Source organism: Nocardia sp. XZ_19_231 (assembly GCF_015355705.1).
GTDB classification, from domain to species: domain Bacteria; phylum Actinomycetota; class Actinomycetes; order Mycobacteriales; family Mycobacteriaceae; genus Nocardia; species Nocardia salmonicida.
This window is the reverse complement of the sequence record NZ_JACUZI010000001.1, coordinates 692,057-806,721: the sequence shown is the minus strand read 5'-3', so window position 1 is coordinate 806,721 and position 114,665 is coordinate 692,057. Positions and strand designations below refer to the sequence as shown.

Here is a 114,665-nt window from a genome sequence, read left to right as displayed (position 1 = left end):
TCGTCGGCGATGCGGGCGTGGAAGGTCTCGGCGGTCGCCTCGGGCAGGCCCCAATAGCCCTGGGCGACATGGTCGCCCGCCACCCAGATCTCGCCGGCCAGACCTTCCGGACAGGGGTTGCCCGTCTCCGGGTCGACGATGCGCAGGTCCTCACCGGGCAGCGCCACCCCGGAGCCGACGAGCGTGCGACCCCGATCCACCGCGGCCGCGACATATCGTCGATCGGCGAGTGCGTCGATATCGGCGTCGAGCAACCGTGGACCGCGTCCCTTCCCGCTCGCCGACACCAGCAGGGTGGCCTCCGCGAGGCCGTAACACGGGAACACCGCCTGGGCGCCGAACCCCAGTGGCGCGAACGTTTTCGCGAACCGGTCCAGGGTCTCGGCCCGAATCGGCTCGGCGCCGTTGAAGGCGACCTTCCAGCTGCTCAGGTCCAGGTCGGGCAGTTCCCCGGCGGCGGCGCGCGCGACACAGGCGTCGAAGGCGAAGTTCGGGCCGCCGCTGGTGTGCGCACGATAGTGCGAGATGGCTTCGAGCCACCGCAGCGGCCGCCGGATGAACGTGGTGGGCGACATCATGACGGTCGTCGCGCCGACGTACACCGGTTGCAGCACATTGCCGATCAGGCCCTGGTCGTGGAAGAAGGGCGCCCAGCCGACCACGGTCGACTCCCGGTCGTGGCCGAAACTGTGCCGGATCATCTCCTCGTTGGCCACCAGGTTTCGATGCGTCACCATCACGCCCTTGGGCGCGGAGGTGGACCCGGAGGTGTACTGCAGGAACGCCACGGAATCGGGATCAGCGACTGTCGCGGTGAAAGACGTTTCCGTCGTGGGCAACTCGTCGACGGCCAGCCACTGCCGTGCGGTACAGAGCGGCTCGAGTACCGGTCGCAACGTGTCGAGCAGCCCTGCGATCGTCAGCACGGCCGTGGGCGCGCAGTCGCCGACGATGGAGCGCGTCGCGTCCTGGACCTTGCCGCGACGCGGCGGATTCACCGGAACGGCAACGATATTCGCGTAGAGGCAGCCGAAGTAGGCGGTGATGAATTCGACGCACTGCGGGAACACCAGCAGCGCGCGCTCGCCCGGTTCGCACCGCGCGCGCAGCAGTCCCGCCACCGCCACCGCTTGTTCGTGGAGTTCGCGATAGGTCGTGGTGGTGTGCTCGGCACCGTTGTCGTCGAGGAAGATGTAGGCGATGCGGTCCGGCTCGTCGACGGCGCGACGCGCGAGGATCTCGGGAAGTAGCTGCACGTCGGTCCTCAGGTCAGGGCGGCGGTCATGATCGCCGCGATAGCCGCGCGATGTCGATGGTGGAACAGGTGATCACCGGTGAACTCGTGGGTGGCGAACGGGCCGTCGGTCAACGACCCCCACGCCCACACCTCGTCCGGGTCGGCGATCGGGTCCTCGTCGCCGTAGAACGTCGTGATCGGGCAGGCGAGCCGGGGCTGGGCCCGGTGGGTGTATTCCTCCGACAACTCCAGGTCAGCGCGGGTCAGCGGCAGTGCGTACCGCAGGAAACTCGCGCTGCGGCCGGCCGCACCCCAGGCGCCCATCGCGTCCAGTGCGGCGGCGAAGTCGTCGTCGGGCAGGCGATGCAGGACCGCGCGGCTCGCCGCCAGGTGTGGTGATCGGCGACCGGACACGAACAGGTGGACCGGCGGCCTGCCCGCGACGGTCAGCGCGCGAGCCAGTTCGTAGGCGATCAGCGCGCCCATGCTGTGGCCGTAGAGGGCCACCGGTGCGTCGCCCGATTGTGTGATCTGTCCGGACAATTCGTCGACCGCCTCGCCGACCCGGTGCAGCGGCGGAAGCTGCGCGACATCCTCGCGGCCGGGGAGCTGGACCCGCACGACCCCGATCCCCGGTCCGAACAGGTCGGGCCAGCGATTGAACGACGACGCCCCGGCACCCGCGTGCGGGATACACACCAGCCGCACCCCAGCGGGCGCGGTGTCGCCGCGCAACCAGGAGGTGACCAGTCCGGTGCCCGTCATCGTGCCCGCCGCACGTCGACGGGAAGGCTCTTCAGGCCACGCACGATGAAACTGTGGTCCTGCCATTCGAGGTCCACCTGCCGTGGTTCCAGGTGCTCCGAACGGACGAACAGGTACTCGAAGGCGACCTGTGCCTGCAGTTCGGCGAGCAGTCCGCCGAGGCACCCGTGCATACCGTGGCCGAATCCGAGATGTCCACCGCCGGTGCGGGTGAGGTCGAACTCGTCGGGCCGGGCGAAGACGTCGGGGTCGCGGTTGGCCGCGCCGAGACACACCAGGATCTGCTCGCCCGCCGAGATCCTGGCGCCGTCGAGCTGGATGTCGCGGGTGGCGAGGCGCTTGGTCAACTGCAGCGGAGGGTCGTAGCGCAGGGCCTCGGTCACCGCCGCCTCGACCGATTCCGGTCCGCGGCGCAGCAGCGCGGCCTGCGCGGGGTGGCGCAGCAGTGCCAGCGTCCCGTTGCCGATCAGCGATTTGGTGGTCTCGTTGCCCGCGACGAAACACATGATGGCGACGAAGACCACTTCCTCGTCGGTCAGCACGTCGCCGCCTGCGGTCCGCGCGGCGAGCAATTGGCTGATCAGATCACTGCCTGGCCGGGCACGCCGCTCGGGCAACACGGCATCGATGGCCGCGGCGAACTCCTCGACCACCACGCGGACCCGTTCGAAATCCCCGGCTTTCATCATGCCGGGCTCGAGCAGGAATCGGATGTCGTGGGTCCACGGCCCGACCTGCGGGCGCAACTCCTCGGGCAGATCCATCCACTCACACAGCACCGCCACCGGCAGCGGCGCGGCCAGGTCGGCGATCACATCCAGGCCGCCGTCACGCCAGGCCCGCTCCATCAAATCGGCGGCGACCCGGGCCACCAGCGGGCGCAGCGACTCCACCGACCGGGCGGTGAACACCCGGTTCACCAGTCCGCGCAACCGCGCGTGATCGGGATTGTCGGTGAACACCAACGACTTACGCCCGAGGCGTTCGATCTGCGCGACGCTGCAGTGCCCGAGCCGCTCGGCCTGTCTGCTCACCAGACTGGGAATCAGACCGGCGCTGAACGAGCGATCGTGCAGCACCCCACGCACCTCGGCATGCCGGGTGAGCACCCACATGCCGAGCGTGCGGTGCACCGGTTCGGCTTCGCGCAACTGCTGGTAGAGCGGATACGGGTCCTGCCGGAATTCGGTGCTGAACGGGTTGAACCGAACCCGCGCCCTGCTCGGTGCGACGGGTTCGGGCGAATGCGTGGTCATGCCGACCGCACCCGACGGTCGGCGAAGAATCCGGTGCGGTAGGGCACCAGCACGAGCCGCAGCAGGCCGATCTTGCCCATCCGGAAACCGAGGGCCGACAGTTTCAGGTAGCGCTCGTAGCGGGCCACCACGTCGCTGCCGACGATCTCGGTGGCTTCGGCGCGGTGGGCCCGCAGCCTGCGCGCCCACTGTTCGCACGTCCAGGCATAGTCGAGGCGCCCGTTGCTGATCGAGCGCACCTCGAAAAGGCCCTCGGCCGCTGCGGTGATCTCGGCCAGCGTCGGCAGGTCGGCGTCGGGGAAGATCTCCTGCTGCATGAAGGCACTGGCTTGTTCGCGAGACATATTCGCGTAGGCGATGGTCTGCAGCGACAGTGTGCCGTCGGGCTCGAGCCAGTCGCGGCACCGCGTGAAGAAGTCCCGGTACACCCCGATCTTCTGGTCCGGTGCGTCGTCGGGGGTCGCGAAGTGCTCGAAGGCGCCGATCGAGATGATGCCGTCGAATCGGGTGTCCGGCTCGTAGTGCAGCCAGTTCTCGGTCCGCACTTCGACGCCGGGGCAATTGCGCGATCGGACGAACTCGGCTTGCTCGGGACTGAGCGTCAGCCCGACGGACCTGGCGACCCCGGCGTGCGCCAGCCGCTCGAGGATCGCGCCCCACCCGCAGCCGATATCGAGGACGGTGGTGGCGTGCTGCGCGTCGATCGCGTCCAGATGGAATCGCAGTTTGCGATCCTGGGCGAGTTCCAGTGTGTCGTCGGGGTTTTCGCGCAGTGCGCAGGAGTAGGACAACGACTCGTCGAGCCAGAGGCGATAGAAGTCGTTACCCGCGTCGTAGTGGTGACGGATCGCTGCGGCGGCCGCGGTGGACCGCTCGGTATGGACCGACATCGCTACCCCACACTCCGCCGGCTCTGCTCGTGCAGGTAGGCGGCGACGGCATTGAGGTTGGGGTTGTCGAACAGGTCCTCGGGCGCCAGATCGACACCGTAGCGGTCCTCGACCTCGATCAGCAGCGCGACGGCCAGCGCCGAGTCGATGCCGAGGCGATCGAAATCGGTGGCCGGGTCGATGGTGGCGGCCGGTACCTCGAGCAGACTCGCGAGGTATTCCTGGCACCAGATGACAATGGCTTCTTTACTTGTATCCACGGTGAGAATTCCTTAGATTCGCTTGGCTGCCATGCGTTCGGCGGACGGCATTTTCAGGTCCCAGGCGAGACCGCAGAATGCCAGTGTTCGGATGAGCCAGAAACCGGGATCGAGGCGGTACCAGTCCAATCCGAAAGAAGGCGACTCGGGAAAGGCGTGGTGATTGTTGTGCCACGACTCCCCCAGCGTCGCCAGGGCGAATACGCCACCGTTGTGGCTGTTCTCGCGGGATTCATAGTTTCGGGTTCCGAACATGTGCAGGAACGAATTGATCGCCCAGACGATGTGCTCGAGGACGAAGATGCGCACCAGCCCACCCCAGAGCAGGCCGGCGACCGCGCCGGTCCAGCTCATCGAGACCAGGCCGCCGATCACGGTCGGGATCAACAGCCCGAGCGCCACCCAGTAGTAGTAGAGGCGGGCGATGCGGACCAGACCCCGGTCCTTGATCAAGTCGGGCGCGTAGTGCACCACGTTCGGGTACTCGTGGCGGCGCATCCACAGGAAATGGGAGTGGGCAAGGCCGCGCAGCGCACCGCGCAGGCCGTCACCGGCGAGGTTGGGCGAGTGCGGGTCGCCGTCGCGATCGCTGTATTCGTGGTGGCGCCGGTGCAGGGCGACCCAGGAGATGACCGGGCCCTGGCCCGCCATCGAGCCGAGGATCGCCAGGGCCCACGTCACCCACGGCGCGGCTTTGAACGTGCGATGGGTGAACAGCCGGTGATAGCCGACCGTCACGCCGAGTCCGGTGAGCAGCCACATCACGAAGAGCAGAGCGAATTCCAGCACACCGAAGGGCCGGACCAGAAGGAAGGCGAAAGCGACTACCGTGCCGATGATCGGAAGAATATCGAACAGCAGGAAGTGGCGTCGTTGCAGTCGGTGGATATAGGGACTACTGATCGTTTTTCTGCGCGGATCGGGATTCATTGTGCAATTCACCTCAGCGGTATGGAACCGGGCTGAACATTATTTACCGTAGCCAGGCGTTCAGCGGTCGGCGACGGCGTGTGACAATTGCCGATCGTCGGATCGGAATTGTTTATGACGGACCAGCGACAGCGCGACACTGATCGCGCCGAAGCCGGTGGCGAACATCCAGATGTGATCGGTACCGAGGACCTCGATCACGGCTCCGCCGATCGCCGAGCCGAAGGCGGCCCCGAGATACATCGCCGACCCGTTGAGCGACAACAACATCGGCGCCTGCTCCGGGGTCGCGTCGGCGATCATGCTGTGCTGCTGCGCCGGCAGGAAGGCCCAGCCGACCACACCCCACACCGTGACGAAGGCGACGGTGGTTGCCAAGGTGTGCGCGGCGATCGGCTGCCAGGCCAGGTTCGCGGTGAAGATCGTCAACGCGCCGAGCAGTACCGGCCGCGCGCCGAATCGGTCGACCAACACGCTCCCGCCCCACAGGCCGATCATCGCCCCGACGCCGTGCGCCATGATCAGCGCGCCGACGTGATCCGCTCCCACGGCGGGGACCTCGGTATAGATCGGGCCCACATAGGTGAACACCATCAATCCCGCGGTCATGCCCGAGATCGTCACCGCGAGTCCCAGCCACACCGGTGGGTGCCGCAGGGGTGCGAGTCGCTGCCGCAGCGACACCACGGGTGTGCCCTCGCCCGACGGAACCGTGAGTGCGACACCGACAGTCGTGATCAGTGCCACCGCGGCGACGGCGACGAACGCCATCCGCCACGACGACAGCCCGGCGACCCACACCCCGAGCGGCACACCCGCCACGGTGGCGATCGAGATGCCGCCCAGGATCACCGCCAACGCCCGACCGCGACGGTCCGCGGTAGCCATGGCGGCCGCCGCCGCGGCCGCGAGGGGAACATAGATCCCCGCGACGCACCCGGCCGCGATGCGCGCCACTGCCATCACCCACGGTGACCACGCCACCGCGGCCAGCAGATTCACGACGACGAACAGCGCGATCGCGATGAGCAGCAGTCGCCGTGGCGAGCGCACCCGCAGCATGGTGACCACGACGGGCGCGGCGAGGGCGTAGGCCAGGGAGTAACCCGTGACGAACAGTCCGGCGCCGGCGACGGAGACCCGCAGGTCGGCCGCCATCGGTGCCAGTACCCCGGCGACGAGGTAGTTGTCGGTCCCGGCGCAGAACGCGCCGAGGGCGAGCACCAGGACCGGCAGCCACCGAATCGACGAGGGCGTGGCATCGGCGACGATCACCGGATGCCCGTGCGCCTCACCAGGCTCGGGCGTCGCCATCGCGCAACTCCACGGCGACATCGGTGAGTTCGTAGATCCGCATGCTCGGTTTCCAGACGCTCGCGTCGGCGATCACCCGGATCCGGCCGGGACGCCGTTCGACGCTCTTGATGTGCACCTCGAGGGTCATCAGCTCGTCGCTTGCCAGGATCTGCCCGCGATAGCGCCATGACAACGCCACACCGACCGGAACGACGAATTCCGGCGCGACCAGTTCGGCGGCGAGACCGGTGTCGACCGTCCACTCCTGCATCGCCTGGATCACCGCCTCGACACCGAGGGATCCGGGCATCACCGGGTCGAGGTAGAAGTGGTAGCCGAAGAACCAATCGTCGGCGCGGACCGCACGGGTAGCACGCAGATAGCCGAGCCCGAATTCTCCCGCGCCGTCGACGGTTTCGATGTCATCGAGCATCGCCAGGTGTCCGACCGCGCACGGCATGCCGGTGCCCGCAGCTCGTCGCGCGGCCACGTCGATCACCCGGACAGCGGGGCGTTGCTCCTGTCGGTCGAGCCACGTGGGCACGAATTCGCCGTTGTCGAGTCCGTTCTGGTTCGCCAGCGCCGGAGCGTTGAAGAACCCGAACAGCGACTCCCCCGCGTAGAACGGTTCGCCGTCCACCGAGAGTTCGTACGAAAACGTCTGCAGCACGACGCCGACCAGGACCGTGGTGTCGATCAGCCTGCTGGTCTGCTGAATCGTCTTGTCCCGCAAGTCCACCTCGCGCAGCACCGTCGCGGAGCCGTCGAGATTGCGCAGGCTGAAGTCCTCCTCGGGCGAGGTGAGGGTGGCGCCGAGGAAGTAGCCGAGCAGCAACGCGGACTGCAGCGAGGTCTCCATGTAGACGACGTTGGGCATGGAGGCGTCGGCCGACTCGACGTAGTACCAGGAGTCGGCGGGCGAGTCGTATTCGGTGTGCGCGCTGCCCGCGTCGAGCTGCCCGCGTCGCCCGTCGACGGCCATCACCCGATCGCAGAGCTGAAGTCCGTGGTTGGGCATGCGCGTGGCCCTGCGACCCGCGTAGGCCGAGAACTCCGGGCCGAGCGCAATGCCGAGATCGCCGCGCGCGCTGTGGGTCATGTGGAACTCACCGAGCAGAGCCCGCTGACCGAAGACGTTGCGACGGCCGAGGAATCGGGGAATCTCGCCACCGGCATCGGGACCGATCGCCAGACCCTGCTCCTCCCTGATCTCCAGGGCGAGACCGTGCACTGTTGCCACTACTGCTCCCGCGCAACGGATTTCGGCATTGATCCGCAGCCATGGACGCGGCAGCAGGTCGATCTGGACCACGTCGGCGATCAGTTCGGCGGGTCCGGTCATCGGGGCGGACACCGTCACTTCGAGGGGCTCGTTCGCCTGGAATCGAGCACCGGCCAGGCACAGTTGCAGGCCCGCGCGCACCGCGAAGACCTGGGCTGCCTGCCAGGCGAGTTCGGTCGCCGCGGTGACCGGATCGGGGCCATCGATGTGGCAGGTCGCCCGCAAGCGCCCTCTGGCCCATGGACCTTCGCGTCCGGCGATCTCGAGCACCTCGGCGAGGTTGCCATGGGCGCCGTCGGTCAGCCGGATGTCGGGGTTGACGCCTTCCTGGTCGTAAGCCGGGCCGAAGACGGCAGCCACCTCGCCCCTGCCCAGTGCGGCGAGGGCAGCGCCGTCCAGTGCGGTGATCGGGGTGTGGGCGAGGAACTTGAAGGCGTTCATGGTGGTCGCAGGCGGTGGCAGCTCGAAGACCACCGGGTGTCCCGGCGCGGCGGAGACCGTCAATCCGGTGGCCGGCGCGTAGTCGATCATGACCGCGAAGGTCTGTTCCGCCCAGGTGGTCGGCGCGGGTACAGGTTCCCGGTCGGACCGGGCACCCTGGTCGTGACTGCCCAGGGTGTCGAGCGCGCGCCGCTGCAACGCGGTCTGCACGTCCATCGCCGACAGGTGTGCGGTGACGAGCTCGGACCGAACCTCCTGCAGGAGCGCGGCAATGGCGTCGACGGGCCCACCCACCGCCACCGGCGCGGTGGGTTGTTGTACGGCGGGCAACGGTTGCACCGCGGGCACCGATGCGGTGTGGGCCGGGGCGGCGGACGGTGGGGCCGCCGGTGCTGTCGAGGGTTGTGAGGTGGGGCTGGTGGCCGGCTCCAGTGCCAGCGTCCAGGCGAGGACGTCGAAGGGCTCACCGTCGAAGTCGAGGGTGTCCAGTGGTGTGGTGGTCATCGGATCTCCGTTCCTGACGTCGACGATGCTCACGCGCGCTGCTCACGTAAGCGCACGGCCTCGGCGAATTTCTCGGTCATCTCCGGCGTGGCGATCACCGCGAGGTCGCTGTAGCGCTGCAGGACAGTGCCGTTCGGATCACACGCGGTGACCGTCACGGTGACCTCCGTGCCGCTCGCGTTGGCACGCAGGTCGTCGACAACGATCACGAACGGACTGTCGTCGGGCAGCGGGGCGAAGTACTCGATCCGCCCGACCGACAGCGGCAGGCAGGCCGAGTTCATGAACCACACCCCGAGCAGCGCACCGGACTGGATCGCGACATCGGCCAGCACCGGACTGTGCAGTGCCCCCGCGTAATTGCCGGTACCGATCCGGGTGTCGGCGAGCTTGCCCTCGACGACGAGTCGACGCTCCGCCCGCTCCAGAATGCGGCGCACGCCCTGCAGCAGGGGCCCGTGGAACAGATCCGCGGCACGGTAGACGTCGAGGCCGTCCTCCACCCCTTCACCGATCGCGTAGCCCCGCCAGCCGGAAAGTACCGGGGCGGGCCATGTTTCGGCGGCAAGGGCGAACGTCGCGGTGAAGTGCGACGGCGCCAGCGTCTTGCCGGGTTCGTCGCTGCGGATCCAGACCGTGATGCTCAGTCGGTCGTCGACGACCGTGCCCGCCTGCACCTCGAGCCGGTAGGACCGCTCGTCCTTTCCGTCGTACACGATTCCCCGCAGCACCTCGAAACCGGTGCATTCCACCACCCGCAGGCCCGGGTTGGCGCGCTCGAGCACATTGATCGCCCAGCCGAGCCCGGCGGCCGCAGGGAACACCGGGAACTTGCCGACCCGATGGTCGCCGATCACCGGGTCGGTGGCCAGTGCTGCCAGATCACGACGGGTGGTGAAAGGCTTTGTCGGGATAATGGTTACGTCCGTGGCCAGCGGAGCGGCAGGACCGACCAGCACCGACACGTCGTCGGAGCGACCGGAGCCGAACTGCTCGGCGAACATCCGCGCACCGGCGTCCATCCCGAGCAGGGCGACACCGCGAGCGAGGAAGACCTCGCGCAGTTGCGGGGTCACCATGCCACCGTCCCAGGCGCCCCAGTTGACGGTGGTGACATGGCCGGCCAGACCCTGTCGCCGCCAGCTCACCGCCGCCCGGTTGAGGGCTTCGTTGGCGACCGCGTAGTCGGCCTGACCCGGATTGCCGTAGACCCCGGCTACCGACCCGAACAGGATGAGATGGCCGAGCGTGGCGTCGCGCAGGGCGCTGACCACGTTGTACAGCCCGTCGAGTTTGGTCGCGAGGACGAGGCGGATGTCGTCGGCCGTTTTGGCGGGGAGCAGCGAGTCGGCCAGTGCGCCCGCACCGTGCACGATGCCGGTGACCCGGCCCGCGTCCTCGGCGAGTGCCCGCTCGGTGGCTTCGATATCGGTGATGTCGACCGCGAGGTAGCGCACTCGTGCGCCGGTCTCGGCCACCGCTTCGACGGTCGCGCGGATCTCACGCTGTGCCAGCAGGTTTCGGGTGAGCCGGTCGACCTGCTTCGGTGTCGGCTGCTCACCCGCGGCGCGCACGGCGGCGATGGCGGCGGCCTTGAGACCATCGTCGGCGACACCTGCGGCCCATTCCGGTTCGTCGTCGAGTTCGGTGCGTCCGAGCAGGATGAACTCGCAGGCCCTGCGAGCGGCCAGCTCACGAACACACCGTGCCGTCACTCCCCGTGCGCCACCGGTGACGACGAGAACGTCGTCGGTGGTGAGGGTGAGTTCTGCTGCCGCGGCGTCACTGTCGACCGCCTGCGGGCGCAGTGTCCGACGGGTCCGTTCGGCGTCGACCCCGACTTCGCGAGCGTCGGTCGCGGCATCGTCGAGTTCGGCGAGGAGGGTTTCGACCAGCGCTTCGTCGGTGAGTTGCGGCGAGAGATCGAGTGCCCGGCAGAACAGGCCGGGGGCCTCCTGCGCGAGGGTCTTGACCAGACCGCTGACCCCGCCGACAACGGCGGCGGCAGCCGCTCGATCACCTCGGTGGCCGAGCACGCCGTCGATGCGGGTGAGCGTGACGAACGCCGCCCGCGTACCGGCTTCGGCGGTCGCCACCAGGCGGTCGTGCACCAGCGTGGCGGTGTGGATCGTATCGGCGAGCCGATGACCACCCACCAGCCACTGACTGTCCGCGGGCAGCACGGTCAGGCACAGATCCAGCCGCACAACGTCTTTCAGCGCGGACTCGATCGCCCCCTGCACGGTGGCACCGTCCCAGGCGGCCACGCCGGCGTTGTCGGCGGCCACGACGGAGGCCGTGTGCACGGTCCATCCCTGCTGCTCGAGGCCACTCACGAGAGTCGCCGCGGTGTCGTCACCATGGTCGACGATCAAGGCTGTCCGCTGCGCGGCGTAGGGCTCGGTGACGCGGTCGATGTCGGGAAGGTCGACCGGCACGATCCGCAGCAGCACCGGATCGTCCTCGATCCCACCACGATCGGATCCCGGCTGAAGCCCACGATCGCTGTCCGACGCGGGGGCCGTGGGGGCAGCCGACGCGGACGTGGTCGCTGCGGGGGCAGCGGAGCCGGCCACGAACTCGACGATGTCACTCAACGTGCGCAACTCCGCGACCTGCTCCGGACCGACAGCGGGCACACCGTCGACCCGCTCACCGACCGCGCCCATGATCTGGACCCGCTTGATCGAGTCCACACCCAGATCCGCTTCCAGATCCAACGACAACGCCAGCATCTCCGGCGGATAACCGGTCTTCTCCGACACCACCTGCACCAAGACCGACCACACCGCGTCGGCATCGACCACCGCCGCGGTCGCCGGTTCACCACTCGGTGTGGAAGCCGCCGAGGCGGCGACGAAATCGACGATGTCGCTCAGGGTTCGCAACTCCGCGACCTGTTCGGGACCGACAGCCGGCACTCCGTCGATGCGCTCACCGACCGCGCCCATGATCTGCACGCGCTTGATCGAGTCAACGCCGAGGTCGGCTTCCAGATCCAGCGACAGCGCCAGCATCTCCGGCGGGTAGCCGGTCTTCTCCGAGACGACCTGCGACAGCACCAACCACACCGCGTCGGCGTCGAGCGCCGGACCGGTCGTCGAAGGCGCGACACTCGGCCCCGAAACCACGGATGCGGCGACGAAGTCCACGATGTCGCTCAGGGTTCGCAGTTCTGCGACCTGCTCCGGGCCCACAGCGGGCACACCGTCGATGCGCTCACCGACCGCACCCATGATCTGGACCCGCTTGATCGAGTCCACGCCGAGGTCGGCTTCCAGATCCAGCGACAGCGCCAGCATCTCCGGCGGGTAGCCGGTCTTCTCCGAAACGACCTGAGACAACACCGTCCACACCGCGTCGGCATCGAGCGCCGGGGTCTCGGTCGCTACGACAGGCAGCGTTCGAGCGGGCGCCGCCGCGGATTCGAGCGTCTGGCGCGCCGAAGCCGAGTCGGCAACGACATCAGGAACCGCCGTCGGAGCCGGATTCGGTTGCGGGGCAGTCGATTGTGGGAAACTCTCGGGCACCGTGGGGCGCGTGGCGGCCTGATGGTCGAGCAGCGCTGCCGCGTGGGTGTGGCTGCCGTTTCCCTTTCCGGTGGGCAGTTCGGCGTGGTAGCCGTTCGTCCCGTTCCGGCTCGGAACCTCGACGGTCGGCGCCGGGGACCCGTATTCGAGGCCGGACAGCGAAGCGAGGATCTCGTTGACCCGGACGTGGGTTCGGCCGATCGCCAGGCTCTGTTCCTTGATGGCGTGCACGGTCGAGTGGAGGCGGTCATCGGCACCGCCGGTCCGCTGCGCGTCGCGCAATACCGAGACCAGCCCTTCGGCGACCTCGAGTTGACCCTCCGCGTACCGGCTGTGGATGTCGAGGTGCTGCTGGGCGGCCGCGTCGAGTCCCGTCGCGGACCGATCTCCGACCGTCGACCCTGCCGCCGATCCCGCCCGGACCTGCGTGGAAGCCGGAGCTTCGACAGTCACCAGTTCCTTAGTGGCGGTGTGCGTTTCCGCGGCCGCCTGCGCGGCGGCGTAGGACTCGGCCGCGACTCGCTCCTGCGCCGCGGCGTGCGCTTGCGCGACCACCTGCGCCTGCGCCGCGGCATCGGCTTCGGCGTCCACCCGCGCCTGCGTGACAGCTTCCAACACGACGTGCTCCTCGATTCCCTTGCGGTAGAGCTCCTTACGGGATTCCGGTACGAAATCGCGGCCGTTGAGCCGGACCACCATGCCGGGCGCCTCCGGCACCGCGAACGGTGCGGCGTCGTGGCGGTGGATATCGACGATCGGCGCACCGAGCACCGCCAGCTGCAGCGCGGCCTTCTTGAGCGCCACGTCGCTGTCGCCGGTCGGGCCCTGGTCGGTCGAGAGGGCGATCACCTCGGCGCCGAGAGTCCGGCGCACCAGCGAGGTGAGCGTGGCCTTCGGCCCGAACTCGACGAAAACGTTGCAGCCGTCGGCCTGCATGGCCTGTAGACCTGCCACGAACTCGACGGTCTCGAGCAGCTGCTCGGTGAGCACCCGCCGGTTGGTCGCCACCCGCGAACCGTATTCGGCGTCACGGGAATTGGCGTAGATCTTGGCCTTCGGGGCACGAATACCGACGCTCTTCACCGCGGCCTTGAACGGCTCGACCGCGTGGGCGACGTAGCGGGTGTGGAACGCGCCGGCCACCGGCAACTCACGCACGGTCAGCCCGCGCGCCCGGCCCGCCGCGACGAACTCCGCGACGGCCGCGGTGCCGCCACCGACCACCACCTGGTCGGGTGCGTTGTGATTGCACACGCTCACATCGGGATGATCGGCGAGGATCGCGCTGACCTGTTCGCGGTCGGCCTGCACCGCGGCCATCGTGCCCGCGTCGGTGTCGGTGTCGATCGCCATCGCCGCGCCGCGCGCCCTGGCGAGGGTGAAGTAGTCGGCGGTGTCGAGCGAATCCACCGCCCACAGCGCGGTCAGTTCACCGAAGCTGTGGCCCATGAATCCGGCGCAGTTCAGGCCGCGCTCGGACAGGAACCGGTACTGCCCCACCGACAACGCCGCGATCGCGGGCTGGGCGAATTCGGTACGCCGCAGCGTCGCTTCCTGGGCGTTGCGCAGCTCGGGGTCGAAGACCGGCGGCGGGAACACTACTGCGGCCGGCGGCCGGGCCGCGTCGGCGAACACCGCGTTGGCCTCGTCGAAGGCGGTCGCGACGGTGGGGTTGTTCAGGACCGCCGCCAGACCCATGTCCACGTACTGGCTGCCCTGACCGGCGAACAGCGCGCCGATCTTCAGATCGGGCATGGCCCGGCGACGGAAGACGATGCCACGCGGATGGTTCCACTCCTCGGCGTCACCGGCCAATTCGGTCACCGCCAGTGCGCGCAGTGCCGAAGCTTCCTGCTCGTCGCGCGCCACGAATCCCACGCGAGCGTGCTCGTCCGGAATCCCGGCGTCGCCGTTGGGATCGGCACCCGAGCTGAGCAGGCTCGCCAGCTCGGCGGTGGACGCGGCGTGCCACAGCCACACTCGCGCGGTGCGGTGCATCGTGCGGGTACTTCCACGATCGCCGGTGGCTTCCTCGAGCACCGCGTGAAAGTTGGTGCCGCCGAAGCCCATCGCCGACGCGGCCGCGCGACGCTGCGGCCGGTGCGGATCGCGGATCCACGGCCGGGTCCTGGTGTTGATGTAGAGCGGCGACGAGTCGTCGAGTGCCTTGTTCGGCGCGGTGACATTGATCGTCGGCGGCAGCACCTTGTGATGCAACGCCAGCGCCAGCTTGATCAGGCTGGCCGCACCGGCGGCGCCCTTGGTATGGCCGATCTGGGATTTCACGCTGCCGATCGCGGCGTAGCCGGTCTCGTCGGTGGCCTCGCGCAGCACCGCGTTCAACGCGGCGAGTTCGGTCTGATCGCCGACGCGGGTGCCGGTGGCGTGCGCCTCGAACAGTCCGATCGTGGCGGGCGAGCAGTCCGCGTCCTCGTAGGCGCGGTGCAGCGCCGCCTGCTGCCCCTCGGCGCGCGGGGCGTAGATGCTCTTGAAACGCCCGTCGCTCGAGGATCCGATGCCCTTGATCACCGCGTACACCCGGTCACCGTCGCGCTCGGCGTCGGCAAGGCGCTTGAGGGCGATCATGCCGATGCCCTCGCCCACCAGGGTGCCGTCGGCACTGTCGTCGAGCGGCTTGATCACACCCGAGCGCGACAGCGCCCCGACCTTGCTGAAGCACAGGTAGCCGAAGATCGAGTTCTCGGTGTCACAGCCACCGGTGATCATCATGTCGGCGCGACCGGATACCAGTTCGCTGATCGCGACGTGCACCGCCGACAGGGAACTCGCGCACGCCGCGTCGACGGTGCAGTTCATCCCGCCGAGGTCGAGCCGGTTGGCGACCCGGCCCGCGATCACATTGCCCAGCAGACCGGGGAACGAGTTCTCCTCCCACGACGGGAAGGCGTCCGCGTACTTCTGCGCGATCTGCTCGGCGTCGGCCTGCGTCAGCCCGCAGCTGCGGATGACCTCCTTGAGCACCGGCGTCGACAAGCGGGCGGCCAGTGGGTGCGACAAGGTGGTCGGCCCGGCGACGCCGAGCACCACACCGGTGCGCTCGGGCCGGTACCAGTCCGACCCGACGGCGCCCGCGTCGGCGAGCACGTCACGGGCCACGAGCAGGCTCAGCAGCTGCACGACCGTGGTGACCTCGAGCTGATTGGGCGGCAGCCCGAACTCGGTGACGCTGAACGGCATCTCGGGCACGAAACCGCCACGGCGGCAATAGGTCTTGTCGGGCGCCGTCGGATCGGCGTCGTAGTAGTCGTCGAGGTTCCAGTGCGTGGCCGGCACGTCGGACATGCAGTCCGCGGCGTCGACGACGTTCTGCCAGAAGTCACGGAAGTTGGCGGCCATCGGGAACAGTCCGCTCAGTCCGACGATCGCGATCGGATTGTCGGCTAGTCGCCTCGTCATGGCCGGGTCTTCGGAGTGCCGAAGGTGGTCGTTCATGGTTGCTATCCCTTGTCTTCTGCTCAGAGTTGCGAAACTCGCACAGTCCGTACCTCGTCGATGAGGTCGGCCATCGCCGTTCCGATGAGCTGATGGCCCGCCGGACTCGGATGCATGCCGTCCGGGGACCACATGACCGGGTCCGCGGTGATGGGTGCGTTCACCAAATCGAGTCGCACGAGATCGAACTCGTGGACGAGGTCGTCGAGATAGTCGTTGGCTTGCGCGAATCGCGACCGCAACACCGTGCGGACGGATTCGGGCAGGCCGGGCAGGCGGTCCGGGATATTCGGCCAGTTCGTGGTGAACACCAGCCGATCGGGGCGCGCCAACCCGGCATAGATCTGACGGAGGTTGCGGCGGAAGCGATCCGGGTCGTAGTCGGTGACCAGGTCGTTTCCGCCGACGATCACGCCGACCAGCGGAGCATCGGCGGCGAGGGCGACCGGCAGCTGCCGGTCGATGACATCCTGCGTGGTGGCCCCGTAGGAACCGAGGTTCAGCGTCGCGCCGGAGATTCCGAGCAGGTGCTCGACGTGCGCGACAAATCCCGCGAAGGAGCCGTCGGCGTTGACCGAACCGCCGCGCCCCTCCGCGAAACTGTCGCCGAGCACCATCAGCTCATACGTTGGCACCGAGCAATTTCGCGATGCGTTCCGGCGCGAAGAATTCCTCGCCGGTCATGCCGCCGCCGACCATCGCGAAGAAGTCCTTGGCATATTCTTCGTTGTTTTCCAGCGCACGGAAAACGGCCAGCAATTGCGGGGTCAGCTCGAGCGTGGAAATCGTGCAGGTGAATTCGAAACCCGACTGCGATTTCTCGTCACGCTCGCGCTGGTAATCGGCGAGTGCCTCGGCCATCGGCCGCTGCTCGGTCAGACCCTCGTGCACCCGCTCGGCGAGCAGTGCCGCGTAGTCGAACGCGTCGGAGATCCCGAGTCCGGTGAACGGGTCCTTGTGGTAGCCCGCGTCCCCGACCAGCGCCCAGCCTTCGCCGTGCGACTGGCGGCGGTAGTTGTCCGGATACCGCATCGGGTAGAAACGGTCCTCACGCTTGCCCTTGGTGACCAGTTCCTCGGCAAACTCGGGAAGGATCTCGCGAGCGACCTTCACGAAGTTGGCCTCGACATCGGCGCGGAAATCGGAGTAGGTGTCAATCTTGCGCATGACCGCGACGAGGGTCTGGTCGTTGTGGGTCGGCCAGATGCCGATCTGCTGCTTGTCGCCGATGCGGCTGTGGAACTCGGTCTGCGACAGGCCGCTGAAGTAGCTGTAGTAGATGAAGCACTCGGCCGCGACCTTCGTATAGGTCTCGGCGCCGACAGCATTGGCGACGAACGAGTTGGTGCCGTCCGCGCCGATCACGATGCGGGCCCGCTCCTCGGCGATCTCACCACCGGCTACCGAACCGCGAATACCGACGACCACGCCGTCTTCGATGATCAGTTCGCTGACGGTGTAGCCGGTGCGAACTTCGGCGCCCGCCTCCTCGGCGCCCTCGACCAGGATCGCGTCGAGTTCGGTGCGCCGCGGCGCGTAGGTGGCATCGATGCCCTGGATGGGATCGGCGAAGCCCGCGATGACGATGTCGAGGTAGGACACCGTCATGCGCTTGATCGCCGGCACACCGGTGGCGATCAGCTTGTCGAGCAGGCCCCACTGGGCCAGCCGGGCCAGCCCGCGCTGCTGAATGTAGTGCGTCGAGATGGTGTCACTGGGAAAGGTGGCACGGTCCACCACCAGGACTCGATGTCCCTGCCTCGCCAGCAACATGCCGACCGGTGAACCCGCGCATCGCGCGCCGACAACAATCGCGTCATACATCAGGGTGACTCCTCAGTAAATGAAACGCTTATGGCCCCGGTGACGATTTTACGGAGATGAACCGCATGATTCGCGCACCGATTTCTATTCGGATTACATGAATAGACGTTCTCGAACAATGGAGTCGATTATTAGCGATCCGGCAGCTCGGATGAATAGTTGAATTCAACTTCCGTTCATCACGAAAAACGGTTTGATATGGGCTAATTGGGGCATGCCAACTGGAAATGAACCGGCCCCCGGAATCGCCGCGGCGCAAGCTCGGCTGACGAATATGACCGGCGCCGCGACGCCGGACTACGAACAGATCCGCAAGACCGTCGACACCCTCGTGCCGTTCGTGAATCTGGTGGGAGTGCGCATGACCGAACTGGGACCCGGCTCGGCGGTGGCCGAGATCCCCGAGGCGCCGACGATGAGCAATCACCTGGGTACCGTGCATGCGGGGGCGCTGTTCCTGGCCGCCGAAGTCGCCTGTGCCGGTGCGTTTTCCGGCATCATCGCGCCGCGCATCCTGCACGTGCGGACCTTCGTGCTCCGCGGCACCAAGGCCACCTTCTTCCGACCCGCACGCGGCCGGATCCGCGCCAGCGGCACGGTGAGCTCCCCGATCCTGGCCGACGTGGTCGGACGCAGGACCGAGGAGCAGTTCGATATCACCGGAAAGGCCCTGCTGCACGACGACAGCGGCGCCTTGCTCGCGAAGGTCGATCTCGAGTACTTCTGCTGGCTGGGCGCGGCCTAGTCCGGATACAGCGAGGCGATGACGGCGTCGAAGTCGGCTTCGATCGCCGCGCGACGCAGCCGCAGCGACGCCGTCAGCTGCCCCTTCTCCATCGAGAAGTCCTCCGCGAGAACGGCGAACCGGCGAATCGACTCCGCACGGGAGACGAGCCGGTTCGCCGCCTCGACCCCGACGGAGAGCTCCGCGAGCAACCTGGCGTCGTCGGTCGGGACACCGCCGGACAGATCGACGCCCTGCTCCGCGGCCCAGCGAGTCAGCACAACAGGATCGACGGTGATCAGCGCGGTCACATACGGCCGGCCTTCACCGACGAGCATGCAGTTGCTCACCAAGGCGTGCAGGCGAACCCGGTCTTCGAGCGGCGCGGGCGCGACGTTCTTGCCACCACTGGTGACGATGATCTCCTTGCGCCGACCGGTGATGAACAGGAATCCGTCCTCGTCGAGTCGGCCGAGATCGCCGGTGGCCAGCCAGTTCTCGGCCGGGTGCCCGCCGTCGGGCCAGTACCCGGGGAAGACCTGCGGGCCACGGACCAGGATCTCGCCGTCGTCGGCGATCGCGACGGTCGTGCCCGGCACCGGCCGACCGACCGCGCCGGCGCGATTGGCGTGCGGCGCGCTCATACTGACCGTCGACGAGGCTTCGGTCAGGCCGTACGCGCCGATGATCTCCACGCCGATCCCGGTGAAGAAGTCCGCCGTCGACGGTTCCAGCGAGGCGCCGCCCGCGACCATGTGCTCGAGCCGTCCGCCGAGCATGCCGCGCCACTGTTTGCCGATCTCCGCGTCGATCACCGCGCTCGCCGGGGGCTGCTCACCGCGTCGGTGCGCGTGGCCGACCGCGATCGCCGCCGCCTCGGCGGCGTCGTATCGATCGCCGCCGAGCGCCTGGCGTGCCGCCTTGCGGATCTTCTCCAGGACGTACGGGACGCCGATCAGGAACGTCGGCCGGAAGATCGGCAGTTCGGCGGGCAGTTGCGCGGGGGTGGCGACCAGACCGGTACGAACCCCGGCCAGCACACAGCCGAACTGCACGACCCGCCCGTACACGTGCGCGAGCGGGAGGAACAGCAGTGTCGACGCGGGATCTGCTGGGGTGCGCCGGAATACGGTGTCGAGGAGTTCGACCACGTTGGCCGCGGCGGCGAAGATGTTGCGGTGCGTCAGCAGGCAGCCCTTGGGGACGCCCGTCGTGCCGCTGGTGTAGACGATCGTCGCGACATCATCGGCGCGCACCCCCTGCCGACGGCCTGCGACCTCGGCGTCGGCGACCGCCGCGCCCTGTTCGATCAGCGCGGGCAACGACGAGCCGAGCAGCCAGCCCCGCCCACCCAGCGCCTGCCCCGCGGCCGTGGCGATCAGCTCGCGTTGTTCGTCCGTCTCCACGAAACAGGCGCTGGGTCGGGCATCGGCCACGATGTGGTGGATCTGTTCGGCCGACGACGTCGGATAGACGGGCACGGCTACCGCGCCCACGCTCAGCACGGCGAAGTCCGCCGCCGACCACTCGAAACTGGTCCCACCGAGGATCAGCACCCGATCACCCGCGCTGATTCCGTTGGCCACCAGTCCTTTCGCCAGTCCGAGGACGAGTCGGGCGAACTCGTCGTAGCCGACGTCGAGCCAGCCTTCGGCCGTCTTGCGGCTGAACACCACGGCCGACGGGTCGGCCTCGGCCTTGCGGAACACCACGTTGGCCAAGTTGTCGTCGTCGGCCATCGTGACCAGCGGCTCGACCGTGTATTCCTGCACAACTCGGTGGCCCTGCACGGCGCTGCTCATCGTGACTCGATGCTGGTCAGCGGAGCCGGAACGTAGGTCGAGCAGCGACCCGGCAGCCGCACGCCCGCCGCACGCAACTGACTCACGCGGGTGGCGAACGCCGCACCGTGCATGATCTGCAGCCCGACCTCGGCGACGTGGCGGTGCGCCGGGGCGGCCAGGTAGGTTCCGGCGACCCAGTCGTTGAACGCACCCATCGCGGGTCCGCACCAGATCTGATAGTCGAGGGTGCGATCGGGCGTCGCGGCCGTGCTCCAGCCCGACGACCGGCCCAGATACCACCGGAAGATCAGTGCCATCCGGCGTTTCGGGTTCCCCTCGGCGCGCTCGATCTGCTCGGGGTCACGCTCGCGGAAGTAGCCGAGGCAGTCGTTCCACACCTCGTCGAACGAGCGGGCCAGGATCCGCTGCTCGATTTCGGCGCGTTCGGCGGTGGGGATCGCGTCGATGCCGTCGTAGCGACGATAGGTGTCGTACAGGCGCCGGGCCCGGCTCGCGAACATCGTGCCGCGTTGCAGCACCTGCACGTCGACGCCGAGTTCGAACATGTCCGAGGAGGGCGCCATGGTGGTGTCGGCGACACCCGCCGCGGCCAGTAGCCGCTTCGCCGTCTCGGATTGCGCTGCTTCGACGGTGGCCTGGTTGACCGACCCGGTGACCACGTAGGAGGCACCCATCGCGAAGGCCGCCGCGGCGGCGGCCGGAGTACCGATGCCACCGGCAGCACCGACTCGAACGCGCTGCGCGTAGCCGTATTCGCGCTGTATCCGTTCGCGCACCGCCAGCAGCGAGGGCAGCAGCACCACCAGCGGACGACGGTCGGTGTGGCCACCGGAATCCGCCTCGCCGGTGATGTCGTCGGCCATCGGGATCGACGCCGCCAACTCCGCCTGCTCGGCGGTGATCTCCCCCGCGTCGAGCAGTCCGCGCACCAGATGCGCCGGCGCCGGACGCAGGAACAGCTCGGCGACCTCGGCGCGAGATACCTTGGCGATCAACCGATTTCGGGCGACCACCTGACCGTTCGGGTCGCGGTGCAGTCCGGCCAGCCGGTAGCGCACCACCTGTGGGGTCAGGTCGAGGAACGCCGATGCCTCGACACAGCGCACCTCGTGCCGCAGACACGCGTCCACGATCGCCCGCTCCAGCGCGTTCTCGCTGGGGCTGTGGATCAGGTTGCAGGCGAAGGGTTTTCCCGGCGCTTCGCGGCCGATCGTGGCCAAGGCCTCGTCGATCCGAGCGGGCAGTACACCGGCGGCGCCGAACGAGGCGAGCAAGCCCGCGCGCGCCATCGCCACCACCATCGCGGCCGAGGCGATCCCGTTGGCCATCGCGCCGGCGTGGTAGGCGTAGCCAACGCCGTGGGTCTGCCGGAACTCGTTGTTGCCCAGCGTTTCCGGGCGCAACGCCGGAGCGGCGGCCAGCACTTGCTTGCCGCGAGCGGTGCCTGCGTCGGTGGTCACCGCGACACCGGCATCGTCACGGACCACGAATACCGGCTTGTCCAATTCCGACAGCGCGCGGTAGATGGAGTTGTCGTCCCTGGCGAGCGCCGAGGGTGCAAGGGAAGTCGTCACTGTGCCAATCCTTCTGAGAGCCCGAGGGCAGAGGTCGTTAGCGAGAGGTGCCGCAGACGGACGGCGCCGCGAACGACACCGTCGTCGCCGAGGAGCGGTCGGGAGTGGTCGGGAGTGGTTGGGAGTTGTCGGACCTCGCTACCGGGGCGGTCGACCTTCGGTAACCCAGGCCGCGACCGCGGGCGCGACCAGACCGCTGTCCTTCACCCAGGACGCATGGCCGATGTGAGTGAAGCCCGAAGTCCGGTCGATGTGCCAGCGGTGCTGCTGCGCCGCGCCCATCCGCTTGCTCAGGAAGCGCACCGTGGACTCGGGGCCGAGCGGGTCGCCGTCGAGCGAGATCAGCAGTACCGGCAGCGTGAGTTCGCGCAGCAACCGGTCGTAGTCGCGTGTGCTGCCACTGGGCCGGTAGTTACCGGTCCGCAGGTGACGTGCCCAGTCGAGCATGACGCCCGCGGTCATCGGCCCGATGCCGCGACCGCCGGTCCACCGGCCGCGCAGCCGGGTGATGGCACCGACCGAGAGTCCGCTCGCGAGCACCTCGAGGCGCCTGCGCAGTTCGAACGACCACCAGTACACCGAACCGGTGCCGATCGTCGTGATGCTCGCGACCCGCTCCGGTTCGGCCGCCGCGAACAGCAGTGCGAGCTGTCCGCCGAGGCTGTGGCCGAACAGGTGCAGCGGCGCCTGCGGAAAACGCTCGCGCAGCGCGTCCGCCACGGCGGGCAGATCGACCTCGATCAGCTCGCGATAGCCGAACCCGGGGCCCTCCCCCAGTGCGGGCTTGCTCTCGCCCTGCGCGCGGAGATCGAGGACCGCGGCCGTGAGCCCGACCGTGTGCAAGGCCGTGACCAGCGGCAGGTAGTACTTGGCCTTGATGGCCATGGCGGGCAGGATCAGCACGACGGGTGCGGCCGGATCCGCTTGCGGCAGTAAGCGAACCGACAGGGCGGCGCCGTCGGAGGTCGCGACGGTGGTCGCTTCCAGCCCGGCGATCTCGGTGCGTTGCTCGCTCATCACGCCTCCGGGGCCAGGGTGCAGACGTAGTCGAGCGCGACCTTGCCGACCAGCACACCCGCGGTGTCGTACATCAGCGCCCGCGCGTCCACGTCCAGCCGCTGGCCGCCCTCGGCCGCCAGCACCGTCGCGACGTCGCTCGGGTCGATGACCCCGATCGCCCGGATCCGGCCGATGGCGGGTTTGCGGAACGACAGCCGCGCGTCACGCAGCACCAACGTGTCGATGGCCGACAACCGTGACGCCAGCGCGCCCACGAACGCGCACGCGCCGGCGATATCGGCGGCCAGGAATTGCGCACCCGCGTGCACGGTACGCAGGTGGTTGAGGATGTAGGGCTCGTCGGGAATCTCCACGATCGCGCGGTGCGGACCGATTTCGGTGATTTCGGTACCCGCGTGGGTGCCGAAAGGAACCAACTTGCTCACAATTCGCTGCAGGTGCAAGAAGTCGGGATTATCCGGATCGATCGCCTCGAATACCGAACCGAGGGTGGCTGAGGTTTTCAGTTCAGGTGCCATGAATTAATTGCACCACCCGCAGCCGTCGATTCGGATTTCCATTGCCGATCTCAATCGACCGAATGGCAATCAACTCGCCAACGGTTCTCCGTACACCTTGCCGCTGATAGTGGATTGCAGGAAATTCTTCGTCGAATCGAGGCTGTCCAGGAATACCTGCACCACTTCGTTGGGACTGTCGACGCGCCACGCGACCTGCAATTCCACCACCGGTTCCGGATCGACGAGTGGAACCACCTTCAATCCCATCGGCCGCGGCTCGTCCATGCTGACGAACGACGCGAACCCCACATACCGGCGGGCCGCCACGGTGATCCCGGTGGCCACCGAGTCGTTCATGTACTCGGCAACCTTCGGGAAGGCGCCTGCCCGCTCGCCCGCGGCCATGATGGCGTCGTACATCGCCGGGCTCACCTCGCGGTTGAACAGGACGCACGGCGTCTCGGCGAGTTCGCGGATCGAGATCGACGACCGATCTGCCCACCGGTGCCCCTGCCCGACCAGCGCGCCGATGCGCATCTGCAGCAGACACCGCGACAACACCGACCCGCCGTTGGACGCGCCACCGTAGAGCAACCCGACATCGAGTTCGCCGCGCGTGAGGGCGGTGAGCTGCGGCCCGGATCGGCCGGAGGTGAGTTTGGTGGTGATGTTGGGATAGTTCGCGTGCAATTGGGCCAGTGACCTGGGCATGATGAGCTGCCCGGCCCGGCCGTTGAACCCGATGTTGATCTTGCCCATGCGTCCGGCCGCGATGTCGCGGACGGTGTTGGTCGCCGAGTGCACCTCCCCGAGAATCCGCCGTGCGTCGGCACGGAACGCTTCGCCCGCGGGGGTCAACTGCACCACCCGCGACGTCCGCGACACCAGTTCGACGCCGAGATGGCGTTCCAGGCGCTTGAGCTGCTGACTCAGTGACGGCTGCGTGAGGTGGAGCCTGGCGGCCGCCCGCCCGAAGTGCAGTTCGTCGGCGATGGCTAAAAATGCCTCGATATGCCGTGTCTCCATAGTGCGCGCCTCGCGTAATCAGTGACGTGACTTGTCCGAGATATGCACCTTGTATAGCGGCACCGCACGTCATAGGGGAACGCGACCATGAAGCTCAGGTGAGCAGCGACCGAATTCCTGCCGACTCCACGGCGTGTCTTCCCCGCCTCGCGGTGACCCGCACCGCCGACGGCACTGTGAACACGGTCGATTCGGCAATCGAATCGCTGACCCCGAAAAACCCGATGATCCCCGTCTTGACACGGCGATCTATTTCGTACCGCAATTGATCAATAATGCGTTCTGCGTTGTCGCCCGTGATGTCGGGGTGGAAGACTTTTACCCGGTGCAGACGAAATAATTTCGACGCCAATTTCGAAGGAGCCCAGAAAATGACGACCACGGTTGCCAGCCAGCACGACGCTGAGTCGACACTGGCCGAACTGTTCGCTCCCGACACTCGACCCGATCCCTATCCCGTTCACCGCGCCCTGCGCACGAAGTCCCCGTTGGTCACCAAAGGCGGCGACCTCATCATCATCGCCAACTACGCCGATTGCCAGCAGGTGCTGCGCGACCCGTCGGTGCGCAACGACCCCAAGCTGTCCCGACTCGGCAAGGATCACCCGCAGCGTCCGGAGTCCCTGCTGTTCCTCGATCCGCCGGCGCACACCCGCATTCGCCGACTCGTCTCGAAAGCCTTCACCCCCAGGGTTATTCGGGCCTCGCAGCCGCAGATCCACTCCATCGTGGACGAACTCGTCGAACAGATCGCGAGTAAGTCCGAATTCGACGTGATCTCGGAATTCGCGCTGCCCCTGCCGGTGCGGATCATGTGCGCCCTGCTCGGCATCCCCGTCGAGGAGTTCGGCGACTTCGAACCCGCCGCCCGACGACTCGGCCGCGTCCTCGACTTCAATCTCGTCGTCCACAACGACGATCTCGATGACGCCGAGGGCGCGCGCAACGAGCTGATGAACTACCTGGTCAACCTGATCTCCCGGCGGCGCGGCAACCTCGGCGACGACCTGCTCTCGCGGCTCATCGAGGTCGAAGAGGAAGGCGAAGTGCTCAGCGAGGGCGAACTGCTCGCCACCTGTGTGCTGCTGATGGTCGCCGGCCACGAGACCACCGCCAACCTCATCGCGAACGGTGTGCTCGCGCTCCTGCAGCACCCGGAGCAGCGTGAGATCCTCGGCGCCGATCCCGCACTGGGGATCAGTGCCGCCGACGAGGTGCTGCGCTACGACGCGCCCATCCAGTTCGTGATGCGCATCGCCACCCGCGACATGGAGGTGAGCGGCACGGCGATCAGCCCCGGCACCGCGATGCTGGTGCTGCTGGCCTCGGCCAATCGCGATCCAGCGCACTACCCCGACCCCGACCGTTTCGATGTCGCCCGCGGCGCGGCCGACCACCTCGCCTTCTCCGCCGGAGCGCACTTCTGCCTCGCCGCGGCGCTGGGCCGGGCCGAGGGTGCCGCGGCGCTGTCCGCCTTCGCCTCGCGCGTGATCGACCCCGTGCTCGTTCCGGGTTCGCTGCAGTACCGACCCAATGTGAACTTGCGTGGCATCCAGGCCATGACCGTCACGCATGGCGGAGTCCGACTCCGTTGACCTCCGATTCGACCACCCCCTCCACAGAAAGCCTGTTATGAACTCGCACCACCACGGCCGTAAGGCCGGATGGGGGATCGTGCTCGTCGCGGTCACCACGCTGCTCGCAGCCTGCGGCCAGAACAGCTCGGCGCCGGCCTCGGCCGACGACCCGGTGACCATCACCTTCCTGTCCTACACCTACGGACAGGCGAACCCGCTGGGCAAGGGCATCGAGAAGTTGATCAACGACTTCCAGACTGCCAACCCGAAGATCACGGTGAAACCGCAGTCGGTCCCGACGGCCGACGCGCTCACCAAACTCCAGAGCGAAGTGGTGGCGGGCAACCCGCCCGACGTCGCGCAGATCGGTTGGAGCAAGGTCGCGCAAGCCTCGCAGACCTTGCCGCTGCGGTCGCTCGAAGAGGTCGCCGGGACCGACGAGTGGAACAAGCACATGGCGGGCTTCGTGCCGTCGGTGCTGAAGGCGACCCCCGTGGCCGGCGCCAAGAAGCCGGTCGCGATGCCGTTCATGATGGCCACCCCCGTGGTCTTCTACAACGCCGACCTGTTCACCGCCGCCGGGCTCGACCCGGCCCAGCCGCCCAAGACGATGGCCCAGCTCAAGCAGGCCGCGCAGGCGATCAAGGACAAGACCGAGGCGCAGGGCGTGTACGTCTCCGCGGCCGACCCGGGCAAGTCCGACTACCTGACCCAGTCGTTGGTCAACAGTGCCGGTGGCGCACTGGTGTCCGGCAGCGGTGAAGTCACCGTCGACTCGGCCCCGGTGATCACCGCGCTGTCGACGATCCAGGATCTCACCAAGTCCGGTGTCCAGCCCGCCGTCGACTTCGCCTCCGCGCAAAGCGCTTTCAACTCGGGCAAGCTCGGCATGCTGGTCACCACCGGCGGCGGTCTGCTGACCCTCGATGCGGCCGCCAAGGGCAAGTTCGCCCTGCAGGTGGCGCCGCTGCCCGCCTTCGACAACCTGCCCGCCCGCCCCACCTTCTCCGGCTCCGGCCTGACGATCGTGGCCAAGGACGACGCCAGGGCGAAAGCGGCGTGGAAGTTCGTGCAGTTCATGACCAACGACGAGAGCTTCAAGCTCATCGCCTCGCAGATGGGCTACCTGCCGCTGCGGACCGCGGCGGAGTCGTCGGCCGACCCGCGTCTCGGCTCGGCCGTCAAGCAGATGGCCGACCTGGCTCCCTACACCGCCTTCCCCGGCAAGCAGTCCAACCAGGGCGTCGTCATCCTCCAGGACGAGGCCGTCGAACCGATCGTCCTGCGCGGCGCCGACCCGGCGGCAACCCTGCGCGCCGCTGCCGCGAAGATCCGCGGACTCAGCTGAGTTCACGCACCATCCGCTGACCACCACCCCTCGAAGAGAGACACCGTTGTCACACCAGGTATTCGCACACACGCCTCCGAACGGTTCGCCGAACGGCGGCGCGATCCCGAACAAGATCGGCCTGACGGTCAATCCGTGGTCGGGAAAGCAGCTCCTGCGCTCCGATTTCGAGGAGATGCGCGAATTCCTCGATGAGGCCGCGACCGCCGGATTCGGCTATGCCGAACTCGGTGGCTGCGGCCTCGGGGTGGTGATCGGCGGACAGGTACAGCGCTCCCGACTGGCGGCGCTACGCGACGCGCTGGCCGATTGCCGACTCCGGCTGACCCTGCACAGTTCGTGGTATTCGTCCGGGCGTACCGGCAACCTGCTCGACACCGGCACCGCGTCCGCGCAGCAGCTCGGGCTGCTGGCGGACCTGGAGGTCGCCGCCGCGATCGGCGCCGAGGTGCTGGTCTACCACGCCGGAGTGCTGCCGAACCTCTACAGCGACGGCGAGGCGCTGACCGCGGGCATGGAAACCGAACGCACGATGCTGCGCGAGCTCGCCGACGAGTCCGGCGCGCGCGGGGTCATGATCGCGGTCGAGAACCGAGCACCCGGACCCGCGGTGCTCACCCGCCGTTCCTACGGGATGCGCCTGGACATGGTCGCCGAACAGGTACAGCAGATCGACCACCCCGCGGTGACGATGTGCCTCGACGTCGGCCACGCGTACCTGTCGGCCGGCTACCTGAATTACGACTACCTGGCCGCGATTCGCGAGGTCGCCCCGGTCGTCGGCCACATTCACCTGCACGATAACTTCGGCCGGATGGCCCGCCAGCCCGATGCCAGCCCGTACGAACTCGAACTCCTCGGTGAAGGCGATCTGCACCTGCCGCCCGGTTGGGGCTCGATCCCGCTGGCCGAGGTCATGGCGACGACCTTCCCCCATGACCCGGCGATCATCATCGAAATGCGCCACGCGCGCCATTACGCCGAGGCTCTGGAGACCACCCTGCGCATGCTCGACGTGCGAGCCCGTTCATGACGCTCACCGAGGCCCCCGAGGCAAAGCCGAAGGTGCGCGACGCGAAGCCGAAGGCGCGCGCGGTCGAGCGTCCTGCCGCGACCGGCCTTGCCTGGCTGTACTTCTCGCCGACCGTGCTCGCGATCGCCGTATGGGTCTACGGGCCGCTCGTGTTCACCGCGGTGCTCAGCTTCCTCGACTGGAACCTGGTCTCCCCCGACATCGAGTTCAACGGCTTCGAAAACTACGAAACCCTCATCACCGAACCGGAATTCGGCAACGCGGCCTGGAACACGCTGAAGTACGCGCTGTTCGTACTGCCCTTCGCGACGGTCGTCCCGTGCGCGCTGGCCATCGCGCTGTGGAAGCGCCCTGGCCGGGCCAGCGAGTTCTACCGAATGCTGCTGTTCCTGCCGGTCGTGCTCGCGCCGGTGGCCAACGCGCTGTCGTGGCAGTTCATTCTGGACCCGCTGTACGGGACCCTGAATCAGGTGCTCGGGTTCGCCGGTGTGGAACCGATCAACTGGCTCGGCGACCCGGCCACCGCGCTGCCGACCGTCGTCGTGGTGACGGCGCCGAAAGTGGTGGCGCTCAACACCTTGCTGTTCGGTGCGGCGCTGGCGAACCTCGATCGTCGCACCATCGACGCCGCGCGCCTGGACGACGCCACCGAGGGCGAGATCACCAGGTCGATCATCCTGCCCCAGCTGCGACGCCCGATCGTGCTGCTCGGACTGCTGTCGATGGTGGTGGTGTGGCCATGGCTGTTCACCAATATCGGTGTGCTCACCCGAGGTGGACCGAGCAATGCCACCGACAATGTCTACTACCGGCTCTACACCTACGGTTTCACCTTTTTCGACGCGGGCACCGCATCGGCGGCGGCCATCGTGATCGCGCTCGCGTTCGGGCTGCTCCTGACCTTCCACACCCTGCTCTCGAGGAGATTCCGTGCGACGCGGTGACGCGATCGGCAGACACCTGCTACTGATCACAGCCATTGTGCTGATGCTGTTCCCGGTGGCGTTGGCCTTGGCCACCTCGTTCAAACCGGTGTCGACGATCTTCGATCTGAATCCGCTCCCGTTTCCGGCGAGCATGGAGAACTACGAACTGGCCGTGGGCAATTTCCCGATCGGCAGGCTGCTGTGGAACACCTTCGTGATGGCCGCGGGCGTCACCGTCGCGACAATGCTCGTCGCCGTGCCCGCCGCCTACGCGCTGGTGCGGTTCGACAAGGCTCGGGGGCGAGGCTTCGTCCTTGCCGCCGTGGGTATTTCGCTGCTGATCCCGCCGCAGGCACTGATCATCCCGCAGTTCCTGATGACGACGAAGCTCGGTTGGCAGGGTCACACGATCGGGGTGATCATTCCGCAGCTGGGTGTCAGCGCGCTGGCGGTGCTGCTGCTGCGCGACCACATTCGTTCGGTGCCGCAATCGCTGATCGGGGCGGCGGTGCTCGAAGGCGCCACTTCGTGGGAGATCCTGCGCCACGTGGTGCTCGGCGTGCTTCGCCCGGCCCTCGGCGCGGTGGCCATCCTGCTGTTCATCAGTACGTGGAACGAATTCCTGTGGCCGCTGCTGGTGATGCCCGACCCGGAGGACACCACCATCCAGCCGGGTCTGGCGCTGTTCATCGGCCCCGAGAGCGCGCAGTACGGGCCCATGCTCGCCGCGGCGATGCTGGCCTCACTGCCCGTCGTCATCATCTATGTCCTGGCGTCGCGACGGATCGCGGACGCCTTCCTTCATTCAGGGGTTCGGTAATCGACATGACCAGTCTCAGTGTGAGCGAGCCACCGGTGCTGACCACCGAGCTCGATCTTTCGGCCGGCGTGGTGCTCGACGGCATCACCAAGCAATACGGCGAGGACCGCCCGGCTCTCGACGTGGACCTCCTGCACGTACCGGGACAATCGCTGACCGTGTTGGTCGGCCCGTCCGGCTGCGGCAAATCGACCGCGCTCGGCGTGGTGTCCGGTCTGATAACCCCCACCGCGGGGCGGGTGCTCATCGACGGCGCCGACGTCACCGAGGTGTCGCCGGGACGGCGCGGTGTCTCGATGGTGTTCCAGGACTTCGCGCTGTACCCGCACATGACGGTGGAGCGCAATATCTCCTTCGGCCTGCGGCTGGAGGGCAAACACAACCGCAAGTCGGGGCTGGACCGCACCGAGATCGAGCGACGGGTTGCCGGTGCGTGCGACAGCCTCGGGTTGAGCGAGCTGCGCCACCGTAGGCCCGCGCAGTTGTCGGGTGGTCAACGTCAGCGAGTCGGGCTGGCCAGAGCGATCGTTCGGCAGCCGAAGGTGCTGCTGCTCGACGAGCCGCTGTCCGCGCTCGACGCCCAGTTGCGGCAGCAGGCGCGAGTGGAGCTGGTGCGGCTGCATCGTGAGCTCGGCAATACCGTCGTGCTGGTCACCCATGACCAGCTCGAGGCGCTGTCGATGGCCACCCACCTGGTGGTGATGAACGATTCGCGGGTGTTGCAGGTCGGTAGTCCGGCGCAGGTGTATCGGCGGCCGGTCGACCTGTTCGTCGCGACGTTCCTCGGTAGCCCGCCGATGAACCTGGCGACGGTGACCATGAACCAGGCAGGCGACGAGATGACCGGGTCCGGGCTGGAAGCGCTTCTCCCGCAACCTGTCCCCGGTGTGCCTGCCGAACTGACACTGGGCTGGCGGCCCGGCGACGGCACGCTCCGACGCCACGACGGCCCGGGATTGCTCGTGCACGGCGTGGTGGAGCTGGTCGAGTTCACCGGCGACTCCAAGATCGCGCAGTGCACCGGCGAATCGGGCCGCTGGGCCGTGACGCTGCCCGCGAACGATCCGGCACCGGCCATCGGCGCGCGAATCCAGGTATTCGTCCCGGCGGACCGGCTGCACCTGTTCGATCCGGAGACCCGTGCCCGAGTGACGGCTTTCGATGCACCTGCTGATCACCAACGATGACGGATACCGCGCGCCGGGGCTCCTGGCGTTAGCGGAAGCCGTGCGCGCGCTCGGCATCGACGCGACGGTGGTAGCACCGAGCGGGCCGATGTCGGGCGCGAGCCAGTCCCGACGCAGTGGCGTCGCGGTGGAGTGGGAGTGGGCGGCCCCGACCGCCGGCATTCCCACGATCCACGTGGGATCGACTCCGGCGGCCTGCGTGGTCTTCGCGCTGACCTCCGGGGTCCTCGCGCCGGTAGATCTGTGCCTGAGCGGGGTGAACGCGGGCGAGAACATCGGCGCCACGCTGAATGTCAGCGGCACCTACGGTGCGGTGCAGGAAGCGGGAGCGCGCGGTGTGCCCGGCATCGCGCTCTCGCGCGAGTTCGGTGGGCCGTGGGCCGAGCCGCACGCCTGGGACTGGAGCTGGGTACCCGAGGCGACCGCCCAATTACTCACCACGCTGCTGGCAGCGCGGGCGGGCTGGTTCACCGCGAACGTCAATCTCTCCGGCACCGACCGGGGCGCCGATCCGGCCTACACCAAGGTCAGCCGCGCGCTGTACTACACCGACGTCTTCGACGTCGCCAGCGGCGCCATCCTCAGCACGATCGGTTACCGTGCCGAGGATCTGGCGCCCGACGACGACATCCATGCCTTCGCCGAGCAACGACGAACCAGCATCACCCTCGTCCGGCGGGCTTGAACGGTTCGGACCGCAACGCGGTCTTCACGATCTTCCCGCCGGGGTTGCGCGGCAACGGCGCCGCGCGCACCGAGAAGTACTGGGGCACTTTGAAATCCGCGAGAATCGCACGCAGGTAGTCGAGCACGGCGGCTTCATCGAACTCGGTACCCGCCACCGGCACCACCACCGCGCCGACCTTCTCGCCCATCATGTCGTCGGGTACCCCGACGACCGCGGATTCGCCGATGCCCGGGGCGCCGGCGAGAGCGTTCTCCACCTCGACGCAGTACACGTTCTCGCCGCCACGATTGATCATGTCCTTGGCCCGGTCGGCGATCGACACCAGTCCCCGCTCGTCGATGCGGGCGAGGTCACCGGTGCGCAGCCAGCCGTCGACGAAGGTCGCCGCGGTGGCGACGGGGTTGTTCCAGTAGCCGGCAACGACATTGGCGCCGCGGATGAGCAGTTCCCCGACGCCGCTGACCGGATCGGGCGCGTCGATGGCCAGGTCGACGATCGGCGCGGCGAACCCCACCGATTCCGCGTGCGCGGTTGCCCACTCATGGGGCAGGTAGGTCGAGATGGACGAGGTCTCGGTGAGACCGAAACCGTTGGCCAGGCGCGCGTTCGGGAAGTGCTCAGCGATCTCGGCGACCAGCGCGGGCGCGACCGGAGCACCGCCGTAGGCGACCCGGTTCACCCCGCTCAGGTCGAAGTCGGCGAAGTTCGGTTGCCGGAACGCGAGGTAGTAGATGGCGGGAGTGTTGGTGAGCGAGGTGATCCGCTCGTCGACGATCGCCCGCAGGAAGTCCTGAATCTTGAACTGCGGCAAGATGATCGTGCTGCCGCCGATGGCGAGCTGCGGAATCAGCTGGCTGTTGCACGCGGTGACGTGGAACAGCGGCACCGAGACCAGGTTGCGCAGGGTCGGGCCTTCCTCGGCGGCGATGTCGGCGAGTCGACGCACGTTCTCCACCGTGGACAGCAGGTTGCGGTGGGTGGTGATCGCGCCTTTCGGACGTCCGGTCGTGCCGCTGGTGTAGAAGATCGCGGCCGGATCGGTCGGCGCCGCACCCTCGTAGACATAGGGATCGCCTTGCGGCAGCGCCTCTTCCGGACGAAGGCTGAACGAGGCGGCGGAATCAGTCAGGACGTACTCGATCTCGGGGGCGGCGAACCGAGTATTTACCGGCACGGCCACCGCGCCCGCGAACACGATGCCGAGGAAGCCGACTACCCAATCGGTTCCGGCGTCCAACAGACTGGCGACGCGGTCCCCCGGCTGAATCCCCTTGTCCCGCAGCCCACCGGCCACCCGGGCGGCCCGATCCAACAGTTGCCGGTACGAGAGTCGCTCGCCGCCGATCTCGACGACGGCTTCCTCGTCGGGCCAGGTCCGCACCGTGTGGCGCAGCATATCCACCAGTGAATCCGGAAGACCCGAGTAATGCGCGACACCGCGCTCGTCGCGAAAGACTCCGGCGTTGTCGAACGGTTGCACGGTCATCGTGCGCCCTGCGGATTCAGCAGCGGGGCGAGATTGTCCTCGGCGAAGAACTCCCGACCACTGAGCCCGCCCGCCATCATCCGGAACCACTGCTGCGTGTGTTTCGGGCTGCTCGGCAGCGCCCGCATCACCTCGACATGCTTGTCCGGCAACACCAGTCGCGAGGAATCACAGGTGAACCGGTACATCGGCTTACTCGACCGATCGCGTTGCGCCTGATACTCGGCGAGCGCTTCGTCGAGCGGCCGCGCCGCCGACAGTCCTTCGTGTGCGCGCTCGGCGAGCAGATCGGCGTAGGTGAACGCGTCGCTGATCCCCAGACCGGTGAAGGGGTCCTTGTGATATCCGGCGTCACCCACCAGTGCCCAACCGGGGCCGTGCGATTGCCGATAGAAATTCTCCGGGTAGCGCGCGATGTAGAACCGCTCGTCGCGTTCGCCGGTCTCGAGCAGTTCGGCGAGATCGGGCGCGGTTTCCTTGAACGCCAACGAGAAATTGCCCTCGACATCGGTGCGAAACGGTGCGAAACGGTCGACGTATTGCACACACCACATCAGTGTCTTGCCGTCGTTGGTCGGCCAGCCGCCGACCGCCTGCTTGTCGCCGATGCGCAACTGGCTCTGCATAGTCAGACCGGACCAGTACGAGTAGCTGGTGAAGGTCTCGCCCGGGACCACGTCGTACTTCTCGGCGCCGGTGAGCTGGGCCACGGTGGAGGCGTAACCGTCGGCGCCGATGACGAGGCGGGCGTGTTCGACGATCTGTTCGCCGTCGCGGTCGCGCCCGACGATGCCGGTGACCTGCTCACCCTCGCGCACCAGATCGAGCACGGTGACGCCCTCGCGCAGATCGACACCGGCCGACCGAGCGGCATCCTGCAACAGTTTGTCGAGCACGATGCGCCGCGGCGCGTAGGTCTCGGCGATACCGTCGATGGGGTCGGAGAAGCCGGAGAATTGCGCGTCGGCATAGGACATCGTGATCGAGTGAATGGGCGTACAGCCCGTGGCCTTCAGCTGTTCGAGCAGGCCCCAATCCCGCAGCCGCGCGAGACCACTCTGCCGCAGCATGTGGGTCGAGACGGCGTCCTTGGGAAACAGCGCCTGGTCGACGCAGAGCACCCGGTAGCCGCGGCGCGCGAGCAGCATCGCGACCGTAGCACCAGCGCAGCGCGCGCCGACAACAATGACATCGTGCACAGTCTTCGACCTTTCAGGCATCGAGCACGAGACGGTCCGTGCGCGCTCGGGAGACGCAGATCATCATGGTTTTGCCCGACTCTTGTTCAGCCGGTGTGAGAACCGAATCGCGGTGCTCGACTTCACCTTCGAGCACGGTGGTTTCGCAGGTCGCGCACGTTCCTTCGCGGCACGACCACAGCACATCGGCACCGGCGCGCTCGAGGGCGTCGAGGACCGACGCATCGGCCGGAACGTCGATGGTCCGGCCGGAGCGATTGAGTACGACCGTCGTCGGCCGGTCCGGTCCGGTCGACGCGATCTCCTTCGGATGGAAACGTTCGACTCGCAGAGCCTCCGACACACAGTGCTGCTCGACCGCGGTGAGCAGCGGCTCGGGGCCACAGCAGTACACGAGCGTGCCCGAGCCCACCGGCGCGAGGATCTCGGCCAGCGGCATCAGCCCGACTTCGTCCTGCGCGTAGCGACGAACCCGCGCACCGTAGCCCGACAGTTCCTCGGCGAAGGCCATCCGCGCGTCGGTGCGGCCGCCGTAGTGCAATTGCCATGCGGCGCCGCGCTGTTCGAGTTCGCGGATCATCGGCAGCAGCGGGGTGATCCCGATGCCGCCGGCGATCAACAGGTAGCTCGCTGCCGGGGCGAGGGGGAAATTGTTGCGTGGCTCCCGGATCTCCAGCAGCGTGCCCGGCCGTACTTTCTCGTGCATCCACGCCGACCCGCCCCGACCCTGCTCCTCGAGCAGCACCGCGATGCGATAACTGTCCCGATTCGCGGGATCGCCACACAGCGAGTACTGACGAACGACGCCGTCGGGCAGGACGACGTCCACGTGCGCACCCGGTGCCCACGGCGGCAGTGGCGCGCCGCCTGGGTCGGTGAGCACAAAGGACAGCACGCCCTCTGATTCGTAGGTGATGGACCGAATTCGCACAATCGCGCTGATCACACGACGAGTCTGGCAGGGCTTCGCCGGCCCGAGGGGATTGATACTTTCAACGAATTGCCGGATTGAAAACGGGCGACCAGCGATGGTCGGCAGCGGGGAGAAACGGTCAGGAATCAAGAAGTTACGAGGTCGGTGCCGTGGCAGCATTGTTTTTCCACGGATCGACGAAAGGGTTTTCGATGAACATCATCGGAGTTCGGCGAGCTCATCGATGGCTCGCCATCGGCTTTCTCGCGGCAGTACTCATCACGGTGATCGGGTTGTCGCTGAGCGGACCGGAATGGGTTGTCTACCTGCCGCTGATTCCGCTCGCCGGACTGTTCCTGTCCGGTTCGGTGATGTATGTGCTGGTCTACCGCGGCTCACGAGCGGGCAGGGCGGCAGGCGGGCGCGTTCGTCAGGTGCATCGTTGGTCGGCGGTCGTGTTCGTCGTCGCCGTTGTCGCCACTGTCATCGCCTTGGCGCAGCAAGAGCCGGTGGTGTGGGTGTCCTATCTGCCGTTGATTCCACTCGCCGGGCTCTTGCTGTCGGGGTCGGTCATGCTGGTGTCGCCGCTGGTACGGGCGCGGCGGGCGGCCTCCGGCGGATAGCCGACCGCGGCTTCAGCCGATGTCGACCACCCGCGCCCACGCGGGTGGCCGGTCCGGAACGTAATCAGGATTGTCCTCCTGCCACGCACGTTCCCGGCGGAAGAGGCCGACCACCGTTCGGCACGCCGGTTGTTGTGACGGCCAGGGCGTTTGACCGTCCGTCAGGGCCACGAGCACATCGGGGCGGGTGCGCAGGGCCTTGGTGAAACCGGTGCGCAGGTCGGTGCCGCCGCCGCCGATCAGCGACATCCCCTCGGCCTGGCACAGCGGGTGGGCGATTCGTGCCGCGGCGTCGCAGGAGAAGACGGTGACCAGGTCGCGGCGGCCGCCGACGGCGCGGATGATGGCGGCGACTTCGAGCAGCGCGCTGCCCAATTCGTCGTCGCTGACCGATCCCGAGGTGTCGATGACCACGCTGACCTTGGGTGGGGTGCGACGCAGGCTCGGCAGCACGATGCCCGGTAGCGCTGTCGAGCGCCGAGCCGGGCGCCGGTAGGTGTAGTCCTCGCCGACACCGGGGGCAGAGGCGGCCGCGCGGAGGGCGGCGCCGAGCAGGTCCCGCCATGGTTGTGAGGGGTGCAGGGCCTCGTTCGCCCAGCGTCGCCAACCCTGGGGCGCGTCTCCTGGACGGCCGACGATGCCCTGTGCCACGAGGAATCGGACGCCGTCGCGCTGCTGTTCGCTGAGCCCGTCCGCGCCGTCGGGACCCAGCTCCCACGCGCGGTCCGATCCGTCCGCGCCGCTACCGCAGTCGAGCCACGCCATGCCTTCCGTCAGAGGCCCGAGGCTGAACTGACCCAGGTAGTCCTCCATGAGTTGCCCTGCGTCCAGACCCAATGTGCTGGGCAGAACCGCGCCTTCGGGCCGGACCAACCCGTCGCCGAACGCGTCGTCGTTGATCTCGGCATCCGCGGCGATATTCATCCGCAGCCGCTCGCCAGGGCCGGTCAGCTCGTGAGTGTGGGCGTAGCGATCACTGCGCGCGTGATGGTCGCGCAGCAGGTGCGAAACCTCGTGCACCAGTACCGAAGCCAGTTCTTCCACCGGCGTGTAGTCGACGAACCGTGGCGACACGTAGCACCGCCAATGTTTGTCCACACCCATCGTCGACACCCCTCGTGACTCGACGATGTGCAGGGCGTACAGCGCGGTCGCCAGATAGGGACGGGCCGAAACTGCTTGCAGCCGTGCGGCATAGAGCTTGTCGAAATCCAGCTCGGTCGTGTCCGCTGTCATCGGCCGGCCGCTACGGCAACGCGAGCCGCGGCGCGATCGGCGCTCTGGGATACCGACACCACCGCGGCGAGTTGTTCGATCGACGCGGGCACCTCCCAGTCGTCGCGGCGCAGCGTGGCCAGGGTGGTCGCGGGAACGACCACGAGGTCGGGCGCTCCGGTTTCCACGGCTTTGACCAGGAGCGACCAGGCCGCGTCCCACCGAGCCTTCTCCGGTCGTTTGCGGACCGCGGCCACCACAGCGTCGAGGGTTGCCTGGCGCAGGTCGCCCCTGGTCGGCAGTTCAGCGGCGACAGGATCGGCCAGCAATGCTTCCGGATCGGGCAGATCCATCCGATCGATGCTGGTCAGCAGTTCGAAACCCGGGCCGTCGCCGACCGTGCCGCGGATCAACTGCGACAGCGCATCACGACTCGCATCGGCCGCGGTGGCGAAGGCGATCAGCCGCACGGTCATCTCCCAACTCCGTGGTGACGCCCAGGCACCACCCCGCCGGGTTTCGGTGGTGGGCATCTGGTGCACGAGCTTGGGCCGCGCCGCGAGCAAGGTGCATACCGCACGACGCGCGAATGCGACTGCCTCCGAGAGCCTTTCGGGCGCGAGCCGTGGCAAGGTCGCGCGCGGCCATGTGCCGCCGAGGCCACGGACGACGACGTCGTGCTCGTGGATCCACTGCAGGTGCACGAAGCGGTTCGCCAGCGGCGGGCTCAGCTCCCAGCCGTCGGCGGCCGAGGAGCGCGGGTTGGCGGCCGCGACGATGCGCACCCCCGGCGGCAGTTCCAGCGCGCCGACCCGCCTTTCGAGCACCACACGTAGCAGCGCCGCCTGCACGGCGGGCGGTGCGGTGGACAGTTCGTCGAGGAACAGCAGGCCGCGCCCGGCCCGCACGAGTCGAACCGCCCAGTCCGGCGGCGCCATCGGCACACCCTGGGTCGCGGGGTCGTCGCCGATGATCGGCAGGCCCGAGAAGTCCGATGGCTCGTGCACACTCGCGATCACCGTGGTCAGTGGCAGGTCGAGGGACTCGGCGAGCTGGGTCAATGCAGCGGTCTTGCCGATGCCCGGCTCACCCCACAGCAGCACCGGCAGGTCGGCGGCCACCGCCAAGGTGAGAGCTTCCAGTTGCGTATTGGAGCGCGGCTCGGTCTTCACCTCACCCAGCAGGGCGAGGAGTTCGCCCGCGACGTCGAGTTGGGAGTCGGCGGTGCGAATCGGGAGCGGCGGGTAGAGAGAATGAACAGTCATGTGCGAATCACCTTTGGGTTCGGAAGAATTCGATGGATGAGAGCAGGTCGAGCGAGCTCACGAATCCGCCTGTCAGCGCGACAAGGCGTGACCATGACGGCCCGGACGACAACTCAGCGCAGGGTCAGGCGTCTAGGACGTGCGCGACGACCCTTGCGGTCGTACCGGTCGGGAGGGGTGTGGCCGCGACCGGGCGCGGGTAGGCCGGCCCGGAACAGGCCATAGGTAATCCGTTGTCGTACAGCAGCTTCGAGTGCGTCGCGAAGTGGTCCGTCGCGCAGCACCGCGTCGGCGCCGAGCTTGCCTTCGACGATGGTGAGGGCGCCGTCGATATCCCCGTGGTCCAAGCGGTCGCAGACGCCGACGAGCCAATCCGGTTGGCGCAGTGACCGGTCGATGGCCTGTAGGCAGGGCATCGGGGTTCCGGTCAGGACCGCAAGGAGTTCCTCGCGTCGGATTTCGGTGGGGTCGTGATCCAGCGCGGCGAGTACCCCGTTCACCAACCCGATGCGATGACGTTCGCCGCGGCACTCCACGATTCGATGAGCGGTGTCGATCTCGGAGTTCTCGCTCGGCATGCCGTCGCGGCCCAGCACCGAAGCGACCAGTGGATGCAGTCGGTCGGCGGCGATCGCGCCCGCGCGCAGCAACTCCAGGTCGGGGAGCACCCAGGTCGCGGCATCGGGCAGGACCGGAAGGGCCGAGATTCCGCCGCGCGGGTGTGCCTTCGAAATCCGCCCTGCGGGAGCGTTTTCCCCATCGGCGCGAACGTCCAACACCACCCGTTTCCGCGCACCGCACCGCACCAGCACCAGCCCGGACCGCTGTCCCTCGGCGCGCAGCAGAATTCCCGCCTCATCCGCCCACCGGTGGACGGCACAGCCCGGCGGCACCGATCCGGACAGCGTGAGACCGGGATCGTCACCGGGCGTCATGGCCGTGCACTGTCCAGCCCCAGCACGGGTTCGCAACTCCCCCACCCTGCGCGAATCCCACAGGTGACGGTGCAGGTCGAGCCGGTAGCGACTGTTGGGTCGGGGGTGTGGGTGCATGCGCGCACCGGTTCCGGGGCTCGTCCCGTCCCACAGCGCGAGGCTTATCCGCTGACCGGCAGCCGCCCATGCCGGCGGCGTACGCACGACCAGATGCACGGAACCCTCACGGGGACACAGTGTTCCATTCTCGACGTTCCCGATGCCCTCAGCGCCATAGCGTGCCAGGACCATCGTCAGCCCGGGCCGCAAGAAGCCGTCCGGCGCGATCCTGGGCAGATGCCAGCGCAAGAGATCCGGTGCCAGATACCGCAGATCGGCCCGCACGCGTGCGGCAAGTCCGTGCCCGTGGGTCCGCGCCAACGACCGCAAGTCGATATCGACATCGACATGAGCCGCGGCGCAGGCCCCGGACCAGTCGCCGACGAGACGCCGTGCGGTGGCGACCTCGATCATCGGGGGCGGCACAGCGAGTTCGCGCACACGCACCCACAGGGCTAGGCGCGAATCGTCATACGACGCACGGGAGTACTGCGGATCTTCGGTGAATTCCCCGCGTTCACGCGGGAGAGAAGCCGGTTCGATGACCGGCGTGGGGCTCAACGGCCCGGGCGCAGAACGCCCTTTCGACTCGATGTCATGTCGCCAGTATGCACAACAACGCGCGACCCGACAAGCGCTGAGGTTCGGGTCGCGCGGTCTGCCACCGAGTCGACGAGGCGGGCGGGCCCTGGTCAGCGACCAGATACCCGCCCTGCCGGAGCGTCGCTACCGCGCGTCGGTCAGCTCGCGCGCGTCGGACTGCGCACCCAGCTGCGGGTAGGTCGGGTATTCGATGCCCGAGATGTACTGCACGGTCCGCACGACCTGGCACGAGTAGCCGAATTCGTTGTCGTACCAGACGTAGAGGATGGCGGTGTCGCCCTCGACGATGGTGGCGTTGGCGTCGATGATCGAGGCCGCGCGCGAGCCGATGAAGTCGCTCGAGACCGCGTCGGTGGCGGCGGTGTAGTCGAGGTTGCGGCTCAACGGGCCCGCCAGGGATACCTGACGCAGGTAGGCGAGCACGTCCTCCTTGGTCGTGTCCTGCTTCAGCTGCAGGTTCAAGATCGCGACCGAGACATCGGGGGTGGGAACGCGGATCGAGTTGCCGGTGATCTTGGCCTTGAAGTCCGGCATCGCCTTGGCCACCGCGGAGGCGGCACCGGTCTCGGTGAGCACCAGGTTGAACGGCGCGGAGCGGCCGCGACGGTCGGCCTTGTGGTAGTTGTCGAGCAGGTTCTGGTCGTTGGTGAACGAGTGCACCGTCTCGACGTGTCCGCGAACGATGCCGAATTCGTCGTCCATAGCCTTCAGCGGCGGCACGATCGCGTTGGTCGTGCAGGAGGCGCAGGAGAAGATCTGCTGCGACAGGTCCAGGTCGCGGTGGTTGACGCCGTGCACGATGTTGGGCACGTCACCCTTGCCCGGCGCGGTGAGCACCACCTTCGCGATGCCGGGGCGCAGGTGCTGCTCCAGACCGTCGCGGTCACGCCAGCGACCGGTGTTGTCGATCAGGATCGCGTTGTCGATGCCGTAGGCGGTGTAATCGATCGTGGTCGGGTCATCGCTGTAGATGAACTTGATGACGTTGCCGTTCGCGGTGATCGTGTCGTTGTCCGTGTCGACCTTGATCGTGCCGTTGAAGTGCCCGTGCACCGAATCCCGGCGCAGCAGCGACGCCCGCTTGGCCAGGTCGTCGTCACCACCCCGGCGGACCACCACCGCACGCAGGCTCAGCCCGTTGCCCGACCCGGCCTTCTCGATGAGCAACCGGGTGACCAGTCGCCCGATCCGCCCGAACCCGTAGAGCACCACATCGCGCGGTCCCTGCGAGACGGCCTTGTTGCTGTCGCTCACGTCGGCCAGCACCGAGGTGGTGTACTCCTCGACGGAGAGCCCACGCTCATCGGCGTGATAGGCCATCACGAGCTGACCCAGGTCGATCTTGCACGGTCCCAGATCCAACCGGCTGATCATCTGAAGGAACGGCAGCGTCTCGTCCACCGACAGCTCTTCGCCGCCGATCTGGCGCGCGAAGCGATGCGTCCGCAGAATGCTGATCACCGACTTGTTCACCAGCGACCGACTGTGCAGCAGAATCGTCACACCCTTGCTGCGGTACAACGTCCCGATGATCGGAATCATCGCCTCAGCAGCAGCTTCCTGAGCGTTCCAGCGATCAAGTTGTTCGGTAGTCAACACACGTCCTCTGGTTCATCGATATTTCCGCTGCATCGATGCTAGTGAGGGCGAAATTTTCACCGTAGACCACTCCCCACCGGTGAGATCAGCGTCGCACCGAACCGGCGCGAGCGCCGACGTCACGGCGGTTCGCTCAGCGCCCGACATCCCATGCCAGCCGGGACAGATCCGGATGCGGCGAGGACCGCAACCGATCGAGCGCTTCCTGACGTTCCGGTGTGCGTCTACCCCGATCGAGGAGTGCGACGGCCAGCACCCCGCCGGTGACATCGCCGCGCGCGATCAGCAGCGCGATCGCGGGAAGCGCCACCTGGCCGACGGAACTCCAATTGGCGAAGGTGTGGGCGGTCGACACGAGCCGGGCAGCGCCCAGCGGGGTGAGGCGGTCGGCCAGAGTGTTCAACGTGGCGGCGAGGTCCTGCGCGACGCAAGGCGGTCGTCACGGCGATGCGGACGTCGGGGTGCAGGTCCGGTTCGGCCCGCGCACGCAACAACAGGTCGGCGGCGCGGCACCAGCCGCAGGTGGCCCCGAATCAGAACTTTCCCGTGTGGTGTTCGATCCGGTGACCCAACTGGGCGGTGAACTCGGTGATGAACTCGTCGGTCAGGGGTGGCCAGCCCCAGAAGTCGAAGGCGAGGGTGCCGAGGGCGAAATCGTCGGCCCATCGCCAGGTGGTGATCGGACTCGCCGTGGTGCAGGAGGCGCAGGTTGCCGAACCTGCACCGGATTCGATCCAGGCGTCGATCGCGTCCGAAAATGGTTGCCACACTGCGGGATCGGCTTCCCATGCCTGCGGGTAGTCGATGATCACGGTGGTCGCCTCGCAGTGTGGACAGATCGCGGCGGCCGGTTCGATGCCACCCTGGCCTGCGTAGTGGGCGTTTCTGCCGACGATCACGGCCACCGGCGCGGGGATCCAGTCCTCGCCCCAGCTCTGGGTGATCTCAGCCCAATCCGGGCCCGCCACATACCCTTCGTCGACTTGGAGGCTGTACATCGCGTCGCGCGAGGTTTCCCGAAGAAGCCATCGTCGCGACACCATCCAGTCGACCATCCGCTCCGCCAACGCACTCGCGTCCGCGTCCGCCACCTCGAGGTCGACGATCCGTTCGAAGAAATCACCCACCTCCGCATCCTGCCACCGGGGACCGACCTTGTCCCGGGTCTGTCGGCACCTGCCGATCGAGGCAGGCGCCGCGGTCAGGTCGCGGCAGTCCAGCGGATCTGGGCTGGTTTCACCCTCGCGCACAACGGGTTTCCGGTCGTATCGGTGAGACCGAGTCGAGCCTCGAGCACTCCCGATTCCGTCGCGGCAGCCAGAACCTCGGCAGGCACATCGGCGAGCATCAGTTTGGCCCGCCGGAACATGGTGACGGTTCCGGCGTCATCGACGGTGCCCCAGCTGAGATAGAGGAAGCGCTCCCCTGGTCTGCCTTGGATGTAGGGTCCGCGGACGTCGGCGCCGTCGAGGGTGCACTCCACAGTCCACGTGACAGAATCCGCGTCGCCACGCTGCAGGTCGAGTAACTCCTGCGGACGATTCTTCCGCTGCACGCCCACGTGGATGTTCGAGTACGCCGTCTCGATCCCCGGCGGTCGGCAGGACAACCCCGGCAGTTGCGTCCCCACGATGCGGATGAGCATCCGACCATCTTCGTGCACCCGCCGATCGAAGGACACCGCCCGGTCGAGTTCGGCACGTGTGGTGCCGAACTCGACGTCTCAGCGGTGAGACGATCAGCTCACGTCGGCTGTTTCGCTCGAAGCGGGCGACTTCGCCACAGCTTTCGCCGGCGCTCCCGGCCACCACACTTTGTCGCCGAGTAGCGCGAACAGTGCGGGGACGACCAACGTCCGCACCACGAACGTATCGAGCAGGATGCCGATTCCGACCACGATGCCCAGTTGGGTCAGGGTGATCAACGGCAGCACACCGAGAACACAGAACACCGCGGCGAGGACGACACCGGCGCTGGTGATGACGGCCCCCGTCGAGGCTACGGCGCGCACCATCCCCTGGGTGGTGCCGTGCGTACCCGCCTCCTCGCGCGCCCTGGTCACCAGGAAGATCGTGTAGTCCACCCCCAGCGCGACCAGGAAGAGGAAGCCGAACAGCGGCACGTTAGTGTCCAGCGCGGGGAAGCCGAAGACCGTGCCACTGATCCAACTGCCCGCGCCGAGCGCGGCGACCGCGCTGAGCACCGTGACGCCGACGAGCAGCACGGCGGCGGGCACCGCGCGCAGGAGTGCCAGCAACACCAGCAGCACGACGGCGAGGATCAGCGGAATGACCAGCGCCTGGTCTCGGCGGGCGGCGTCGCGGATATCGAGCGCCTCGGCGTCGGAACCGCCGACGAGGGCCTCGGCTCCGGGAACCGCGCCGACCGCTGTCCTGATCGCCGAGATGGTGGTGAACGCTTCCGCCGAGCCCGGCGCCGCGTTCAGAACGACCGACCACCGTGTCGAACCGACCTCGGACGTGCCGGTGGCGGTGGCGCGGGAAACGCCCTGCACGCCGTCCAGTGCCGCCTGCGTCTGCGCGGCGGTCGCGCTGCGCGCGATCACCACAGCCGGATCCGACGAGCCGGACGGGAAGTGTTCGGCCATCGTCTCCAGTCCGTCGACCGACTCGGCCTCGACCCGGAACTGCTCGGTCCGCGAGAGGCCGATGTCGGTGGTCGCGAGCCCGGTCGCGAAGACGATCAGCACCGCCGAGGCCGCCCCGGCAACGACGGCCGGGCGTCGCACGACCTTTGTCGCGACACTCGCCCAGACGCCCTGCTCGGCCGTATCGCGACCGTCCGCCAGCGGCACGAACGGCCAGAACACCCGTCGCCCGCACAGTGCCAGCAGGGGCGGCAGCGCGGCGAGCACGAAGATCAGCGCGACCACGAGACCGGCCGCGGCGAACGCGCCGAGGCTGCGAGTGTTGGGCAGCAGCGCCAACAGCAGTGTCAGCAGGGCGAGGACAACAGTCACATTGCTGGCGACGATGGCGGGCGCGGCACGACGCACCGCGGCGCGCAACGCCGCTCGATGGTCGGTGTGCCGATGCAGTTCGTCGCGATATCGCGACACCAACAGCAGCGCGTAATTGGTTCCCGCCCCGAACACCAGAACGCTGGTGATGCCGGATGTCGAGCCGTCGAAAGCGAGTCCGGTCAGATCGGCCAACAGCGTGCCTACGCTGGTGGCGACGCGGTCGGCGAAGCCGACCACCGTCAACGGCACCAGCCACAACACCGGCGAGCGATAGGTGACGATGAGCAAGACCATCACCACGATCGCGGTGACGATCAGCAACAGCGAGTTCGCGCCGGAGAAGGAGTTGGCGATGTCGGCGCCGAACGCCGGGCCGCCGGTGATCTGCACGCGCAGGGTATCGGGCAGATCGGTGGCGACCGCGGTGCGCAGTTCGCCGATCCGGTCGGTGAGCGCGAACCCGTTGAGCTGCGCGGACACCGGAATCTGGGCGAGCACGGCGCGCCCGTCGGGAGCCGGGATCACCTGGGCGCCGTCGGTCGGCGAGACGCCGACGCGGGTGAGCGCCGCGTCCACCGCGGCGAGGTCGCCGGGCGTCAGCGTGCCGTCGTCGGTGCGTGTCGCCACCATGATCGCCGCGGCCGTTCCCGCGTCGGGGAATTTCGCGGCGGCTTCGGCGGCCGAGGCCGATTCCGCCGACCGGGGCAAGGACACCGGCGCCTGTCCCGCGCTGTCGTTGCTGCCCGCCAGCCCCATCACGGCCATGGCGGCCGCGACGACAATCAGCAGCACCGCCCACGATCGTCTGCCGGTGACCAACCCGGCGAAGCGGTCCCATCCGTTTCCGTTGCTCGCTCGCATCACGGGAAAATTATTTCAGAAACTTAAGCAATCGGCAAAACCAATGGTTGCGGCAGCTAAGCTCTCTGTCGAACAGAGACAGGAGATCGCGTGGATGACGACACCGCCGACACAGAACCAGCCGTCGGCCGGTCGGAGTTGGAGACCGAGATAGCCAGGGACCTGCGTGCCTTGACCGCGATCTCCGAACAGATCGGTCATGTCTTCGCGCGATCGAACGACCTGCGCCCGAACGATTTCCGCGCCCTGATGCATGTCGCGACCGCCGACGCGGAGGGCTCGCCGGTGAGTGCGGGCCAGTTGAGCAAGTTGATGGGCGTCTCCGCACCGGCCGTCACCTACCTGGTCGAGCGGATGATCGAATCCGGGCACCTCGAACGCATGTCCGACCCGACGGACCGACGGCGAGTCAACCTGAGCTATACCGACCAGGGCATGTCGGTCGCGTCCGGATTCTTCGGACCACTCAGCGCCCGCACCCGCGCCGCGCTGGCCGCGCTGCCCGATGCCGACCTGACCGCCGCCCACCGCGTACTCGTCGGCGTCACCTCCGCGCTACGCGAGTTCTACGCCGAGCTACCGACGTCGGGGAATGCTGCCGAATAAGCACCACGGCCCGAGCTGACGCACGCGACCTGTCCCCGATCACCGGAAACGGCAATTCTCCGGCAATCGCTTCGTTCGATAGGCAGTATCGGTCGAGCGGGGGTGTCGCTCTGTTTCAGGTGGCAGACGGTGACACCTCGTGACCACGCATCCTTGCCTGGCCAACGGTCGGCCACCCGATCACATTCACCCTTCGGTATTGCGCCGCATCTTGTTAAAAGGAATCTGCTCCGGTAAACTCTGAGCAACCCACGAATATGGATACTGCACCCCTGCAGACCATTTCGTGGGCATGCGATTCTCGATGATGCACCACGACACCGAGCGGACATTCGCGTGCACCACCACCGGTGGTCCACTGACAAATGGATTCGAACATGTAGAAGTTTCCGACAGGACCTGCATCCATTCAACGGCGGATCGCTTGGTGTCGAGTGGGCGGTCCTCAGCATCACCGAGGAGTCGACCATGACCGGCAACACATCTGCGGTGCACAACGTCACGCCCGAGGCCGAGCCCTTCCAGCGGCAGGCCGTCGCCGAGGGGATATCCATCTCGGCCGCGTTCATGCTCGTCATCTTGGCGGCGGTCTCCATTCTGCAGGGGATCTCCGCGATCGTGGACGACCAGCTCTATGTCGCCGGCATCGAATACGTCTACGAGTTCGACACCACGACGTGGGGCTGGATTCATGTCGTGCTCGGCGCGCTCGCGCTGATCTGCGGCATCGGGCTCGCGGTCGGATCGACGTGGGGTCGATACAGCGCGCTGGGAATCGCCGCGTTGGTCATTGTCGCGAACTTCATGTCGCTGCCCTATTACCCGGCATGGTCCATCGTGATCATCGCGCTGAGTGTCGTGATCATCTGGGCTGTCTCCACCTGGCGACCCGAACGCTGAGTCCTCCTCGGATGTCTCCCCGATAGCTCGTCCACCGGCGAGCGAGGCGCCGACCAGGAGGAACGATGGCGTCCCTGTCGATCGACCAACGCGATCGGTTGCACCCCAACGATGTCCGCGCGTACACCGTCGGCGTCGAGGAAGAGTTCGTGCTGATCGACCCGGCCACCGGATACCCTTCCCTGACCAGCACCACTGTGGCGGCAGCCGAGACCGGCGTCGAGGTGCAGCTGGAACTCTCGCAATGCCAGATCGAGACCTGCACCCCCGTCTGCGCGAGTATCGAGGAGGTACATCGCGAGGTTCGACGGGCCAGGGTCGCGATCATCGCCGCCGCGGCTCGGTCCGGTTCGCTTCCGCTGGCGGTGGGGGTGCCGATCTGGGGCCCGCCTACCGGTTCCATCACCGATACACCGAGATACCGGCGCATGGCCGAACACTTCGGGGCGCTGGCCGAGCAGGTGACCTGCGGTTGTCATGTCCATATCTGCGTCCCCGAGCGCGACCTCGCGGTGCAGGTCAGCAATCACCTGCGTCCATGGCTGCCCACGCTGCTGGCGTTGACAGCGAATTCGCCGATCGCCGAGGGCATCGATACCGGGCACGCCAGTTGGCGCCACATGGTGTGGGCACAGTGGCCCAGCGCGGGCCCACCACCGTATTTCCGGTCAGCAGCCCACTATGACGACATCGTCGCGGGCCTCGCCGAGGACGGACACGTTCTCGACCGCGCGATGGTCTATTGGGATGTGCGATTGTCCGCTCACCTGCCGACCATCGAGATCCGAATCAGCGACGTGCCCGCCACCATCGTGGAAACCGCCCTGTTGGCGAGTCTGGTGCGGGCCCTCGCCATCACCTCGGTCGCTGCCATCGACCGTGGGCACCTCGCCGTTCCGATCGCCCGCACGCGCCTGCGCTCAGCGTGCAACTACGCCGCCCGCGACGGACTCTCCAGCCCTCGATTTCGCACGGCCCTCAGCCAACTGCTCTGCCACGTCCGTTCCGCCCTGGCGGAATCCGGTGACTACGAATTCACCCGCGACGCGTTGGCGGCAGTACTCACCAGCGGCAACGGCGCCGTCCGGCAACGCGGCGCCCTGCTGGCCGGCGACCCGGCCGACGTCGTGGCTGTGCTCTCGCGCCTGACCGTCGAAGGGTGCGAAGACGACGGTTCCCAGCGGGCGATATGACCAGACAGGTGATTCCTGAGCGAGCAGGCGGTGGATGATGCGCAACGACAACGAATCTGTGCAGATCGATCAGGTGATAGAACGCCTGATCGCCCGTTTCCCCGCGGAATCACCGACGGAGATCGAGCTTCTGGTTCGCCGTATCCATGAGCGGTTCGCCGAGGCCCGTATCCGCGATTTCGTTCCGCTGCTCGTCGAAAAGGCCGCTCGGCAAGCTGTCGGTGTCTATCCGATCGAGGTCACCGGCGAGGACCCACGCAGCGCCCCGTCGATGGCTACGATCTAGTGGATTCGCCCACCCTGCTGAAGGGTCCCCATTGAGAGAAGGACGGCGCGCTATGGCCGCCACGCACACGGTGCACGCCGGTCCGGTGGCGACCGCCTACGCCCGCACACGAGTGCGCTGAGGCACCCGACCATGTCGTGGAAGGACCGCGTCACCGCCTTACCCGGGATCGCGACAGCCCGCGGATATCGCCGTGCGTGGCTGCGCGCCGATGTCACCGCGGGCCTCGTCCTGACCGCGTTGTTGATCCCCGCCGGTATGGGCTATGCCGAAGCAGCGGGACTTCCCGCGTACGCCGGGCTCTACGCGACCATCGTGCCGCTGCTGGCCTACGCGGTGGTCGGGCCGTCCAGAATCCTGGTGCTCGGCCCGGATTCCTCACTCGCCCCGCTGATCGCGGCCGCGGTGCTGCCACTGGCCGCCGTCGACGATCCCGACCGTGCGCTGGCCCTGGCGGGAGTCCTTGCCGTCCTCGTCGGGCTCATTCTGCTCGTCGGTGGATTCCTTCGTCTCGGGTTCGTCACCGAACTGCTGTCCAAGCCCATCCGGCTCGGCTACCTGAACGCGATCGCGCTCATCGTCGTCGTCGGGCAACTTCCCAAACTGCTCGGCTTCTCCGTCGATGCCACCGGCGTGATCGCCGAAATCGCCGAGATCGGGCAGGCTGTGGTCCACAGCGATATCGATCCCGTCGCGGCCGCTATCGGCCTCGGCACGCTCGCTGTCATCGTGGCCTTCCGCTGGTGGCTGCCCGCGATACCGGGGGTGTTGGTCGCGGTCGCCGGCGCCATCGTGATCTCGGCCGCCGCCGGACTCACCGACGACATCGGCATGGTCGGCGCCCTGCCCGAAGGCCTGCCGCTGCCTTCCATCGGCGGAATCGGCTGGGACGACATCGGGCACCTGATCGGACCCGCGGCGGGGATCGCGCTGATCGCGTTCGCCGACAGCGGCGTGCTGTCGCGGACCTTCGCTTCAAGGCACGGGGAAGATGTCAACGGCAGCACCGAGATGAAGGCGATCGGGGTCGCCAATGTGGCGGGTGGATTGTTCGGTGGATTTCCCGTCTCCGCGAGCGGGTCACGAACTCCGGTCGCCGAACAGAGCGGCGCCCGTACACAATTGGCGGGCGTCGTCGGCGCACTCGCCGTTCTGCTCTTCGTGCTGCTCGCCCCCGGACTCACCGCGTACCTGCCCGACGCCACACTCGGGGCGGTCGTGATCGTCGCGGCCACCGCGTTGATCGACATCCGCGGCATGGTCCGGATGTGGCACATGAGTTCGGTGGAATTCGCCCTCGCGACGGCCGCGTTCGTCGGGGTCGCGTTGGTCGGCGTGCTGCAGGGCATCATCGTCGCGATCGGGCTCTCCTTCGTCGCGGTGGTCGCCCGGGCCTGGCAGCCCTACCGCACCGAACTCGTCCGGACGACGGACCGTCCCGGCTACCACGACGTCGAGCGCCACCCCGACGGGCAGCGCATCGCGGGCCTGGTGCTGGTGCGGTTCGACGCACCCCTGTTCTTCGCCAACGGACAGATCTTCGACGAATATGTTCGCTCGGTCGTCGCCGATGCTCCGCCCCCGATCGATTGGGTCATCATCGCCGCCGAACCCATCACAGATCTCGACACGACGGCGGTAGACGAACTCGTCGATCTCGACAATTACCTCGCAGGCAAAGCAATTCAGTTGATATTCGCCGAGATGAAGGGACCGATCAAAGACAAACTGATCCGCTTCGGCGTCGGTGACCGGTTCGACAGGACGCACTTCTATCCCACCATCGAAGCCGCGGTCGACGCTTTCCACCATCGAACCGACCGTGGGGCAGACAGTTGATCCGCCGCCACCGCGACTGAATGATCCCGCGAATTCAGACCGGCGAAACGGGCTGGAAATCCACCAGTTCGTCCGCCCCGGCCCGCACTGTTACGGCACAGGATTCGGGCACCTCGTTCCACGCGCCGGGAAGGTCGCGCAGTGGTTCCGACACCACGAAGCGGGTCTGGTCGCCGAGTCGGTGCAAGACGTCCACCTCCGGATGCAGAGCCCGCAGGTCAGCGATCTTTGTCGAGAAGAACAGCGATCTGGACTGTCGTTCACTCGAGTACCGAAACACCCACAGGGAATTTCCATCGGTCGTCGCGACGGTCATCTGGACCGGATTCTCCACCCGGCGCATGCGACCGACATCTTCGACGAAGCCGACCGCGCGAGCGACGGCACCGAGGGGATCGTCGGTCAGGCCGAAGGTCAACGCCAGATAGAACAGAGTCTCCGAATCCGTCGATCCTTCGAGATCGGCGAACAATTCTGGATCGATCGCGGTGACCAGGTCGCGGCGGACCTCGTGGAACCCGCGCAGGGCTCCGTTGTGCATCCACAGCCATCGCCCGTGCCGGAACGGATGGCAGTTACTGCGCTGCACCGGTGTCCCGGTCGACGCGCGGATATGGGCGAGGAACATCGACGTACGGATCTGACCGGCGACCTCACGCAGATTTCGATCGTTCCACGCCGGTTCGGTGCTCTTGAATACCGCGGGCTCGTCGCCCTCCCCATACCAGCCGATCCCGAATCCGTCCCCGTTGGTCGTTGTCGCGCCGAGACGGGAATGCAAACTCTGGTCGATCAATGAGTGCCGCGGTTTGAACAACAGTTCTTCAGCGAGAATCGGCTCCCCTGAATAAGCCATCCATCTGCACATGCATCTATTCAAACAGACCCGACTGCCGATGGTAAGAGGCCGCGATATGAGACGCGCCCTTACGACGTGACCTGCCCGAGCATCACTCGCTTCAGATAGGCGTGTGCGACCAACGTGCAGTAGTGCTGCCCCTTGAACGCCTCCGGGATACCGGGGGTGTCGTAGGGGACGTACAAAGCCTTGGATGGGATATGCAGGACTCCGCCGGCATCGATGGTCGTGGCGGGGAATTCGGCGACCCAGTCCTGACCGGTGGCCGCGACGGTGTCCGGGTCGATGACGATGTCGCGAGACTTGTGCACCAACGCTTTTCGTTCGTCGTTGGTGAGATCCTTGGTGACCTCGCGCACCGTCCGCTCGTTGACCTCCGCGCAGGTGCCTTCCTCGCCCGTGACGCGGGCACCGTATTCGGCGGCGATGTGATCGGCCGATTTCCCCTTGCACCGCACCTGTTTCGGCTGGGTTTTCGCGGCGTCCTCATAGGTTGTGTACCGCGTGGTGGTGAGCGGGCGAAGCTGTGGCTTGGACGTGGCGAAGGAGGCCGCGTCCGGATAATCGACATTGTCGAGCGTTCCGCCCGCGTGTTCGAACTTGCGCGGGTGTAGATCCGCGGTCTGCGTCTGCGCGCGAATACACAGGTTGCCGTAGTCGGTCGGGTCCGCCGCCGCGGGCGCCGCCGAGAGCGGGCTCAGCGCCACGGCGGCCAGGGCGAGTGCGAGTGTGGAAACACGCCGAGTTGATACGAACACGCGATTCTCCATTCCTGGAACAAGCTTTCGTATAGGAAACACCGTTCCGATGAGAGAAACAAGAGCGCTCGCGATGTCGCGCCGCAGAAGTCAGTGCTCGCGCAGCAGCCTGCCCGCACCCTGCGCACGGTCGTCCAGGCCGTGTTCGCGCAGCGCATGCCACAGCGTGGCGGCGTTGATGGCGACAACGGGCTTGCCGAGTTCCCGCTCCAACTGGTCGGCGAGGGCGACGAAGGACAGGTTGGTGCCCACCTGGACGATTGCCTGCACATCCGGTCCGTCGAGGTCGGCGACGACCTCGCGTAGACGGTCAGCCTCGACGCGGGCAATGTCGGTCGCGGTCGCACAGCGCAGTCCGGTGATCGCGGCGACGTCGAATCCCGCCTCGGTGAAGAACCGGCCGACCTCTCGGTCCGCGATCGGCTGATACGGCGAGAACACCGCGATCCGACGGCAACCGAGTTCACCGAGGGCGGCCCGGCAGGCGCTCGCACCGGTCGTCACGGGTAATCCGGTGCGCTCGCGCAGGCGCTGTTCGAAGGCCTCGTTGCCCGCCACCCCACCCCAGAAGGTCTCGGCGGACATGCCCATCACCAGGCGATCGGGTTCGGCGGTCAGCACATCGCGCACCGCGGTATCGATGGAGGCGCGAATCTGACCGAGGAGGGCTCGGAAGTCCTCGTCGTTGCCCATCACCGGGTTCGGGATGTACATCGATCCCGAACGAAAGGTGATGCCGGGCAGCGCGGCCCGCCAATAGTCGTGTTCGACAACAGTGTTCGTGCTCGGCACGATCACACCGAAGACGGCTCGGGTGCCGACAGCGTTGGTCATCTGCTCATTCCTCGGGATGTCGGGTGGCGCGTCGGGTCGGTAACCCGCGCAAGTAGGTCGTCGACGGCGCGATGCGCCCGGTTCCGATCGGCCGTCCGGTCGAGCAGCAGCGCTTCGACGAGCAACGGCGAGACAATCGCCATGGCGGCCTCCTCGACGTCACAGTCGGCGTCTCCAGCGAGGGCGCGGACCGAACGATGGACCGGTGCGAGCAAGTCCATGACGTAACGCTGACGCAGCGGCACGCAGTCCGGATCGGTCGACGAGGCGGTGACGAGCGCGCGCAGGAAGGCGGCAACGGGTTTGTCGCGCAGGCGATCACACAGCAGATCGACTTCGGCGTGTAGATCGGCGGCCGGGTCGCCGGACGGTTGCGGACCCGGGTGCGGGGCGACGGCGATCAGGGCCGCGAGGAAGTCACGCGGCATCGGCCAGTGCCGGTAGATCGTGGTCCTGGCCACGCCCGTCACCGCGTGCAGGCGTTGCGGCGTCAACGCGGCGCCGCCCTCGGTGAGCAGCAGATCCAAGGCCGCGGAGAGCACGAGCTGTGCGGTCTCGGCGGCGGGACCGGCGGGGCGTCCTGGCTTACTCACAGGAATAAACGATACATCTTGTCTTGGTTATTCATAACCAGTACATTCTGTAGTGGAATTACCGCTCGCTTCAGGAGGACCCCATGCGTCCACATGTCGAGATCATCGACGAACGCGATCTGATCCAGCACCCCGCCGAGTTCCAGCACGCCACCGGCAGTGCCGAACAACGCAATCTCAGCTACGACGAGGAAGACGGCTCCGCCTCGCTCAAGGTCCGCTTCACCAGTGACTGGTCGCGGCCCGCCGGCGTACACCACGCCGCGACCGAGTGGTACGTGCTGTCCGGACAGGTCACCATCGGCGATACCGAACTCGGTCCCCACGGCTTCTGGATGGCGCCGACCGGGGTGTGGACACCGGCCGTCTCCGTGGCCGCGGGCACCGAGATCCTGCTCTTCCGCGAAGGCGGCGACTGGCACTTCGATATCGCCGACGCGGACCGCGATTTCGTCCGCGAAGACCAGAAACTGGTCGTCCTCGACACCGCCGCGATGCCGTGGATCGACGTCAAGGACGGCAGCCCGATGCGCTTCGACCTGGGCGGCACCCCCGTTCCCGGCCTCTACATCAAACTCCTGCAGCGCGACGTGACGACCGGCTTCTACACCCGTCTCATCAAGGCCAAGCCAGGATGGCGCGAGGAACCCCTCGCTCATCACCCGTGCAGCGAGGAGGCCTACTGCCTCGACGGTGGTTTCGACTACAACTTCGGAAAGATGTGGCCCGGAACCTATTTCTGGCGGCCGGCCCTGATTCGCCACGGCGACTTCACCGCCGACGCGGAACACGGGTGCACCTGGATCGTGCGCTCCGATGCCGATCTCGTCGACTGGTACACCGACAACGCCAAGATCGAAATATCCGGCGACCCGACGAACTGGGGACCGGACTTCGCGCACAGCCTCGCACCACGGCTGGTCGAGCCGGTCCGCTCCCGTTCCATCGGACAGTGGACCGACCCCACCTACCAGTGATACGACACCGCCGTCGCTCCCCGCGGCGCGGTCGGCGTCGGCGGCGATCAGCTGCCGTCCGGGCCACGCCGCAGGTAGCGGCCGTGCGCAGGCCCCACCAGTTGACCCTTCCGCACGATGTGGTTTCCGCGCAGGAACACATCGGTGACGCTCGCGGACATCTCGAAGCCTTCGAAAGGTGTGTATTCCTGCGCGGATTCGGAGTCCGCCGCCCGCACCGTCCATCGCGCGACCGGGTCGACGAGCACGACATCCGCGTCGTATCCCGCCTCCAGGTACCCCTTGCGGCTCAGCCCGTAACGACGGGCGGGATTGGCCGCGGTGAGTTCGGCGATGCGTTGCAGTGACAGGCCACGCTTGCGCCCCTCACCGACCAAGCCGGGAAGCAGATATTCGGCGCCACCGAAGCCGGATTTGGCGAGGAACACATCCTCGCGATCGGCGCCGAACTTCTGTTCGGCCCGGCAGCACGCGTGATCGCTGACCACCCAGTCGATCTCGCCCGCCAGCAGATGCCGCCACAGCGCCTCCACATCGGCGCGCTCACGCAACGGCGGATTCACTTTGCCGCCGATACTGTGAGCGGTGTCGACATCGGCGAGCAGGTGGCCGATGGTGACCTCGCGACGGAAGTTCACGTTCGGGAACGCCTCGGCCATCGTCAGCGCGGCCGCCACGGCCTTCTCCGACGACAAATGCAGCAGATTGATGTTCGCCAGGCCCGTCTCGTGTGCGAGATAGGAGGCCATCGTGATCGCCAGGCCTTCCGAATGCGCTGGGCGTGAGGCACTGTAGGCGCGCAGCCCGGTCTGCGTGCTGTCCTGTTCGACCAGCGCGGTGTAGGCGGCCATGATCTCGGCGGTCTCGCAGTGCAGCGACAGCGAGATGTGGTCGCCGTACTTCTCGCGGGCGCGCTGGATTCCACGCATCACGAATTCGAAGTGGGCCAGGTCGTAGCGTTCGGTCGGCGGGATCATCAGGAACTCGGCCTGGTCCGATGATCGGCCGTGCAGGCCGTGGCCGCCGTAGAACATGAAGATCTTGAACGAGGCGATGCCGAATTCTTCGACGAGATAGGGGATTTCGTCGATGTGCTCGGCGGTCATCGGCGCCAGGTGCAGGCCGTAGTCCACCTGGGATCGCCCGGCCATCCGGTCGAGGACCTCGGGGACGAAATCGCGATAGGAACCACCGCGGTTGAGGTAGTAGCGCCCGGTACGCATGTAGGTCAAGGAGGTGGTGACGCCGCCCTGGGCGCAGGCCCGGCTCTCGCTCTCGGTGTCGGCGGCGAGATCTCGGTAGATCCCCCAGTGCTGGTGGGCGTCGACGACGCCGGGGAATGCGAGCAGGCCGTTGGCATCGATCACCCGCGTCCGGTCGTCGACGGGCAGGTTCGGGCCGATCGCGTCGATCGTGCCCCCGGAGATCGCGATGTCGAGGGGTTCGGGACTCTCCGAAAATGGGCCGTGCGGACGTACTACGCGGGCATTGCGGATCAGCAGATCGGTCGCGGGCACAGCAACCCTCCAAGTTTCTCTGTGCGAAACAGTATTTCCACTTTGGCGATCATCGCAGTAGCATGCGCTGGTAGTCAATGTCGCGAGCTCCCTCACCGTTTCGGTACGGGAAACGCTCGCGGCGTGAAGGAGTGAGCAATGGTGCAGTCGCTAGCCGGAATCCGGGTGCTCGATGTGGCGACGCTGTTCGCCGGCCCACTGGCGGCCACCCTGCTCGCCGATTTCGGCGCCGACGTCGTCAAGATCGAGCATCCGAACGGTGATCCGGTGCGCAGCCACGGCGCCCAGCGCGACGGGGTCGGGCTGTGGTGGAAGATGCTCGGCCGCGGCAAGAAGTCGGTGACGCTGTACCTCGGTTCGCCGCAGGGCCAGGAGATCTTCCGGCGCATGGTCGCTGACGCGGATGTGGTGATCGAGAACTTCCGGCCCGGCACCCTGGAGCGATGGGGACTCGGCTACCCCGAACTGCGTGCCATCAACCCGCGCCTGGTGCTGGCACGGGTCACCGCATTCGGCCAGTTCGGGCCGTACGCGCGACGGCCCGGCTTCGGCACACTCGCCGAGGCGATGAGCGGTTTCGCGGCCGTGACCGGTGAACCGGATGGCCCGCCCACCCTGCCACCCTTCGGACTCGCGGACGGAATCGCCGCCCTGACAACCGCTTTCGCGATCATGACCGCACTTCGCGCCCGCGAGCACGACGGTCACGGCCAGCAGGTCGACCTCGCCATCATCGAACCGATCCTGACCCTGCTCGGCCCACAGATCATCGCCTACGACCAACTCGGCGAGCTACAACCTCGGATGGGCAATCGGTCATCGAACAATGCGCCGCGAAACACCTATCGCACCGCCGACGGGGGGTGGGTCGCGGTCTCCACCAGCGCGCAATCGGTCGCCGAGCGGGTGGTGCGGTTGGTCGGACGACCCGATTTCATCGACCGACCATGGTTCGCCTCCGGCAGCGAACGGGCCGAGCACGCCGATGAACTGGATGCGGCGGTCGGCGGCTGGATCGCACAGCACAGCACCCAGGAGGTGATGCACGCCTTCGAGAAGGCCGAGGCAGCGGTGGCGCCGATCTATACGGCCGCCGATGTGCTGGCGGACCCGCAGTTCCGGGCACTCGGATCGATCATCACGCTGCCCGATGACGAGCTCGGCCGGATACGCATGCAGAACATCCTGTTCAGACTGTCGGAGACGCCGGGCAAAATACGTTGGACCGGGCCGCCTTTGGGCGCGCACACCGACGAGGTACTCGGTCGCTACGGCGTCGACGCGAGCGAGATCGCCGAGCTTCGCGCTGCCGGGGTGATCCGATGACAACAACACAACGACCACAGGAGTCCGCCGTGCCCGAAGAAGCCGCCATCGATCCGTTGATCGCGGCCGTGCGAGGCGATCTCCGGTTGATCGAGTTGGGGCAGCCCTTCTTCACCGGCATGCCGTGCTCGCCGAATCATCCCGGCTTCCGAATGACGTTGGCCCGCAGACACGGTGACATGGTGCGTGCCGACGGCGGCTCGGCCGCCAACGAGATCATCGTGACCGGCGGACATGTCGGCACCCACATCGACGCGCTCAGCCACGTCAGCCAGGACGGCGCGCTGCACGGCGGAATCGACGCTCAGGAGGCCCAGCGCGGCGGCAAGTTCAGCGCGCACGGCGCCGAACATCTGCCCGGCATGCTGCGCCGCGGCGTTCTGCTCGACATCGCTCGGGTGCACGAGACCGACACCCTGCCCGGTGGCTACGAGATCACGGTGGACGATCTGGCAGCGGCGGCCCGGCAGGCGCGAGTCCAGGTGACGGCGGGCGACGTCGCGCTGATCCGAACAGGATGGTCGCGGCTGTTCGACGAACCCGGCGCCTACCTGGGCCAGGAAACCGGCGTCCCGGGGATCGGCGTCGACGCGGCCCGCTGGCTCGCCGATCACGAGGTGTCGGCGACCGGTTCCGATACCACTGCCTACGAGTGCATAGCGCCGGGGGCCGGACACAGCATCTTGCCGGTGCACCGGGTGCTGCTCGTCGAATCCGGTATCTACATCATGGAGCACCTCGCGCTGGAGGATCTCGCCGATGCCGGGATCAGCGAATTCGCGTTCCTGCTCGCCCCTTTGCGCATAGTGGGGGGCACCGGCTCCCCTATCCGCCCGCTCGCGGCGGTCAGCCGATGAACGACACCACCATCGTGGCGCAGGTTGCCGCCTTCGCCGCATCGGCGCGCGAGCGTGGCGTCGGGAACGAGCTGCGCGCGAACGCGGCGCGGCGAGTGCTCGACGTACTGGGCAACAGCATCGCCGCGCTCGAGACGGCACCGGCACACGCCGTGCGCACGGTGATCACGGAATGGGGCGGCGCACCTCGGGCCACGGCACTCGGCCTGCCGGGTCGCTGGCCTGATGCGAGTGCCGCGCTACTCGGCGGGACACTCGCGCATGCCATGGATTTCGATGACACTCATCTGCCGTCGGTCCTGCATCCCTCGGCGACGGTGGTGCCTGCCGCCCTCGCGGTCGCCGAATCCCGCAATGCCGATGGTGCCGCGCTGCTGGATGCCATCGCCGTCGGGGTGGAAATCGCGGTCCGCGTCGGCATGGCGGGCTACGACGAAGCGCTGGGCAATTCGGTCTTCTTCGAACGTGGCCTGCACGCGACCGCCATCTGCGGCGCTCTCGGTGGCGCCGCGGCCGCCGCGATGCTGTCCGGCGCCGATGCCGACGGCATCGCCCACGCGATCGGCATCGCGGCGAGTATGGGCTCGGGTCTACTGGAAGCCAACCGCACCGGCGGCACAGTGAAGCGGGTGCACTGCGGGTGGGCCGCACACTCCGCGGTCACCGCCGCTGCCCTCGCGCGGGCCGGGCTGACCGGGCCGCCGACGGTCTTCGAGGGACGATTCGGCCTGCTGCAGGCGTTCTGCGGCGAGCAGAGCAACCCGGCCGCGATCCTCGACGGTCTCGGTACGCACTGGGAGCTGCCCGGCGTGTTCTTCAAGCCCTACCCCTGCAACCATTTCACCCACGCGGGCATCGACGCGGCACTACGGCTCCGCGCCGATGGCATCACCGCCGACGATATCGAGCGCCTCGAACTCGGTGTACCGACCGCGGTATCGCGCACCATCGGCGAACCACACGCCGACAAGATCCGCCCGGAATCGGGCTACCACGCCGCTTTCTCCGGCCCGTACACCGTGGCGGCCGCACTACTCGGTGGTGGCGGCCTCGGCCTGTTCCACCAAGACTTCACCGATGCGGCTGCCGCGGACCCCGACCGGCTCGCCCTCGCGGCTCGGGTCACCTGTGTCGCGGATCCGCGCTGCGACGCGATCTTCCCTCAGCAGTTCCCCGCTGTTCTCACGGCCTGGTTGCGCGACGGGCGCGTCCGTACCGAGCGCGTCGAGGTGAACCGGGGTGGCCCCGGTAATCCGCTGTCCGCAGACGAACTCGCCACCAAGTTCCGACTCAACACCGAACGCACGTTCTCGGGCGATCAGGCCGACGAAATCAGCAAGGCGGTCGCCGATCTGGCGAGTCAGCCCGATCTGAACGCTCTGATGGCACTGCTGCGCGAGGCGCGGTAGCGGCACCCCGCGCGAGACTGTGCGGGGAGCGACAACAACGGTTACCCGTCGACCGGTGCGGTTCGGGCCGGTTCCGGGAACAGACCGGCCCGGCCGAGGAGAGCGGGCACCGGCTGCCCGAGCAATTCGCCCAGCCACGAACCGGTTTCGATGACCCGCTCGAGCTGGACGCCGGTCTCGATGCCCATCCGGTCCAGTGTGTACAGCAGGTCCTCGGTGGCGATATTGCCCGTCGCGGCGGGAGCGAAGGGACAGCCGCCGATGCCACCGGTGCTGGTATCCAGAATGCGGACGCCGGCGTTCAGTGCCGCAACGGCATTGGCGTAGCCGGTGTTTCGGGTGTTGTGGAAATGGAACCGCAGGTCCGCATCCGGGGCGATCTTCGCCGCGCCGGTCGCCAGCGCGCTGACTTGATCCGGGATGCCGACGCCGATCGTGTCGGCGAGCGCGATCTCCTCGGGTTGCGCCTGCGCGACTCGGCGCACGAGTTCCAGCACCGCCGATTCGGCGACGTTTCCCTCGAAGGGACAGCCGAACGCCGCGGCGATCGTCACCGTGCGGCGCACCCCCGCCTCTTTCGCCCGTGCCGCCAACCTCACCCACTGCTCGATCCCCTGCTCGGTCGAGCATCCCTGGTTACGTCGGCTGAACGAATCCGTGGCGACGACCACCACATTGATCTCGTCGACGCCCGCCGCCAGTGCGCGATCCAAGCCGCGGTCGTTGAATATCAGCCCGGCGTAGGACACGCCGTCGATTCGCGGCACTCCCGCCATGACGGCCTCCGCATCCGCCATCTGCGGCACCCGCTTCGGGTGGACGAAGCTGACCGCCTCGATCCGGCGCAGCCCCGCGTCGACGCTGCGTCGGATGAGCCGAATCTTGTCCTCGACCGTGATGACGACCGGCTCGTTCTGCAGGCCGTCCCTCGGCGCGACCTCGACCAACGTGACGTTCACAGATCCTCCAGATTGCTGTCGGCACAACGCTCCCGTCGCGGGGAAGCCGAGCCGTCTTGCCGGGCTGTTCCGCTACGGGATACATTGTATCCAATCTGGCGGTTCGCGATATGTCCACCGCGACATCGACGCAGGCATCACGGAATGGAGACGACCACATGGCAGTCGAGGCGACAACACCGACGGGTCCGCTTGCCGACCTGCGGGTAGTGGAGATGGGTCAGCTGCTCGCCGGACCGTTCGCCGGCCAGCTGCTCGGCGATCTCGGCGCCGAGGTGATCAAGCTGGAATCCCCCGGCACCGGCGATCCGATGCGGCAGTGGGGCCGGGAGCAGTCGGCGGGCAAGTCGCTGTGGTGGCCGGTGGTGGCCCGGAACAAGAAGTCGGTGACCTGCAACCTTCGCGATCCCGGCGGGCAGCAGCTGGCACGGCGGCTGATCGAGCGCGCCGATATCGTGATCGAGAACTTCCGGCCCGGCACCATGGAACGCTGGGGCCTCGGATTCGACCGGCTACGCGAGCACAATCCCGGGCTGATCATGGTGCGTGTCACCGGATACGGCCAGTCCGGGCCGTACTCGCCGCGCGCCGGATACGGCTCCATCGGGGAGGCCATGGGCGGAATTCGCTATGTGACCGGCGATCCCGACCATGCCCCGGCCCGAGCAGGCATCTCGCTAGGCGACTCGCTCGCCGCGGTCTTCGCCACCATCGGCACCCTCGCGGCGGTGCACCACCGCGCGAATACCGGGCGCGGCCAGATGGTGGACTCGGCCATCTACGAGGCGGTGCTCGCGATGATGGAGTCACTGCTCCCCGAATTCGCGGTCACCGGGTATCAGCGTGAGCGCACCGGGTCGGTGCTGCCTAATGTCGCACCCAGCAATATCTACCCCACCCTCGGTGGCGAGATGATCCTGGTTGCCGCGAACCAGGACACCGTCTTCGCCCGCCTCGTCAAGGCCATGGGCCGCTCCGAACTCGCGACCGACGAACGCTATTCGACACACAATGCCCGCGGCGCCCGGATGACCGAATTGGACGACCTGATCGCCGCGTGGACCGCGACCTTCGAGACCGATGCGCTGCTCGAGCAGTTGCACGCGGCGGGCGTACCGGCGGGCCGGATCTTCACCGCGCGAGATATGTTCACCGACCCGCACTTCGCCGCGCGCGAGGCCATCGTGCGACTCGCGCATCCGGAGTTCGGCGAACTGCCGATGCAGAACGTCTTCCCGAAACTGAGCGAGACCCCGGGATCGGTGCGCCACCCCGGCCCGGAGCTCGGCGAACACAACCAGGACGTCTACGGCGGTCTGCTCGGTCTCGACGAGAAGGCCATCGGTCGACTCGCCGCCGACGGCGTCATCTGAGAAGGAGGCCGCCATGACCGATCGTGCGGGCGAATACCGTCGCTCCGGCTACAGCTCGCGCCTCGGCGCGGGCAACTCCCCCGCTGTGCTGGTGGTCGACATCTGCGCTGCCTACGTCACCGACGGCTCACCGCTGCGCGCACCGGTGGAGGACGCGGTGCGCGCCGCCGCCGCCGTGGTCGCGCAGGCCCGACAATCCGGCCTGCCGGTGATCTTCACCCGGGTACGTTTCGAGCCGAATGGTCCCGACGGCGGGCTGTTCCGTCGCAAGGTGCCCGTGCTTCGGGTCTTCGAGCAGGGCAATCCGCTCGGCGACTTTCTCGACGACCCGGCACCGGCCCCCGGTGACGTGGTCATCACCAAGCAGTACCCGAGCGCTTTCCACGCAACTCCGCTGGCGGCGACGCTGGCCGCCCAGCGCATCGACACCCTCGTCATCGTCGGTCTCACCACCAGCGGTTGCGTGCGCGCCTCCGCGACCGATGCGATGCAGCACGGTTTCCGACCACTGGTCGTCGCCGACGCCTGCGGTGATCGTGACGCCGCCCTGCACGAGGCCAACCTCACCGACCTCGACATCAAGTACGCCGATGTCCTCGGTCTCGAGGAAGCCCTCGCGGTACTGCGCTGAACCGAAGCCCTCGGATCAGCCACGCGGCTGCCGGTTTCGCCGCCCTACTCGGCGACGAAACCGGCAGCATCACACTGTGTTTCAGCGCAATTCGATGGTCACCGCAGGGTCGGATCCTGCGGCGGCGCGACGGATGCTTTCGCGCGCCTCGGCATCACCGAGTTGGGCACGGAACCACAGGGCGGTCCACTGCGCGGCGGCGTACACCGACTGATCACGAGGCATGGTCGCCTCGTGCAGGTCGGGTACGGCGCCGGGTGGGTTGTTCTGATCGACGAGGCCGAAATGGTTCGCCCCGACAAGTCCGACGAAGGCCGCGGCCGGTGCGCCGGTCAGTCGGGTGAAGGTGTCGTAGGCCTCGACGGGTTCGGAGACACCGTCGAGCGTGCCGTTGATCAGCATCGTCGGAATGTCGTTCACCATCACCGGATCCACGCTGCCGCCGATCGTGGTGTTGGTGCCGTGGCCGACGATCGCGCGCAGTTCGCGCGGATGCCGATAGGACAACCCGAAGCAGAACGGCAGCTGGCATCGGTTCGCGGCAGCGTAGAGGGCTGTCGCACCACCGAAGGAATGCCCTGTAGCCACCAGGGTTTCCGGATCGATGATGGTTCGCACCGGTGAGGACGGGTCGCCCGGCTGAGCGTGCGCCCACGCCGCGATATCGGTGAGCGAGTGTTCACTGGCCAGGCTGCGGTCGACGAACGGCAGTGGGTAGTGCTCGGGAATCGCCACCACGAAGCCGTATCCGGCGAGTTCGGTGGCGAACCGACCGTAGTACTCGCGTTTGACGTCAGCGCCGGGCAGCACCGCTGCCACCGGTAGTGCGCGATCGGCGCCCAGTGGATACCAGACCGTGGTCGCGTCACCGGCGATGCGGGTCTCGAAGTGTGCGACGCCGATCTCGGCGGATGCGGGTGCCGGTGTCGTCACAGTCACCGGGAGCAGACAGAAGACGGTCAGGAAGAAGGCACGCATGGAGCCCCCCCGTTTCGGTTGCAGAAACAGCGTTTCGGTATGAAACTATGGCGGAACGGTACTTGGAAACACTGTTTCCCGAAAGTCGAGGACGAGGATTCCCATGGGCCAACATCCGCACGGTTGGTGGATCGTGCTGCACCTGACACTGTTCGTGTTCTGGCTCGGCGGCGATCTCGGCGTGTTCTATTCCAGCCGGTCTGTGATCGATCCGGCGCTCAGCCCGCCCGCCCGCGCCACGGCGCTGACGATCATGAGCGGCTTGGATCTGGCGCCGAAGATCTGCCTTGTCCTGTTCCTACCCAGCGGAATCACGCTGATGGCACTGGAGCCACACGGTGCGAGCCTGTTCGGCATCGCCCTGTTTCCCTGGTGGTCGGTCGTGCTGGTGTGGATCTTCGCCGCGGGCTGGTTGGCGCTGGCGGTGCAGGCACACCGCACGCACGGGAAGGTCGCCTCGGTCCGTCGTGCCGACCTCACCATCCGGGTCGCGGTGATCGCGGCGATGGGCGGAGCAGGCGGCTACGCCCTGCTGGCGAGCGAGCCGTTCGGCGTGACGACCAACCCGCGCTGGCTCGGCGCGAAAATTCTGCTGTACACCCTGGCGATCGCCGCGGGGCTCGGTATCCGAATGACGTTGCGCCCCTTCGGCGCGGCCTTCGGCACCCTGATGACCGAAGGGTCGAGCGAGGCCGTCGAGCGCACCTTGCGGCGCAGCGTCGACGGCTGCCTGCCCTATGTGTGGCTGATCTGGGGCAGCGTGCTCGCGGCGGCGGCACTCGGCGTCGTCAAGCCCGGTGCCCAGCTGTGAGGCATGGCTACAGCGTGTAGCCCAATTGGGCCGATATCGCCCCGGCCGCCTTCAGCAGCATCGGAACACAGTCGGCCATGCGCGGCTGGAAGCGCGAGAGCGGACCACACACACTGATCGCGGCCACCACCCCACCGTCGTGGTCGAGGATCGGCGCGGCGATGGAGGCCGCCCCGATCTGACGCTCCCCCATCGAGATCGCATGACCACGCTTCTTCGTGGCGTTCAGTTCCGTGCGCAACTTGCGGGCCGTGGTGATCGTCGCGTCGGTGAACGCGGTCAACTCGTGCCTGCTCAGATATTCGTCGATCTCCTCCTTGCGCAGGAACGCCAGGATCACCTTGGAGGAGCTGCCCGCGTACAGCGGGTACGGCACACCGAGCACGACCTCCATCCGCAATTCCTGATCCGGCACCACCTGATCCACGTACAACCTGGTGTCGCCGCGGCGAATCGACAGGGTGGCGGTCTCGCCGGTCACCGACGCCAGCCTGCGCAGCTCCGGCGCGGCCATCACCCGAAGATCGGTGCGCGCCAAGTACGCCCGGCCGAGCGCGATGGCGGCATGCCCGAGTGCGTAACGCCGCGTGGCCGGTTCGAGAGCGATGAGGTCGCGATTGCGCAGCGCGGTGAGAATGCGGTGCACCGCGGCTTTGGTGATACCGAGTTCGGTGGCGATCTCGGTGACGCCGAGGTCGGGCCGGCCGCTACGGCCGAACAGCAGCAGCACATCCATGGCGCGCTCGACCGCGGCGATCGACCGGCTCTGGTTGTCGGATTCGATTTCGGGCACAACGACAGTCTAAGTGGTCGATTTCCCGATGGGAAACACCATCCCCATCGTGATTCCGCTTGCGCCGAGTCGGCATCGAGCGTTACCGTGAGTGGAACAATGTTTCCACTATCGAAACGGATGTCCAGGTGGAGCCGAACATTCTCCGCGCGGTCCTCGCCCAATGGGCCAGCGGCGTCGTGGTCGTCACCACCGTCCGGTCCGACGGCGCCCGACACGGCATGACGGCCAGTTCGTTCACCAGCGTGTCCCTCGACCCGCCGCTCATCTCGATCTGCCTCGTTTCCACGAGCACGACCTGCCGAATGATCCGCGAGAGCGGTGTTTTCGCGGTCAACGTCCTCGGGCACGATCACGAGGCCATCGGCAGACGCTTCGCGTCCATCGCCGGGTCTGCACCAGCGGATCGCTTCACCACCGGGCATTGGGACACCGCGCGCACGGGCGCTGCGGTATTGACCGACGCCGTCGCGTGGCTCGACTGCGCAGTCGCCGACTGCCACACCGCGGGCGACCACACCATCGTCATCGGGTCCGTGCAGGACGCCGCGACGCCCCGGTCCGCCGCGCCACTCATCTACCACGACCGCAACTACCACGAGGGGATCATCCGATGATCGGTGCACGACTCGTCGAGGACATGACCGACGCCGAACGCGCACGCGCACAACGGGTCGACGACGTGTTGCCCGCCCTGCGCGCGGCCGCCGAGGAAGCGGATCGGCTCGGTACTTTCCCGCCCGGCCACGTCGAACTGTTACGCGCGGCCGGACTTCTCGGGTTGGTGGTACCGGAGAAGTTCGGCGGACTCGGCGGCACCCTGCGTGATCTGGCCGCGGCCACCTTCGCGATGGGCACCGCCTGTCCTTCCACGGCGCTGGCATTCTTCTTCCACAACACGAGCGCCTCACGCGGCCTGCTACCGCTGGAGGCCATCGACGCCGGACTGTTCGCCGACGACGAGATCCCCGTCGTGCGGGCATTCGCCGAGAAAGTCCTCACTCGCATGGCCGAAGGCAAGTGGCTCGCGAACTTCGCCTCCGAAGCGATCAAGACCGCCGCCGCGAATATCACCATCGCCACCACCGCCCGCAAGGTCGAGGGCGGCTGGATCCTGCAGGGCGAGAAATCATTCGGTTGCGCGACCGGAGTGGCCGACTACTACCTGACCTCGGCCAAGCTCGAGGGATACGACACCGCCGAGGGGCTGGCGACCTTCTTCGTACCCCGCGACGCGCCGGGGGTGAGTGTGCGGGCGCCCTGGGACGGGCTCGGTATGCGGGCCACCGCCAACAACGGCATTCGACTCGACGAGGTCTTCATCCCCGAGGACGAAGCCTTGGCAGTGCCCGGCGCGTTCGCGAAGATGCTCACCATGAGCAGAGGCAGTTTCGTCGGCAACCAGCTCGCCATCGCGGCGGCCTACACCGGCTGCGCGCAGAATGTCTACGACGAGATGCTCGCGGCGACGACCACGAAGACTTTCGCCGATACCGGCGAACCGATCGCCTCCTCCCCGGTGCACCAGGTCCTCATCGGTGAGATGACACGAAACTTGCAGACCGCCTACCTCTGGTTGCGCTATCAGCTGACCGTGGAAACCGCAGAGCCGCCGTTCAAACCGAAGTCGGAGGTGTTCACCCAGTGGCGTCTCGGCAAGGGCGCGGTGACCGAAGCCTGCTTCCAGGTCGCGCTCGGCGCGTTCAAGGCGGGCGGCACCTCGGCGGCGGGGATGAGCGGGGTGGCCGGGCGCGCACTGCGCGATCTGGCCATGGGATTGGTGATGACCTTCCCGGCCGAGCGCGGCATGCTCGAGGTGGCCCGCATCGTGACCGACGCCAAGGCGAACGAATTGTTCGCCACCGCACCGACGAAGGCGGACCGATGACAGCCGAACTCCCCGAAATCGCCGACCTGATCGATGGGGAATGGGGCACCCCGTCCGTGGATCTCGGTGTCGCACTGGAAGATCCGGCCACGGGGAAACCCATCGCCAGGGCGGTCGCGACGGCGACCGAGCGCGTCGAACGGGCCATCGCGGTCGCCGACACGGCGGCGGGACAGATCACCCCCGACATGCTCGACGCGATCGCCACCGATCTGGACAAGCGGCTGCCCTTGATCGCGGAACTGGATACGCGTGCGACCGGCGTCCCGATCGCCCAAACCTCGCTGCTCGGAGCGATCGTCTCGGGGTCGTTTCGGCTCGCGGCCGAGCAGCTGCGCACCGGAGCACTGCGCCAGGACCGAGATGGGGTCGAGGTGCATCGGCTGCCACTCGGCCCTGCCCTGTGTCTGGTGCCGTGGAACGCGCCTGCGCCCATGGCAGCCCATAAAGTCGCCAACGCGCTCGCCGCCGGGTGCCCGGTGATCCTCAAGGTCAGCGAACTGGCGCCCTACAGCTCGATGGCACTGGCGGAGGCGATCGCCGAACACGTGCCCTTCGGCATGTTCCAGCTGGTGCAGGGCGGTGCGCAGGTGGGTGCCCAACTCGTCGCCGCGCTCGAGATCAAGGCGGTCTCGTTCACCGGCGGTCTCGGCGGCGGGCGTTCGGTCGCCACCGCGTCCGCCGGGATGTTTCGCCCGTGCCAGCTCGAGCTCGGCGGCAACAATCCGCTCGTCGTGCTGCCCGACGCCGATCTCCCCACCGCCGCGCGGATGGCCGCCGAACTGCTGACCACCCTGAACGGCCAATGGTGCCGGGCGCTCGGCAGATTGATCCTGCCCGCCGACCGGGCCGAGGAATTGGTCGACACGATCGGTCGACACCTCGCCGCACTTCGGGTCGGTGACCCCCTGGATCCGTTGACCGAGTTCGGACCGCTCCTGCATTCGAAACATGTTCAGACCGTGCGTCGATCGTTCGTCGATCGCGAAGCCCGGACCTTCGGCGCGGTGCCGGAAGTCGGAAACTTCCTCGCCCCCGCACTACTCGACGGCGATCTGCCGGATGAGGTCTTCGGACCGGTGGCCGGTGTCCTCACCTATCACCGGGTCGAGGAGGCGGTAGCGCTGGCCAATGCCGTGCCCTACGGCCTGGAGGGCTACGTCTGCGGTGCGGACGAACAACACGCGCTCGGGATCGCTCGACAGATCCGCGCCGGTGAGGTGAAGGTGAACGGCTCGTCCATCATGAGCCTGCACCTGATGACACCGCGTCCCGCGTGGGGTCTGTCCGGACTCGGCGAGGAGGGTACGGCGGAGACGCTGCGCTTCTTCACCGGCGCTCGCGTCGTCGGCGTCGAAGGTCGCTTCGCCCTGCACACCTCATGAGCAAGCCCACCGTTGTCGTCGTCGGCGCCGGGCCGGTCGGGCTCACCGCCGCACTGACGCTGGCCCGCCGGGGTTTCCCGGTCACCGTGCTCGAGCAGGGCGACGAACTGGCCACCGAGTCGCGGGCCTCCACCTTCCATCCACCGACCCTCGAGATGCTGCGAGACCTCGGTGTCCTCGATGCGTTGTTGCGCGAGGGCATCATCGCCTCGACCTTCCAGTACCGGGAACGCGGCGGCGGCGAGATCGCCACCCTGGATCTCGACGTGCTGGCCGAGGACACCCCCTTTCCGTTCCGCGTGCAGTGTGAACAGAGCAAACTCACGCCGATTCTGCTCGATGCCCTCGGCGCTGCCGCCGATGTCCGGTTCGGCCACCGGGTGGACGGGTTGCTCAGCACCGCCGATTCGGTGGTGCTGCGTACCGCGAAGGGGCCGGTGCGCGCGGAGTGGGTCATCGGCGCCGACGGTGCGCATTCCGGTGTCCGGCGCGGCCTCGGCGTCGAATTCGGCGGCAGCACCTACCCGGAACGCTTCCTGGTCGCCTCGGTCGACGAGGACCTGGCCGCCGCGCTACCGGGTATCGCGCCGATCAACTATGTCTTCGACCCGGACGAGTGGCTGGTGCTGCTGCGCACCCCCCAGCACTGGCGGGTGCTCTTGCCGACTCCGGTCGACACCGATGACGAGGACGAATTGCGTCGGCTGCCGGAGCGGCTGGCGGCGGTCGTCGACCTCGGCAGACCGTGGCGGCTGGCCCATGCCTCGCTCTACCGGGTGCATCAGCGGGTCACCGACCGATTCCGGTACGGCAAGGTCCTGCTGATGGGCGACGCGGCCCATGTCAACAACCCGCTCGGCGGGATGGGCATGAACAGCGGAATCCACGATGCGGTCCAGCTGGCGTCCGCACTGTGCGATGTCATCGAGGGCGGCCCGGATGCCCAGCTCGACGAGGTGGCGGCGCACCGTCGAAACGTTGCCGTCGACCATGTTCAGCGCATCAGTCACAACAACTGGAACCGGATGCGCGAACGCAACGCCGGCTACCTCGCGCACCTGCGCGAACTGGCCGCCGATCCGGTCGCCGCGCGCGCCTATCTACGGCGGGCCTGCCTGCTCGACTCGCTGGAGATCCGGCCGTGAGAATCGATCGCGAGAATCCGGCCCACCCGCGCGAGATCGTCGGCACCGTGACCTCGACCGCACCGGACGCGGTCGAAGCCGTGGTACGCGCGGCACATTCCACGTTTCGCGCATGGTCGCGATGTCCGCCCGAGACCCGGTTCGCCGCGCTCGGCACGGCCGCGGACGCACTCGATGACCGCGGTGCCGAGCTGGCAATACTGCTGGCGCGCGAGACCGGTAAACCCGTCACCGATTGCCGGGGCGAAATCGGCTTCGCCGCGCACTATCTGCGCTGGGTGCGCGACCATGCGGCCGAGGTCTTGCGGACGCGCACAACCGACGACGCGCACGGCCGAATCACTCTGTCCGCGAGACCGTTCGGAGTAATCGCCGCCATCACCCCCTGGAACGCCCCGATCATTCTCTCGATGCTCAAGCTGGGTCCCGCACTCGCCGCGGGCAATGCGGTCGTGCTCAAACCATCGCCACTGGCACCGCTCACCGTCACCGCCGCGGCCGAACTACTGCCCGCCACGACAGTGATCCATGGCGGCCCGGATACCGTGCACGCGCTGATCGCGCACCCGCTGGTGCGCAAGGTCGCTTTCACCGGTGGCGAGGATGCCGGGCGCGCGATCGCCGCCGCCGCCGGACGCGCGATCAAGCCGGTGACGCTGGAGCTCGGCGGTAACGACCCGGCAGTGTTCCTGGACGACTTCGCCCTGTCCTCAGCGGATTTCGAACGCCTGGTCCTCGCCTCCTTCGCCACGGCAGGCCAGGTGTGCATGGCCGCCAAACGGCTTTATGTGCCGCAGACTCGGCTAACCGAGTTCGTCGAGTCCTATATCGCTGCCGCACAGCGCATCCTGACCGTCGGTGATCCGCTGGACGACGATGTCACCATGGGTCCGGTAGCCACCATGGCGGCCGCCGAACGCGTACGCGGACTCGTCACCGATGCCAGGAATCGGGGCGCCGACATCGTCACGCTCGCCACCGCGCCGACCTCGGAGGGCTATTTCCTCGACCCGATCCTCGCGCTCGGGGTCCCCGACGATGCCGACCTCGTCCGCCTCGAGCAGTTCGGCCCGGCCGTACCGCTGCTCACCTATCGCGAGGAAGCCGAAGTCTTGGCCAGGGCAAACGATTCCGACCTCGGCCTGGCCGCCTCGGTCTGGTCGGCCGACGAAGATCGCGCCTGCGCGTTCGCCGCTCGCATCGAGGCGGGCTTCACCTTCATCAACACCCACAACCGCACCGGCATGTCCCTGCGGGCCCCGTTCGGCGGTATCAAGAACAGCGGCTTCGGCCGCGAGTACGCCGAAGAGGGCCTGCGCGAGTACGTCCAAACAACCGTCACGCACGCTCCGGGCGCCTTCCGCGCCGGCGGCACCGGACTACCCGCGAGGGCCTATCCGACCACGGCGCGCCCGTAGCGAAACATCCCGGAGGGACGGCACGGCGGCGACAAGCCTCCGTGCCGTCCGGGGATTCACTTGTTTGTGCCGCGCCTGCGTATTACGACGGCGACAGCGACCGCGGCGATCACCACCACGCCGGCGGCGATGCCGACCATCATGGTGGTATTGCTGTCGGCGTCCTCGGACTCGGCCTCGGCCGCATCGGTCGCGGTCACCGGCGTTTCGGCGGCGGGGCCGAAGGTCAACGGCACCGAGGCGAGGATCTCGGTCGCGTTCGTCAGGCTGGTGACGCTGATCGTGCAGGCACCGGGCGCTGCGGCGCAATCGGTGGTACCGACGGTGGCTACCAGGGCGATTCCCCCTTTGCCGGGGTTGGGTTGCCACCGCCCCTGCCCGTCGGCGGCGCCGAGCATCGAACCGGCGAGATGACAATCTGCAGGACCGGTGATCTGCGGTTTGCACTGCCCGACCGCCACCGCGGGCATATTCGCGGGCAGTCCGTCCAGCGTCACGGTGACGGTCTGCCCGGCCGCGAGTCCGGTGGACTGACTCACCTGCAAGGTCGGTGCGGCTGCCGCCGGGGTCGCACTCCAGATCGCGGCGACCGCGACGGCCCCGAGAATCCCGAGCGGGGTACCGATGCGTTTCATATCTTCCTCCTGATGGATTTCACAATCGCCGCCGATCGGCGAGGGCACTACCGGCGACAATCACCAGCAAGCCCGCGGTCACCGCCCACAGCACGGTGGATGGGCCTTCGGTATCGGAGTCCGAGCGCAGCGCGGCAGCCGGGGCAGGAGCCGGTGGTGGCGGCGGGCCGGAACCCGCGAAAGCCACCGATACCGCAGCCGAATTGGCTGCGATGACCGCGGGTGGTTCGGTGCCCGGCAGTGGTGCGGCCGCGATCACGCACTGCTGCTGGGTGCAGTCGATGGCGTGGAACGTGTGGTGCGCGGTCAACGTCAGCGGGCCGAAAGTGCCGTCCCCGCCGATATTGACGAAGGTCGCGCCGCCGTCGAGATCACAGTCCTTCAGCCCGTTGGTGAAGCCCTGTTTACACATGCCCACCGCGACCGCCGCCAGGCCGGCCCGAAAGCCGCTGCCGCTGACGGTGATTCGCTGTCCTTCGGTCAGATCGGCGCTCGCGCTGACCTGTATCGCGGCGGGCTCCTGCGCGAATGCCGCTGTCGGAAAGCCGATCAGACATCCGCCGAGCAGTGCGGCCGCGGCCGCTCGGGTCATCGTGGCGAAACCATTCACGGCGCGCCTCCTTCGTTGTGTGAGCTGAGCACGCCCTGCGGAGGTGATGCGGCGTGGTCGTACCTGCCGCAGAGCCAGGCCGCGACGAGTACGCAGGCGGCCAGCACGGTCAGCGCCGATCCGGTACCGACGACCCGACCGAGCAGATCGACGAGTCCCAGACCGATCGAACCCGCGATCGCCGTGACAACGGCGGTAGCGGCGGCGCTATCGGCGCGCGGGCAGAACTCCTCGTCGAGGGCCGTCATCGCACGGGCCGCCGCTGCCAGGGTCACGGCCAGCCCGATCGTCAGCAACACCGGCCCCGATGCGGTCGCCACGAGCACCGGTCCGCCTGCCGCCAGGATCAACAGCACGGGCACGGCGGCCGGTCGACGCCCCGGCAGCGCGACCACGAATACCGCGGGCGCGGCAGCGAACACCAGCCAGGTGAGCTGCTCGGCTCCGAATTCGTTCCAGCGGAACAACAGCAGATGCAGCGCGGGCAGCACCGTGCCCCCGACTGCGAGTCCTACAGCGACATATCCCGACAGCGCGGGACGGGGCACCGCGCCGATGGTGGCCGGGCGGCGCGACATCGGTGCTTCGGCGAGGCGTGCTCGCAACAGTCCAGCGCTCGCACCGAGGACGGCGGTCAGCGCCCCCGCGGCAATCACACCGGCTCCGGGATTCTCGTAGCACCGGCCGGCCAGCCACGCGGCGACGACCAGTCCCGCTGTCGCCGCTGCGTGCATGACGACAAAACTCCGGCGTCCGAGATCGGCTGCGAGAGTACGACCGGCGACCAGCAGCGGCCCGGTGGCAGTACCGGCCACCAGCACCGCGACGGCGAACACCACGACGGTCTCCGCGGCGCCCGCCACCAGAACGGCGATGCCCGCGAGAACACCACACGCACTTGCCATTTCGACCGAAGAGCGCAATCGCCACAGACACAGCAACGCGGCGAACAGACCCAGCGACGCGCCGGTGAGCACGATGTAGCCGACCACTGCGCCGGGCACTCCGACCACACCGCCCAAGGGTTTGGCAAGCAGCACCAGCTGCCCACCGGCGACCGGTCCGGCGGTGACTGCGCAGAGGGCGGCCGACACGGATGCGCGATGTCTCGTCATCCTCAACCTCCACTCATGTTCCGCTGAGCGAAACACAGTTTCACGATTGCCACATTGAACCCGCGGTGCCGACCACTGTCAAGACAGACAGAAAAAGCGGGCTTTCAACGAATTACGGGCGCGTGAAATGTCGAACCACCCCTGGACAGATCCTTCAGAGGGGTACAGAATCAGGGCACTGTTGGAAACAGCGTTTCGTTGTACGAAACGCTGGACGAGTGAGAGGGTCCGAGTTCATGACCCGAGTCGCGGCCGCACAACTCGCCGCGGGAACCGACGTCGCGGTCAACCTCGACGCCTGCCTCCGCATGATCGACGCCGCGGCCGCCGCTGGCGCCGAACTGGTCGTTCTTCCCGAATTCTGTAACCACCTATCTTGGTACGAGGACCGTGCGCACGCGCGCCGAATGGCCTGCACACCCGGCGACACGTTCTGTAGTTCGATCGCGCAGCGGGCGCGCCGACATCGGCTGTTCGTGAAGATCGGCGTCACCCTGGCCCGTGCCGACGGCCGCACCACCGGCACCAGCCTGCTGTTCGGCCCCGACGGCGAACTGCTCGGCGAATCCGACAAGCAGATCCTGATGGGCGCCGAGAACGACTATCTCGATCCGGGCCTGACCGAATCGCCGGTGCTCGAGACTCCCCTGGGCCGGATCGGTATGTACGCCTGCATGGAGGGCGTCATCAACGAGGTCACCCGGTCGCTGGCACTGCGCGGGGCCCAACTGTTACTCAACAGCCTCAACTCCTTCGCCGTCGACGAAGCGAGCCTGCACATTCCGGTACGCGCCGCGGAGAACAAGGTCTGGGTGGTGGCCGCCAACAAGGTCGGCCCCCTGCTCCCCGCCGACCAGTTGCCCTCGATCGCGGACCGCCTCGGAGTGCCGCAGGATCGGCTGCACGGCGCGGGCGAAAGCCAGATCGTCGGCCCCGACGGCGTCCCGGTCGCGGTAGCGCCTGCCACCGGTGAGGCGATCGTCGTCGCCGATATCGACGTGTCACTGGCCGATGACAAACGGCGACCGGACGGCACCGACATCCTCGCCGCGCGCAGGCCCGAGCTCTACGCCCCACTCACCGCCACACCGCGCGGGCGACGCGCGGCGGCCGGGGCCGATTCGCTGAGCACCGCGCTCGCGGTCGCCGACCCGGCTCTACTGGCCCGACTCGCCGCCGACGGAGTCGAGTTGATCGTGCTCCCCGAGCTCGCCAAGATATCGATACCGGAAGTCGTCGACGCACTGAACGGCACAACGACACACGTGGTGCTGAGTGCGCGCGCCGGCGGTGCCCACCACGGTGTGCTGGTCACCGCCGACGGGGTGCTCGGCCGACAAGCTCAATTGCATCCGACCAAACGCCTTCCGTGGCTGACGGAGCCGGGCACCGAATTGACCGTCTTCGACGTGCCATGGGGCCGACTGGCCATCGTGGTCGGCGACGACGCGCTCTTCCCCGAGACCTTCCGGCTGGCCGCGCTCCAGGACGCCGACATCGTGGCAGTGCCCTGCTCGCCGACCGAACCGTGGGAATTGGCACTCGGCCTGTCCGAACGCGCGGCGGAGAACCGGCTCAATGTGGTGGCCGCCGGGAGCGACGAACACGGCGGACTGCTCGGCGCGGTGTACGCGCTCAGCCCCGATTTCACGCTCTGGACCGCGTGGAGCGGCCCGTTCACCGGTGTGATCAGCCACCCGATCGTGACCGTCGCACCGCCCGACGCCGCCGATGTCCGGGCGACCGTGCGGCCGGCGCAAGCCATGAACCGCAACGTATCCAAAGGCACCGACCTGGTGGACGGACGCCCTCGGTGGCCACTGGACGCCATGACCAGGCACGCGCAGTGACGACAGAACCGGAGCAACGATGAGTGAAACCGTGCAACACGTCGAGCAGATGGTCGACGCCACCGCCAGAATCGACGTCACCGAGACGTTCCAGGAATGGCGAGATCTGTTGAGCGGGCTGAAATCCCGGATCGCCGAACGCTTCGAGCTGACCAGAGATCCCTCGACCGAGGCCCTGGAGAACTACGGCGACGCGGCGACCGGACCATCGGGAAGTCTGGCCGCCTTTACCGGCCCCGAGATCGACTGGCTGGTGCATTCCTGGATCGGCGACCCCCGCACCGGTTTCGTCAATCTGCATCTCACCGCGTGGCTCGGACCACAGATCCAGGTCCCACATCTGGGCGTCGCGCTGCTGCTGTGGCCGCAGGGTTGGTTCTATGTCGATGCGGTACCACGCGGCGACCTGGTCGGCGACGGCGACTATTTCGACAGCTACTACGCCGACAACGACGCGCCGTGGTTGGCCTTCAAGGAAGAACATCCCGATTTCACCTGGTTCACCAGCCGCACCGGCTTCATCCGGTCCAGCCTGTCGCCCACCGCGTATTGCTACTCCTTCCCGCCGAATCAGGCCAATCGCGAGACGGTCGCCGAGATTCTCACGGCGCGGGTCGAGCAATGGCTCGGGTGGGTGGACGCGGCGACGCCGGTGCCCGTCGGTGAGCGGGCCCGGTTGGCGGAGCGAGACCTGGCGATCCGTCGCAATATCGCCGAACGCGATCCCGCGAATGCCATGGGCGAGCGGATGTTCGGCGCGGATCTGACCCAGCGTCTGGTGCGTGGCCTGTGGGGCGGCGACCGAGTTCTGCCCAGGCCCGTCGGATGAGTCCGCGCCCGATCCGTCCACACCACGTCGATGAGGTGCCCGCGTGAGACTTGTTCGCTCGCTCTGGTGGTCGGCTCGCACCGCGGGAACCGCACCGTTCGATACCGCCCATCTGAAGGTCTACTACCCCGCGATCGCCACCGGCGACGATGCCGAACGTCTGACCGGCGTCTTCGCACCCGATCCCGCGGCGGTGCCGTATCCGGTGGTCGTGTTCCTGTCCGGTGTCAATGTCGGCCAGGACTCTTACCGCCGATTCGCCACCGCGATCGCCGACAGCGGTTTCGTCGTCGTGACTTTCGACCGGGTGGCCGAATTGTTCGGCGGCCAGCGCGGTCTGACGTGCGGCGTCGACCTGGCCGCCGCCCGCCCGGAGACCTACGGCACCCGCCCGACCTGCCCGACCATCGGCGCGGTCATCGATGCCCTCGCCGAGTTGAACGCGCAGGGCCCGCTGCGCGGGGCACTCGACCTGAACCGGATCGCGCTGGGCGGACACTCGGCGGGCGGCACCGTGGTCTTGCAGTCGGCACGCTTCTTCGATTCCGTCGCGGCGGTGTTCGCGTGGGGCGCGCACACCATGGTGGCGACCATGCTCGGCTGGCCCGCGGGCACCGTCCTGCCGGCGCAGGTCGAGTGCCCGGTCCTGCTCGGCGTCGGCACCAATGACGGTGTCATCGCGGGCAGTGCCGACCGCTATGGCGAGGACGGCGAGACCCGCCCCGATCCGGTGGCTCGCACTTTCCACGAGGCGCTGCCACCAGGCGAGCACCTGCTGGCCGTCATCGAAGGGGCCAATCATTTCGGCATCGCCGACGCCGATCCGACCGCCGCCCGCGCCTTCCTCGACGGCGGCGACGACGCGGATGCGCTGACCCCGTTCGCGCGCCTGACCTCCGCGTTCTTGCGCGCCCACCTGTGCGACTCGAGCACAGCACGAACCGAGCTCGCCGAGTTCGTCGCCGCGGACGTCGTGGCGCCCCACCTACCGGAGCGAGAACAATGCTGAAGAACTTCTGGTACGCACTGGAATTCGCCGACAAGGTCGGCCGCACGCCGAAGAAGGTGACCTGCCTCGGCCAGGACTTCGTGCTGTACCGCACCACAGCCGGGTCGGTGGTGTGCCTGTCGGACCTGTGCGTGCACCGCGGCGGCGCCCTGTCGATGGGGACGGTCACCGACGACTGCATCGCCTGTCCGTACCACGGCTGGCAGTACAACGCCGAAGGCGCCTGCGTGCGGATCCCGGCCAATGCCGAGGATCGGATCATCCCGAAGAAGGCCCGCGTCGACGCCTACCCCACCGAGGAGCGCTACGGCATGATGTGGGCCTTTCTCGGCGATCTGCCCGAGGATCAACGTCCGCCTATTCCGGAGATCCCGGTGCACGATGATCCGAGTTTCCGGGTCGTGCAGTTCGAGATGGAGGTCGAGGCGAACTACGAGCGGACCTTCGAGAACGTCGTCGACGCCTCGCACACGCCCTTCGTGCACGGCACCAGATTCGGCAATCCGGACAAGCCCGAGATTCCGAGTTTCTCCATTCGCCAAGATGATTGGTCCGCGGAGGCCGATATCCAGCTCAGCCCGCCACCGCCCGGCGGGCTGTGGGGGCTGCTGTTCCGCAACAAGCCGCGCCCCGAATTCGTGACGGTCACCAACGGCTGGTACCTGCCCAACGTGGTGAAACTGCACATCAGGCTGCCCATCGGCGATCTGCTGCTCTACGACTTCAATATCCCGCTGTCGCAGGACCGCACCCTGATCAAGATCCTCGGCTACCGGAACTTCTTCACCGGTAAATGGGCCGACGCCGACACCCGCAGAAGAATCAAAGCGATCCTGCTGCAGGACAAACCGATTGTCGAGGGGCAGCGCCCGGAGTTGCTGCCGTTCGACCTCGCCGACGAATTGCACGTCCGCAGCGACGCGCTGCAAATCGCCTACCGGCGCAGGCGCACTCAGCTGATCAAGGACGGCTGGTGGCTGGGCGAGGACGACACCATCACCGGCGACGGACCGCGCCGAACCGCCACCGTCATCGCCTCACCGGCCCGCCGCGACAACCCCGAACTCGCCCAAGCCTGGGTACACAAAGCCCGCAACGGAGGAACACCGCGATGAGCCTGCCCGCCGCACTCAGCGAACGCACCTTGCAGACACTGAGCACCGCACTCGAACTCACTGTCGCCGAAGACATTCCGCTGATCAGCGCGATGTCGCCGGAACCGGTCGGCAGGCTGCGGGTGATGCACGGCGAGCGAATCGACAAGCTCGTCGCCGTCGATCTGGTGGTTCCCGCCATCCACCTCGACAGCCATATGCTCTTCGCCTTCACCCCTGCTGACTCGGCGGTCCCGCATTTCACGCTGGACTCGGTGCACGGCGGCGAGTACTACGCCATGCACCTCGATCTCATTCCGCGTGCCGATCTGGCGGTGAACCTCGCCTATCTCGATGCCGCATTCCTGCCGCTGACCCCGCTACTGGAGGCGGCCTGGCAGCTCGACGGCGTGTCGGCGGCGGCGATCGGTCCGCGGCAGCGGGCGATGATGTCGCCGTGGATGGTCGTCTGTCGAGCCACCGAAACCGCCTTCCGCGCGCTCGACACCACCGTCGACGACTATCTGCGGCATTGGCTCACCCTCGTGGACAAAGGGGTTCCCGCGGTGGACGCCGATACGGCCGTCCGCGACAGCGTGAACCGGGCGAATCTGTTCAGTCCGGAAGTGGATCCGGTCTGGGCGCAGGTGGCCCGACTGCTCGGTGACGATCAGACCGCGCGCGTGCGGGCGGAGCTGCTCGCATGACCGCCGCCGAAGCGCCGAGCCAGTGGCAGCAGCGCATCGCGGGTGAATGGGTCGGCAGGCCGTCGCTGTTCGCCGCCGACGGCGTCTGGCGCGGTTTCGAAGACATCCGCCGCTCATCGGTCTTCGCCGACGGAACGACGACCTACTTCATGGACGGCGGTCTCACCGGCGGCGGCGAACTCGCAGGCCGGTTCGCGCTCGGTGCGCCGTTCGCCTTCGGCGTCGTCGACTCCGACAGCGATCGCCTCTACACCGGCCCCGACTTCTACGGAGCCGGTCGACCGTATGGCAGCTTCGTCGACGCGCACTACTACGGCCCCGGTTGGCAGGTAGGTTTGAACACCTGGAACCTGACACTCGGTGACACCCAGGTGTACTCCTCGGTGCTGTACCAGGGACCGGCCATGGTCGGGGTGTTCAACGGGGTCTACACCCGCGATCCGGCGCTCGCCGACGACCTCGTCGAGCACGAAACACGCTGCGGAGCTACCCCTTTCGTGCTGCCGACCAAAGACGCGTGCCGCTATGTCGGTGACTGCGAACTGTGGGGCGCCGACCAGCAACGCCACGGCACCGTCCACATCGCCGTCGAGGTGACGCCGTCGAGCCTGTTGACCGCCGAGCACCACGTCACCTGGAGCGGCGCGATCGACCGCGAATACCAGGCGACGGTGCGCCGTGACGGCGTCCGTTCGTTCCACGAGGGGCCCGGCGCCTGGGGCAACGCGACGTCCTACGGCCGGGCCAACTACCCGGTGTTGCACTTCCCCGACGGCGCCAAACTCAACGGACGGGAGTTCATGATGGACGCGGAACCCGGCATGGGCGCGGGTGCCGAGCTCGCCGTGGTCTACGAACTGTTCGAGCACAACAGCCTCAGCGCTGTCCTGCACGGGGTGCTGGTGCGCGCATGAGCGGGCCGACGACCAGCACCGTCGTGGTGACCGGCGGCACCCGCGGCATCGGACTCGGCATCGCCCGTGCGCTACTGCGACGCGGCCATCGAGTCGCGGTGTGCGGCACCGATACCGAGCGGATCGACGCACTGCGCGCGGAACTTCCCGAAACCGAACTGCTGGTGGTGTCTGCCGATGTCACCGACCGCGAGCAGCTGCAGGCACTCTGGGACGCGACGGTAGCCCGCTTCGGGGGCGTCGACGTCTGGATCAACAATGCCGGCATCTCGCACACCCGCACACCCGTGTGGGAGCTGCCCGCCGCCGATGCCGCGAAGGTCGTCTCGACCAACCTGCTCGGCGCGATCAACGGCTCCGCCGTCGCGATCGCGGGGATGGCGGCCGCTGGCGGCGGACACGTCTGGAATATGGAAGGCCTCGGCAGCGACGGTCGCACGGTGCCAGGACTGTCGGTCTACGGCGCCAGCAAACGGGCACTGACCTACCTGACCAAGGCCCTGGCGAAGGAGGTCCCCGCCGGGGTGTCCGTCGGCCTGCTCAGCCCGGGCATGGTGGTCACCGACCTGCTGACCCACGGCTACGCCGATCCCGAGGAACTGGCCAAGGCGCGCAAGATATTCAACATCCTCGCCGACCGCGTCGAGACCGTGACGCCCTGGCTGGCCGAGCGCGCCCTCACCCACCGACGCAACGGCGCCCACGTCCGCTGGCTCACCACACCGAAGGTGATCGGCCGCTTCGCCACCGCGGGCTTCCGACGACGCGATCTGTTCGCCGAATGAGCACGGCTGCCATCGACTACCCGCTCTCGCTGGCGATCGAGGATTTCGCGCCGGTGCTGTTCACCACCGCGGGCGTACTGCTGCTGCGCCGCGTGCTCGGCGGCGGCCCGGCGCCGGTAGCGGCCGCGGTGTTCATCGGCGCGGGCGGCCTGGCCAAGGCCACCGCGAAACTCGTCGCCGCGGCGGGCGGCCCTGACCTGCCGTGGCTGAGTGAGATGCTGTTTCCGTTCCTGACTGTGGGATTCGGCCTGCTGTGCCTTGCCGCGTCCCGAACCAAGACGGACACCTCGCCGCGCTGGCTCCGATACCTGGTCGTCGGCCTCACCGCGGTCTGTGCTCTCGGCGCCCTGGCGGCACGCGACTCGATCCCGATGCTGGTCAGCACCACGGTATTCGCGACCATCACGGGAATCTATTTGATCGGCATCGCCCGCGATCGCGGCGACACCGTGGCCGCGGGCCTGTTCGGCGTGCAGCTGCTGAGCTTCTACGTACTGGGTCCGCTCGCCTCCCGCCCGGACCAGACGGTGACGTTGCAGTGGATCGAGCAGTTGTGCAACACCGCGGCCCAAGCCGCATTCCTGGCCGGCGCGTGGCGGCTGGCCGCCGCCACGGCGGTCTCCGAGAAAGCCGTAGCAACCGAGAGATGACTAATGCCTGACGTACTGGGCTGGCGACGCAAGTTCGGCGTACTCGCCCCATCGACGAATACCGTGGTCGAACCAGATTTCGGGCGGATGAGCGTGCCAGGGGTCACCGCGCATTTCGGCCGCATCCACATCCGCGACCAGAACATGAGCGACGACGCGGGCATGTCCCATCTGCTCGACCAGATCCGCGCCGAAATGGACGGGACCTGTGCGCGGATCATGACCTGCGAACCGGACTACATGGTGATGGGGATGTCGGCCGAAACCTTCTGGGGCGGCATCGAAGGCAACCGCAAATTCATCCAGCAGATCCACGAGGCGACCGGGCTGGAGGTCGCCACCGGCGCCGAGGCATGCCGCCGGGCGCTGACGCTCAACGGCGCGAAGCGAATCGGCGTCGTCACGCCCTATCAGCCGATCGGCGACGAAAATGTGGTCCGGTTCTTCGGCGAGCTCGGCTTCGACGTCGCCGCGATCACCGGCCTGCGCTGCCCCACCGCGGTATCGATCGCCCATGTCACCGAGGACACGCTGCGCGACGCCCTGCGGGCGGTGGACAGCGACGATATCGACGCGCTCGTCCAGTGCGGCACGAACCTGTCCATGGTGCGCCTGGCCGATGAGGCCGAACGCTGGCTGGGTAAACCGGTGATCGCCATCAATGCCGCGACCTGGTGGATGGCACTGCGCGACAACGGCATCAACGACCGGATCGAGGGTGCGGGTTCGCTGCTACGGGACCACTGAATTCTCGCCGCAGCCACAGACCGGTGCTCACCAATCCGGCGGCGAGTACCAGCTCGCCCGCATTGCCGAGCACCGGCACCACCGGCGTCGCGCCCGCGACCAGGGTCATCGTCGCCGCCGCGACCGCCAGCACCGAGTAGCGACGCCGACGCCACAGCACGAGCCCGGCCGCGAGCACGACCAGCACCGCGATGATCGCGGGAAACGCGCCGAGGGCCGAGCCGCCGGCGTACCCGTAGCGCAGTGTCCCGGCCCACCACTTCGGCTCCAACACGAGCCCCAGGACGCCGTGCCAGATCCCGATCGCGACAAGCGCCGCGGTCAGTACCATCGCGCCGACCCGGACAACAGTCCGCCGCGCCCCGGACACACCCGCGTGGTCGACCGCGGCGCGGGCCCACAGCACCAGCAGCGGTGTCAGCACCGCGTGCAAGGCGAAGCGCGGCCAGCTCAACGTCTCGAGCAGTCGCCCGACCCCCACTGTGCGCCCCATGGCGATGACGGAGTTGTCGTAGCACAGCGCCAGGCACAACACCGTCGGAAGCACCAGCATCCGGCCGCCACCGGCACGAATCCCGGACAGACCGAGCCACGCGAGGACAAGGTGGCCGAGGGCGAGCAGGCCGAACAGGGCCGAAACGATCACGCGAGAACTCCCCGATTAGTCGGCATGCCGTGTCAATCCTCCAGTAGGCGTCGCGCTTGCCGGATCACGGCCGCGTCCACCATTTTGCCGCCCTCGTCGAGCAGGACGCCACCGGCGGCGGATTCGAAGCGGCCCACGAGTACGCGGGCCCGCTCCAGGTCGGCCACGGCGGGGGTGAACACCTCGTTGACCACGGGGAGCTGCGCGGGATGGATGCAGGCGCGCCCGCGAAACCCCATCCGCGCCAACGCTTTCGTCCGCTCACGCAACCGGTCCAGGTCGCGGAAATCGGTGTCGACGGGCCCCAGCGGCGGCGCGATCCCCGCCGCTGCGCTGGCGAGGACCACATGGGTGCGGATGGCCAACAGTTCGCGTTCGTCGGAACTGGTTTCGATCCCCAGATCGGCGCGCAGATCCGCTTCCCCGAGTTGCAGCCGCCATACCCGAGGGGCGGCGGCAATCGTCTTGGCATCGAGCACGGCGGCAGCGCTCTCCAACAGCGGGCACACCCGGATCGCGCCGACCTGCGGTTCGCACTCCCGCAACACCTCGTCCGCCGCCCGAACCTGTTCCGCTGATTCAGTTTTCGCCAGGCACACCGCAGCCACCGCGGGCAGTGCCACCGCCCGCAAGTCGTCGCGGCACAGCGAACCAGAGTTCACCCGCACCCAGATCCGTTGTCCGGCATCGGCGACCGTGCGCAGCCAAGCGGAGACCTCGGCTCGCGCCGACTCCTTCTGTCGCAGCGGAACGGCATCTTCCAGATCGAGCAGCACTACGTCGGCGGGACCGGCCAGCGCCTTGTCGAACAGTTCCGGTCGATTGCCGGGGACATACAGCGCCGATCTCACCCGCTCACCGCACTTCTCGATTGCCGTAACAGCGTTTCACCTATCGAAACGTATCGCGCTCACACCGGCGCCGTCCAGCCCCGATTCACCACCACACGTCGCCAGGCCACCACTTGACATCCACACCCACGTGGGCGCTAATAAACCATCGCAGTTAAGAAACACCATTTCGCAGAGCGAAACAGGTGTTCCGCCGTTGTTGGAGTCACCATGAGTTCTCGAGGTTCGGCCCTGGCCGCGGCAAGCGCCGCCATCATCGCCGCCTGCGCCCTTGCCATCACCGCACCGACCGCCGGATCGGACGCGTCGCGGCTCCCCGGCACAGTCGATATCCCTTGCACCTCAACCACTTTGCAGCAGAGCGCGGACTGGTACCTGCCGACCGGAACCCCCAGGGGCATGGTCTGGATCCAGCACGGCTTCGCCCGCACCAACAGCAACGTCGCACAGCTGGCGACCGCCTTCGCCGACAGCGGCTATCTGGTCTTCGCGCCCGCACTGCCGTTCATGGATCTCGCCGGATGCACGCTGCAGAATCTCGGCGACAACACCAAATTCCTCGACAACGTCGCGACCCTGTTCGGTACCGCCACCGACCCCGACGGCGCACTCGCGCGCAGCCTCGCGGCCGCGGCCGCACGCGCGGGCATGGTCGCCCCACGACTGCCCAGCGACCTTGTTTTCGTCGGACACTCCGCCGGCGCCGAGGCGGTCGCGTTCGTCGCACATCGCCTCCATGTCGCGCACCCGGAAGTGTTCGCACACCTGCGTGGTCTGGTGTTGCTGGATCCGGTGAAATCCTTTCTCGGCGACAACAGCGACCGCGCACTCGCCGACCTCGACCCCACCGACCTCCCCATCCTGACGATCGCCGCGGCACCGTCGCTGTGCAACAACCTCGGCAGCGGCACTACGGCAGTCCAGCAACAGCTTCATCGACCGTTCCTCGGCATCAGCGTGAGCGACGGCATGCACACCGACGCCGAGGGCACCAGCTCGGATTCACTGGGAACGCTGCTGTGCGGCACCCCGAGCATCTCGAACACGACGATGCTCCGCACACTCGCACTCGGCTGGACCAGCGACTTCCTCACGGGCACCGAGACCCCCGACTACTACCCTGCCACCCCCGAAGCCGCAGTCACCCCCACCGTCGCAGCAGCGCCGACCGCGACGATCCTGCAAGGAAAGTGATCGGGAACCGCCACTCATCCCTGGTCGGGTGCCCGCCCCACCGCGCACGGCTGACGGCGTCTGCCGCTCTCAGGCAGTACGACTAGCGGTCAACGAGGGTGCGCGCACACTTGTGGAGTCACCGCTTCATCACACGGGAAACGTCACCCCGGTGAGCTCTTCGGAGACGGTCCACAGGCGCTGCTGGGCCGCTTGATTATGGGAGTCGGGACTGGAGGTGACCAGCTTCGGATATCCACGGATCTCCCCCCGGTTGCCGGGGCCGTAGTACTGCCCGCCGACAACGGCCGGGTCGGTGGCGGCGCGCAGGGTCGACAGGGCGCCCATGTCGGCCTCCTGGGTGAACAGTGGGGTGAGCAGGGGCGCGAGCCAAGTGACGGGCAGGCGGAGCGCGGCGGGCGTGTTGCGGAGAAGTTCGGTGTTGGACACGCCAGGGTGGGCGGCGACCGCGGCGGTGGTGCCGTGCGATGCGAGCCGACGCTGCAGTTCGTAGGTGAACATCAGATTGGCGAGTTTGGACTGGCCGTAGGCGCCGATGCGACTGTACGAGCGCTCCCACTGCAGATCGTCGAAGTGGATGGCGGCCCGGATGCGATGGCCTGTGCTGCTGACCGTCACGACGCGGGAGCCGGGGACGGGCAGGAGCCGGTCCAGCAGCAGGCCGGTCAGGGCGAAGTGGCCGAGATGATTGGTGCCGAACTGCAGCTCGAAGCCGTCGGCGGTGGTCTGCTTCGGGGTGTACATCACGCCCGCGTTGTTGATCAGAAGGTCGATGCGGGGGTGGGTGGCGCGCAGGTCGGCCGCCGCGGACCGGATCGATTCCAGGGAGGTCAGGTCGAGGGCCTGGACGGTGACGTCGCCGGTGATGCGGGCGGCCGCCTGCTTGCCCTTCTCGACGTCACGGACGGCCAGCACCACCGCCGCCCCTCGCTCGGCCAGCATTCGGGCGGTCTCGAAACCCAGCCCGGTGTTGGCGCCGGTCACGATCGCCACCCGGCCGCGCTGGTCGGGAATGTGCTGCTCGGTCCAGTTACTGCTCATGATGCGCTCCTAAGAAACCGTCGGTCTGTTATAGGCCGAGCTTAAGAGACTGGCGGTCTTATGTCAAGGGACCGGCGGTCTTTAAGCTAGAGTGAGGGCGTGACTTTCCAGCGGGCGCGAAGTGCGGAGCAGCGAAGCATCCGCCGCCGGGCGATCCTGGACACGGCGGCGTCGATGCTCGACGAGATGCCCGTGGCCGAGGTGAGCCTCAACGAACTGAGTCGACGGGTGGGCTTGGCCAAGTCGAACGTCCTGCGATATTTCGAGTCACGCGAGGCGGTGCTGCTCGAACTGCTGGACGACTTCCTGGGAACCTGGCTTGCCGAACTGACGGAGGAGTTGACCGCCGGCATCGAGGCGCACGCGGCACCGGAAGTGCGGGCGGGCCAGCTGGCCGAGATCCTCAGCCAGTCGCTGGCGGACCGGGTGGTGCTGTGCGACCTCTTCGGCGCGCAGGGCGGCGTCCTCGAGCACAACGTCTCGGTCGAGGTGGTCAAGCGGCACAAGCGCTCCTCCCTCACCAAGCTCACAGCCATGACCGAGCTCGTGCACCGCCACCTGCCCGAGCTCGGCGACGGCGCGCAACTGTTCTGCCTGATGAGCCTCGTCTCGGCGGGCGCCCTGTCGTCCTACACCCCGCCACCGCCCAGCCTCCTCGCCGCCTATGCGGACGAGCCCACTCTCGGCGTGCTCCACATGGATCTGCGCGACGCTCTGCGGATCTCCTTCACCTCGTCGCTGCTGGGCGTGCTGCCACGCGCCTGAACCTCTCCGCTTACCGTGAAGGAAACGGCCGTGCATATGGCGCACCTGGTTCGACGGGCCCGCTCGCGCTGTCGCCTACAACGAAATCCGGTGCAGGGCGGGGGCGCTCACACCGAAGACGGCCGTACCAGTACGTCAGGTCGCGGCCTCTGTCGCGGCTGCCTGCCGTCCACGTAGACACCGCCCGCCGGGTGATAGTGGTCGATCCCGGACGCTGCCGGTCCACTCCGGATCGAAAATTCTCACGACCCCAGCTTGAAGAGATCCCCACCGGCGGCATTTCGGCGATCCACACACGAACGGCTCGAACACACTTGTTCCCCAGGGTCGCTCGAGTTTCCAGCTGCGACTTGCCCCTCCGTGGGTCGGCCCGTGTGGCAATGCGCTGGTAGGCGGCTGCGTGCACCCCGTGCGAACGGATCACCGAAAGCGTCGCGTTCAGGATGCCCGTCGTCGTCCAGGATCGTTGGACTTGCCCCGCCGCACCGCGCTCCCTCTGTCGGTCAGAATACGTACCATCGTCCGTACTCGGGTTTCCTATAAGTCGATCTTGGAGGGACCTATGCACAGCCAGATAGTGCAGCGGTGCGCCACGGACCGCGCGCAGGAGCTCCCGGGCGCCGGGCTCGAGCACCCGTTCGGCCCGGACTGGGAGGTGTTCAAGGTGCGGGACAAGGTGTTCATGCTGCTGACCGAGATCACCGGTGAACCGATCGTGATCATCAAAGCCGCGCCGGAGGACGGCAAAGCGCTCCGGGAACAGCACGAGGACATCACACCCGGCTACCACATGAACAAGCAGCACTGGATCACCCTGCACCCGGGCGGAAAGCTACCGAAACGCCTCATCGAGGACCTGGTGACCGAGTCGTACCTGCTCGTCGTGGAGAACCTCCCCCGAGCCGAGCGTCCCGTGGATCCCGCGACCTTCGGAAAGAGCGAGCAGTGACCCTCTCGGGAGAGCAGCTACAGCAGACCGCCCGCGAGACCGCGGCGGACAAACAGCACTGGATCTCCGTCGGCGCGGGCCGGGGCGTGACGAAGCGGCTCGTCGAGGATCTGGTGCACGACTCCTACGACCTAGCCGCCGGCCCCGGGAAGAGATCGTGAATGAGCAGCAGCCTTCGCTGTTCGAGGCCGATAACGCTTCCCGGCCGCTAGCGGATCGGCTGCGGCCTCGTACCCTGACCGATGTCGTCGGTCAGGGCCATCTCCTGGCCGAAGACGCCCCGATCGGCCGGATGGTCGTCGCGCACCGGTTGGCCTCGATGATCCTGTGGGGCCCGCCCGGCTGCGGGAAGACCACCATCGCCCGACTCCTCGCCGAGCAGACCAACCTCATCTTCGAACCGTTGTCGGCGACGTTCTCTGGTGTCGCGGACCTGCGGAAGGTGTTCCACGCAGCGCGGCTACGAAGAGAAGCCGGACAGGGCACGCTGCTGTTCGTCGACGAGATCCACCGCTTCAACCGTGCACAGCAGGACTCGTTCCTGCCCTATGTCGAGGACGGCACGATCGTCCTCGTCGGCGCAACCACAGAGAACCCCAGCTTCGAACTCAACGGCGCATTGCTTTCACGCTGTCAGGTATTCGTCCTGAGACGCCTCGACGCCACCGCCCTGCGCGCGCTCATCGGTCGGGCCGAAACCCTGCTCGGCGCACCGCTACCACTCGACGAGGACGCCCGGCAGGCACTCGTCGCGATGGCGGACGGGGACGGCCGGTACCTGCTGAACATGATCGAGCAGGTGCAGGCGTTGCCCGCACCCGTCGACTCAGCCGCCCTCGCTGCCGCGGTGCAGAAGCGGGCACCGCTGTACGACAAGTCGCAGGAGGGCCACTACAACCTCATCTCCGCGCTACACAAATCGATGCGCGGCTCCGACCCTGATGCCGCTCTGTACTGGCTGGCGCGGATGCTCGACGGCGGCGAGGACCCGTTGTTCATCGCCCGCCGCATCACCCGATTCGCCACCGAAGACATCGGCCTGGCCGATCCCGCCGCGTTGCAGCAGGCCCTCGCCGCATGGGATGTATACGAACGTCTGGGCTCACCCGAAGGCGAACTCGCGATCGCGCAGGCCGTCCTCTACCTGGCGACCGCGCCGAAGTCGATCGGGGTATACCGCGGCTTCAACAAGGCCCGCGCCGCGGCCAAGAGCACCGGCTCCCAGATGCCGCCGGCGCACATTCTCAACGCCCCGACCCGGCTCATGAAGGATCTGGGTTACGGGGCGCACTACCAGTACGACCCCGACACCAAGACCGGCTTCTCCGGGGCGAACTACTTCCCCGACGGCATGCCCCGGCAGACCTTCTACGAACCCTCTACCGGCGGATACGAGCGAGCGATCACCGAACGACTCCGCCACTGGACGCAACTCCGCAATGGCGGCCCCGCCGACGCAGCCCCCGGATCCGACACCGACTGACCCGGCCCCTCACAGCCGAGGCTGCCATACCGCAACCGGGTGCGCTTCTGGACGGGCAAACAGAACCAGAACTCTCCACACAGCCGGAGCAAATTTCCTGGCCGCCCGCGTTCCGTTCTTCGATGTGCCCCGCCGATGACACATCGAGATGGGAACGAAACCAGGCTGCACCGGCGGACCGGCATCGTCAGATCGAATGCAGCCCCTACCTCGAACAATCGGCACTTGACCGACACTTTTACCGCCATGGCCGTCAAGCAGAAGTACGTGCCCTTGGGCAACATTGGCCTGCGCCACGACGACCTACGCCCCACCGCTACACACCGACTGCGATCACTCAAACCGTGAGGCTTAGGGGAGCCCGTGCCCCACGCGTGCACCTAGCCCCGGATCGCGGCGGCCAACAGGGTCAATCACGGTGACACGCGCCGCGGGCGTATGACATGAAAAATCCCCCCGACCAGGCGTTATGTCGAGGGGATTCTGTGGTCCCAGCTGGTTTCGAACCAGCGACCTTCCGCGTGTGAGGCGGACGCTCTCCCGCTGAGCTATGGGACCGAACACTGTGCCGGGCGGGTTTCGAGCCGCTCGAACGAGATGGAACATTAGCACGGAGGGTCGGGATGACACCAAATCGCCTTGTGAAGCGGGGTTTCGGCGAGGCGAAGCCGCGGGAGCCAGTGCTTCGCGCTCGCGCGCGTGCATGCGCGAGCGGGCGATCGATGTCCGTGCAGGTCCCTTCAGGTAGAAGTAATTAACAGATGCGCATATCTATGTTTCACGATGTAGTTGGCGCGGGACCGATGGAGTGGAGATCGGCCCAGGTGTGCGTGGACGACATGCGTGTAATTCACATTTAGGCTGGTTTACCAGGCGATTTGTAGTCTGCGTCGAACGTCGGCTAATGTTCTCATCGCACCGCAGAGAGCAGCAAAGCCGCCAGGCCGAGCCGCTCCCCTAAGTGTGAAGTAAATGCGGATGTGGCGCAGTGGTAGCGCATCACCTTGCCAAGGTGAGGGTCGCGAGTTCGAATCTCGTCATCCGCTCGAGAGGTAGGTAAGGCACTAGCCCCATCCTCCTTTGTACGGTGGAGTGGCCGAGTGGTGAGGCAACGGCCTGCAAAGCCGTGCACACGGGTTCGATTCCCGTCTCCACCTCGCGCGATTAGCTCAGCGGGAGAGCGCTTCCCTGACACGGAAGAGGTCACTGGTTCAATCCCAGTATCGCGCACCACCGTACCGAGTCAGGCCCCCTTTCGAGGGGGCCTGACTTGTTTGCGTTATCGATCGAGTTAGCCGAGCCTGTAACCCAGATCACTCTCAGCACGGTTTCGGAGGGAGCTCCCCTAGTATCGGCACACGGCATCGCCGGGTGGGTCCGGTGCGGGACCGGCGGCACGAAGGGGCAATCGAGTGAGGCAGATCCTGTTGTCGGCGGGGATCGCTCTGGTCGTCACCATCACGCTCACGCCCGGGTTGATCCGGGTCTTCGCGCGGCGGGGGTTCGGACAGGAGATCCGGATCGACGGGCCTGCCAGTCATCAGGCCAAACGCGGGACACCCACGATGGGCGGGTTGGCGATCGGGGCCGGGGTCTGGGCCGGGTATCTGGGATCGCACCTGATCGGGTTGCTGTGGGATGCGCCGGGACCGAGCGCGTCGGGGGTGCTGGTGCTGCTGCTGGCCTCGGCGCTGGGCGTGGTGGGTTTTCTCGATGACTCGATCAAGCTGCGAAAACACCGCAATCTCGGGTTGACCGCGGCCGGTAAGTACGTCGGGCAGGTCGGGGCCGCGGTGGTGTTCGCCGTACTGGTGCTGCGCTTTCCCGGCGCCACGGGGCTGACGCCGGCCGGTCGCAACCTGTCCTATGTCCGCGATATCAGCACCATCACCTTCGCGTCGCTGTTCTTCGTCGCGTTCATCGTGTTGCTGGTGGTCGCGTGGTCGAACGCGGTGAACATCACCGACGGGCTCGACGGGCTGGCGGCGGGTTCGATGAGCCTCACGCTCGGCGCGTACGTGGTGATCACGCTGTGGCAGTACGACAACTCGTGCGAGATCAGCCCCGGACGCGGCTGCTACACCGTGCGCGATCCGCTCGACCTGGCGATGGTCAGTGCCGCGGGCGCTGCCGCGTGTATCGGATTCCTGTGGTGGAACGCGGCGCCGGCCAAGATCTTCATGGGCGACACCGGTTCGCTCGGCTTGGGCGGTCTGCTCGCTGGGCTGTCGATCACCAGCCGCACCGAGCTGCTCGCCGTGGTGATCGGGGCGCTGTTCGTCGCCGAGGTGATGTCGGTGGTGCTGCAGATCGTGGTGTTCCGCACGACCCACACTCGACTGTTCCGGATGGCGCCCTTCCATCACCACTTCGAACTCAACAATTGGCCCGAGACCGCGGTGATCATCCGGTTCTGGGTGCTGGCGGGGATCGCGTCGGCGACAGGGCTGTGCCTGTTCTACAGCGAGTACCTGACCTCGCTCTAGTTGTCGGGGCCTGCGGCTACGCTGACTCGACCGAGCGAGGGAGGTCGCCGCTGTGAGTGCCGAGATCGTCGTGCCACCGGGTCACGATATCGCCGCCGACGTCTCGTTCGAGCTCGAGGAGCTCGATGAGCTGGTCGGCGAACTCCTCGCCGAGCATGCCGAACGCGCGGCCCGCGACGCGCGCATCGTCGCGTTGCGCCTCGGGATCGGTGGACAGCGCCCGGAAACTCTCACCCGGATCGGCGCACGCTACGACCTGGCCCGCGACCGGGTCCGTCAGCTCTACGCCAAAGCCATCGGGCGGATCGTGCGCGAAGCCGCCCGCTCGGGACACCGATCGGCGAAGGTGTTCGCCCACCGCTACCCGGTCGAGGCGGGTGATCTGCGCCTGGTGCGCATGCTGCTGGCCGAGACCTACGCGACCGATACCGACCTGGTGGCCATGGAATGGTCCTATCTCAAGCTCCGGCTGGCCGGACACGAACAGGGCGACGCCAAGCGGGTCGCCGGCTACGTGATGCAGCGAATCCTGGGCTGGCAGAAGAAGACTGCCAGCATCCTGGCCAAGCTGCATGTGCCTGAGGAAGGCGCCGACGATCTGCGGGCACTGCTGGCCGACGTCGAGTGGTCGACCGGGTCCGCCGCCCCGCTACCGACCGAGTCGGCGCGGGTGGCCGACGGTGACGACGCCGACCGGGGACGGTTCTACTTGGCGAAGGCGGGCCGCGACGTCGCCTACGACTCCGCGATGGCGGCCCGACTGCTCCGAACCCTCGACGCCGACCCGTCGGTAGCGGCGTTCCAGGAGGAACCGACCGCGCTGACGTACCACTTCGGCGGCGAGGATCAGGTCCACTATCCGGCGGTCGCCGCACAGCTCACCGACGGCCGCACCGTCCTGGTCGACGTGGTCCCGTTGGGCCGCATAGCCTTCCACCGCAATCGGATCCAGAGCGAACTCGGCCGCGCCTACGCGCACGAGCACGGCTGGGGCTGGCTCGCCTGGACCGGCAGCGCGCTCGGCACACCCCAGCTCCAGGCCCGCACGGTCGACTCCTCGATCGAGCAACGCCTGGTCACCGACCTCGAACAGGGGCCCTACGATCGCCAAGCGCTGGCTACGGCCAGCGCGGAAACCGGCCTCGACCTCCTCGACCTGGCCGGTCTCGTACTCCGCAACGACTGGCAGTGGGACCGGTTGCCGATGCGGCTCAGCGCGTCACCATCGCGCCGACCATCACGGTGAGGACCAACAGCATCGCGCAGCAGGTGAGCCACTGCCACTGATTCAGCATGCGATCCATCCGACCGATGCTCGCGCGCAGGCTCGCCGCGGCGCGCTGCTGGGCGACGAGTTCGCTGCGCAGTCCGCCCATCATGATGGCTACGGCGTCGGCGTTCACCCCGGCCCGATCGATCCGGTTGTGCAGACGGCCGATCAGCCGCTGCTTGTCGCGCACGGTCTGGCGCGAGACCGCCAGCTGCACCCGCTGATCACGCAACTCCGTGCGCTGGTGCTCGATCATCGCGGCCTGCGCCGCGGTGTGCCGTTCCCAGGTGCCCACGTCGGCCCACCCTCCTGTCGTGAGATCTGCGTGCCCCCAGTGGATTTCGCCGGACACCCAGCCTTCGAGAAAATCACGCAACTCCGTGCTCCCGCGAGCCGGAGCGGCGAAACCGGTCTCGCCCGCGGCGAGCATGCCCCGGTCGATGCGGTAGTCGGCGGCCGCGGGCGCGAAGTCGGCGATGCCGACCGCGGGGACCAGCGGCACCCAGTAGCCCTGCGGGCATACCCACAGCACATCGTCGATTCCGGCCGCCTGCAAGCGTTTCCGGTGGGCACGGGCCGCGGTGATGTCGAGTGGGCCGCTGTGCACCTCGACCACGCAGCGCCGGTCACCTCGGCGCCAGTAGATATCGACGGGGATATCGTCGATCCGCGCGTCGACCTCGGCCTCGTCGGCGCCCGCCGCCGTGAGCCTGCCACAGATCCAGTGTTCGAGACGCTGCGTATTCCATTGCATCGCGGCACATTCGGGGCAACCACAGCCATACCCGGTGCGCTCGGTGACGGCGCGGCGGCTGCCCTCGGAAATCCCCAGTTCGTCGAGCAGCGCCTGTCGTCCACACGCCACCTGGGTCTCGCTCAGCCGCTTCGTCCTCACACCATCACTCCCTCACCAAGGGACCCGTCGTAGGCTCACGCGCACGTCCTGGACATCAGGTTCCCGCAGCCACTGAAAAGGCGCCAGCCCCCTTGACCCGCGTTCGGGTGCGTCACCGCCCGGTGATAGATATCACAAACGCGACTCTGCTTGTATATCAAGCCATTTCATTGTGCCAACGTCGCATAAAGACGCCTAGATCTTGATCATTTCGATACAAAGACCCGCCTGTTGCCTGTCCGTTTCATCCTGATTGCGAATCAGTTCGGCGCGTCGCGTAGGCAGTGACGACATCACGTGCTGTCGCCCCGATGGATATGATCGCTGCGGCCGAGGCGGGCACGCTCGGGCGACCACGGGAAGTAGGGTGTGCATGAACCACGCTGAGCACGACGAATCCATCGGGTCGATGCTGGCGAGCATCGCCACGGCGCTGCGCGAGGTCAGCGACAAGCTCGATATCGTCGCCGCGCGGGTCCAGCTCGATGTACCCACCTTTCCGGTCGACGAGGATGTGCCCGACCACATCCGGATCAGGCGCCTGGAGTCCTGGGCATTCCGTGCGTCACAGGACATTTCACGCCTGAGCTCTCGCCTCGATGCCCTCGACAACGACGGTGAGCCCGATTCGGGCCGTCCGGTCCGGGGCACGCGCAGCCGCCGCGAGGTCCGCGAAGCCGCGGAGGCCGCCGAACGCGCCACCGATGGACTAGATGACCATCAGAGGCCTTCCGATCCCTTACCGCCCCACCGGAACCGCGATGACGACGGCTCGCGGCCCCCGCTCGAACGCCGCAGCTCCCCCGCCCGGCCGACCACCGACCACCTCGGCGATCCCACCGCCTTGGCCGCGACGCCGGTCCCGCGCACCGAGGCGGCGGCGCCCTTCGGTCAACCGACCTCGTTCGACAGCGATCCGGTCGTCACAGCCGGCGGCAACGGCGCCGGTGGCGAAGCGCCGACGCCGAGTCGGCGGCCCGCGCCCACACGGCTCAGCGGGGCAGCGTCGACCGGCAGCCCGTCCGGAGAGAGGGTCGCGGCCGCATCGGTCGGCAACACGACGTCGACCAACGGGACCAACGGCGCCGCCCACGGTGTGGCCGGTGACATCGCGTCGCCACGCAACGGCACCCCGGTGCCCGCGGTGATCGGAACGGTCTTGACGGCACCGGCTGTCGAGCGCACGCCCGGACCGAGCGGGTCGGCCTCGACGAGGGGCACCGCAACGGCGCTCTCCGAGGATCGCGCGCCCACGTCAGGCCCCGATGGCGCGGACAACGGCGCAGCGTCGGGGAGTGACACCGCGGCGATCGCGACCCTGCCGGGGAGCGCGGATGTGAGCACCGTCGTGCGCGAGGGTGACGTGACGATCGGCGGCGTCAACGGGTTCGGCATCGGTTCCGGTGCGATGAAGCATGTTTCGGGCTCACCGGTCGAAGCACAGGCCGCGCGGACCGAGGCAGACGCCGGAGATCCGTTGACGGGGGAAATCAGCTCCGATGCCGGTATCGAGCGGGCCCGCCCGGTCAAGAAGCCGACCGAGGGTGAAGCCACCGGAGGCGACCGACTAGGCGTTCCCTCACCGGACAGGCTGTCCAGCAACGGGAATGGTGTCACATCGGCGGAGGCCAGGTCCGGGGGCAACACCGCCAACGGCATCCACTGGTCCTTCACCGAGGAACCCGCGCCCATAGACCGAAACGAACACGCCCGCAACGGGTTCACCACCGGCTCCACACGCCGGGCCGAATCCCTGTTCGACGATTTCACCCCGCACGACCGCCTGACCACCGGTGAAACCCCCGGGCCGCAGACCGTTTCGGGCCCGCCCCCACGTCTCACTCCACCGACAGAACTCACCACCCAGTCGAACCACGTCTCGGTGGATCCGCCGCGCATCGGCAGCTCCTCGCACGTCAACGGCGCACCGGATATCAGTGACAGCCCGGCCTCCCCGAGTCGACCAGCGAACACCGGCGGGCTGCCCGGCCACAACGGCAGGCCGGACCACGCACCGCTCACGAGTCACGCGGCACTCACGAATCACGATCACCCGGACGTCGCCGATCCGCCGACTCTCGGCCTGCCGACCGGCCGTGGCCTGTCGTCGAGCCTGTCCGATCCCCTCGAACGCCCTGTCGCCGACCCGATTCCGCCGACCGCCACCGATTCAGCCGGGATCACAGTCACCGGTACCTACCGCGCCTTCGACATCGAAACCGCCCACGTCGACAAGCTGCAGGCCATGCTCGACGAGCTGAAACGCTCGGCCGGTCTCCCGCCGGGCCGCCGTGACGTTTTCGGACCGCCGACCCCGGACCTCGGCTGAGCCGTCTTCCGGCCACGCGAGGCAGACGAGAGTTCCGGCTTCGCCCCGCGCGAACTGCTGACGAGCGCGCCGCGTGCGTCAGGCGGACGTCGCCAGCGGGACGAGACCCGGATCGACGTCCGGCTTCGGGGCCTCGTGCGCAACGGCGCCGATGAGGTCGCGCAGGGCGCGATGGCCCGCGTCGGCGGTGTTGCGCGGATGCCAGGCCATGGCGACGACGGGGGCCGGTAGCGGCAGCGGGATCTCGAACATCGCCAGGCCGAGCGCGGTGCGTGCGGCTCGGGACAGTAGTTCCGGTGCGGGGCAGACCAATTCGGTCGAGGCGAGGGTGAGCAGCGCGGTGGGCAGGTCGGCGACGGTGGCGACCACTCGGCGGGTTCGCCCGTGCAGGGCGAGGCGGTCGTCGATCGGGCCGTGCGTGCGACCGGTGGGGGAAACCTCCAGATGGCGCGCCGAGGCGTAGGCGGCGACGGTGGGGCGGTCAGTGGCGAACGGGTGATCGGGAGCGGCGACGCCGATCCATCGATCGGTGAACAGACGCTTGACCACCGTTTCCGGATCGGTCTGCCCGATCATGCCGACTTCGACGTCGACCCGGCCGTCACGCAGCGCTACCGCGCCGTCGGCGGCGTCGGCCGCGAGCAGCCGCACCGTCACCCCTGGCAGCTGGGCGTGGACCGCTGCCAGCAGTGGACCGGACAGGTGGGCGCCCACCGAATCACCGACGCGGACCACGAAGTCGCGGTGTCTGCCGGGTCCGTGCCCATCGCGGGCGGTGAGCAACGACCGTCCCTGATCGACCAGGCTCGCCACATCGTGGCGCAGTTCCAGCGCTCGCGGCGTCGGCACCATCTGCCTGCCGGAGCGAACGAGTAGCGGATCGCCGAGCACCTCGCGCAGTCGGGTGAGGGTGCGACTCATCGCCGAGGTCGAGGTGTGCAGTCGCCGGGCCGCCTCGGTCACGCTGTTGGTGTCGAGCAGCGCGTCGAGAGCGAGCAGTAGGTTCAGATCCAGCGCGTCCACGCGAGGATTATCACCAACGCACCGATCGCCGTCGGCGTTGCCGACGGCGATCCGGCGTGTCGGCTATCGCTCGGCTACGGGCGCCGGTGTGGGCGCCACGGGAGCGGCCACCGCGCGAGTGCGCAGCACCCCGCGGTAGGACGACGGCCGCACGGGTCGCACCCACTGCGCCAGCCTCGACATCAACGGCAGCGGCGTGCCGAGATCGTCGAGCATCTCGTCGATATTGGCCAGCGAGAACGGGACCACCGAGGCACCGTGCGCGTGGTTTCCGTCGCTGCGCTCGCGCGACCACTCCAGGCGCGCGTCGATCTCGTTGTTCATCAGCTCGGCCATCGGCGGCACGAACCTGCCCGTGAGCAAGCCTGCGATCCAATGCGCGCCCACCTCGGCGCTGAGCGCGCTCACATGGGAGCTGTTGTAGCCGGCGAAGCTCAGGTTGGGGACCTCCACCGGCAGAATGTGGCGGTAGAGCCGGAAGTCGCTCATCTCGTCGGTGAGGGCGCGCCGCACGAACGGGGTGAGGAACGGCACCTCCTGCCGGTATCCGGTGGCGCAGACGACGATCTCGGCCAGTTTCAGGCTGCCGTCGGCCAGGCGCACCGCGGGACCGTGCCGCCCACCGATCAGTTCGGTGATCTCGGTGTCGCGGTGCACGCTGATCCGGCCCGCCTCGACCTGCTCGGTGAAGCCTTCGGTGGCCAAGCTCGCGCTGCTGGTGCCGATCTCGGAGATCGGGCCCGTCGGCACCAGGTCGAGCTCACGCAGCCGCAGCTTGCGCGTCACCCGCTCTTGCAGCAGGTCCATGTTCGCCTGGCGCAGTACGAGCCGGTCGAGTAGTCGTTCGGCGCGGTGCGGGAAGCGGGAGGGGAAGTGCGCCTCACCCGCGCGGGTCAGCAGCAGGCGCTCGTAGTCGACGCCGAAGCCGAGTTTGCGCGGCATCTTCCAGGTGAGTCTGCGCGCCACCACGGTGGTTTCGTCGGCGAGATGGCTGACGGCCTCGGCCACATCGCAGGCGGACCTGCCGTAGCCGAGCACGACCACCGAGCGGTCGCGCGCCTGCTCGACATCGTGGAACTCCGAGACATGGCACAGTCGCCCGCCCGCGGCACGGAAAGCCGCAGCGCCCGGCAGGTCGGGCAGCACCGGGTCGCTGTAGACACCATTGGCGACGATCAGGTGATCGCAGGTGGTGCGGTGCCCGCCCCTCTCGTCGCGGATCTCGAGCAACCAGCCGCTGTCGACCGGGTCGGCCGCCATCACCTCGGTGCCGAGGCGCAGGTGCGGGCCGAGGCCGAACTCCTGCACGTATCCGGCCAGGTAGGCCTGCATCTGCTGACCGTCGGGCCAGCGGGGGAAATCTTCGGGCATCGGGTGATCGCTGAACGCGTACGTGGCCTTGCTGTTCTGCGCGCGAAGTCCCGGATACCGGCGGGTGGCACTCCACACACCGCCGACGTCGGGGGCCCGGTCGAAGACTTCGACCGGGAAACCCGCCTGACTCAATACCTTCGCGCAGGCCAAACCCGCCACTCCCGCACCGACGATCCCGATGCGGCTACCGCTCGTCATGCGCAGGACAGTACTCGGCAAGGTAGGCCCGGTGCCACCGCACTGTATCGGCCCACAGTCCCATCGCAGCTGAAGCGAGCCGTGCTGTACTGGAAGGATGACCAACAGTTCCGTCGTCGTCGACCGGGCCGGGCTCTGGGACGCCGAGGCGCTCAGCGATGTCGCCGCCGCGACCTTTCCGCTGGCCTGCCCACCCGAGGCCACCGCGGCTGACATCGAGATCTTCCTCGAGCAGATGCTCTCCGGCGAACGTTTCGGCGAATACCTGTCCGACCCGGCCAGGACAGTGCTCAAGGCCGTGGAGGGTGACGAGATCGTCGGCTACGCCATGCTCGTCGAGGGCAGGCCGAGTGACCCCGAGGTCGCCGCACGGGTGAACGCCGGGGCGGTGGTCGAGCTGAGCAAGATGTACGTGCTGCCCGGACACCACGGCAGCGGCGTCGCCGGGGCGATGATGGAGGCCGCGGTCGACACCGCGCGGCTGGCGGGCGCGGACGCGGTGTGGCTCGGGGTCAACCAGGCCAACGAACGCGCGCAGAAGTTCTACGCCAAGCACGGCTTTCGGCAGGTGGGCACCAAGACCTTTATGGTCGGCAGCCAGCTGCATTCCGATTTCGTCTTCGAACGCGCGCTCTAGGCCTGCACTGCGGCACCAGCCGCTAGACGACACCAGCCTCGAAACGCGACAGCGCGAGCAGACGCGAGATCGCGCGCAGGTACTTCTTGCGGTAGCCGCCGTCGAGCATCTCCTTCGAGAAGATCTCGTCGAGTTTGACGCCCGAGACCGTCACCGGGATGCTCGCGTCGTAGAGACGGTCGGCCAGCACGACCACGCGCAGCGCGACGGCCTGATCGGTCACGGTGTGCACGTCGGAGATGAACACCGAGGCCACGCCCTGGATCAGCGCACCGAACTTGGACGGGTGCAGGGTGCTCAGATGCTTCAGCAGCACGTCGAATTCGTCGAGCGTGGACCCCGGGGTGGTCGCGGCACGCTCGACGAGCAACTCGTTCGAGGTGGGTTCCGGGGCGGGCGGCAGGTCGCGGTGGCGGTAGTCGGGCCCGTCGACGCGGACCGGATCGAAGATCGAGCCGAGCTTCTTGATCTCGCGCAGGAAGTCCGATGCCGCGAAACGGCCCTCGCCCAGCTGGCCGGGCAGCGTGTTGGACGTCGCCACAATGGAGACGCCACGGGCCGACAACTCGGTGAGCAGTCGCGAGACCAGCATCGTGTCGCCCGGATCGTCGAGTTCGAACTCGTCGATGCACAGCACGCTGTTGGCGGAGAGCCGTTCGACGGCGTTGTTGAAGCCCAGCGCGCCGACCAGGTTGGTGACCTCGCCGAAGGTGCCGAACGACTTCGGCGCCGGCGAGCTGTGGAAGATCGAGGCGAGCAGGTGGGTCTTGCCCACACCGAAGCCGCCGTCGAGATACAGGCCGGCGCCCGACACGGCCTTCTTCTTGCCGAAGAGGCTCTTCTTCGAGGCAGCCTTGTGGATTTTCGCCACCTGACCTGCGAATTCCTCCGCCTTGGCTACCGCGGCCGCTTGGCTCGGTTCCTCGGGGTCGGGGATGTAGGAGGCGAAGCTGACCTCGTCGAACATGGGCGGGGGCACCATTTGCGCGACGAGTTGGTCGGCCGGGACCTCCGGATGGCGATCGACAAGGCGTTCTTGCATGGACAAATGGTACGGACGTGGTTGCATCGATCCCTATGCAGCGTATCCACAATGTGACCCAGCTCGCAGACCTCGACCCCGACGCACTGGCCAGGTGCTATGCCTATCCGCGGCATCTGGACGGTCCCTGGGTGCGGGCGAACTTCGTGAGCAGCATCGACGGCGCGTTCACCGTCGACGGTGTTTCCGAAGGGCTGGGCACCGAAGCGGACAAGACAGTGTTCACGGTCCTGCGCGAGCTGGCCGATGTGGTCGTCATCGGCGCGGGCACACTGCGCGCGGAGAACTACGGCGGCGCGCATACGGACCCGCAACGGCGCATCGCGCACCACCGGCACGGAATCGGCGGTCACCCCGAGGGCACCCCGCCACCGATCGCGGTGGTCACCGCCTCCGCCAAGCTCGATCCCGGCTCGAAATTCTTCACCGACGCCGAGGTGCCACCGCTGATCATCACCACAAGGCATGCGGACCCGGCACAGGTCAGCGCCCTCGAGGACGCGGGCGCACAGGTGGTGATCGCCGGTGAGGTCGCGATCATGCCCGCCGCGCTGATCCGGGTGTTGGCCGAGCGCGGTCTGCACCGGGTGCTGTGTGAAGGCGGACCGCACCTGTTCGGGCAGCTGGCCGAGGCAGGCCTGGTCGACGAACTGTGCCTGACCACCGCCCCGATGCTGGTCGGGGGCGCGGGCGGGCGAATCTCGCTGTCGGCGAGCTCATTCGACCTGCCGATGGCCCGCAAGCAGCTGGTGCTCGCCGAGGACGGCACCGTCCTGGCCCGCTGGGCCCGTCGATGAAACCTGGCGCCGAACCTGGCAGTGTGTAGCGCATGCGTTGGACTCGGGCCGCGGCAACGGCCGCGACACTGTCGATCATGCTCGCGGGCTGTGGGGCCGGACCGTCTGATCGGCCTGTCGTCGCGGTCGAGCGCCCGGGGGCCGGTGGCGCCCAGACCGAAGCACCGGCGCCGCAGGACCTGGCCAAGGCGGAGGTGCCCAAGACCGATCTGGCCTGGCGTGACTGCACCGCGGCCACCCTGAGCTCGCTCGACTTCGGCGCCGCCCCCGCGGGTCTGGTCCTCGACTGCGCCGAGTTCTCGACGCCGATCGACACCGCGGGCACCGTGCTCGGCACCTTCCGCGCGGGCGCCCTGCGGGCCCGTCTGCCGCAGACCCCCGCCGACGCGGCCCCGCTGGTGCTCACCTCCGGTTCGGACCGTTCGTCGGCGTCGACGCTGGCCGGTCTGGCGATCGGGCCCAACAGCGCGTTGCTGGCCGCGCAGCCGATCGTCGCGGTGGACCGGCGTGGCATCGGTGCCTCCCAGCCCATCGACTGCATTCCGGCGCAGCTGCGCGCGGTGATGACCGACCTGGGCCAGACCGGGGTGGGCAACGCCGATCAGGTCGGCGCCGTCGCGGGCTTCAGCCAGGACGCCACCATCGCCTGCCGGGATTTCCTGCAGCCCTACGAGGGCACGTTCGACGCAACGCACGCCGCCGACGACATCGAACAGCTGCGCAAGCAGTGGCAGGTCGACAAGATCAATCTGCTCGGCGCGGGCAACGGCGCCAAGGTGGCCCTGAGCTACTCCCGCCGCTACGGCGACCACCTGGCCCGACTCGTGCTCGACGCCCCCGAACCGGTCGGCGCCGACGCCACCACGATGGCCGAGGCGCGCGTGACCGGCGCCGAGGCGGCGCTCACCGCGTTCGCGCAGCGCTGCAAGGCCGCCAACTGCGCACTCGGGGCCGATCCGCGGGCGGCGGTCGTGGCGTTGATGAACAAGGCGGCCAGCGGCGGGCTCGGCGAGATCTCGACCGCGGACCTGTCGACCGCGCTCACCGGTTTCCTGTCAAGTCCCCGTGGCGACCAGGCGAATCGGGTCACCGCACTGGCCGACGTCCTGGCCGCCGCCGACCGTGGTGATCGCGGACCGCTGTCGGCAATGATCGTGCGCGAGGCCGCCGCGATCACCTCCGACGGCGAGTTCGTCAACCGGTGCACCGACAGTCAGCAGCCCCCGACCGCGGACAAGGCTCGTGAACTCGCCGAGACGTGGGCGAGCAAATATCCGGTTTTCGGGCGCAATGCCGCCATCGGGTTGATGGTCTGCTCGGCCTGGCCGGTCTCCACCGCGGCGCCGCTGCCGACGAAACTCGACTTGCCGGTACTGGTGTTCGCCGGTGCCGCCGATCCGATCGTCGGCGGGGCGGCCGCCTCGGTGACCGGCGCGCTCGGCTCGGCGGGCGCCCGGCACGCCACGATGACCTGGCAGGGCTGGGGGCATCCGGTCGTCACCCACTCCGGGTGCGCGCAGAAGGCCGTCACCGACTACCTCGCGGAGGCGAAACTGCCTGCCGACGGCGGCGCCTGCCCCGCCTGATCCGGTCGGGGCAACCGCCCGGTTCCGGCGCGTCATCCGGGTCCGGCGACACCATCGCAACCCGATCCGGTGTACCGTGCCCCAGTGTTGTTCCGACAGCTCGAGCCCCGTACCGCTCGCACCTCCGCCGAGGTGATCAAGTTCGCGCTCTGGCCCTTCGCGGTCATGATGGTGCTGAACCGCGTCTTCATCAAGGCGATCAACGGCTTCGTCACCGACGACTATCGGCCGGTGTACAACGCCTCGTTCGAGTTCCTGAACGGCAGGCCGCTGTACACCGCCGACTTCTCGTCGGTCGATCCGCACTATCTCTACTATCCGAGCGGGACGCTGCTGATCGCGCCGGTGGCGATCATCGACTACGAGCTGTCGCGCTGGCTGTTCATCGGGCTCAACGCCGCCGCGATCCTGCTCGCCTGGTACCTGCTGCTTCGCCTGTTCAAGTTCGGAATCGGCTCCATCGCCGCGCCCGCGCTGCTGCTGGCGATGTTCGCCTCCGAGACGGTGACCAATACGTTGGTCTTCACCAACGTCAACGGCTGCCTGCTGCTGGCCGAGCTGGTGTTCATCACGCTGCTGCTGGCGCGTCGGGACCTCTGGGCCGGTGTGGCGCTCGGTTTGAGCATCGCGGTGAAGCCGACACTGGCGCCGTTGCTGCTGGTTGCGGCGGTTCGCGGCCAGTGGAAGGTGTTCATCACCGCGCTCGGTGTGCCGTTGGCGCTCACCGCGATCGCCTGGCCGCTGTCGGCGGACCCCGAGAAGTTCTTCACCCGAGTTCTGCCGTATCTGGCTGAGACGCGCGACTACTTCAACAGTTCGGTCGGTGGCAACGGGCTCTACTACGGCTTGCCGGACTGGCTGATCCTGCTGGTCAAGGTATTGATGGCCGGTGTGGTGGCGGTGTCGCTGTGGCTGCTGTGGCGCTACTACCGCCACGACGAGCTGTTCTTCGTCACCACGTTCTCCGGCGTGCTGCTCACCGCGTGGTTCCTGCTGCCCTCGCTGGGCCAGATGTACTACTCGATGATGGTTTTCCCGTTCCTGATGACCGTCGTGCTACGAAATTCCGTGCTGCGCAACTGGCCCGCGTGGCTGGCGATCTTCGGGTTCATGACCTACGACAAATGGCTCTCCGATCGCTGGCAGGGCGTCGGCCGCAACCTCGAATACCTGCGGGTGACCTTCGGCTGGGGACTGCTGCTCATCGTCGTGTTCTGTGTGCTCGGCGACCGGTATCTGGCCGCACGTCGCGAGGGCAGGCTGCAGTTCGGGATCGACCCGACCTGGATCGCGAGCGCGCCCGATTCGCGCGACGGCACCGACGAACCGGCGCCCGTCGCACCGGTCGCGCAGGACCCGCCGCACCGCGAGGATCCGGTGGCGCCGGTCGAGGACCGCGAGCCCGCACTCAAGTAGTTATCGGCCGGTGACGCACCGCTCACGGCGCGCACCGGCCGAAACCATTAGCGTGGAGCCATGAGTTCTGATACTTCGTTGCCCACGCCGCGCATCCAGCTGACGCCGCAGCAATGGCGGGCGAAACTGGACCCCGAGGAATACGCCGTCTTGCGCGAGGCCGCCACCGAGCGCCCGTTCATCGGCGAATACACCGACACCAAGACCGAGGGCGTCTACACCTGTCGCGCCTGCGACGCCGAATTGTTCCGCAGCACAGAGAAATTCGAGTCCCACTGCGGGTGGCCGTCGTTCTTCGATCCCGCCGATTCCGACGCGGTCATCCTGAAAACCGACGAGACCTTGGGTATGCGCCGGGTCGAGGTGGTCTGCGCGAACTGCCACAGCCACCTCGGACATGTCTTCGAGGGCGAGGGCTACCCCACCCCCACCGACCAGCGCTACTGCATCAACTCGATCTCGTTGCGCTTGCACCCTGCGGAGGGGCCGACCAGCTGAAGGCTGGAGATCCATCCACCGCGGCCAGGTGTGGCTTCAGTTGCGGGCGGTCGCGGTGCGCTTGGGATAAACGCCGTGGCCGACCTGCAAGTAGGACAGCCGATCGGCCAGTCGGGTGCTGAGCCGCCGGACAGCGTCGTAGACGCGGGCGTCCTTGCCGATCACGACACGGCCCTTACCCTTCGCGGTCGTATCGACGATGCGGCGCGCCACCTGCTCTGGCTGGGCGGAGAATCCTTTGGCGAGCCACTCGGGCGCACCCATTTGCTGGGCTACCTTGCGGACCAGGTCGGTCCAGACCGAACCTGGAAGCACCGTGGTCACCGTGACATTCGAGCGGCCACGCAAGTCCTGCGCCAGCCCGTAGCTGAACAGGGCGAGCGCAGCCTTCGACGCTCCGTACACCGCTGAGCCGGGCACCGGAACGATCGCCGACAGGCTCGAGGTGTTCATGATGACGCCGCGGGGGCGTTGCAGCAGATGCGGGAGGAAGGCCCGCGACATCCACACCGCGCCGAAGAAGTTCACCTGCATCAGCGTCTCGATCCGGGCGTCGCTGAGGTCGGCCACGGTCTGAAGTTCCTGAGCGATTCCCGCGATGTTGAACAGGCCGTCGACTCGCCCGTGGGAGGCGATCACACTGCCGGGGAACGCGGCCACGGCGGCACGGTCGCAAATATCGATCGGGTAGGCGGTGAAGCGCTCACGGTCCGTGACCAGTGCGGCGGTGGCCGCCAACGCCTGCTCATCACGATCAGCGCCGACCACGAACGCGCCGCGGGCGATCAGCTCCCTTGCGACGCATCGTCCGATGCCGTTCCCGGCTCCGGTGACGACGAAGACGCTGCCCTCGATCCGCATGCGCGATCTCCCCGTTGTTCGCTGTATGGCGGGCATGGTGTGCCTCCTCCGTCGGGTGTGTTCAGCCGAGTGTCAGCTGGATCGGCTCGCGCGACAGGGTGGGGCGGTACACGCAGCGCGTGCCCGAGTAGATGGTGGGCATGCATTCGTTGCAGTGCACGCACGCCGAGTGCGTGGATTCATCTGATTGGATGCGGCGCAACAGATTCGGTTCGCGCAGCAGGGCCCGGCCCATGGCGACGAATTCGAAGCCCTCGGTCCTGGCCAGGCGCATGGTGTCGAGATTTGTGATGCCGCCCAACAGGATCAGCGGCATCGACAGCGCTCGCCGGAAGTGGCGGGCCCGCTCGAGCAGGTAGGCCTCCTGGTACGGGTACTCCTTCAGGAAGGACTTCCCGACCAGGCGGAACCCCATGCGGGCCGGGTTGGGCAGGGTTTTCGCGAAGGAACGACGCGGGGGTGTGCCGTGGAACAACATCATCGGGTTCAGGAGCGAACTGCCTGCGGTCAATTCGAGGGCGTCGAGCGCGCCGTCGGCCTCGAGCCAGGCGGCCACCTGGAGCGATTGGGGAACGGTGAGGCCACCGGCCTGGCCGTCCTCCATATTGATCTTGGCCGTGACCGCGATCCGATCACCCACGGCATCCTTTACCGCACAGGCGATTTCACGCGCCATTCGAGCCCGATTGAGCAGAGATCCGCCGTAGGCGTCCTTGCGCCGGTTCAACAGCGGGCTCAGGAACGCGCTGGCCAGATAGTTGTGGCCGAGGTGAATCTCCACCGCGTCGAATCCGGCCTGCTCGGCCAGGCGTGCGGCCTCGGCGTGCGCGGCCACGGTTTCGGCGATCTCGGCGATGGTGGGAGTCTTGGTGAATCTCATGCCGAGGGGGTTGAACATCCGGCTCGGCGCGAGCGCAGGCACTCGATTGGAGGCAGCGTTGGCCACCGGTCCGGCATGACCGATCTGCGCGCTGGCCGCGGCGCCCTCCGCGTGCACGGCATCGGTCAGCTTCCGCAGTCCCGCAACCGCTTCCGGGCGCATCCAGATCTGATGCCGATCGGTGCGACCGCCGGGCGCGACCGCGCAGTACGCGACGGTGGTCATGCCGACACCGCCGGCGGCGACCTCCCGATGGAAGTCGATCAGTTCGTCGGTGACCAGGGCGTCCGGCGTGCGGCCTTCGAAGGTCGCGGCCTTGATCACCCTGTTGCGCAGGGTGATCGGACCCAGCTGGGCCGGTGCGAAGATGTCGTTCATAGCTGTTCTCCCGTCGGCGCGGTCAAACCGGCCACCACGAAATCTCGCAGCGTCTCCAGGTCCGGCTGCGCCATGCCGTGTTCCTCGATTTCGGGGCTGCCGAAACGCATGATGATCAGATCGAAGGCGAGCATCCACCGACGGCGGCTCTCCCGGTCACTCACCTCAGGAAGGAGCGTGACCCACGTGCCCATCCGAAACCACGGGCCCCGCCACGTCGTGAGATGGCGTCCGAGCACGAACCTGGACAACAGTCGAAGGTGCAAGCGGCCCATGGGATCTCCAGCGAGCTGGACGAAGGGGGCCAGGATCGTGTCGACGACGGCGGGGAGCGAGTCACGTCCGGCGCTCGCGCGGGCAAGGCCATCGGCCCACAGTGGTCCGAGCCGGTCCTCGATCAGCGCACCGACCAGGGCTTCCTTCGATCCGAAGTGGTAGTGCACCGCGGCGGCGTTCGCACCGGCGGCGACACAGATGCCGCGCACGGAGACCTCGTCGTACGGCTCGGTCAGCAGCAGTGTTTCGGCGGCGATCAGCAGTCGCTGCCGCGTCCCCGTCTTGACCTCATCGACCATACCCAGAAGTGAAACACGTTTCAATCGGTATTTCAATCACTGATTGAATCAATGCCCGGTTGCAGTCACACGAGACCGCGCACGTCCCACACCCATACGCCGTCCACCTGCTCGGCTGATATGCCGAGCAGGTCGTCCACAGTGCGACGCAGGGTGTCAGTGCTCTGTGTCGGCGGCAGCACCACCACATCGGCGCTCCAGTAACGCAGATCCGCGAGGGCCTGCTCGCGCAGAGCTCGGTCGATGACCGGAGCCGTATCGAACATCCGGACCAGCATCAGCAGAACCGCGGTGGGCCGGGGGTCGGCGCCATAACCGGCCCTGCGGTCCGCACCGCTCGGGCCGACGAAGTAGCCGCCCGCGAGCGGGAAGGCGAAGTCGGCGTCGACCTGCCACCGCAGCGCGATGGCGTCCGCCGAGGTGGGCGGTGGCACGATCACCACCGAGCCGCCCGAGACATACTGCCGCACAGTGCCGTCGGCGAAGAACGCGGGCGTCGCGGGGCGTTCCTCGACGGGCAGCATGGTCGGCGCGATGGGCAGCAACGCGAAGGTCAGGGCGCCGAACCAGGCCACGGGCCGCCGCATCGAGGCGGACGTGCGCCACGATTCGATCGCCCGCTGGGTGCCGACGGCCAGGATTATCGCGATGACCGGAATGGCCGCCATGGCGAACCGTGATTCGATGATCCCGTTCAGTGGCGGGATCCACCCGAAGGCCAGCCACGGCATCGGCACCATGGCGAAGTCACCGTCGCCGAAGCGCACGACGCCGTCGAAGGACAGCACAATGCCGAGCGACAGCGTCGTGAACACCACGATGACGATCCCGGCGGCCCGCACGATGCGCTCGCGCCGCAGGAAGAACACGGCCACGGCGACGAGCAGAAGGAGTGGCCAACCGAAATAGGCGTTGTCCTCGGTCGGATTGATGCTCACATCGGGGCCGAACGAGAACATGCTGCCCGCCGATTCCGGCGAGAATTGAAACAGCGACAGAATGTCGTTGCCGACCCGGCCGATCCCGATGAATCGGTACGACTGCGGTCCGGCGAACTGCCACCACAGCCCGAAACCGGTGAGCGTCAGCGTGATCAGCGCCGCGAGCAGTACCGACGGGGCCGTCGCGCGCAGCGCGAGCACGATGGCGCTCCGGGTGCGCAGGTAGGCCAGGGCGAAGACGGCGAAGCCGAGCGCGAAGATCAGCAGCGGCTCCTCACCCAGTGTGAGCTGCAGCGCGACCAGCAGTCCGAGCACAATGGCGGCGCGCGGTTGCCATACCGGTCGCGCCCCGACGGCGTTCTCCGCGTGCCGCGCCATTGTGATGACCTGCACAGCGATGATCGGAAGCAACACCAGGACAACGAAATTCGCGTGCCCGTTGGTGTGCGCGATCATCGCGGGCGCGAAGCCGCAGAACACACCGCCAACGGCCGCAGCGAATTTCGAGGTCACCAGCTCGCGCGAGAACGCCCAATACCAGGCGAACGCCGTGCCGGACAGGCCGAACGTGAGCGCCGACACGAAAGTGACGGTTGGCCCGAAAAGCAGGGTGACAGGCGTGAACGGTACCCCCCAGCCGTACATGAGGGTGTTGGCCATCATGTTCACGCCGTCGGGATAATTCTGCAGCTCTGTGCTGAGCGGACTCGCCAGGTGGGTGATGTTTCGTGCCGTGATGGCATTGAACCACTCGAAAAGCGTCTGGTCCTGGTCGCTCTTGCTCAGGTACCCACTACGGGGGTTCGACCACAGCCCGGCGAGTACGAAAACCGCGAGCGACAGGTAGCAACCGGCGACGATCAGATCGGTGCGCGCCGAGCGCAGCCACTGCGCCGGAGTGCGGCGCGACTCAACCGTTTCCGGTGCGTTTCGATCGATAGCCGCTATCGCGGATCGGCCCTCTTCGGTCCGGTCCGTTCCCCACCCTGATACCACGCGCGAATCTCTCTCACCCTCATAGCCACAATCGGCCCGCTCACGATACGTGAGCTCAAGACCGCGGCGACATCAGGCCAATGAGAAAGGCCCGCTTGATGATCGGGCCTTCGGTGTCCGCGCCGCTACGGCAGTGCGGTGATCAGCTGTTCGACCTCGACGCGCGGTCCGGTGAAGAACGGCACCTCTTCGCGCACGTGCAGCCGCGCCTCGGTGGCCCGTAGGTCACGCATCAGATCGACGATCCGGTGCAGCTCGGGGGCCTCGAACGCGAGAAGCCACTCGTAGTCGCCCAGCGCCATCGAAGTCACTGTGTTGGCCCGCACGTCCGGGTACCCACGCGCGGCCTTGCCGTGGTCGGCGAGCATCTTGCGCCGCTCCTCGTCGGGGAGCAGGTACCACTCGTAGGACCGCACGAACGGGTAGACGCAGATGTAGTTACCCGGGTCCTCCCCTGCCAGGAACGCCGGAATGTGGCTCTTGTTGAACTCCGCGGGCCGGTGCACTGCCACGTTGCTCCAGACCGGCGCACTCGCCCTGCCCAGCTCGGTGGTCCGCCGGAAGTCGGAGTACGCGGCCTGCAGATCCTCGACCCGCTCGGCATGGGTCCACAGCATGAAATCGGCATCGGCCCGCAACCCCGCCACGTCGTAGATCCCGCGCAGCACCACACCCTTGTCGGCGAGTCCGTCGAAGAACGCCCGCGCCTCCTTGATCGCCCCCGCTCGGTCCTCACCGAGCACGCCCGGCTGAATCTGGAACACCGAGAACATCAGGTATCGAATGGAGGAGTTGAGAGCCTGGTAGTCGAGTCGCGCCATGGATCTATGGTGCCACTGCGGCGTTTTCGCCCGCCGCTGGGGCTCAGTCCGCCACCGGCCTACTCGCCCGCCACGGCGAGGACTCATCACTGCCGAACACCGAGGTCACGGTCGTCACTTCACCGTCGTGAAGTTCGACAGGCCCGAGATCGGGATCGAGGATCAGGCTCCGCGCGTTGCGCTGCTCACCGGCAATGGTCACAGCGGGCGATCATGCAGCACCGCTATCACCGATGTCCGATGACACGCCGATGGTCAGCCGGAGAAGCTGTCGAGTCCGGTGAGCTCGCTCGACAGAGTCCACAGACGCGCGGCCGAAGCGGCATCGACGGCCCACGGCTTCACGCCGCCGACGAGCATGTCGTCACCGATGGCGAGTTCGGCGACATCGCAATCCTGGCAATACGCACCGCCGTATGCGGCCAGTGGTGCGGCGGTTGCCGCCCAAACTGCTGTCGCCGCACCTTGCGCAGGGGTCTTGAAGCCCTGGGCCTGGCGGCCGTCGCTGCCGATCCAACCCTGCGCGATCTGTTCCGCGCGGGCGATATTGCGTTGCAGCGGCGTGAGAATGCTGCCCGGGTGCACGGAGTAGGCGTGGATCCCTGTCGCCGCACCGACCACGTCGAGGTGGGTGACGAACAGCGCGTTGGCGGTTTTGGACTGACCATAGGCCCGCCAGATGTCGTAGTCGCGGCTGAAATGCAGGTCGTTCCAGCGGATATCGGACAGGAAGTGCCCGGACGACGCCACCGTCACCACGCGAGCCCCACTCCGAGCCAGCGCCGGCCGCAACCGGTTGACCAGTGCGAAGTGCCCGAGATGGTTGATCGCGAAATGCGCTTCCCAGCCCGGCCCGACATGCTGCTGCCCGTAGGCCATGACCCCTGCGTTCGCGATGATGATGTCGATGGTCCGGCCGGTATCGAGAAATCGTTCACTGAACGTCCGGATATTCTCGAGGTCGGCCAGGTCGAGTTCAGCCACTTCCACACCCTCGTTGTCGCACAGTGCTTTTCGAGCAGTTTCGACTCGGCGGGCAGGCACGACCACGTGCGCCCCGGCCCGCACCAACGCCACGGTGACCTCCTTTCCGAGACCGGAGTAGCCGCCGGTGACGAGAACCGTCTTCCCCGTCAGGTCTACGCCGTCGACAACCTCGGCGGCCGTGCTACCCGGGCCGAACCCGCTACCGATTTTGTGCTGCTGGGTGATCGCCATGCGCTGACGGTAAAATCTAGAGTGCGATCTAGGTCAAGCTGCGAGGACGGACGGGATGAACGGTCTCTCCATCGGTGACGTCGGGCGAGCCACCGGCCTTGGCGTCCATGCCTTGCGATATTTCGAACGTGAACAACTTCTGTTGCGCCCCATCCCCCGGTCCTCTGGTGGACAGCGCGTATACGCGCAGGCCGACGTCGAATGGCTCCTGCTCTGCAACCGCCTCCGCGAGTCCGGAATGCCCATCGCGACCTTGCGGACCTTCGCCGAACTCGTTCGCTCGGGGCCGGGCAACGAGCGGGAGAGGCTGGCCTTGCTCGAGGCTCACGAACAGTCGGTTCGCGCCAGGCTGGCCGACCTGACGGCCGATCTCGCGGTGATCCACCACAAGGTCGTCACCTATCGCAAGCATGTCGAAGAGGGAACCGCGGTCGGAGTCTGGTCCCCCGAGTCACCGACCTGACGACGAGTTTCATGCCTCGCGCCGAGTACCGCTAGATCGTCGATCCCGCGGCCGAGCGCCACGGTGGTCGATGACACGCCGGGGGCCTGGATCGGGAAGGGCGGACCGGAATAGATTGGGGCAACGCACATCCAGTAGTCGCTCGCCGCGTAGGAGGATCGTATGCGTGTCATCAGCGTTATCGCCGACATTCCGGTTGCCGATATCGGAGTCGCCCGGAGTTTCTATGCGGACTATCTCGGGCTCGGGGACGAGGAGTTCAATTTGGGATGGGTGGCACGCTACTCGTCACCCGAGACCGGGGCGAACATCCAACTCGTCACCCAGGACGCGACCGCCCCGGAGAATCCTGTTGTTTCGGTCAAGGTCGACGATGTCGAGGCGGCACTGGCCGCGGCGCAGCAGCGGGGATACGAGATCGTCTACCCGCTGACCACCGAGCCGTGGGGCATCACCCGATTCTTCGTCCGCGCGCCTGATGGGAATGTCTTCAATATCGCCCAGCATCGGGATTAGCGCTGCGTGCTCTCGATGCACGCGGTAGCCACGCGTTCCGCGGCGGCGGTGCCCGAGGCGACGCAGGCAGGGACACCGACGCCGTGGAGGTAGGCGCCCGCGACCGCGATGCCGTCGAGAGGAGCGATGGCGGATTCGAGTGCCGCGATCCGTTCGGTGTGGCCGGGGGCGTACTGCGGAAGGCCGCCGGGCCAACGTTGGACGACCGCTTCGAGCGGGGTGATCGGGATGCCGGTGACGGTGGACAGGTCGGCGACCGCCGCTGCGACGAGGTCGTCGTCGGTCCACGACAGCGATTTGTCGTCGCCGAGGCGGCCGAAGGAGGCGCGGACCAGGGCGACGTCGCGCTCGGCCAGATGGGGCCACTTGCGGCTGGACAGGGTGAAAGCCTTGGCGCGCAAGGGTTCTCCAGTGGCGACGAGGATGCCGGAGTTGTCCGGCAGCGGCGTGTCGCGAGGGAGGGCCATGGCGACGAGCGCCGAGGAGGACAGCTCGATACCGGCGGCGGCCTGCGCTGCTTCGGGCGCTACGTAGTGCAGGAGGCGGGCGGTGACCGGGGCCGGCGTCGCGAGGATGACCGCGTCGACAGCTCCGAGTGGGTCCACAACCCAGCCGCGCGGTGCGCGGGCTACGCGCGTCGCGGCCGTGGTCGTGACGAAGCGGGCTCCCGAAGCTTCGGCCAGCGCGGCGAGCAGGGCTCCGTAGCCATCGCGCAGACCACCGAACACGGGGGCCGAACTAGGGGCGGGCATCGCCGCGCGGACGGCCTCGGTGAGACTCGAAGCACCGTCGTCGAGCGCCTCGGCAAGGGTGGGTAGCGCGGCGCGGACGCCGATGGAAGCACTGATCCCCGCATAGACCCCGCCCAGCAACGGATCGACGCTCCGCTCGACGACCTGCCCGCCGAAACGGTCACCCACCAGGGTCTGCACGTCGACGTCTGAGCCTGGCTTCCAGTGCAGCGGACGCCGCGTCTCGGTGGCGACCCGATCCAGCGTCGCATCGTCGACCAGCCCGCGCAGTGACTCGGCATCAGACGGAATCCCCATCAGGGTGCGCCCCGGCAGCGGATGCGCCGACCCCTGCGCCCAGATCAGCGGCCGCTTTCCGGCAGGTCGCACCAACTGGTCGGCCAGGCCCAGTTCGTTCATCAACTCGATCACCTCGGGCCTGCGCCCGACGAACGCCTCAGCGCCGAGATCGACTGGCTCCCCGGCCAATTCGCGGGTGTGCAGCACCCCGCCGACCCGCCCGCTCTGCTCGAGCACGACGATATCGACGCTGTCTCCCAGCCGCTGCCGCAACCGATACGCCGCGACGAGCCCGCTGATTCCGCCACCGACGACCGCGATCCTCATGCCACGACCGTAGCCTCGGTCGTGCACCGCCGCCGACGCGCACCCTGACGGATGTCGGCCGGGTAACTGGCCATGGGTCTCGCCCATACCGGCCCGAATCGTCCCCCGAGCCTGGCGGCTGCGCCGGTCACCGAGCTCTACAGCGAGTGCACCAACTCGACCAGCGCCGTCAGCACGCCGGGATCGGTATCGGGCAGCACGCCGTGGCCCAGGTTGAAGATGTGCCCGGTCGCACCGAGTGTGATCGCCTCGTCTGCTTCCCGCAGGATCCGCCGAGTCTCGGCCTCGACCGCGTCGAATCCGGCGAACAGGATCGCGGGATCCAGGTTGCCCTGCAAACCTTTTCCGGCGCCGACCCGACGCACCGCATCGGTGAGCGGCACCCGCCAGTCCACGCCGACCACGTCGGCGCCGGCCTCCCCCATCGCGCCGAGCAGCTCGCCCGTGCCGACACCGAAGTGGATACGCGGCACTCCGGCGGAGGCGACCTCCGCGAATACCCGCTCCGAATGCGGCAGCACATACTCGCGGTAATCGGCCAGCGACAGCGCGCCCGCCCAGGAATCGAACAGCTGTACCGCGTCGACGCCGGCCGACAACTGAGCCTGCAGGAAGGCGATGGTGATGTCGGTGAGGGCGCCGAGCAGGGCGTGCCAGGTCTTCGGATCGGCGTGCATCATCGCCTTGGTGCGCTCGTGCTGCTTGCTCGGCCCACCTTCCACCAGGTAGGAGGCGAGGGTGAACGGCGCACCCGCGAAACCGATGAGCGGAGTGTCGCCGAGCGCTGCGGTGAGCAGTCGCACGCCTTCGGTGACCGCGCCGACCTCTTCGGGGCGCAGTCGCGGCAAAGCGCGCACGTCGGCTTCGGTGCGCACCGGCGAGGCGATGACCGGACCGACGCCGGGCACGATGTCGAGGTCGATGCCCGCGGCCTTGAGCGGAACGACGATGTCGGAGAACAGGATTGCCGCGTCGACGCCGTGGCGGCGGATCGGCTGCATGGTGATCTCACACACCAGCTCCGGGTCGAAGCACGACTCGAGCATGCCGACGCCCTTGCGTAGTTCGCGGTACTCCGGCAGTGACCGGCCGGCTTGACGCATGAACCACACCGGGCGCCTGCTCGGCGTCGCGCCGGTGGCGGCGGCCAGGAAAGGGGCATCGGTCAACCGGCGGCGGGTGTAAGTGCTCATCGCCGTTCATCCTAAGCGTCGAGCCCGG

Annotated in this window: 105 protein-coding genes and 4 tRNA genes (1 of these 109 cut by a window edge); 53 read left to right on the top strand and 56 right to left on the bottom strand. The window is 67.5% G+C overall.

Translation table 11 applies throughout. The features are described from left to right. The 11 genes in view from IBJ82_RS03515 to IBJ82_RS03465 are tightly spaced (at most 60 nt apart) and all read right to left on the bottom strand, a layout consistent with a single transcriptional unit that may run on beyond the window. Window positions 1-1,256, bottom strand: the 5' portion of a protein-coding gene (locus IBJ82_RS03515) for a fatty acyl-AMP ligase (protein WP_370585127.1). The gene continues 403 nt to the left of window position 1, outside the view; only the first 1,256 of its 1,659 coding nucleotides appear in the window; its start codon is at window positions 1,254-1,256; the stop codon falls past the left edge of the window. Window positions 1,257-1,264: 8 nt separating this feature from the next. After that, window positions 1,265-2,002 (bottom strand): thioesterase II family protein, encoded by a 738-nt coding sequence (locus IBJ82_RS03510; protein WP_228536412.1) that lies wholly within the window; start codon window positions 2,000-2,002, stop codon window positions 1,265-1,267. Continuing rightward, window positions 1,999-3,258: a cytochrome P450 gene (locus IBJ82_RS03505; RefSeq protein WP_194824474.1), complete on the bottom strand. Its 1,260-nt coding sequence runs from the start codon at window positions 3,256-3,258 to the stop codon at window positions 1,999-2,001. The genes IBJ82_RS03510 and IBJ82_RS03505 overlap by 4 nt, the downstream gene beginning before the upstream one ends. After that, window positions 3,255-4,148 carry a cyclopropane-fatty-acyl-phospholipid synthase family protein gene (locus tag IBJ82_RS03500; RefSeq protein ID WP_194824473.1) on the bottom strand — a complete coding sequence of 298 codons (894 nt, stop codon included), beginning with the start codon at window positions 4,146-4,148 and terminating at the stop codon, window positions 3,255-3,257. The genes IBJ82_RS03505 and IBJ82_RS03500 overlap by 4 nt, the downstream gene beginning before the upstream one ends. Window positions 4,149-4,150: 2 nt before the next feature. Next, the gene (locus IBJ82_RS03495; protein WP_194824472.1) at window positions 4,151-4,408 is read right to left on the bottom strand and encodes an acyl carrier protein; all 258 of its coding nucleotides are present in this window, start codon (window positions 4,406-4,408) and stop codon (window positions 4,151-4,153) included. A 12-nt stretch (window positions 4,409-4,420) separates the two neighbouring features. Further along, a complete protein-coding gene (locus tag IBJ82_RS03490) occupies window positions 4,421-5,338 on the bottom strand; it encodes an acyl-CoA desaturase (RefSeq protein ID WP_194824471.1) in 918 nt (305 codons plus the stop codon). A gap of 60 nt (window positions 5,339-5,398) precedes the next feature. After that, window positions 5,399-6,652, bottom strand: coding sequence for an MFS transporter (locus tag IBJ82_RS03485; RefSeq protein WP_194824470.1), 1,254 nt, complete (start codon window positions 6,650-6,652; stop codon window positions 5,399-5,401). Further along, entirely contained in the window at window positions 6,630-8,861 is a 2,232-nt protein-coding gene (locus tag IBJ82_RS03480; RefSeq protein WP_194824469.1) for a beta-ketoacyl synthase, read from the bottom strand. The genes IBJ82_RS03485 and IBJ82_RS03480 overlap by 23 nt, the downstream gene beginning before the upstream one ends. Before the next feature lie 29 nt (window positions 8,862-8,890). Beyond that, window positions 8,891-15,844: a type I polyketide synthase gene (locus IBJ82_RS03475; protein WP_194824468.1), complete on the bottom strand. Its 6,954-nt coding sequence runs from the start codon at window positions 15,842-15,844 to the stop codon at window positions 8,891-8,893. Between the two features lie 23 nt (window positions 15,845-15,867). After that, window positions 15,868-16,479 carry a GDSL-type esterase/lipase family protein gene (locus IBJ82_RS03470; protein WP_370585126.1) on the bottom strand — a complete coding sequence of 204 codons (612 nt, stop codon included), beginning with the start codon at window positions 16,477-16,479 and terminating at the stop codon, window positions 15,868-15,870. Continuing rightward, a complete protein-coding gene (locus tag IBJ82_RS03465) occupies window positions 16,466-17,668 on the bottom strand; it encodes an NAD(P)/FAD-dependent oxidoreductase (protein ID WP_194824467.1) in 1,203 nt (400 codons plus the stop codon). Before IBJ82_RS03465 ends, IBJ82_RS03470 begins: the two co-directional genes overlap by 14 nt. A 214-nt stretch (window positions 17,669-17,882) precedes the next feature. Between IBJ82_RS03465 and IBJ82_RS03460 the strand changes: the two genes are divergently transcribed. Continuing rightward, complete coding sequence (locus tag IBJ82_RS03460; protein WP_082843840.1) at window positions 17,883-18,413, top strand: PaaI family thioesterase; 531 nt, start codon at window positions 17,883-17,885, stop codon at window positions 18,411-18,413. Here IBJ82_RS03460 and IBJ82_RS03455 read toward each other — a convergent pair. The 6 genes from IBJ82_RS03455 to IBJ82_RS03430 form a co-directional block, all read right to left on the bottom strand. After that, a complete protein-coding gene (locus tag IBJ82_RS03455; RefSeq protein WP_194824466.1) occupies window positions 18,410-20,194 on the bottom strand; it encodes a long-chain fatty acid--CoA ligase in 1,785 nt (594 codons plus the stop codon). The genes IBJ82_RS03460 and IBJ82_RS03455 overlap by 4 nt on opposite strands. Next, window positions 20,191-21,771, bottom strand: a complete 1,581-nt coding sequence (locus IBJ82_RS03450; protein WP_194824465.1) for a PfaD family polyunsaturated fatty acid/polyketide biosynthesis protein — start codon at window positions 21,769-21,771, stop codon at window positions 20,191-20,193. Before IBJ82_RS03450 ends, IBJ82_RS03455 begins: the two co-directional genes overlap by 4 nt. 138 nt (window positions 21,772-21,909) lie before the next feature. Continuing rightward, entirely contained in the window at window positions 21,910-22,788 is an 879-nt protein-coding gene (locus IBJ82_RS03445; RefSeq protein ID WP_194824464.1) for an alpha/beta fold hydrolase, read from the bottom strand. Beyond that, window positions 22,788-23,309 (bottom strand): DUF4442 domain-containing protein, encoded by a 522-nt coding sequence (locus tag IBJ82_RS03440; protein WP_194824463.1) that lies wholly within the window; start codon window positions 23,307-23,309, stop codon window positions 22,788-22,790. Before IBJ82_RS03440 ends, IBJ82_RS03445 begins: the two co-directional genes overlap by 1 nt. 69 nt (window positions 23,310-23,378) lie before the next feature. Further along, the gene (locus IBJ82_RS03435) at window positions 23,379-24,317 is read right to left on the bottom strand and encodes a LysR family transcriptional regulator (RefSeq protein ID WP_194824462.1); all 939 of its coding nucleotides are present in this window, start codon (window positions 24,315-24,317) and stop codon (window positions 23,379-23,381) included. Window positions 24,318-24,411: 94 nt separating this feature from the next. Continuing rightward, a complete protein-coding gene (locus IBJ82_RS03430) occupies window positions 24,412-24,699 on the bottom strand; it encodes a hypothetical protein (protein WP_194824461.1) in 288 nt (95 codons plus the stop codon). Between IBJ82_RS03430 and IBJ82_RS03425 the strand changes: the two genes are divergently transcribed. From IBJ82_RS03425 to IBJ82_RS03395, 7 genes are read left to right on the top strand one after another with little or no spacing between them, the layout of a single operon-like run. Further along, complete coding sequence (locus IBJ82_RS03425; protein WP_194824460.1) at window positions 24,689-25,912, top strand: cytochrome P450; 1,224 nt, start codon at window positions 24,689-24,691, stop codon at window positions 25,910-25,912. The genes IBJ82_RS03430 and IBJ82_RS03425 overlap by 11 nt on opposite strands. A 37-nt stretch (window positions 25,913-25,949) precedes the next feature. Then, on the top strand, window positions 25,950-27,242 hold the full coding sequence (locus tag IBJ82_RS03420; RefSeq protein ID WP_194824459.1) for an ABC transporter substrate-binding protein: 1,293 nt from the start codon (window positions 25,950-25,952) through the stop codon (window positions 27,240-27,242). Window positions 27,243-27,288: 46 nt separating this feature from the next. Continuing rightward, window positions 27,289-28,275: a sugar phosphate isomerase/epimerase gene (locus IBJ82_RS03415; RefSeq protein ID WP_194824458.1), complete on the top strand. Its 987-nt coding sequence runs from the start codon at window positions 27,289-27,291 to the stop codon at window positions 28,273-28,275. After that, window positions 28,272-29,219 carry a carbohydrate ABC transporter permease gene (locus tag IBJ82_RS03410; protein ID WP_194824457.1) on the top strand — a complete coding sequence of 316 codons (948 nt, stop codon included), beginning with the start codon at window positions 28,272-28,274 and terminating at the stop codon, window positions 29,217-29,219. Before IBJ82_RS03415 ends, IBJ82_RS03410 begins: the two co-directional genes overlap by 4 nt. Beyond that, a complete protein-coding gene (locus IBJ82_RS03405; protein ID WP_370585125.1) occupies window positions 29,206-30,021 on the top strand; it encodes a carbohydrate ABC transporter permease in 816 nt (271 codons plus the stop codon). Before IBJ82_RS03410 ends, IBJ82_RS03405 begins: the two co-directional genes overlap by 14 nt. Before the next feature lie 5 nt (window positions 30,022-30,026). Continuing rightward, a complete protein-coding gene (locus IBJ82_RS03400; RefSeq protein ID WP_194824456.1) occupies window positions 30,027-31,208 on the top strand; it encodes an ABC transporter ATP-binding protein in 1,182 nt (393 codons plus the stop codon). Then, window positions 31,183-31,893 carry a 5'/3'-nucleotidase SurE gene (locus IBJ82_RS03395; RefSeq protein WP_194824455.1) on the top strand — a complete coding sequence of 237 codons (711 nt, stop codon included), beginning with the start codon at window positions 31,183-31,185 and terminating at the stop codon, window positions 31,891-31,893. Before IBJ82_RS03400 ends, IBJ82_RS03395 begins: the two co-directional genes overlap by 26 nt. On the opposite strand, the gene IBJ82_RS03390 is transcribed toward IBJ82_RS03395, so the two are convergent. From IBJ82_RS03390 to IBJ82_RS03380, 3 genes are read right to left on the bottom strand one after another with little or no spacing between them, the layout of a single operon-like run. Beyond that, window positions 31,871-33,382 carry a class I adenylate-forming enzyme family protein gene (locus IBJ82_RS03390; protein ID WP_194824454.1) on the bottom strand — a complete coding sequence of 504 codons (1,512 nt, stop codon included), beginning with the start codon at window positions 33,380-33,382 and terminating at the stop codon, window positions 31,871-31,873. The genes IBJ82_RS03395 and IBJ82_RS03390 overlap by 23 nt on opposite strands. Further along, complete coding sequence (locus IBJ82_RS03385) at window positions 33,379-34,581, bottom strand: NAD(P)/FAD-dependent oxidoreductase (protein ID WP_194824453.1); 1,203 nt, start codon at window positions 34,579-34,581, stop codon at window positions 33,379-33,381. The genes IBJ82_RS03390 and IBJ82_RS03385 overlap by 4 nt, the downstream gene beginning before the upstream one ends. 13 nt (window positions 34,582-34,594) lie before the next feature. Then, a complete protein-coding gene (locus IBJ82_RS03380) occupies window positions 34,595-35,674 on the bottom strand; it encodes a PDR/VanB family oxidoreductase (protein WP_194824452.1) in 1,080 nt (359 codons plus the stop codon). A gap of 32 nt (window positions 35,675-35,706) precedes the next feature. On the opposite strand from IBJ82_RS03380, the gene IBJ82_RS34460 reads away from it, so the two are divergent. Continuing rightward, window positions 35,707-36,117: a hypothetical protein gene (locus tag IBJ82_RS34460; protein WP_228536411.1), complete on the top strand. Its 411-nt coding sequence runs from the start codon at window positions 35,707-35,709 to the stop codon at window positions 36,115-36,117. 12 nt (window positions 36,118-36,129) lie between these two features. On the opposite strand, the gene IBJ82_RS03370 is transcribed toward IBJ82_RS34460, so the two are convergent. The 8 genes from IBJ82_RS03370 to IBJ82_RS03335 form a co-directional block, all read right to left on the bottom strand. Next, complete coding sequence (locus IBJ82_RS03370; protein WP_194824451.1) at window positions 36,130-37,353, bottom strand: VWA-like domain-containing protein; 1,224 nt, start codon at window positions 37,351-37,353, stop codon at window positions 36,130-36,132. Continuing rightward, window positions 37,350-38,597: a MoxR family ATPase gene (locus IBJ82_RS03365; protein WP_194824450.1), complete on the bottom strand. Its 1,248-nt coding sequence runs from the start codon at window positions 38,595-38,597 to the stop codon at window positions 37,350-37,352. The genes IBJ82_RS03370 and IBJ82_RS03365 overlap by 4 nt, the downstream gene beginning before the upstream one ends. Before the next feature lie 113 nt (window positions 38,598-38,710). After that, window positions 38,711-40,192, bottom strand: a complete 1,482-nt coding sequence (locus IBJ82_RS03360; protein ID WP_370585124.1) for a hypothetical protein — start codon at window positions 40,190-40,192, stop codon at window positions 38,711-38,713. A 165-nt stretch (window positions 40,193-40,357) separates the two neighbouring features. Beyond that, window positions 40,358-41,776 carry a glyceraldehyde-3-phosphate dehydrogenase gene (locus IBJ82_RS03355; protein WP_370585200.1) on the bottom strand — a complete coding sequence of 473 codons (1,419 nt, stop codon included), beginning with the start codon at window positions 41,774-41,776 and terminating at the stop codon, window positions 40,358-40,360. Between the two features lie 190 nt (window positions 41,777-41,966). Continuing rightward, window positions 41,967-42,236 carry a hypothetical protein gene (locus IBJ82_RS03350; protein ID WP_194824448.1) on the bottom strand — a complete coding sequence of 90 codons (270 nt, stop codon included), beginning with the start codon at window positions 42,234-42,236 and terminating at the stop codon, window positions 41,967-41,969. A 130-nt stretch (window positions 42,237-42,366) separates the two neighbouring features. Continuing rightward, the gene (locus tag IBJ82_RS03345) at window positions 42,367-42,960 is read right to left on the bottom strand and encodes a hypothetical protein (RefSeq protein ID WP_194824447.1); all 594 of its coding nucleotides are present in this window, start codon (window positions 42,958-42,960) and stop codon (window positions 42,367-42,369) included. A gap of 74 nt (window positions 42,961-43,034) precedes the next feature. Continuing rightward, window positions 43,035-43,496, bottom strand: a complete 462-nt coding sequence (locus tag IBJ82_RS03340) for a DUF5990 family protein (protein WP_370585123.1) — start codon at window positions 43,494-43,496, stop codon at window positions 43,035-43,037. 75 nt (window positions 43,497-43,571) lie between these two features. Further along, complete coding sequence (locus IBJ82_RS03335; RefSeq protein WP_194824446.1) at window positions 43,572-45,677, bottom strand: MMPL family transporter; 2,106 nt, start codon at window positions 45,675-45,677, stop codon at window positions 43,572-43,574. A gap of 90 nt (window positions 45,678-45,767) precedes the next feature. On the opposite strand from IBJ82_RS03335, the gene IBJ82_RS03330 reads away from it, so the two are divergent. The 5 genes from IBJ82_RS03330 (at window position 45,768) to IBJ82_RS03310 (ending at window position 50,501) form a co-directional block, all read left to right on the top strand. Continuing rightward, complete coding sequence (locus IBJ82_RS03330) at window positions 45,768-46,283, top strand: MarR family winged helix-turn-helix transcriptional regulator (RefSeq protein WP_194824445.1); 516 nt, start codon at window positions 45,768-45,770, stop codon at window positions 46,281-46,283. A 468-nt stretch (window positions 46,284-46,751) separates the two neighbouring features. Beyond that, window positions 46,752-47,183, top strand: a complete 432-nt coding sequence (locus IBJ82_RS03325) for an acetyltransferase (protein ID WP_194824444.1) — start codon at window positions 46,752-46,754, stop codon at window positions 47,181-47,183. Between the two features lie 65 nt (window positions 47,184-47,248). After that, complete coding sequence (locus tag IBJ82_RS03320) at window positions 47,249-48,376, top strand: glutamate--cysteine ligase (RefSeq protein ID WP_194824443.1); 1,128 nt, start codon at window positions 47,249-47,251, stop codon at window positions 48,374-48,376. A gap of 34 nt (window positions 48,377-48,410) precedes the next feature. Continuing rightward, on the top strand, window positions 48,411-48,662 hold the full coding sequence (locus IBJ82_RS03315; protein ID WP_370585122.1) for a three-helix bundle dimerization domain-containing protein: 252 nt from the start codon (window positions 48,411-48,413) through the stop codon (window positions 48,660-48,662). A gap of 132 nt (window positions 48,663-48,794) precedes the next feature. After that, window positions 48,795-50,501 carry a SulP family inorganic anion transporter gene (locus IBJ82_RS03310; protein ID WP_194824442.1) on the top strand — a complete coding sequence of 569 codons (1,707 nt, stop codon included), beginning with the start codon at window positions 48,795-48,797 and terminating at the stop codon, window positions 50,499-50,501. A gap of 34 nt (window positions 50,502-50,535) precedes the next feature. Here the strand turns inward: IBJ82_RS03310 and IBJ82_RS03305 are convergent, their stop codons facing one another. From IBJ82_RS03305 to IBJ82_RS03290, 4 genes are all read right to left on the bottom strand, one after another. After that, complete coding sequence (locus tag IBJ82_RS03305; RefSeq protein WP_194824441.1) at window positions 50,536-51,357, bottom strand: class II glutamine amidotransferase; 822 nt, start codon at window positions 51,355-51,357, stop codon at window positions 50,536-50,538. A 71-nt stretch (window positions 51,358-51,428) separates the two neighbouring features. Then, window positions 51,429-52,118, bottom strand: a complete 690-nt coding sequence (locus tag IBJ82_RS03300) for a hypothetical protein (protein WP_194824440.1) — start codon at window positions 52,116-52,118, stop codon at window positions 51,429-51,431. A gap of 90 nt (window positions 52,119-52,208) precedes the next feature. Continuing rightward, window positions 52,209-52,952, bottom strand: coding sequence for an arylmalonate decarboxylase (locus IBJ82_RS03295; protein ID WP_194824439.1), 744 nt, complete (start codon window positions 52,950-52,952; stop codon window positions 52,209-52,211). After that, a complete protein-coding gene (locus IBJ82_RS03290; protein ID WP_194824438.1) occupies window positions 52,949-53,545 on the bottom strand; it encodes a TetR/AcrR family transcriptional regulator in 597 nt (198 codons plus the stop codon). The genes IBJ82_RS03295 and IBJ82_RS03290 overlap by 4 nt, the downstream gene beginning before the upstream one ends. Before the next feature lie 83 nt (window positions 53,546-53,628). Between IBJ82_RS03290 and IBJ82_RS03285 the strand changes: the two genes are divergently transcribed. Continuing rightward, window positions 53,629-54,522, top strand: a complete 894-nt coding sequence (locus IBJ82_RS03285; RefSeq protein ID WP_194824437.1) for a DUF4437 domain-containing protein — start codon at window positions 53,629-53,631, stop codon at window positions 54,520-54,522. Window positions 54,523-54,569: 47 nt separating this feature from the next. On the opposite strand, the gene IBJ82_RS03280 is transcribed toward IBJ82_RS03285, so the two are convergent. Then, the gene (locus IBJ82_RS03280) at window positions 54,570-56,039 is read right to left on the bottom strand and encodes a dihydroorotase family protein (RefSeq protein WP_194824436.1); all 1,470 of its coding nucleotides are present in this window, start codon (window positions 56,037-56,039) and stop codon (window positions 54,570-54,572) included. Window positions 56,040-56,177: 138 nt separating this feature from the next. On the opposite strand from IBJ82_RS03280, the gene IBJ82_RS03275 reads away from it, so the two are divergent. From IBJ82_RS03275 to IBJ82_RS03265, 3 genes are read left to right on the top strand one after another with little or no spacing between them, the layout of a single operon-like run. After that, window positions 56,178-57,365, top strand: coding sequence for a CaiB/BaiF CoA-transferase family protein (locus tag IBJ82_RS03275; protein WP_194824435.1), 1,188 nt, complete (start codon window positions 56,178-56,180; stop codon window positions 57,363-57,365). Beyond that, complete coding sequence (locus IBJ82_RS03270) at window positions 57,362-58,222, top strand: cyclase family protein (protein WP_194824434.1); 861 nt, start codon at window positions 57,362-57,364, stop codon at window positions 58,220-58,222. The genes IBJ82_RS03275 and IBJ82_RS03270 overlap by 4 nt, the downstream gene beginning before the upstream one ends. Then, window positions 58,219-59,631 carry an MmgE/PrpD family protein gene (locus IBJ82_RS03265; protein ID WP_194824433.1) on the top strand — a complete coding sequence of 471 codons (1,413 nt, stop codon included), beginning with the start codon at window positions 58,219-58,221 and terminating at the stop codon, window positions 59,629-59,631. The genes IBJ82_RS03270 and IBJ82_RS03265 overlap by 4 nt, the downstream gene beginning before the upstream one ends. Before the next feature lie 41 nt (window positions 59,632-59,672). On the opposite strand, the gene IBJ82_RS03260 is transcribed toward IBJ82_RS03265, so the two are convergent. After that, a complete protein-coding gene (locus IBJ82_RS03260; RefSeq protein WP_194824432.1) occupies window positions 59,673-60,590 on the bottom strand; it encodes a hydroxymethylglutaryl-CoA lyase in 918 nt (305 codons plus the stop codon). Between the two features lie 158 nt (window positions 60,591-60,748). On the opposite strand from IBJ82_RS03260, the gene IBJ82_RS03255 reads away from it, so the two are divergent. After that, window positions 60,749-61,963 (top strand): CaiB/BaiF CoA-transferase family protein, encoded by a 1,215-nt coding sequence (locus IBJ82_RS03255; RefSeq protein WP_194824431.1) that lies wholly within the window; start codon window positions 60,749-60,751, stop codon window positions 61,961-61,963. Between the two features lie 13 nt (window positions 61,964-61,976). Then, window positions 61,977-62,594: an isochorismatase family protein gene (locus IBJ82_RS03250; protein ID WP_194824430.1), complete on the top strand. Its 618-nt coding sequence runs from the start codon at window positions 61,977-61,979 to the stop codon at window positions 62,592-62,594. A gap of 81 nt (window positions 62,595-62,675) precedes the next feature. Here IBJ82_RS03250 and IBJ82_RS03245 read toward each other — a convergent pair whose 3' ends face one another. Continuing rightward, window positions 62,676-63,572, bottom strand: a complete 897-nt coding sequence (locus tag IBJ82_RS03245; RefSeq protein ID WP_194824429.1) for a hypothetical protein — start codon at window positions 63,570-63,572, stop codon at window positions 62,676-62,678. Window positions 63,573-63,675: 103 nt separating this feature from the next. Here IBJ82_RS03245 and IBJ82_RS03240 point away from each other — a divergent pair, with 103 nt between their 5' ends. Beyond that, window positions 63,676-64,383 carry a hypothetical protein gene (locus IBJ82_RS03240; protein WP_194824428.1) on the top strand — a complete coding sequence of 236 codons (708 nt, stop codon included), beginning with the start codon at window positions 63,676-63,678 and terminating at the stop codon, window positions 64,381-64,383. Window positions 64,384-64,390: 7 nt separating this feature from the next. On the opposite strand, the gene IBJ82_RS35265 is transcribed toward IBJ82_RS03240, so the two are convergent. Beyond that, window positions 64,391-65,176, bottom strand: coding sequence for an IclR family transcriptional regulator (locus IBJ82_RS35265; protein ID WP_370585121.1), 786 nt, complete (start codon window positions 65,174-65,176; stop codon window positions 64,391-64,393). Between the two features lie 128 nt (window positions 65,177-65,304). Here IBJ82_RS35265 and IBJ82_RS03230 point away from each other — a divergent pair, with 128 nt between their 5' ends. The 5 genes from IBJ82_RS03230 to IBJ82_RS03210 are packed head-to-tail and all read left to right on the top strand — an operon-like array spanning window position 65,305 to window position 71,012. Then, window positions 65,305-65,793: a flavin reductase family protein gene (locus IBJ82_RS03230; protein ID WP_194824427.1), complete on the top strand. Its 489-nt coding sequence runs from the start codon at window positions 65,305-65,307 to the stop codon at window positions 65,791-65,793. Continuing rightward, window positions 65,790-67,064, top strand: a complete 1,275-nt coding sequence (locus IBJ82_RS03225) for an acyl-CoA dehydrogenase family protein (protein ID WP_228536408.1) — start codon at window positions 65,790-65,792, stop codon at window positions 67,062-67,064. Before IBJ82_RS03230 ends, IBJ82_RS03225 begins: the two co-directional genes overlap by 4 nt. Next, window positions 67,061-68,449, top strand: coding sequence for an aldehyde dehydrogenase (locus IBJ82_RS03220; RefSeq protein ID WP_194824426.1), 1,389 nt, complete (start codon window positions 67,061-67,063; stop codon window positions 68,447-68,449). Before IBJ82_RS03225 ends, IBJ82_RS03220 begins: the two co-directional genes overlap by 4 nt. Beyond that, entirely contained in the window at window positions 68,446-69,594 is a 1,149-nt protein-coding gene (locus IBJ82_RS03215; RefSeq protein ID WP_194824425.1) for an NAD(P)/FAD-dependent oxidoreductase, read from the top strand. The genes IBJ82_RS03220 and IBJ82_RS03215 overlap by 4 nt, the downstream gene beginning before the upstream one ends. Continuing rightward, window positions 69,591-71,012: an aldehyde dehydrogenase family protein gene (locus tag IBJ82_RS03210; protein ID WP_194824424.1), complete on the top strand. Its 1,422-nt coding sequence runs from the start codon at window positions 69,591-69,593 to the stop codon at window positions 71,010-71,012. Before IBJ82_RS03215 ends, IBJ82_RS03210 begins: the two co-directional genes overlap by 4 nt. 56 nt (window positions 71,013-71,068) lie before the next feature. Here IBJ82_RS03210 and IBJ82_RS03205 read toward each other — a convergent pair whose 3' ends face one another. From IBJ82_RS03205 to IBJ82_RS03195, 3 genes are read right to left on the bottom strand one after another with little or no spacing between them, the layout of a single operon-like run. Next, on the bottom strand, window positions 71,069-71,647 hold the full coding sequence (locus tag IBJ82_RS03205) for a neocarzinostatin apoprotein domain-containing protein (protein ID WP_194824423.1): 579 nt from the start codon (window positions 71,645-71,647) through the stop codon (window positions 71,069-71,071). A gap of 19 nt (window positions 71,648-71,666) precedes the next feature. Further along, window positions 71,667-72,257, bottom strand: coding sequence for a neocarzinostatin apoprotein domain-containing protein (locus IBJ82_RS03200; protein WP_194824422.1), 591 nt, complete (start codon window positions 72,255-72,257; stop codon window positions 71,667-71,669). Further along, window positions 72,254-73,372, bottom strand: a complete 1,119-nt coding sequence (locus tag IBJ82_RS03195) for a hypothetical protein (RefSeq protein WP_194824421.1) — start codon at window positions 73,370-73,372, stop codon at window positions 72,254-72,256. The genes IBJ82_RS03200 and IBJ82_RS03195 overlap by 4 nt, the downstream gene beginning before the upstream one ends. A gap of 236 nt (window positions 73,373-73,608) precedes the next feature. On the opposite strand from IBJ82_RS03195, the gene IBJ82_RS03190 reads away from it, so the two are divergent. The 9 genes from IBJ82_RS03190 to IBJ82_RS03150 are packed head-to-tail and all read left to right on the top strand — an operon-like array spanning window position 73,609 to window position 81,957. After that, on the top strand, window positions 73,609-75,222 hold the full coding sequence (locus IBJ82_RS03190) for a carbon-nitrogen hydrolase family protein (RefSeq protein WP_194824420.1): 1,614 nt from the start codon (window positions 73,609-73,611) through the stop codon (window positions 75,220-75,222). Window positions 75,223-75,241: 19 nt separating this feature from the next. Then, window positions 75,242-76,051, top strand: coding sequence for an oxidoreductase (locus IBJ82_RS03185; RefSeq protein ID WP_194824419.1), 810 nt, complete (start codon window positions 75,242-75,244; stop codon window positions 76,049-76,051). Between the two features lie 43 nt (window positions 76,052-76,094). Further along, window positions 76,095-77,060 (top strand): dienelactone hydrolase family protein, encoded by a 966-nt coding sequence (locus IBJ82_RS03180; RefSeq protein ID WP_194824418.1) that lies wholly within the window; start codon window positions 76,095-76,097, stop codon window positions 77,058-77,060. Then, window positions 77,054-78,175: an aromatic ring-hydroxylating dioxygenase subunit alpha gene (locus IBJ82_RS03175; RefSeq protein WP_194824417.1), complete on the top strand. Its 1,122-nt coding sequence runs from the start codon at window positions 77,054-77,056 to the stop codon at window positions 78,173-78,175. The genes IBJ82_RS03180 and IBJ82_RS03175 overlap by 7 nt, the downstream gene beginning before the upstream one ends. Then, window positions 78,172-78,861 (top strand): hypothetical protein, encoded by a 690-nt coding sequence (locus IBJ82_RS03170; RefSeq protein ID WP_194824416.1) that lies wholly within the window; start codon window positions 78,172-78,174, stop codon window positions 78,859-78,861. Before IBJ82_RS03175 ends, IBJ82_RS03170 begins: the two co-directional genes overlap by 4 nt. Beyond that, a complete protein-coding gene (locus IBJ82_RS03165; protein WP_194824415.1) occupies window positions 78,858-79,775 on the top strand; it encodes a hypothetical protein in 918 nt (305 codons plus the stop codon). The genes IBJ82_RS03170 and IBJ82_RS03165 overlap by 4 nt, the downstream gene beginning before the upstream one ends. Further along, a complete protein-coding gene (locus tag IBJ82_RS03160) occupies window positions 79,772-80,560 on the top strand; it encodes an SDR family oxidoreductase (protein ID WP_194824414.1) in 789 nt (262 codons plus the stop codon). The genes IBJ82_RS03165 and IBJ82_RS03160 overlap by 4 nt, the downstream gene beginning before the upstream one ends. Further along, window positions 80,557-81,210 (top strand): hypothetical protein, encoded by a 654-nt coding sequence (locus IBJ82_RS03155; protein WP_194824413.1) that lies wholly within the window; start codon window positions 80,557-80,559, stop codon window positions 81,208-81,210. The genes IBJ82_RS03160 and IBJ82_RS03155 overlap by 4 nt, the downstream gene beginning before the upstream one ends. Before the next feature lie 3 nt (window positions 81,211-81,213). Further along, complete coding sequence (locus tag IBJ82_RS03150; RefSeq protein ID WP_194824412.1) at window positions 81,214-81,957, top strand: arylmalonate decarboxylase; 744 nt, start codon at window positions 81,214-81,216, stop codon at window positions 81,955-81,957. On the opposite strand, the gene IBJ82_RS03145 is transcribed toward IBJ82_RS03150, so the two are convergent. Both IBJ82_RS03145 and IBJ82_RS03140 read right to left on the bottom strand, forming a co-directional pair. Further along, window positions 81,911-82,603 carry a hypothetical protein gene (locus IBJ82_RS03145; protein ID WP_194824411.1) on the bottom strand — a complete coding sequence of 231 codons (693 nt, stop codon included), beginning with the start codon at window positions 82,601-82,603 and terminating at the stop codon, window positions 81,911-81,913. The genes IBJ82_RS03150 and IBJ82_RS03145 overlap by 47 nt on opposite strands. A 32-nt stretch (window positions 82,604-82,635) precedes the next feature. Next, window positions 82,636-83,454, bottom strand: coding sequence for a CoA ester lyase (locus IBJ82_RS03140; RefSeq protein WP_194824410.1), 819 nt, complete (start codon window positions 83,452-83,454; stop codon window positions 82,636-82,638). Window positions 83,455-83,664: 210 nt separating this feature from the next. On the opposite strand from IBJ82_RS03140, the gene IBJ82_RS03135 reads away from it, so the two are divergent. Further along, window positions 83,665-84,648 (top strand): alpha/beta hydrolase, encoded by a 984-nt coding sequence (locus IBJ82_RS03135; protein ID WP_194824409.1) that lies wholly within the window; start codon window positions 83,665-83,667, stop codon window positions 84,646-84,648. A 129-nt stretch (window positions 84,649-84,777) separates the two neighbouring features. On the opposite strand, the gene IBJ82_RS03130 is transcribed toward IBJ82_RS03135, so the two are convergent. Further along, window positions 84,778-85,689: an SDR family NAD(P)-dependent oxidoreductase gene (locus IBJ82_RS03130; RefSeq protein ID WP_194824408.1), complete on the bottom strand. Its 912-nt coding sequence runs from the start codon at window positions 85,687-85,689 to the stop codon at window positions 84,778-84,780. A 99-nt stretch (window positions 85,690-85,788) separates the two neighbouring features. Here IBJ82_RS03130 and IBJ82_RS03125 point away from each other — a divergent pair, with 99 nt between their 5' ends. The 4 genes from IBJ82_RS03125 to IBJ82_RS03110 all read left to right on the top strand — a co-directional run bounded on the left by IBJ82_RS03125 (window position 85,789) and on the right by IBJ82_RS03110 (window position 88,886). Further along, the gene (locus IBJ82_RS03125; protein ID WP_194824407.1) at window positions 85,789-86,454 is read left to right on the top strand and encodes a TetR family transcriptional regulator; all 666 of its coding nucleotides are present in this window, start codon (window positions 85,789-85,791) and stop codon (window positions 86,452-86,454) included. Between the two features lie 562 nt (window positions 86,455-87,016). Beyond that, the gene (locus IBJ82_RS03120) at window positions 87,017-87,403 is read left to right on the top strand and encodes an MmcQ/YjbR family DNA-binding protein (RefSeq protein WP_194824406.1); all 387 of its coding nucleotides are present in this window, start codon (window positions 87,017-87,019) and stop codon (window positions 87,401-87,403) included. After that, window positions 87,400-87,564: a hypothetical protein gene (locus IBJ82_RS03115; RefSeq protein WP_228536407.1), complete on the top strand. Its 165-nt coding sequence runs from the start codon at window positions 87,400-87,402 to the stop codon at window positions 87,562-87,564. Before IBJ82_RS03120 ends, IBJ82_RS03115 begins: the two co-directional genes overlap by 4 nt. Beyond that, on the top strand, window positions 87,561-88,886 hold the full coding sequence (locus tag IBJ82_RS03110) for a replication-associated recombination protein A (RefSeq protein WP_194824405.1): 1,326 nt from the start codon (window positions 87,561-87,563) through the stop codon (window positions 88,884-88,886). Before IBJ82_RS03115 ends, IBJ82_RS03110 begins: the two co-directional genes overlap by 4 nt. Before the next feature lie 486 nt (window positions 88,887-89,372). On the opposite strand, the gene IBJ82_RS03105 is transcribed toward IBJ82_RS03110, so the two are convergent. Continuing rightward, window positions 89,373-89,444 (bottom strand) — tRNA-Val (locus IBJ82_RS03105). Between the two features lie 416 nt (window positions 89,445-89,860). Here IBJ82_RS03105 and IBJ82_RS03100 point away from each other — a divergent pair. From IBJ82_RS03100 to IBJ82_RS03080, 5 genes are all read left to right on the top strand, one after another. Further along, window positions 89,861-89,932 (top strand) — tRNA-Gly (locus IBJ82_RS03100). Window positions 89,933-89,972: 40 nt separating this feature from the next. After that, window positions 89,973-90,043, top strand: a tRNA-Cys gene (locus tag IBJ82_RS03095). Window position 90,044: 1 nt separating this feature from the next. After that, a tRNA-Val gene (locus IBJ82_RS03090) sits at window positions 90,045-90,119 on the top strand. A 179-nt stretch (window positions 90,120-90,298) separates the two neighbouring features. Beyond that, window positions 90,299-91,372: a phospho-N-acetylmuramoyl-pentapeptide-transferase gene (mraY, locus tag IBJ82_RS03085; RefSeq protein ID WP_194824404.1), complete on the top strand. Its 1,074-nt coding sequence runs from the start codon at window positions 90,299-90,301 to the stop codon at window positions 91,370-91,372. 52 nt (window positions 91,373-91,424) lie between these two features. Next, window positions 91,425-92,618 carry a hypothetical protein gene (locus IBJ82_RS03080; RefSeq protein WP_370585120.1) on the top strand — a complete coding sequence of 398 codons (1,194 nt, stop codon included), beginning with the start codon at window positions 91,425-91,427 and terminating at the stop codon, window positions 92,616-92,618. Here the strand turns inward: IBJ82_RS03080 and IBJ82_RS03075 are convergent. After that, entirely contained in the window at window positions 92,584-93,537 is a 954-nt protein-coding gene (locus IBJ82_RS03075) for a hypothetical protein (protein ID WP_370585119.1), read from the bottom strand. The genes IBJ82_RS03080 and IBJ82_RS03075 overlap by 35 nt on opposite strands. A 373-nt stretch (window positions 93,538-93,910) precedes the next feature. On the opposite strand from IBJ82_RS03075, the gene IBJ82_RS03070 reads away from it, so the two are divergent. After that, entirely contained in the window at window positions 93,911-95,866 is a 1,956-nt protein-coding gene (locus IBJ82_RS03070; RefSeq protein WP_194824403.1) for a hypothetical protein, read from the top strand. Window positions 95,867-95,944: 78 nt separating this feature from the next. Here IBJ82_RS03070 and IBJ82_RS03065 read toward each other — a convergent pair whose 3' ends face one another. After that, complete coding sequence (locus tag IBJ82_RS03065) at window positions 95,945-96,889, bottom strand: LysR family transcriptional regulator (RefSeq protein ID WP_194824402.1); 945 nt, start codon at window positions 96,887-96,889, stop codon at window positions 95,945-95,947. Window positions 96,890-96,952: 63 nt separating this feature from the next. Then, window positions 96,953-98,461 carry an NAD(P)/FAD-dependent oxidoreductase gene (locus tag IBJ82_RS03060; RefSeq protein WP_194824401.1) on the bottom strand — a complete coding sequence of 503 codons (1,509 nt, stop codon included), beginning with the start codon at window positions 98,459-98,461 and terminating at the stop codon, window positions 96,953-96,955. 97 nt (window positions 98,462-98,558) lie between these two features. On the opposite strand from IBJ82_RS03060, the gene IBJ82_RS03055 reads away from it, so the two are divergent. After that, window positions 98,559-99,098 (top strand): GNAT family N-acetyltransferase, encoded by a 540-nt coding sequence (locus IBJ82_RS03055; protein WP_194824400.1) that lies wholly within the window; start codon window positions 98,559-98,561, stop codon window positions 99,096-99,098. Between the two features lie 22 nt (window positions 99,099-99,120). Here IBJ82_RS03055 and zapE read toward each other — a convergent pair whose 3' ends face one another. Next, entirely contained in the window at window positions 99,121-100,140 is a 1,020-nt protein-coding gene (gene zapE / locus IBJ82_RS03050) for a cell division protein ZapE (protein WP_194824399.1), read from the bottom strand. A 35-nt stretch (window positions 100,141-100,175) separates the two neighbouring features. On the opposite strand from zapE, the gene IBJ82_RS03045 reads away from it, so the two are divergent. The 4 genes from IBJ82_RS03045 to msrB all read left to right on the top strand — a co-directional run bounded on the left by IBJ82_RS03045 (window position 100,176) and on the right by msrB (window position 104,437). Further along, on the top strand, window positions 100,176-100,937 hold the full coding sequence (locus tag IBJ82_RS03045) for a pyrimidine reductase family protein (RefSeq protein ID WP_194824398.1): 762 nt from the start codon (window positions 100,176-100,178) through the stop codon (window positions 100,935-100,937). A 32-nt stretch (window positions 100,938-100,969) separates the two neighbouring features. After that, window positions 100,970-102,523: an alpha/beta hydrolase gene (locus tag IBJ82_RS03040; protein ID WP_194824397.1), complete on the top strand. Its 1,554-nt coding sequence runs from the start codon at window positions 100,970-100,972 to the stop codon at window positions 102,521-102,523. Window positions 102,524-102,607: 84 nt separating this feature from the next. Further along, a complete protein-coding gene (locus IBJ82_RS03035; RefSeq protein ID WP_370585118.1) occupies window positions 102,608-103,939 on the top strand; it encodes a glycosyltransferase family 87 protein in 1,332 nt (443 codons plus the stop codon). Between the two features lie 60 nt (window positions 103,940-103,999). After that, a complete protein-coding gene (gene msrB / locus IBJ82_RS03030; RefSeq protein ID WP_194824395.1) occupies window positions 104,000-104,437 on the top strand; it encodes a peptide-methionine (R)-S-oxide reductase MsrB in 438 nt (145 codons plus the stop codon). 36 nt (window positions 104,438-104,473) lie between these two features. Here msrB and IBJ82_RS03025 read toward each other — a convergent pair whose 3' ends face one another. The 7 genes from IBJ82_RS03025 to IBJ82_RS02995 form a co-directional block, all read right to left on the bottom strand. Then, the gene (locus tag IBJ82_RS03025; protein WP_194824394.1) at window positions 104,474-105,298 is read right to left on the bottom strand and encodes an SDR family oxidoreductase; all 825 of its coding nucleotides are present in this window, start codon (window positions 105,296-105,298) and stop codon (window positions 104,474-104,476) included. Window positions 105,299-105,359: 61 nt separating this feature from the next. Continuing rightward, entirely contained in the window at window positions 105,360-106,556 is a 1,197-nt protein-coding gene (locus tag IBJ82_RS03020) for an NADH:flavin oxidoreductase (RefSeq protein WP_194824393.1), read from the bottom strand. Continuing rightward, a complete protein-coding gene (locus IBJ82_RS03015) occupies window positions 106,553-107,131 on the bottom strand; it encodes a TetR/AcrR family transcriptional regulator (RefSeq protein ID WP_056811177.1) in 579 nt (192 codons plus the stop codon). The genes IBJ82_RS03020 and IBJ82_RS03015 overlap by 4 nt, the downstream gene beginning before the upstream one ends. Window positions 107,132-107,196: 65 nt before the next feature. Continuing rightward, a complete protein-coding gene (locus IBJ82_RS03010) occupies window positions 107,197-109,068 on the bottom strand; it encodes a glycosyl transferase (protein WP_194824392.1) in 1,872 nt (623 codons plus the stop codon). Window positions 109,069-109,193: 125 nt separating this feature from the next. Then, window positions 109,194-109,889 (bottom strand): hydrogen peroxide-dependent heme synthase, encoded by a 696-nt coding sequence (gene hemQ, locus IBJ82_RS03005; protein ID WP_194824391.1) that lies wholly within the window; start codon window positions 109,887-109,889, stop codon window positions 109,194-109,196. 43 nt (window positions 109,890-109,932) lie between these two features. Beyond that, window positions 109,933-110,091, bottom strand: coding sequence for a hypothetical protein (locus IBJ82_RS03000; RefSeq protein WP_194824390.1), 159 nt, complete (start codon window positions 110,089-110,091; stop codon window positions 109,933-109,935). 53 nt (window positions 110,092-110,144) lie between these two features. Continuing rightward, a complete protein-coding gene (locus IBJ82_RS02995; RefSeq protein WP_194824389.1) occupies window positions 110,145-111,107 on the bottom strand; it encodes an oxidoreductase in 963 nt (320 codons plus the stop codon). Between the two features lie 55 nt (window positions 111,108-111,162). On the opposite strand from IBJ82_RS02995, the gene IBJ82_RS02990 reads away from it, so the two are divergent. Further along, the gene (locus IBJ82_RS02990; protein WP_194824388.1) at window positions 111,163-111,570 is read left to right on the top strand and encodes a MerR family transcriptional regulator; all 408 of its coding nucleotides are present in this window, start codon (window positions 111,163-111,165) and stop codon (window positions 111,568-111,570) included. Window positions 111,571-111,732: 162 nt separating this feature from the next. After that, on the top strand, window positions 111,733-112,086 hold the full coding sequence (locus tag IBJ82_RS02985; protein ID WP_194824387.1) for a VOC family protein: 354 nt from the start codon (window positions 111,733-111,735) through the stop codon (window positions 112,084-112,086). On the opposite strand, the gene IBJ82_RS02980 is transcribed toward IBJ82_RS02985, so the two are convergent. Next, window positions 112,083-113,444 (bottom strand): protoporphyrinogen oxidase, encoded by a 1,362-nt coding sequence (locus IBJ82_RS02980; RefSeq protein ID WP_194824386.1) that lies wholly within the window; start codon window positions 113,442-113,444, stop codon window positions 112,083-112,085. The genes IBJ82_RS02985 and IBJ82_RS02980 overlap by 4 nt on opposite strands. A gap of 137 nt (window positions 113,445-113,581) precedes the next feature. Then, entirely contained in the window at window positions 113,582-114,637 is a 1,056-nt protein-coding gene (hemE, locus tag IBJ82_RS02975; RefSeq protein ID WP_194824385.1) for a uroporphyrinogen decarboxylase, read from the bottom strand. Between the last annotated feature and the right edge of the window lie 28 nt (window positions 114,638-114,665).

Excerpts from the sequence above, each read along its gene's own strand:
- IBJ82_RS03510 (WP_228536412.1), bottom strand. The coding sequence starts at position 2,002 with ATGACGGGCACCGGACTGGTCACCTCCTGGTTGCGCGGCGACACCGCG.
- IBJ82_RS03505 (WP_194824474.1), bottom strand. The coding sequence starts at position 3,258 with ATGACCACGCATTCGCCCGAACCCGTCGCACCGAGCAGGGCGCGGGTT.
- IBJ82_RS03500 (WP_194824473.1), bottom strand. The coding sequence starts at position 4,148 with ATGTCGGTCCATACCGAGCGGTCCACCGCGGCCGCCGCAGCGATCCGT.
- IBJ82_RS03490 (WP_194824471.1), bottom strand. The coding sequence starts at position 5,338 with ATGAATCCCGATCCGCGCAGAAAAACGATCAGTAGTCCCTATATCCAC.
- IBJ82_RS03485 (WP_194824470.1), bottom strand. The coding sequence starts at position 6,652 with ATGGCGACGCCCGAGCCTGGTGAGGCGCACGGGCATCCGGTGATCGTC.
- IBJ82_RS03480 (WP_194824469.1), bottom strand. The coding sequence starts at position 8,861 with ATGACCACCACACCACTGGACACCCTCGACTTCGACGGTGAGCCCTTC.
- IBJ82_RS03475 (WP_194824468.1), bottom strand. The coding sequence starts at position 15,844 with ATGAACGACCACCTTCGGCACTCCGAAGACCCGGCCATGACGAGGCGA.
- IBJ82_RS03465 (WP_194824467.1), bottom strand. The coding sequence starts at position 17,668 with ATGTATGACGCGATTGTTGTCGGCGCGCGATGCGCGGGTTCACCGGTC.
- IBJ82_RS03460 (WP_082843840.1), top strand. The coding sequence starts at position 17,883 with ATGCCAACTGGAAATGAACCGGCCCCCGGAATCGCCGCGGCGCAAGCT.
- IBJ82_RS03455 (WP_194824466.1), bottom strand. The coding sequence starts at position 20,194 with ATGAGCAGCGCCGTGCAGGGCCACCGAGTTGTGCAGGAATACACGGTC.
- IBJ82_RS03445 (WP_194824464.1), bottom strand. The coding sequence starts at position 22,788 with ATGAGCGAGCAACGCACCGAGATCGCCGGGCTGGAAGCGACCACCGTC.
- IBJ82_RS03440 (WP_194824463.1), bottom strand. The coding sequence starts at position 23,309 with ATGGCACCTGAACTGAAAACCTCAGCCACCCTCGGTTCGGTATTCGAG.
- IBJ82_RS03435 (WP_194824462.1), bottom strand. The coding sequence starts at position 24,317 with ATGGAGACACGGCATATCGAGGCATTTTTAGCCATCGCCGACGAACTG.
- IBJ82_RS03425 (WP_194824460.1), top strand. The coding sequence starts at position 24,689 with ATGACGACCACGGTTGCCAGCCAGCACGACGCTGAGTCGACACTGGCC.
- IBJ82_RS03420 (WP_194824459.1), top strand. The coding sequence starts at position 25,950 with ATGAACTCGCACCACCACGGCCGTAAGGCCGGATGGGGGATCGTGCTC.
- IBJ82_RS03410 (WP_194824457.1), top strand. The coding sequence starts at position 28,272 with ATGACGCTCACCGAGGCCCCCGAGGCAAAGCCGAAGGTGCGCGACGCG.
- IBJ82_RS03400 (WP_194824456.1), top strand. The coding sequence starts at position 30,027 with ATGACCAGTCTCAGTGTGAGCGAGCCACCGGTGCTGACCACCGAGCTC.
- IBJ82_RS03395 (WP_194824455.1), top strand. The coding sequence starts at position 31,183 with ATGCACCTGCTGATCACCAACGATGACGGATACCGCGCGCCGGGGCTC.
- IBJ82_RS03390 (WP_194824454.1), bottom strand. The coding sequence starts at position 33,382 with ATGACCGTGCAACCGTTCGACAACGCCGGAGTCTTTCGCGACGAGCGC.
- IBJ82_RS03380 (WP_194824452.1), bottom strand. The coding sequence starts at position 35,674 with ATGCTGCCACGGCACCGACCTCGTAACTTCTTGATTCCTGACCGTTTC.
- IBJ82_RS34460 (WP_228536411.1), top strand. The coding sequence starts at position 35,707 with ATGAACATCATCGGAGTTCGGCGAGCTCATCGATGGCTCGCCATCGGC.
- IBJ82_RS03370 (WP_194824451.1), bottom strand. The coding sequence starts at position 37,353 with ATGACAGCGGACACGACCGAGCTGGATTTCGACAAGCTCTATGCCGCA.
- IBJ82_RS03365 (WP_194824450.1), bottom strand. The coding sequence starts at position 38,597 with ATGACTGTTCATTCTCTCTACCCGCCGCTCCCGATTCGCACCGCCGAC.
- IBJ82_RS03355 (WP_370585200.1), bottom strand. The coding sequence starts at position 41,776 with ATGATTCCGATCATCGGGACGTTGTACCGCAGCAAGGGTGTGACGATT.
- IBJ82_RS03335 (WP_194824446.1), bottom strand. The coding sequence starts at position 45,677 with ATGCGAGCGAGCAACGGAAACGGATGGGACCGCTTCGCCGGGTTGGTC.
- IBJ82_RS03325 (WP_194824444.1), top strand. The coding sequence starts at position 46,752 with ATGACCGGCAACACATCTGCGGTGCACAACGTCACGCCCGAGGCCGAG.
- IBJ82_RS03320 (WP_194824443.1), top strand. The coding sequence starts at position 47,249 with ATGGCGTCCCTGTCGATCGACCAACGCGATCGGTTGCACCCCAACGAT.
- IBJ82_RS03315 (WP_370585122.1), top strand. The coding sequence starts at position 48,411 with ATGATGCGCAACGACAACGAATCTGTGCAGATCGATCAGGTGATAGAA.
- IBJ82_RS03310 (WP_194824442.1), top strand. The coding sequence starts at position 48,795 with ATGTCGTGGAAGGACCGCGTCACCGCCTTACCCGGGATCGCGACAGCC.
- IBJ82_RS03305 (WP_194824441.1), bottom strand. The coding sequence starts at position 51,357 with ATGGCTTATTCAGGGGAGCCGATTCTCGCTGAAGAACTGTTGTTCAAA.
- IBJ82_RS03295 (WP_194824439.1), bottom strand. The coding sequence starts at position 52,952 with ATGACCAACGCTGTCGGCACCCGAGCCGTCTTCGGTGTGATCGTGCCG.
- IBJ82_RS03285 (WP_194824437.1), top strand. The coding sequence starts at position 53,629 with ATGCGTCCACATGTCGAGATCATCGACGAACGCGATCTGATCCAGCAC.
- IBJ82_RS03275 (WP_194824435.1), top strand. The coding sequence starts at position 56,178 with ATGGTGCAGTCGCTAGCCGGAATCCGGGTGCTCGATGTGGCGACGCTG.
- IBJ82_RS03270 (WP_194824434.1), top strand. The coding sequence starts at position 57,362 with ATGACAACAACACAACGACCACAGGAGTCCGCCGTGCCCGAAGAAGCC.
- IBJ82_RS03265 (WP_194824433.1), top strand. The coding sequence starts at position 58,219 with ATGAACGACACCACCATCGTGGCGCAGGTTGCCGCCTTCGCCGCATCG.
- IBJ82_RS03255 (WP_194824431.1), top strand. The coding sequence starts at position 60,749 with ATGGCAGTCGAGGCGACAACACCGACGGGTCCGCTTGCCGACCTGCGG.
- IBJ82_RS03250 (WP_194824430.1), top strand. The coding sequence starts at position 61,977 with ATGACCGATCGTGCGGGCGAATACCGTCGCTCCGGCTACAGCTCGCGC.
- IBJ82_RS03245 (WP_194824429.1), bottom strand. The coding sequence starts at position 63,572 with ATGCGTGCCTTCTTCCTGACCGTCTTCTGTCTGCTCCCGGTGACTGTG.
- IBJ82_RS03240 (WP_194824428.1), top strand. The coding sequence starts at position 63,676 with ATGGGCCAACATCCGCACGGTTGGTGGATCGTGCTGCACCTGACACTG.
- IBJ82_RS03225 (WP_228536408.1), top strand. The coding sequence starts at position 65,790 with ATGATCGGTGCACGACTCGTCGAGGACATGACCGACGCCGAACGCGCA.
- IBJ82_RS03220 (WP_194824426.1), top strand. The coding sequence starts at position 67,061 with ATGACAGCCGAACTCCCCGAAATCGCCGACCTGATCGATGGGGAATGG.
- IBJ82_RS03215 (WP_194824425.1), top strand. The coding sequence starts at position 68,446 with ATGAGCAAGCCCACCGTTGTCGTCGTCGGCGCCGGGCCGGTCGGGCTC.
- IBJ82_RS03205 (WP_194824423.1), bottom strand. The coding sequence starts at position 71,647 with ATGAAACGCATCGGTACCCCGCTCGGGATTCTCGGGGCCGTCGCGGTC.
- IBJ82_RS03195 (WP_194824421.1), bottom strand. The coding sequence starts at position 73,372 with ATGACGAGACATCGCGCATCCGTGTCGGCCGCCCTCTGCGCAGTCACC.
- IBJ82_RS03190 (WP_194824420.1), top strand. The coding sequence starts at position 73,609 with ATGACCCGAGTCGCGGCCGCACAACTCGCCGCGGGAACCGACGTCGCG.
- IBJ82_RS03185 (WP_194824419.1), top strand. The coding sequence starts at position 75,242 with ATGAGTGAAACCGTGCAACACGTCGAGCAGATGGTCGACGCCACCGCC.
- IBJ82_RS03175 (WP_194824417.1), top strand. The coding sequence starts at position 77,054 with ATGCTGAAGAACTTCTGGTACGCACTGGAATTCGCCGACAAGGTCGGC.
- IBJ82_RS03170 (WP_194824416.1), top strand. The coding sequence starts at position 78,172 with ATGAGCCTGCCCGCCGCACTCAGCGAACGCACCTTGCAGACACTGAGC.
- IBJ82_RS03165 (WP_194824415.1), top strand. The coding sequence starts at position 78,858 with ATGACCGCCGCCGAAGCGCCGAGCCAGTGGCAGCAGCGCATCGCGGGT.
- IBJ82_RS03160 (WP_194824414.1), top strand. The coding sequence starts at position 79,772 with ATGAGCGGGCCGACGACCAGCACCGTCGTGGTGACCGGCGGCACCCGC.
- IBJ82_RS03155 (WP_194824413.1), top strand. The coding sequence starts at position 80,557 with ATGAGCACGGCTGCCATCGACTACCCGCTCTCGCTGGCGATCGAGGAT.
- IBJ82_RS03150 (WP_194824412.1), top strand. The coding sequence starts at position 81,214 with ATGCCTGACGTACTGGGCTGGCGACGCAAGTTCGGCGTACTCGCCCCA.
- IBJ82_RS03135 (WP_194824409.1), top strand. The coding sequence starts at position 83,665 with ATGAGTTCTCGAGGTTCGGCCCTGGCCGCGGCAAGCGCCGCCATCATC.
- IBJ82_RS03130 (WP_194824408.1), bottom strand. The coding sequence starts at position 85,689 with ATGAGCAGTAACTGGACCGAGCAGCACATTCCCGACCAGCGCGGCCGG.
- IBJ82_RS03120 (WP_194824406.1), top strand. The coding sequence starts at position 87,017 with ATGCACAGCCAGATAGTGCAGCGGTGCGCCACGGACCGCGCGCAGGAG.
- IBJ82_RS03070 (WP_194824403.1), top strand. The coding sequence starts at position 93,911 with ATGAACCACGCTGAGCACGACGAATCCATCGGGTCGATGCTGGCGAGC.
- IBJ82_RS03060 (WP_194824401.1), bottom strand. The coding sequence starts at position 98,461 with ATGACGAGCGGTAGCCGCATCGGGATCGTCGGTGCGGGAGTGGCGGGT.
- IBJ82_RS03055 (WP_194824400.1), top strand. The coding sequence starts at position 98,559 with ATGACCAACAGTTCCGTCGTCGTCGACCGGGCCGGGCTCTGGGACGCC.
- zapE (WP_194824399.1), bottom strand. The coding sequence starts at position 100,140 with ATGCAAGAACGCCTTGTCGATCGCCATCCGGAGGTCCCGGCCGACCAA.
- IBJ82_RS03045 (WP_194824398.1), top strand. The coding sequence starts at position 100,176 with ATGCAGCGTATCCACAATGTGACCCAGCTCGCAGACCTCGACCCCGAC.
- IBJ82_RS03040 (WP_194824397.1), top strand. The coding sequence starts at position 100,970 with ATGCGTTGGACTCGGGCCGCGGCAACGGCCGCGACACTGTCGATCATG.
- msrB (WP_194824395.1), top strand. The coding sequence starts at position 104,000 with ATGAGTTCTGATACTTCGTTGCCCACGCCGCGCATCCAGCTGACGCCG.
- IBJ82_RS03025 (WP_194824394.1), bottom strand. The coding sequence starts at position 105,298 with ATGCGGATCGAGGGCAGCGTCTTCGTCGTCACCGGAGCCGGGAACGGC.
- IBJ82_RS03020 (WP_194824393.1), bottom strand. The coding sequence starts at position 106,556 with ATGAACGACATCTTCGCACCGGCCCAGCTGGGTCCGATCACCCTGCGC.
- IBJ82_RS03015 (WP_056811177.1), bottom strand. The coding sequence starts at position 107,131 with ATGGTCGATGAGGTCAAGACGGGGACGCGGCAGCGACTGCTGATCGCC.
- hemQ (WP_194824391.1), bottom strand. The coding sequence starts at position 109,889 with ATGGCGCGACTCGACTACCAGGCTCTCAACTCCTCCATTCGATACCTG.
- IBJ82_RS02995 (WP_194824389.1), bottom strand. The coding sequence starts at position 111,107 with ATGGCGATCACCCAGCAGCACAAAATCGGTAGCGGGTTCGGCCCGGGT.
- IBJ82_RS02990 (WP_194824388.1), top strand. The coding sequence starts at position 111,163 with ATGAACGGTCTCTCCATCGGTGACGTCGGGCGAGCCACCGGCCTTGGC.
- IBJ82_RS02985 (WP_194824387.1), top strand. The coding sequence starts at position 111,733 with ATGCGTGTCATCAGCGTTATCGCCGACATTCCGGTTGCCGATATCGGA.
- IBJ82_RS02980 (WP_194824386.1), bottom strand. The coding sequence starts at position 113,444 with ATGAGGATCGCGGTCGTCGGTGGCGGAATCAGCGGGCTCGTCGCGGCG.
- hemE (WP_194824385.1), bottom strand. The coding sequence starts at position 114,637 with ATGAGCACTTACACCCGCCGCCGGTTGACCGATGCCCCTTTCCTGGCC.